Here is a 92,684-nt window from a genome sequence, read left to right on the forward strand (position 1 = left end):
TTGGTAGTGACCACATGCCCACGCCGCCATCGCAGCTTCGACACAAGAAAAGCACTCGACCTCGGTCGCGGGCCTAGAAGCATGGATCATCTGGCGGATCAGCTCAGACATCCAAGGATCATCGTCTACCACCATGATGCGTATCGACAAGACGAATCACTCCGTTGATAAAGGCCTTACACCTGCTCGCTGTCAGCAGTGCGGCGGGGTACCCACGAAGCTAAGCCAGACTGCACCAGTGCTGCAAGTGCTTAGGGTATAGCACGCCCCGGCATAGGGTGTATCAGTGCACTCGTTCGATTACCCTTGATCGTGTTTCTGCTACCACCTGGTTACGCCCTTGCTGTTTGGCACGATAGAGCAGTTGATCTGCCTTATCGAAAACCTCGGCCATAGAGTCGCCAGGCCGCCACAGCGCCACGCCCAGTGAAACAGTGATGTGGCCTACTGTTTCCAGGTCGGCCGATGCTATCGAGAGACGTAACCGCTCCGCGAGAGCTGTCGCCGCTGCGATCGAACTCTCGGGAAGCAGCACAACGAACTCTTCACCGCCAGTACGGCAAAGCAGATCGCTGGGCCGAGCGTTCTGCTTCATCAACGCGGCCACCGCACTGAGTGTCTCGTCACCGACGGCATGACCATAGGTGTCATTCACACGCTTGAAATGATCAATATCCAGCGAAATCACAGCGATTGAGTTTTTCGTCTCCAACCAGACGGCAAGTGCGTCTTGCATTGCCCGACGATTGGCCAACCCCGTGAGTGCATCTGTTTGAGCCTGGCGGTTGAGCGTGCCGATTTTTTCCTGCAATAAAGAAGCACTGAGCAAAAGCGCTCGACGTAATTGCCAGCTCTCCGCATAGTCCACAGGAATCATGCTGATGCGCTCATAGCTTTCGGGTAAGTCCAACCGTTTGGCACTGTCCGCCAAGCGAGACAATGGCCTGGAGAGCCGAATGCCCAGCCACCAGATCAGCAGCAATCCCAGCAAGCCCAGCGGTATGATGCCTTTGGCGACCTTCAGCGCACTCGTACACAATGAATCCTGAATGCCAGCCATGGGTTGCGTAGAAACTATCCCCCAGTGGCTACTGGAAATCATCGCATGGCCCGCAAGCATCTCATTACCCTGACCATCCACCGCCCGGATGGAGCCAAGCGCTTGGCTCAATGCAGCATCAACGATCTTGTCTTGCTTGATGATCCTGCCGATCTGCCGAGGATCAGGGTGGTAAAGCACACGACGCTGGCTGTCCACGAGAAAGACGTAGGCACCATTTTGTCGATGGTTCAAATCCATCAGGGCTCGCAGTGAATTCTCCTGCGCCAAACGAAGCGTGCCCCCCACGAGCCCAAGGTATTGCCCTTGCACATCGAAGACCGGATAGGAAACGAAAACCACCAGATTGCCGGAGAGGGACTCAAAGGCATTACTGATCATTGGCTGACGCCGCTGCAGCGGCTCACGCTTTTGAAGCGCTTGACCATTCAGGTGCAAAAGCTCTGGTGCGGACGCAACGATGGTGCCGTCGGCATTGGCGATAAGCACTGAATTGAAGCTTTCATCCTGTCCGAGCAGCCGTCGAACCTCAAGCTCTAGTTGCTGCTGATCGGTGAATCTCTCTGCGACAATCGTCGCGCTGTATCCGAGACGATCAAGGTCCGAGCTCAGTACCTCTTCTACGCCTGTAGCGATGCGCAGAGCGTAAGCTCTGTTAGCATCAAGCGCGTTCCCAATGAGCTCTTGCTCTTGCGTTTTGAACATTACCCAGAATGTGTTGGCAAGCGTGGCTGCCGCGCTGATCAACGCAAACGTGAGCAGTACAATACGCAGGTTCAACCTGGGTTTCGATTGGCTAGGCATTCATTGTTCCAAGAGCAGGGAGTTCTAGCTTGGTCAAATCACAAGATTCATGAAAAACGCGAAATCTCAAGCTTTTTCCGGCCCTTGCGCGATACCTGCAATATCCCAAACAGCGGTCTAACTTGTAGTAAGTCTCTCATGCCCGCCCACCTGTGACCAACAGGTTGCTCACAATGGACTGCTGATATCCCGTAATGCGATGTGAGCTCATGGCTTAAGGTGCTCAGTGATTACATTGAAGTTCCGAGGGTCAGCCTGCCCCAACATCCAGAATGAAGATCCAGCTACAACAACCCATTTAATGCTGAAGAATGGATTTAGGGGTAGCAGACAAAAGGACAACGGAAATGCCCACCCCGTCACTGTGGTAGCGGGATGGGCGATTGTCCGACAGGCGCGGGTGATCAAGGGCATGCCTGGCCAGTGATCAGCCCTGCCCCTGGTCGACTCAAGGTTGCGCGTACTTGAGTACGTACAGGCACAGCTCGCGGTAGACATCGACAGGCAGTTGCGACATCAGCTTCTGAGCCTGGCCGAGGGTTTTACAATTGAGCTCGGCCATCGCCCGACGGTGTTCCGAACCCAGCAGGCCGGCATGCACCACCTGCGCATACTGAATATAAGAACAGGGGAAATCGGCTTGGGGGCTGCGTTGGACCTTGAAGTCGATCTTCAGGTCTGCCCCGCGGAAGAATGCTCTGCCCTGGTAGGTCTGCTGGGGCACGAGAAGTCCTTTTTCCGGGCAGGTGCTGTGACAGACCGGAAGGCTATTCTTATCCGTCTCCAGGCCACGTCGATAGATCACGATTTCGGAACCCGGTACCTCGATACAGGCGTTTTCGAAAGCATCGATGATGGACCTGCCATTGATTTGCGCCTCTTCGATCTGCGTCAGGCTGACCACACGCTCGATCTCATGATTGCCAACGCTGTTGACCACACGGTCCAGGGTCGACCAGTGGCTGAACTCTTTCTGGCACGCAATCAGATGGACCTCGCTCTGATAGCCCTGCCGAGCGGCATCAGGTGGAAAATCAGCGAAATGAGGGCTGTCGAGCGCGGTCTCCATGATGATGTTGTATTTGTTTTCCATCGCATACGTGCAAATCAATGCCCCCAGGCGCCAGATGAACGACTCGGTATGCTCGTAGACATACAGCACACCTTTGTCTTCCATGGCCCGATAGTGAGGGTGCAGTTCACGAAAATGGGTTTCGTAAAGGCGAACGTAATTGTCGTACCGCCCGCTCTTCAGCAGCGTGTTTTCCAGCAAGTACGTCTTACCCGAGCCTTGTGCACCGGCAATGATGAGCATTTTGGGCTTGAGCACGCCGTCGACATAGTCGCGCTTCTTGTCGAACAATGTGTCGACGACCTTTCTGAATGCGAGATGGAGATCGGTATCGGTAAAAGGATAGAGAGAGGACATGACGGGTCGTTTCCTTGGTTTGCCAATGTGACCGTCACGAAGGTAAGCGTTGCGGCAGGTGAAAAAGGAGTAGATGGTTACCGCTGCAAGCCTCATCGAAGGTCGTAGAACCGCGGGTTGCCACTGGGGTGGCACTGTGCTGTATGCTTGGGCGGTCTTCAGGGCGGGGTGCAAGTCCCCACCGGCGGTAAATCGAAAGATGAGCCCGCGAGCGCCCCGACCATGTCGGGGGTCAGCAGATCTGGTGCAACTCCAGAGCCGACGGTCATAGTCCGGATGAAAGAAGGCGTCATGCAGGGGCCATCCGGGCGCCCTTGCGCGCGCATTTTGTTCGCCCCGAGACGTTCATCGATCATTCACGAGGAGCGTTTCATGTTCACCCAGCACCACGCGCAATTCCCCAATGTTTCCGCCGCCATCACCGCCTTCAAGGCCGGGCGCCCTGTACTGTTGCTCGACGATGACGACCGCGAGGACGAAGCGGACATCATTGCTGCCGCCGAGAACATTTCGCTGCAGACCATGGCCATGATGATTCGCGATTGCAGCGGCATCGTCTGTCTGTGCCTGGACGAAGCCACCGTCGACGAACTGCAACTGGCGCCCATGGTGCAGAATAATCAGGCCCGGCACGGCACCGGTTTCACCGTGACCATCGAAGCGGCCGAAGGTATCACCACCGGGGTTAGCGCCCAGGATCGCATCACCACCATTGACGCAGCATTGCGCTCCAGCGCCGAACAGCGCCATATCGTCAGCCCGGGGCATGTTTTTCCGCTGCGCGCCCGCAATGGCGGGGTGCTGACCCGCCGTGGACATACCGAAGGTTCGGTGGACCTGGCGCGCCTGGCCGGCCTGCGCCCGGCTGCGGTCTTGTGCGAACTGATGAACCCCGATGGCAGCATGGCCCGTGGTGAGCAGGTGGCGGTATATGCACGGCAGTACAATTTGCCGGTGCTGACCATCGAGGAACTGGCGCAGTACCGTGAGGCGATGGTGGAACGGGAAGCTGCTACGGCTTGATGGTTTCCTGCGCCTGACTTGAGGTAGATGGCGGCGCTGAAATCGAGCGCCGCCCACGCGGCGCATCGCGAGCAAGCTCGCTCCTACATTTTTTCGGGCCAGTAACATCTGTGCCTGCGCGCGATCGCCTTGTTTGTTTCATACAGTATCGAGGTTCGCCCCAGAGGCCTGCTCCACACAAGTTTGCTCCCCCCGCCCCGCTCTGCTAGTGTCGCGCCGTTCTGAATGCCACCGAGACAGTCGCCATGGCCCGCAAAAAAGCCTCCCTCGATTTCGAGCAATCCCTCGCAGACCTGCAAGCACTGGTCGAGCGCCTGGAGAACGGCGAGTTGTCGCTGGAAGAGTCGCTGGCCGCCTTTGAACAAGGCATCGCCCTGACCCGTGACTGCCAGGGAGCCCTGGCCCAGGCCGAACAGAAGGTGCAAATTCTGCTGGAGCGCGACGGTGAACTGGCTGCCCAGCCCTTCGACGCGGAGCCGGAAGCATGATTGGCACCTACCAGGCCAGTTGCCAGGCGCGCGTCGACGCAGCCCTCGAACCGCTGTTCATCGCCCCGAGCAAAGAGCTGGAACGCCTTTACGCCGCCATGCGCTACAGCGTGATGAACGGCGGCAAACGCGTGCGCCCGTTGCTGGCCTACGCGGCCTGCGAAGCCTTGGGCGCCCCCGCCGAGCAGGCCAACGGTGCAGCCTGCGCGGTCGAGCTGATTCATGCTTACTCGCTGGTGCATGACGACCTCCCGGCCATGGACGACGACGACCTGCGTCGCGGCCAGCCGACCACCCACAAGGCGTTTGACGAAGCGTGCGCCATCCTTGCTGGCGACGGTTTGCAGAGCCTGGCTTTCAGTGCCCTGCTCGACCCTTGCCTGAGCCCGCAGATCGACAGCATTCGCCTGGCCATGGTTCAGGTACTGGCCAAAGCTGCCGGCCCGGCCGGCATGGTTGGCGGCCAGGCCATCGATCTCGGTTCGGTGGGCCAGAAGCTGGACCAGCAGGCGCTGGAGTTCATGCACCGGCACAAGACCGGCGCGCTGATCGAAGCCAGCGTACGCCTCGGCGCCCTGGCCAGTGCCCGCGCCGGACAGGCGCAGCTGGATGCCCTGCAGACATACGCACAGGCCATTGGCCTGGCATTCCAGGTGCAGGACGACATCCTCGACGTGGAAAGCGACACTGCTACCTTGGGCAAACGCCAAGGTGCAGACATAGCGCGTGACAAACCGACCTACCCGGCCCTGCTGGGCCTGGAAGCCGCCAAAGCCTATGCAATCGAACTGCGCGACCAGGCGCTGACCGCACTGCAAGGGTTCGGCGAAACGGCCGAACCGCTGCGGGCTTTGGCGCGTTACATCGTCGAACGCCGTAACTAAACAGCTTCACCTATCCCCGTAGGATCGGGTTTACCCGCGAATGCGATCTTGAATTTGCCGACGCATTCGCGGGTAAACCCGCTCCTACAGGGGGCCGCGTAACCTGTGGTCGAATGGGCACTTTTCCCACAATGGGGTAAACTGCCGCGTCTTCACACACCAATAACGACTCGCCTGATGCCCACGACGTTTCAAGAGATCCCCCGCGAACGCCCGGTCACGCCGTTGCTCGACCGCGCTGACACGCCTGCCGGCCTGCGCCGGTTGGCCGAAGCCGACCTGGAAACGCTGGCCGACGAACTGCGCCAGGAACTGCTCTACACCGTCGGGCAGACCGGTGGGCATTTTGGTGCCGGCCTGGGCGTGATCGAGCTGACCATCGCCCTGCACTACGTGTTCGACACCCCGGACGACCGGCTGGTGTGGGACGTGGGGCACCAGGCCTACCCGCACAAGATCCTCACCGGGCGCCGTAACCGCATGCTCAGCCTGCGCCAGAAGGACGGCATCGCGGCCTTCCCACGCCGTAGCGAAAGCGAGTACGACACCTTTGGCGTTGGCCACTCCAGCACCTCGATAAGCGCCGCGCTGGGCATGGCCATTGCTGCCCGTCTGCAGAACAGCGCACGCAAGTCGATCGCGGTGATTGGTGATGGCGCGCTGACCGCCGGCATGGCCTTCGAGGCGTTGAACCACGCCCAGGAAGTCAATGCCGACATGCTGGTGATCCTCAACGATAACGACATGTCGATTTCGCGCAACGTCGGCGGCCTGTCCAACTACCTGGCCAAGATCCTCTCCAGCCGCACCTACGCGAGCATGCGCGAAGGCAGCAAGAAAGTGCTGTCGCGACTGCCAGGCGCCTGGGAAATCGCCCGTCGCACCGAGGAATACGCCAAGGGCATGCTGGTGCCAGGCACGCTGTTCGAAGAGCTGGGCTGGAACTACATCGGCCCGATCGACGGCCACGACCTGCCCACCATGATCGCCACCCTGCGCAACATGCGTGATCTGAAAGGCCCGCAGTTCCTGCATGTGGTGACCAAGAAGGGCAAAGGCTTCGCCCCTGCCGAGATTGACCCGATCGGCTACCACGCCATCACCAAGCTGGAGCCGGCCGACAAGCCCGCCGCGCCGAAGAAAGCCAGCGGCCCGAAATATTCCGCGGTGTTCGGCCAGTGGCTGTGCGACATGGCTGCTGCCGACAACCGCCTGGTGGGCATTACCCCAGCGATGAAGGAAGGCTCGGACCTGGTCGACTTCAGCGAACGCTACCCTGAGCGCTACTTCGACGTTGCGATCGCAGAGCAGCATGCCGTGACCTTGGCGGCCGGCATGGCCTGCGAGGGCAGCAAGCCGGTGGTGGCGATTTACTCCACCTTCCTGCAGCGTGCCTACGACCAGCTGATCCACGACGTGGCGGTGCAGAACCTCGACGTGCTGTTCGCCATCGACCGTGCCGGCCTGGTCGGCGAGGATGGCCCGACCCACGCCGGCAGCTACGATCTGTCGTACCTGCGCTGCATCCCGGGCATGCTGGTGATGACCCCCAGCGACGAGAACGAGCTGCGCAAGATGCTCAGCACCGGCCACCTGTACAACGGCCCGGCAGCTGTACGGTACCCGCGTGGTACCGGCCCGAATGCGCCGATCAGCGGTGACCTGCAACCACTGGAGATCGGCAAGGGTGTGGTCCGCCGCCAGGGTGAGAAAGTGGCCCTGCTGGTGTTTGGCGTACAACTGGCCCAGGCCATGCAAGTGGCCGAACAGATCAACGCCACGGTGGTCGACATGCGCTTCGTCAAGCCGCTGGACGAGGCGCTGGTGCTGGAGCTGGCAGGCAGCCATGAGCTGCTGGTAACCATCGAAGAGAACGCCATCATGGGTGGCGCGGGCGCTGCGGTGGGTGAGTTCCTTGCCAGCCAGGCAGTGCTCAAGCCGCTTCTGCACCTGGGGCTGCCGGATATCTATGTCGAGCATGCCAAGCCTGCGCAAATGCTGGCTGAGTGCGGGCTGGATGCGGCCGGGATCGAGGCCTCGGTGAAGGCCCGCATGGCCAGGCTCGGGCTCTAGGGCCCTTTCGCGGGTGAACCCGCTCCTACGACGGCCTGCGCCCGATTACCGATGTGTGCCCACTGTAGGAGCGGGTTTACCCGCGAATACGGTAGCGGCGGCAACGGTGAACGGCTGGTGGAAATTGGCCTGCAGGACCGGCCCTTTCGCGGGTGAACCCGCTCCTACGACGGGCTGCGCCCGATTACCGATGTGTGCACACTGTAGGAGCGGGTTTACCCGCGAATACGGTAGCGGCGGCAACGGTGAACGGCTGGTGCAAATTGGCCAGCAGGCCCGGCCCTTTCGCGGGTGAACCCGCTCCTACGACGGGCTGCGCCCGATCACCGATGTGTGCCCACTGTAGGAGCGGGTTTACCCGCGAATACGGTAGCGGCGGCAACGGTGAACGGCTGGTGCAAATTGGCCTGCAGGACCGGCCCTTTCGCGGGTGAACCCGCTCCTACGACGGCCTGCGCCCGATTACCGATGTGTGCCCACTGTAGGAGCGGGTTTACCCGCGAATACGGTAGCGGCGGCAACGGTGAACGGCTGGTGGAAATTGGCCTGCAGGACCGGCCCTTTCGCGGGTGAACCCGCTCCTACGACGGGCTGCGCCCGATTACCGATGTGTGCACACTGTAGGAGCGGGTTTACCCGCGAATACGGTAGCGGCGGCAACGGTGAACGGCTGGTGCAAATTGGCCAGCAGGCCCGGCCCTTTCGCGGGTGAACCCGCTCCTACGACGGGCTGCGCCCGATCACCGATGTGTGCCCACTGTAGGAGCGGGTTTACCCGCGAATACGGTAGCGGCGGCAACGGTGAACGGCTGGTGCAAATTGGCCTGCAGGACCGGCCCTTTCGCGGGTGAACCCGCTCCTACGACGGCCTGCGCCCGATTACCGATGTGTGCCCACTGTAGGAGCGGGTTTACCCGCGAATACGGTAGCGGCGGCAACGGTGAACGGCTGGTGGAAATTGGCCTGCAGGACCGGCCCTTTCGCGGGTGAACCCGCTCCTACGACGGGCTGCGCCCGATCACCGATGTGTGCCCACTGTAGGAGCGGGTTTACCCGCGAACTACGGTAGCGGCGGCAACGGTGAACGGCTGGTGGAAATTGGCCTGCAGGACCGGCCCTTTCGCGGGTGAACCCGCTCCTACGACGGGCTGCGCCCGATCACCGATGTGTGCCCACTGTAGGAGCGGGTTTACCCGCGAATACGGTAGCGGCGGCAACGGTGAACGGCTGGTGAAAATTGGCCAGCAGGCCCGGCCCTTTCGCGGGTGAACCCGCTCCTACGACGGCCTGCGCCCGATTACCGATGTGTGCCCACTGTAGGAGCGGGTTTACCCGCGAATACGGTAGCGGCGGCAACGGTGAACGGCTGGTGGAAATTGGCCTGCAGGACCGGCCCTTTCGCGGGTGAACCCGCTCCTACGGGGACAGCACAGTGCTGTGAAAACTCTTTGGAACTGCCCATGAAAAAATTTGCCTGTACCACGATTCTCTGTGCCCCTACATTCCTTCTGGCCGCTGAGCGCGACGACGCCCTCAAGCTCCCCGACGTGCTGATCAGCGCCAGCCGTCAGGTCGAATCGCGAACCGCCACCAGTGCCGCCAACACGGTTTTCACCCGCTCCGACATCGACCGCCTGCAACCCACCAGCGTCACTGACCTGCTCTCCCGCGTACCGGGCGTGCAAGTGGCACCTACCGGTGGCCGTGGCAGCCTGCCGGGCATCTTTATCCGTGGCACCAAGGCGGCGCAAAGCCTGGTGCTGGTCGATGGCGTACGCATCGCCAATGCCACTTCGGGCGACAGCGGCCTGCAGTTTCTGGACATCGATCAGATCGAGCGGGTTGAAGTGCTGCGTGGCTCGCGCTCGGCGGTGTACGGCAGCGATGCCATTGGCGGGGTTATTCAGATCTTCACCCGCCGCAGCAATGGCCCAGGCCTGCAGCCACGCCTGCGCATGGCCGCCGGCAGCAACAAGACATTCCAACGCAGCCTGGGGCTTTCTGGCGGCAACGACACGACTCGCTTCAACCTTGGCGCCAGCCTGGATGAAACTGCCGGTATCGACTCGACCGGGCCATCCTTCGCCAGCGATGGTGACCACGACGCTTACCGCAACAAGGCGTTGAACCTGAGCCTGAGCCACACCTTCGGTGAGCGTTTCGAGGCCGGCCTGAACCTGCTCGACAGCCGTGGTCGCCGCGAGTACGACAACCCGTTCGGTGGCTTCGACCCGGTCACCTTCGAAAGCTTCGGTCAACAACCCTACACCGACTTCAGCGTCAGCAGCCTGGGCAGCTACTTTGACGTTCAGTTCACCGAAACCTGGCATTCACGCCTTGAACTGGCACATAGCGAGAACCGGGACGACAAACGCGACAAGCTCAGCGCTGAGCGCTTCGTGTTCAACACCTACCGCGATCAGGCTACCTGGCAGAACGACCTGTCCATCGGCGAACGGAACACCGTACTGATCGGTGGCGACTGGTACGAAGACCGCGTGCATGGCAGTACCGACTTCACTGAGGACAGCCGCTGGAACCGTGCCGTGTTCGCCCAGCACCGCTACCAGGGTGAGCCGTTTTCCACTGAGCTGGGCGTGCGCCATGACCGCAACCAACAGTTTGGTGGCCAGACCACCTGGAGCGGCAGCCTGACCGTACCGCTGAACGCGAACAACGATGTGCTGCTGTCATACAGCGAAGGCTTCCGCGCTCCGACGTTCAACGACCTGTATTACCCACAGTTCAGCAACCCGAACCTGGACCCAGAGCACTCCAGAAGCTACGAGCTGCAATGGCGCAGCCAGCTGAGTACAGAGAGTCGGCTGGAGACTTCGCTGTACCGCACCGATCTGCGCGACGCGATCATCTTTGGCCAGGACTCGATACCCCGTAACGTCGCCTCGGCACGAATCAATGGGGTGGAAATGGCGCTAGCGCAGCAATGGGGCGCCTGGCACAGCCAGCTTGGCCTGGCGCTGATCGACCCACGCGACCGCGAGACCGGCCATACCCTCGCCCGCCGAGCCCGCCGCTCCTTGAGCCTGGACCTTGACCGTGAGTTCGGGCGTTTCAGCGTGGGTGCCAGCTGGCAGGCGGTCAGCAGCAGTTATGACGATGAGGCCAACCGTAACCGCATCGGTGGCTATGGCCTGCTTGGTTTGCGCGGCAGTTGGGCGGCTAGCGATGAACTGGAACTCGAAGCCAAACTGGATAACCTGCTGGACCGCAACTACAGCCGCGCCCTTTACAGCTACGAGGGCACGTATCACCCTTACCGCGAAGAAGGCCGCACTGTGCTCTTCAGCGTCACCTGGACGCCGGCGCTTTAGCGTCCAGCAACGCACACAAGCGGGCGGTGGCTTCGATCATCTGCCCGCTGGGACGCTCCAGCCCTTTGTCCGGCACCACCAGCAGGCGCCCATCAGCAACCGCCCGAATCTGCGGCCAGGCCTTCCAGCTGGCCAGTTGCGCCTCATCGGCTGCCAGGATGACCTGCGGATTACGCAGCAGCACGGACTCCACATTCACTTGCGGCGCGGGCTGGGCAAGGTCAGCGAACACATTGCGCGCCCCGCACACGGCCAAGGCGTCGGTCACCACCTGGCGGCCACCGAGCGTGTACAGCGGCCGATCCCAGACTTGATAAAACACCTGCAAGGGCTCGTCACGCCGATACTGTTGGCGCAGCTGCTGCAGCCGCTCACGCAGGGCTCGCGCGTACGAATGGCCCTGCTCGGCCCGCCCGATACGCCCGGCAATGGCCTCGATCTGCTCAATCAACTGGTCGATGTCATGGGGTTCGGCGCTGAAGGTGGCGATACCCAGGCGCTTGAGTTGGTCACGCTGGGCCGGTGGCACACTGCCTGGCCACAGCAGCAACAGATCGGGGCGCAGGCTGAGCAGGCGCTCCATGTCCAGTTGCCCCTGGCGCCCGACCGAAGGCAAGTGGCGCAGCGCAGCCGGCCGGTCGCCGCCATCCAGCACGCCCACCAGCAGGTCGTCGGCCTGCAGCTCAAGCATGATCTCGCTCATCGAGGGGGCCAGGCTGACGACACGCAGCGGTTCGGCAGCCTGTACGGTGCAGGCGAACAACGCCAGCAGGCCAGGTAGCAGTCGCATCAGCCCAGCTGGCGCGGAATGCGATAGAGGTACAGCACTACAACCGTCGACAATGCGAGCAGGATCTGCGGCACTGCCTCCAGGCCGACCAGCACCGACAGTGCGGCGACCCAAGCCGGGAAGCAGGCATACAGCATGGCCACGCGCCGTACCCGCGCCAGTTCGATCCAGGCAGTGGGCTCTTCACCCGTACCGAGCACTTTGGAGGTGGCAATAAGTGCGCGCTTATAGGCGCCGAAGCGCGGCAGGCTGAGAAACATGGTGGCCGCACCGGCGATGAATAGCGGCATGGCCAACACCGGAGGCAGCGCATCGCCTCCCCCAAAGGCCCAAGCCATGACTGGCAACGGTACCAGGCCCACCGCCAGGTACTGCCACCAGGCCAGCGCCAGGCGCCGCTTGACCTCGGCGCGGGTCACGCCTGGGGCACCTCGCCCTGGTGTTCGTTGCCCAGCATGTGGCCCAACTTGCCGGCCTTGGTCGCCAGGTAGTAGCGGTTGTGCGGGTTATGCCCGGTGTGCAGCGGCACACGCTCGGCAACCACGATGTTCATGTCGGTCAGGGCTTTGACCTTGCGCGGATTGTTGGTCATCAGGCGCAGCGACTTGACGCCCAGGTGCTCGAGCATCGGCAGGCATATGGCGTAGTCACGCTGGTCGGCAGCGAAGCCCAGGCGCTCGTTGGCTTCGACGGTGTCGGCGCCGCCATCTTGCAGCTCGTAGGCGCGTATCTTGTTCAGCAGGCCGATGCCACGGCCTTCCTGACGCAGGTACAACAGCACCCCACGGCCTTCGCGGGCGATGGCCTGCAGCGCGGCTTCAAGCTGCGAGCCGCAGTCGCAGCGCTGGCTGAACAGTGCATCGCCGGTCAGGCACTCGGAATGCAGGCGCCCCAGTACCGGCTGGCCGTCCGCGATATCACCCAGGCTGAGCACCACATGCTCACGGCCTGTAGCTTCGTCGAGGAAGCCATGCATGGTGAAGGTCGCGAAGGGCGTCGGGAGTTTAGAGGCGGCAACAAAGACGACGGGCACGTTGTGCTCCTGGAATAAGTAGGAATTTTCTCGTGGGCCGATTGTATCAGCAGGTTGGGGGATGTGGGCTGGCTGTATACGGTGGGTTAAGATCGAAAAGTTCGATACTTATTGAAAGCCACCGCTCAATCACAAGCCCGCTGCCACAGAGAACCGCGATCTACCTCAATGTATTCGGCCTCAGTGCGGGCGACTGTCCGCGTTGAACGGATAGGGCTGTTTCCAGTGCTCGAAAATCGGCTTCAGTTCGCCGCTACGTACCAGCTCTTTCATGCGCTTGTCGAACAGATCGCGCAGGGCCCTGGCCTGGTCGTTACGGGCAAAGGCCAGGTACAACGGCAACTCGGCCACATGGGTACGCCGAAAGCGCTCGGGCTGGGGGGCTTGCCCGAGCACGTAGTCCACCTCGGTCAGTGCGTCGATGTAGTAGTCCACCCGGTCATGCTCGAGCATCGGCAAAATGCCCTCGCGACGCTGGATTTCGCGGAACTCGTGCACATTGGGCAAGTAGCTGCCGTAATCATAGCCACGCACCCAGGCCAACCGGTACTTGCCGATGGTCTCCAGCGTAGGCGCAGGCTTGCTGGCCAGCCCCAAGGCATAGATATGGTCCATGTCGAAGTGCCAGCGCGGGTACAGATTGTCGTCGTTTTCTTCCTTGTACGAGCCAACCCAGGCATCAGCCTCGCCGCGCCTGACCAGGCCAACCGCCCGGCTGTAGGGCGCGCTCTGGGTGACCACCTCGACTCCGGCCGGCTCGAACACTTTGCGCAGCACATCCCAGGCCACCCCGGTACCGTCGGCGTTGGTGTAGTCGAGCCACTCCTCGCTAACCAGATGGATCTGTTTCGGCATGCTCTCGGCAGCCGCCACCCACGGGGCAACACTCAGCAGCATTGCCAGCAGTACAGTCCTTATGGCCATTCACGCACTCCCTGTTTCAGGCAACCGCCCACACCAGAACCTGCATGCCCAGCCAGGCAAACACGCCGGCCAGGATATCGTCGAGCATGATGCCGACGCCCCCGTGCACATGGCGGTCGATCCAGCGAATCGGCCACGGCTTGAGGATGTCGAAGAAGCGGAACAGCAGGAACCCTGCCAACAGCCACTGCCAGCCCTCCGGCACCAGCCAGAGGGTGATCCACATGCCGACAATCTCGTCCCAGACAATGCCTTCATGGTCGTGTACGCGCAAGTCATTGGCAACTTTGCCGCACAACCAGAAGCCAAACAGCATGCTCACACCGAGCAACAGCCAGTAACCCCAGTCGGGCAGCATCTGCCACAGCGGGATGAACGGTATGGCCACCAGCGAGCCCCAGGTACCCGGCGCCTTGGGCAAGGTGCCAGAACCGAAGCCAAAAGCGATGAAGTGCCACGGGTTGCGCCAGACCGAAGGCGGAACGAACTCCGCAGGCACCTGATTGGGGTGATCGGTCACGGTATCTCCCTGAAGTGTTGATAGCCCCGCTGAACGGGGGTGATGTCCTGGCCCTGCGCGTCGCGCAAGGTCACGCCTTGCCCTTCGAGCACACGGCCGACGGTATGCACTTCGATAAAATCGAAGGCTGCCAGAGGCGCCAGCGCCTCGGGTGGCAAAGTGAACGCCAGTACGTAATCGTCGCCACCGGTAAGCGCCGCCTTCACCGCTGCTTCCCGGCCGAGGAAAGCCTCCAGAGCAGGAGACACTGGCACTTGCGCCAGGTTCACCTCCAACGCGACTCCGGATGCCTTGGCAATATGCCCACAGTCGGCGAGCAGCCCGTCGGAGATGTCCAGCGCCGCCGTGGCCCGGCCACGCAGCAGGGCACCGAGGGTGAGCTGCGGCATCGGTGACCAGTAATGGGCCAGCAGCGGCTCGGCCTGCGCGGCAGGCGCCTCGCGCTCACCCAGCACCAGCGGCAATGCACCGGCGGCCTTGCCCAGTGAACCACCGACACACAGCAGGTCACCCGGCCTTGCACCGCTGCGGCGCAAGGCCTGGCCAGCCGGTACGCGGCCGAACACGGTCACGGTGATGCTCAACGGGCCGCGCGTGGTGTCACCACCGATCAGGCTCATGCGGCAACGGTGGGCCATGCGCCCAAGGCCGTCGGCATAGGCCGCCAGCCAGTCAGGGCCAACGTCAGGCAGGGTCAGTGCGAGGGTAAAACCGATTGCAGTCGCACCCATGGCTGCCAGGTCACTGGCCGCCACGGCCAACGAACGCTGGCCAAGCAGCAACGGATCGCAAACAGCAGGAAAATGCACCCCGGCGACCAGGGTGTCGGTCGACACCGCCAGTTGCTCACCGGGGGGAAGGTCCAGCAGGGCGCAGTCGTCGCCGATTCCCAGCGCCACGCCATCGCCGCCCTGCGCACAAGGCGCAGCGGCGAAGTAATGGTTGATCAGCTCGAACTCACCCATGGCCAGGCAGCGCCAGGATCAGCGCTTGTTCGCCTTGACTTCTGCTTCACGCAGCGCCGGGGCGAGCTTGTCCAGTACGCCGTTGACGAACTTGTGGCCGTCAGTGGCACCGAAGACCTTGGCCAGCTCCACACCTTCGTTGATCACGACGCGGTACGGCACGTCGACGCGCTTGATCAGTTCCCAGGTGGACAGGCGCAGCACGGCCAACTCAACCGGGTCGAGCTCTTCCAGTGCGATGGTCATGCAAGGCACCAGCGCCTTGTCGATTTCGCCCTTGATTGCCGGGACCCCATGCAGGATCTCGCGGAAATAGGCACCGTCGACATCGGTGAAATCGTTGTCCACCCGGAACTGCGCTTCGATCTCGTTCAGCGAATGCTGGGCCATGTGCCACTGGTAGAGGGCCTGGGTCGCGAGCTTGCGGGCTTCGCGGCGCTTGGCGCTCTTCGAGGGCTTGCCGGCATCCGCAGGTTTTGGATCGCGCGGGTTGAAACGATCGCTTTCGTCGCTAATCACTTGGCCTCCAACTGCGCCAGCAGGCTGACCATTTCCAGTGCGGACAGGGCAGCTTCAGCACCTTTGTTGCCGGCTTTGGTGCCAGAACGCTCGATGGCTTGCTCGATGGAGTCGACGGTCAGTACGCCGAACGCCACCGGAACACCGAACTCCATGGACACCTGGGCCAGGCCCTTGGTGCATTCGCCCGCCACGTATTCGAAATGCGGGGTACCGCCACGGATCACGGCGCCCAGGGCGATGATCGCGTCGTAGGCGCCTTGCTGGGCGACCTTCTGTGCCACCAGCGGGATCTCGAATGCACCCGGGGCACGGATGATGGTGATGTCGCTTTCGCTGACACCATGGCGTACCAAGGCGTCAACGGCACCGCTTACCAGGCTTTCGACAACGAAGCTGTTGAAGCGGCCAACCACCAAAGCATAGCGACCTTTGGGGGCGATGAAGGTACCTTCGATGGTCTTCAGGGTCATTCCGATATTCTCATCTTCAAGAGCGAGGCCGCATACAAGCGGCCTCGGCAGGGGTCTGGACTCGAGCAGAGGGCGTCAATGCCGCCTCAAGTCACTCGGAGGGCACGTATTCTACAACTTCCAGATCGAATCCGGATATCGCGTTGAACTTCATCGGCGAACTCATCAGGCGCATCTTGCGCACGCCGAGGTCGCGCAGGATCTGCGAACCGGCACCCACAGTGCTGTAGGTGGTCGGGGCCTTGGTCGGCGCATCGCCCGCACTTTCGCGGATGTGCGCCAGCAGCACGTCGCCGTCCAGTGGGTGGCCCAGCAGCAAGACCACACCGCTGCCGGCCTCGGCCACGGCGGCCATGGCCGCGCGCAGGCTCCAGCGGCCTGGCTGCTTGACCAGCAGCAGGTCACGCAGTGGGTCCATATTGTGTACCCGTACCAAGGTCGGCTCTTCGGCGCAGATCTTGCCCAGGGTCAAGGCCATGTGCACGTCGCCTTCGACCGCGTCACGGTAGGTGACCAGGTTGAACTCACCCAGCTCGCTCTCCACCGATTGCTCGGAAACACGCTGCACGGTGCGTTCGTGGATCATGCGGTAGTGGATCAGGTCGGCGATGGTGCCGATCTTCAGGCCGTGCTCGGCGGCGAACACTTCCAGTTCGGCGCGGCGCGACATGGTGCCGTCGTCGTTCATCACTTCGCAGATCACGCCGCTTGGCTCGAAACCGGCCATGCGCGCCAGGTCACAGGCGGCTTCGGTGTGGCCGGCACGCGCCAGCGTACCGCCTGGCTGGGCCATCAGCGGGAAGATGTGACCAGGGCTGACGATGTCTTCGGCCTTGGCGTCCTTGGCTGCGGCAGCCTGCACAGTGCGTGCGCGGTCAGCGGCGGAAATACCGGTGGTGACGCCTTCGGCGGCTTCGATCGACACGGTGAACTTGGTGCCGAAGCCCGAGCCGTTGCGCGGTGCCATCAACGGCAGCTTCAGCGTTTCGCAACGCTCGCGGGTCATCGGCATGCAGATCAGGCCACGGGCGTGCTTGGCCATGAAGTTGATGTGCTCGGGCTGGCAGCATTCGGCTGCCATGATGATGTCGCCTTCGTTCTCACGGTCTTCGTCATCCATCAAGATGACCATTTTGCCCTGGCGGATGTCTTCGACCAGTTCTTCGATGCTGTTGAGCGCCACGCGGCACCCCCTTCTCAATCAGGATTTCAAGAAGCCATTGGCGGCCAGGAAGCTTTCGGTAATGCCACTGCCCTTGCTCGGTTCGGCGGCCTTGTCACCCAGTAGCAAGCGCTCCAGGTAACGGGCCAGCAGGTCGACCTCAAGGTTTACCCGACGCCCTGTACGGTAATCGGCCATGATGGTTTCGGACAGAGTGTGCGGGACAATGGTCAGCTCGAACTCGGCGCCATTGACCTCATTCACCGTCAGACTGGTACCGTCGACGGTGATCGAACCCTTGTGGGCGATGTACTTGGCCAGTTCCTTCGGTGCACGCACGCGAAACTGGATGGCGCGAGCGTTATCGCTGCGCGAAATGATTTCGCCGACCCCGTCGACGTGGCCGCTGACCAGGTGCCCGCCCAGGCGGGTGGTGGGCGTCAGGGCTTTCTCCAGGTTGACCTTGCTGCCGCTCTTGAGGTCGATGAAGGCGGTGCGCTTGAGGGTTTCGACGCTGACATCGGCCCAGAAGCCGTCGCCCGGCAGCTCTACGGCCGTAAGGCATACACCGTTGACGGCGATGCTGTCGCCGAGTTTGACGTCCCCCAAGTCGAGCTTGCCGGTTTCTACGTAGACGCGCACGTCACCACCCTTGGGGGTCAGGCTGCGGATGGTGCCGATGGATTCGATGATGCCGGTGAACATGGGGTCTTCCTCAAAAACGGTTTGCGCAGGGCAAGCCCGGCATTATACGCCGGGCGCCGGCAGGGGGATGGCCGTGACCCGCCAGTCATCGCCCACTGCGCGCATTTCGGTAATTTTCAGCCGCGGCGCCTCGCTCATCTTTTCCAGTGGCCAGTCCAGTAATGGGCGGGCGTGGGAGCCGAGGAAGGTGCCGGCGACGAACAGCTGGAACTCATCGACCAGGCCCTGCCTGGCAAAGGCACCCACCAGGCCAGCACCAGCTTCCAGCAGGATTTCGTTTACGCCGCGGGCGGCCAGGGCCTGCAGCAGCGCCGCAAGGTCGACCTGGCCATTGTCGCCCGGCAAGCTGAGCAATTCGTGGCCGGCAGCGGCATAGCGCGGGTCATCTGCGACAGCAGTCACCACCAGAGCCGGGCCGGCCTGGAAGAACGGCGCAGCCAGTGGCAGGCGCAGGCGGCCATCGACCAACACTCGCAAGGGTGTGCGGCTGAGTGCCTGGGCAGTGGTTTCGGCATCCAGACCCAGCTCGGCGCCACGCACGGTCATGCGTGCGTTATCGGCCAGTACACTGGCGGCGCTGGTCAGCACCACGCTGGAACGGGCGCGCAGGCGCTGTACCGCCGAGCGGGCGGCCGGGCCGGTGATCCACTGGCTTTCACCACTGGCCATGGCTGTGCGGCCATCCAGGCTCATGGCCAGCTTGGCGCGAACGAACGGCAGGCCGTGCTCCATGCGCTTGAGGAAGCCTGGGTTGAGGGCGCGGGCCTCGGCTTCGAGCACCCCGCTGGCCACTTCGATTCCGGCTTCGGCCAGGCGGCGCAGGCCCTGTCCCGCCACTTGCGGATTAGGGTCCTGCATGGCGGCTACTACACGCGCCACACCGGCCTTGACCAGCGCTTCGGCACATGGCGGCGTACGGCCATGGTGGCTGCATGGCTCCAGGGTGACGTAGGCACAAGCCCCGCGGGCAAGTTCACCCGCCTGACGCAGGGCATGCACTTCGGCATGCGGCTCGCCGGCGCGTACGTGCCAGCCTTCGCCAACCACCTCGCCATCACGCACGATCACGCAGCCTACCCGCGGGTTCGGGTGGGTGGTGTACAGGCCTTTGCGCGCCAGCTCCAGCGCGCGGGCCATGTAGTGGGCATCAAGGATGGCGGCTTGGCTGGGCATGTTCACTCTTTAGCTGGCTCACGGGCCAGGCGGTCGATTTCTTCGCGGAACTCGTCGAGGTCCTGGAAGCGCCGGTACACCGAGGCAAAGCGGATATAGGCCACTTCATCGAGTTTGCGCAACTCGGCCATGACCATTTCACCGACCACCAGCGATTTGACTTCGCGTTCGCCAGTGGCACGCAGCCGGCTCTTGATGTGCGCCAGCGCGGCTTCCAGGCGCTCGACGCTGACCGGACGCTTTTCCAGCGCCCGCTGCATGCCGGCGCGCAGCTTTTCTTCGTCGAAGGGCTGACGCGTGCCGTCCTGCTTGATCAGCCGGGGCAGCACCAGCTCGGCGGTTTCGAAGGTGGTGAAGCGCTCGCCGCAGGCCACGCATTCACGGCGGCGGCGCACCTGCTCGCCCTCTGCAACGAGGCGAGAGTCGATGACCTTGGTGTCGTTGGCACCGCAAAAGGGACAGTGCATGGTGGCAGGCAACAAAAAAAGGGAGGGCCATGGTAGCGCATTGCACTGGCAAGACAAGCCAAAGGGGTTAACATCCATGGGAAATATGCCCGTGAAGGACTACCCCATGCACTACCGAGCGCTCGTCGTGCTGTGCTGCGCCGCTCTGCTTGCCGCCTGCGGCAGCGACAGGCCAAAGACCGACAACCCGGCGCCCGCCCCTGCCCGCTCGGCCAAGGCCGAAGTACCGGGCCCGCTGCCGGCCTACCAGCGCGAGCTGAGCGGCACCTTGCTGGAAATCCCGGCAGGTGCCGACGTGGAACTGGCCTTGCTGGTCATCGACGAACGCGACCGTCCGCAGCGCCTGCTGGCAAGCAGCAAGCTGACCGGTACTGGCCAGGCACTGCCCTACCACCTGCGTTTCAACCCCGAAGCCTTCCCGCCCGGTGCCCGAGTCGAACTGCGTGGCCGCGCCAGCAACTCTGGCCAGCTGATCATGCACCTGCCCCCTGTGCGCATTACCCAGGCACAGACCCAGGCCACCGGCCCGCTGCGTTTCGAGAAGGCGCCTTAAGTGGCGCCGCTGGCCCTGCAACAGGCCCTCAGCGGCCTGATCGGCGAAGCGCGCCTGATCGTCAGCGAACTGCCCGATTGCGACCTGAAGCTATGGCTGATCGACGACCAGAACATGGATCGCGCCTTCAGCAGCGAAGAAACCCGGCGCATTCTCGAAGAGCCGCCCTATTGGAGCTTCTGCTGGGCCAGTGGCCTGGCAATGGCCCGCTACCTGGCCGAACGCCCGGAGTGGGTGGCGGGCAAGCGCGTGCTGGACTTTGGTGCCGGCTCTGGTATCGCCGGCATTGCTGCTGCACACGCCGGTGCACTGGAAGTGGTGGCCTGCGACCTCGACCCGCTGGCCCTCGATGCCTGCCGTGCGAATGCGGCACTGAACGGGGTGACCCTAAGCTACAGCAGCGATTTCTTTGCCGAGGAAGACCGCTTCGACCTGATCCTGGTTGCCGATGTGCTGTACGACCGCGCCAACCTGCCGCTGCTGGATGCCTTCCTGAGCCGCGGTCACCAGGCCCTGGTGGCCGACTCGCGGGTACGTGACTTTCGCCACCCGTTGTACCAGCAATTGGGCGTGCTTGAAGCACTGACCCTGCCGGACCTGGCCGAGCCACACGAATTCCGCCGGGTCAGCCTGTACCACGCCAGTCGCGACACCTTATAGTGTTGCCATACACGAGTTTGCGAGAGTCGCGATGACCCAAGACACGCCTTACATTTTCGACGCCACCGATACCAACTTCCAGCAACTGGTGATCGAGAACTCCTTCCACAAACCGGTGCTGGTGGACTTCTGGGCCGAGTGGTGCGCGCCGTGCAAGGCACTGATGCCATTGCTGGCAAAGATTGCCGAGGGTTACCAGGGCGAACTGCTGCTGGCCAAGATCAACTGCGACGTGGAGCAACAGGTGGTTGCCCAGTTCGGCATCCGTAGCCTGCCGACAGTGGTGCTGTTCAAGGACGGCCAGCCGGTAGACGGCTTTGCCGGGGCACAACCGGAATCGGCGATCCGCGCCATGCTCGAGCCGCATGTACAAATGCCAACCGCGCCCACCGCCTCGCCACTGGAACAGGCTAAGGCGCTGTTTGCCGAAAGCCGTTTTGCCGAAACCGAAGCGCTGTTGCAGGCGCTGCTGGGTGAGGACAACAGCAATGCCGAAGCGCTGATCCTATATGCCCGCTGCCTGGCCGAGCGTGGCGAGCTGGGCGAAGCGCAAGTGGTGCTGGATGCGGTCAAGACTGACGAACACAAAGCTGCACTGGCCGGTGCCAAGGCCCAGCTGACCTTCCTGCGCCAGGCTGCCAGCCTGCCGGAAGTGGCTGACCTTAAAAGCCGCCTGGCGCAGAACCCGCAAGACGACGAGGCGGCTTATCAGCTGAGCATTCAGCAACTGGCGCGCCAGCAGTACGAGGCGGCGCTGGAAGGGCTGCTGAAGCTGTTCCAGCGTAACCGTGGCTACGAGAACGGGCTGCCGCAAAAGGCGCTGTTGCAGGTGTTCGATTTGCTGGGTGGCGATCACCCGCTGGTTGGTGTTTATCGTCGCAAGCTGTCGGCGGCAATGTTCTGAGTGACCTTGAAGCCTGCGCTGGACCTGTGGGAGCGGGCATGCCCGCGAAGAAACCGACACAGTGGATGGCACCGGCTCTGCCGGTGTTCGCGGGTAAACCCGCTCCTACGGGCGACCGCGCAGACTTTCAGATTTTGAGCAAGACAGCGCTCACCCTACCCAGTGATAAACCGGCGCATCCACGCCACTCTCCACCTTGACCTCACTGCTGTGCCGCAAACGCACCAGCAGCCGTTTGCCCGCCGCCGTACTCCCTGACAGCCCTTCCAGGCGGTCCAGCAATTCCGGCCCGCTCATCTGTCCTGCCAGACGCAACACATCACGCGCCGCAGCCCACTGAGCGTCATTTTGGCGCGGCCCGGCCACCGCAGCTGTCGCAGCCGCCTGGGCTGCCACCGGCACCTCGGTCTGCCGCCCAAGCTGCGCCCACTCTTCAGGCGTCAGCTCGATGGTCAGGTCCACCGGCCAGTCACCAATCTGTCCACGAACTCTCATGATGCATTCCTTGAACTCACGTCAATGCAGCCATGCTACCGCAACATGAAACATACGCCACGCAGGCTGGCGGCGCGCCGAAACCTTGTTATAACATAACCCAATCTTCCAGCCCGCTCCGGAGTCATCCATGCGTCGCCTGCTGCTTGCCCTGCCCTTCGCTCTGCTGCCACTGGCCGCGGCCCATGCCCACGATGAACATGACCATGATCATGACCACGCCCACGGCTCCCTCGGCGCCCACGAGCATGGCGTAGCCAAGCTCAACGCAGTGCTCGATGGCAATACACTGGAACTGGAGCTGGACAGCCCGGCAATGAATCTGGTCGGCTTCGAGCATGCCGCCAGCAGCGATGCCGACAAGGCCAAAGTTGCCGCCGTGCGCCAGCAACTTGAACAACCACTGAAGCTGTTCGGCCTTTCTGCTGCCGCAGACTGCAAGGAAGAGCAGCAGGCGCTGGAAAGCCCTCTGTTCGGTGACGCTTCGAAGGCCGATGACGATGGTGACGAGCATGAACACGAACACGAACACGGCCATCAGCACAGCGACATCGGCGCCCATTATCAGCTGACCTGCGCCAACCCCGACAAACTGACCCAGCTGGACCTGGCGCCGCTGTTCAAGGCCTTCCCCGCCACCCAGAAAATCAACGTGCAACTGATCGGTCCCAATGGCCAGAAAGGCGTGGAAACCACGCCGGCCAAGGCAGCGGTCGCCTTCTGAATGAACCAGCCGTTGATCGATCTGCATGACCTGGTGTTCGCCTGGCCAGGCCACCCGCCGCTGCTGGATATTCCGGCATTGCGCCTGGACGCTGGTGAGGCACTGTTTCTCAAAGGCCCTAGCGGCAGTGGCAAGACGACCTTGCTGGGCCTGCTGGGCGGGGTGAACGTGCCAGCCCAGGGCCGCATCCAGTTGCTCGGCCAGGATCTCGGCAGCCTGAGCCAGGGCGCCCGCGACCGCTTTCGGGTCGATCACACAGGGTACATCTTCCAGCAGTTCAACCTGCTGCCGTTCCTCTCGGTACGTGAAAACGTCGAGCTGCCCTGCCGCTTCTCGCGCAGCCGCAAGGCACGCGCCGAGCAGCGCCATGGCAGTGTTGACCAGGCGGCCAGCACGCTGCTGACCCACCTGGGCCTGGGCGACCCTGCCATGCTTGCCCGCCGCGCCGACAGCCTGTCGATCGGCCAGCAGCAGCGGGTCGCCGCCGCCCGCGCACTGATCGGCCAGCCTGAGCTGGTGATTGCCGACGAACCGACCTCGGCTCTGGATGCAGACACCCGCGAAGCGTTCATCCGCCTGCTGTTCGATGAGTGCCGCGCCGCCGGTGCCAGCCTGCTGTTCGTCAGCCACGACCAGAGCCTGGCACCGCTGTTCGACCGCCACCTGTCGCTTGCTGAACTGAACCGTGCCGCCAAGCCCCGGGAGGCCTGATGTACCTGCTCCGCCTTGCCTTGGCCAGCCTGGCCAACCGCCGCTTCACCGCTTTTCTGACCGCCTTCGCCATTGCCCTGTCGGTGTGCCTGCTGCTGGCTGTTGAGCGGGTCCGTACCGAAGCCCGTGCCAGCTTCGCCAGCACCATCAGCGGCACCGACCTGATCGTCGGCGCACGCTCTGGCTCGGTGAACCTGCTGCTGTATTCGGTGTTCCGCATTGGCAACGCGACCAATAACATCCGCTGGGACAGCTTCCAGCACTATGCACAGGACCCACGGGTGAAGTGGGCAATCCCGATCTCGCTGGGCGATTCGCACCGCGGCTACAGAGTGATGGGCACCACCACAGATTACTTCAGCCATTACCAGTACGGCCGCCGCCAGCATCTGCAACTGAGCCAGGGGCGAGAGTTTGCCAACGACCCGTTCGAGGTGGTGCTCGGCGCCGAAGTGGCCGAGGCATTGCACTACAAGCTGGGTGACAAGCTGGTGCTGGCCCACGGCGTGGCCGCAATCAGTCTGGTCAAGCACGACGACAAGCCGTTTACCGTGGTCGGCGTACTCAAGCGCACCGGTACCCCCGTCGACCGCACCCTGCATATCAGCCTGGGCGGCATGGAGGCGATCCATATCGACTGGCACAACGGCGTACCCGCCCGTGGCGCCGGGCGCATCAGCGCCGAGCAGGCCCGTACGATGGACCTGCAACCTGCTGCCATCACTGCATTCATGCTTGGCCTGAACAGCAAGATCGCAACCTTCAGTCTGCAGAGGGAAATCAACGAATACCGTAGCGAGCCGTTGCTGGCGATCCTGCCTGGGGTCGCCCTGCAAGAGCTGTGGAGCCTGATGGGCACCGCAGAGCAGGCATTGTTCGTGGTGTCACTATTCGTGGTGCTGACCGGTTTGATCGGCATGCTCACGGCGATTCTCACCAGCCTCAACGAACGCCGCCGAGAAATGGCGATCTTGCGCTCGGTCGGGGCCCGGCCTTGGCATATTGCAGGGTTGCTGGTACTTGAAGCACAGTCACTGGCGTCGGTCGGGATCGTGGCCGGGCTTGGCTTGCTATATGCGGGTATCGCCCTGGCACAGGGGTATGTGCAGGCCAACTATGGTTTGTATTTGCCACTGGCTCTGCCAAGTACTCATGAATGGACCTTGCTGGCTATCATCATGGGGGCCGCGTTGCTGATGGGCAGCGTGCCGGCGTGGCGGGCTTACCGCCAGTCGCTGGCCGACGGCCTGTCCATCCACGTCTGAGTGCGCGTAATGATCAAACACCTCACCGCCTGCCTCGCGGGCACGCCCGCTCCCACAGGGAGCCCCGCAGGCTTCGGACCTTGTGCAGTACCTATGGGAACGGGCATGCCCGCGAAGAGGCCGGCAATGCACATGCTGCTGGCCCTGCTGTTGCTGGTAGCGATGCCTCTGTGGGCCGCCGAACCCAAGGAGCTGGACTGGCCCGCGCTGATCCCTGAAGGTGCACCGGTCATCCCGCCGCAACTGGCTCCGCTGCACGACATGTCACAGCTCAGCAGCGCATTGTCTGCCGAATCCGCCCCGCCCGCGCGCCAGCAGGCGCCCGACGCGCCAGTGGTAAAAAGCCTCGACGGCCAACAGGTCAAACTGCCCGGCTACATCGTGCCCCTGGAGGTCAGCGAGGAAGGCCGCACCACCGAATTCCTGCTGGTCCCTTACTATGGCGCGTGCATCCACGTGCCGCCGCCACCACCGAACCAGATCGTGCATATTTTCAGCGAGATGGGCGTGCGCGTCGAAGACCTCTACCAGCCCTACTGGATCGAGGGAAAGATGCAGGTTAGAGCTTCCAGCAGCGAGCTGGCCGACGCTGGCTACCAAATGGAAGCCGAGAAAATCTACGCTTATGAGCTGAGATGAGAACTGTTTCGAATTCGTGAAGACGCTTCGTTGAGCTGGGTCAAACTTTCCGTTTAACCAGCTCCGTACCATTGGACTACTCGATTAATAACGTCCTTTGGGAGCTTCCATGAACAAGTCCTTGCTGGGTGCCTCGCTTGTGGCCCTTGCGCTCGCCGCCCCTGCCGCCCACGCCTATCAGGCGGGGGACATGATCCTGCGCGCAGGCGCCATCACCACCGCCCCGAACGAGAGCAGCGGCGACCTCAAGTTCGACGGTAACAAGGTGTCGGGCACCAAGGCGACCCTGGACAGCGATACCCAGTTGGGCCTGACCTTTGCCTACATGCTCACCGACCACATCGGCCTGGAGCTGCTGGCAGCTACCCCGTTCAAGCACACTGTCGCCGTAAAAGGTCTGGGCGGCGGGCTGGACGGCAAGCTGGCGGACATCAAGCAACTGCCGCCGACGCTGTCGCTGCAGTACTACCCAATGGAGCCAAATTCGCGCTTCCAGCCGTACGCTGGCGTCGGTATCAACTACACCCTGTTCTTTGACGAAGACTTGAGCAGCGCACGCAAGCAACAAGGCTTCAGCAACCTCAAGCTGCAGGATTCGGTAGGTATCGCCGGCCAACTGGGCATGGACTACATGCTGACCGACAACCTGCTGGTAAACGCCTCGGTCTGGTACGTCGACATCGACACCAAGGCCAGCGTCAACGGCCCGACCGCCCTTGGCTACAGCAAGACCAAGGTCGACGTCGACGTCGACCCGTGGGTATACATGGTCGGCCTAGGCTACAAGTTCTGACCTGAACATTGCAGGGCGGCCTCGGCCGCCCTCGCGCGCTGCAGCCATAGCCAGTAGCACAGCGCGGCGGCACTGATGCCCATGCCAAGCCCACACACCGCAACCCAGCCCCAGTGTGCAAACACCCAGCTCGCCAACACCGCCCCCAAACCGCTGCCCAGCGAATAGCAACACATGTAGGCGCCGATCAAACGGCTAGCCATCGCACCACGTCCGGTCAGCAACAGGCTCTGGTTGGTGACATGCACTGCCTGCACGGCAAAATCCAGCATCAGCACACCCAGCACAAAGGCCAGCAATGAATGCTCGACGAACGCTGTTGGCAGCCACGACAACGTCAGCAGGGCCAACGACACCCCGGTTGTACGCTCACCCCGCCCATGGTCGGCCAGACGCCCGGCATGCGAAGCCGCCAGCGTACCCACGACACCTGCCAGGCCAAACAGGCCGATCTCGGTATGGCTCAGCGCCAGCGGCGCAGCGCTTAGCGGCATGACCATGGCGCTCCAAAGCACGCTGAATGCAGCGAAGATCAATACACCGAACACGCCGCGCTGGCGCAGCAACCTGTCGTGCCGATACAAACTGAACTGGGCCATGATCAGCGCCCCGTAACGCGGCCGGCTCCTCATCGGCTGCCCGCCGGGCAGACTGCGCCACAGCACCAGCGCCAACAACATCAAGAGCCCTGCGGCGACCAGGTACACACTTCGCCAACCGGCCAGGTCGGCAAGCCCGCCCGAAGCCAGCCGTGCCAGCAGAATGCCCAGCACCACACCACTGGTGACAGTGCCTACCGCCTGCCCTTGCTGGCCAGGTGAGGCCAGGCTCGCGGCATGAGCCACCATCACCTGCACCATGACGGCCATCAACCCGGTGATAGCCAGAGCCAGCAGCAATATTGCCCAGTTCGGCGCCATGCCAACGCCGACCAGCGCAAGCGCCGAGAACAGCAACTGGCCAAGCAACAGACGTTTACGGTCGACCAAGTCCCCGAGCGGCACAATCAGTAGCAGCCCCAGGGCGTAGCCCGCCTGGGTCGCGCCGACTACCCAGCCAATCTGCTGCTGCGCCACCCCCAACTCAGCAGCCATCGACTCAAGCAGCGGTTGAGCGAAGTACACCGTCGCCACAGCCATCGCACTGGTGGTGGCAAGCAACAGGGTTATCCAGCGTGTCAGCGAAGGTATCATTGGGCAAGCCTCTGGAATCTGGTTTCAATTTGAAACCACACGCTGGCTATTTAACAAAAGTGGTTTTAATCTGCAACCAGATAATCAAGACAGGCGTGCCCCATGCTCGATGAAAACAATGCGCAGTGCCCCGTGGCCCGGGCTCTGGAGGTGCTGGGTGACCGTTGGGCGCTGATGATCCTGCGCGATGCCTTTGACGGCCTACGGCGTTTCAGTGAATTTCAGAAGAACCTGGGGCTGGCGAAGAACATCCTCACCTCGCGGCTAAAGCTGTTGGTGGAAAGTGGGTTACTGATGACACAGCCGGCATCGGATGGCAGTGCCTACAAGGAATATGTGTTGACCGATAAAGGGCGGTCGGTGTTTCCAGTGGTGATTGGTTTGAGGCAGTGGGGGGAGCGGTTTCTGTTCGAGGCGGGTGAAACGCGTTCGGAACTGGTGGACGGCGTGACGGGGCAAGCGCTTGAGATATTGCAGGTCCGCAGCCAGGATGGGCGGGCCTTACATCCCGAAGATTGCCAGCGCAGAAGGGTGCGGCATGGGTGATTTCAGGGCCGCGGCGCAGCCCCGAGGGGTTCAGCCTTTACCGAGAAGCTTTGCCAGGCCTTCAACCATCGGCGTCACCTGCGCAAAATCGAACCGCGCCAACAACCGCTGGTTATCCGCTCGCGAATGGCGGATATCACCCGATCGCGCCGCCGCATAGCTGATCGCTGGCAAGCGCCCCACAACCTTCTCCAGCGCAGCCAGCAACTGGTTCAGTGAGGTCGCCTGGTTCAGCCCGATGTTCACCGCCCCCTCCTCGACCTGCGGCTGCTCCAGTGCCTGCACCATCACCTGCACCAGGTCGCCCACGTAAAGGAAGTCCCGCGTCTGCTCGCCATCACCGAACACTGTAATCGGCAAGCCCTGTACAGCACGCTCGCAGAAGATGCTGATCACCCCGGAATACGGTGAGGAAGGGTCCTGCCGTGGCCCGAAGATGTTGAAGAAGCGGAACACCACCGGCTCCAGGCCATGCTGGCGGCGGTAGAAGTCCAGGTACTGCTCACTGGCCAGCTTGTCCACGGCATAAGGTGTCAACGGCGCCTTGGGTGTGTCTTCGGAAATCGACTCCCCTTCACCATTGTTGCCGTACACCGCTGCGCTGGAGGCGAACAGCACCCTACGCAGCCCATGCACGCGCATGGCTTCGCAAACGTTGAGGGTACCGATGAAGTTACTCTGGTGAGTACGCACCGGGTCTTCGACCGAGGCCTGAACCGAGGCCACCGCGGCCAGATGCACCACAGCACGGCAACCAGCCGCAGCCTGAGTGACCAGCCCGGCATCGGCAACATCACCTTCGATCAGTTCCAGCCGGGGGTGGTCGACCTGCAGATTGCTTCGTCGGCCGGTGGAGAAGTCGTCGAGAATGCGTACGGCGTAACCTTTGTCCAACAACGCATCGCACAGGTGGGAGCCAATGAAGCCGGCACCGCCGGTGATCAGGATGGGGGCGTCAGCGTCAGCCATGGCGGTAGAACCGGTCCAGTAGAGGTGGCAAGCCAGCGCGCCAGGCACGCGGCTTGATACCGAAGGTATGAAGGATTTTCTTGCAGGCCAGTACCGCATGCTGTGGCTCTTCGCTGGCATCCGGACGCGCGGCATGGGCCTGCGCCGTGGGGGCCTGCACGGCCAGCTGGCGGTATTGACCGGCCTCGGCGAGGATCGCCTGGCCCAGCGCCAGCGGCGTGGTCGCCTCATTGCCGGCGTAATGGTAGGTGCCCCACAGCGGCGCATTGCAATCAAGTTGCTTGAGTACCGACAGGATCACTCGGGCGGCATCATCGATCGGCGTCGGGTTGCCACGTCGATCATCGGCCAGCAGCAGCTCTTGTGGTTGCTCGGCACGGGTCAGGAAGCGGCCCAACGCGCCATCGATACTCTCATCCAGCAACCAGCCAAAGCGCAGCAGCACATGCTGCGGGCAGGTCGCACGCACGCTCTGCTCGATGCGCCAAAGGGCCTGGCCACGCAAGCCCAGCGGCACTGGCTCGTCCTTTTCGCTATAGGCCGTGGCCCGCGAACCATCGAACACACGGTAGCTGGATGGCTGCACCAAGGTGATCTGATGGTGCTGGCACAGCTCTGCCAACCGCTCCACCGCCCGCTCCTGTTGGGCCAGGCGCTGCTCGCTGACCGACTCGGCCTGGAACCAGTCGAAGTAATAGGCCAGGTTGACCAGGGCGTCGGGGCGATGGTCATCGAGCAGCTGAGTGAGGCTTGAGGGCGCCCAGCCGTTCTCGGGCGGGCGCGGTGCCAGGAATGCGATGTCCTCCTCGGCCCCAAGACGAATCAGCGCTTGCCCGAGGGCATTGCCACCACCCAACAGCATTAGGCGCATACGCATAGAGTCAGCAGATCCGGAGAGGTTGATGGAGTAAAGGGGTTATTTTGCGGTTTCCTGCCCGGGAAGTCCAACACCGGCCCCGTTGGATGCCGCAGGCGGGAGCGATTCCACAGTTTCACCGTTCAATACCGCCACAGGCAGAAATCTCCTACGACACACAAGGAATGGGCTGACTTCCACGTATCGGCATAACTGCATTGAATAGTCGACTCCCCACTTGCCAGGCAGGGAGCCTCACAAAAAAACTACAAGGAACGTTCAATGCCTCATTCCGAAGCTGCGTACCTGGATTTTTACCCAGAGCAAAGCCAGGCCATAGCCTTTGCAAGCCAAACCCTTGCTGATTTGGGTGGACCGGAGGCTAAAGGAGTAGCACTTCAGGCTCGTATATTCGCCGATCAACTCGAAAAGGCCTTGAGTGAAGAACAGCGTGCGCTCCTCCAGCGCTTCAGTGAAGGCCATCTATCTGCCTTGATGTACAGGCAGATGCACTGTGCCAACGAGCCAATACCAGAATACCTACCCGACATTACCGCCCTGGCGCAAAGCCCTCGCTGCCAATACCTTGCCTCGCGCAATCAACTGCTGCTGGAGCTCGTACGCCACCGCAGTTTCGCCTTCGATATCGACAACGATGGCAAACAGGTCCGCCTGGTCGGCAACTTCAAGGGCGGTGGCCGCGTCCCGCGACCCGACGAAGATCCTTGCCTGGAGGTTGAAACCAGCTCGCATGCGGGCTTGCACTTAGGGCCACACACTGAAGCACCTTACAACTGCTCAACAAACGCCAGCAACGCTCACTCCCCTGCTCCCTCAGCACTGATTCTCACTGCGCGCTGGAACCCCGCCAATGAACCTACGAATGTCTTCCCACTCCGGGAAATCATCGAACGCTTGAGTAACCTGGACACACTTGCGCTGACTTCAAAGTCTTTCGACTTCACACGCAGTGACTGCTTCACTCAGGGACAGGGCAATGCTGGCAAAGCAGTTTCAATGCTGCAGTTCGAGCCCAATGGTGGTTTCTCTGTTCGATACAACAGCTATCGCTTCAGTCTGAATGAACGTGCCTGCAACGCTGCGGCGCGCGCGTTCAGCGCCTTTCAAAAAGCACTGAGCACTGCACAACCGCTGACGTTTGCCCTGCAACCTGACAGCGCACTGTTGATCAACAACAGCCGAGCCTTGCACGGCCGCGACAAGGTCCAGGACAACCGGCGCCTGCTTATCCGTCAATTCGGATACTCCCCCTTCGCCGTACCGTTGGTGCTCGCTGAAGACCCGCTGCTGGTCCGTGGTTGAGCACAGGAAAATACCCCATGATCGAAATCGACTTGACGTTTGTTCTGCTACTCGCACTGGTTGCACTGATGGCCGGCTTTTTTGATGCTATCGCCGGCGGCGGTGGCCTTATCACGCTCCCGGTGCTGTTTATTGCCGGTGTAGAACCCTTGGCAGCTATTGCCACAAACAAGTTCCAGGCAGCTTCGGCTACGGTTTCGGCTACGTGCGCCTTCGCCCGCAAAGGCATGATCGACTGGAGACGAGGCAGTCCCATGGCTGTCATGTCGTTCATCGGTGGGGCGTTGGGAGCCTTGTCGATAACTTACGTCCCCAAAAGCGTTTTGCAGGCGTGCGTCCCACCACTGCTGATCCTGATCGCCGCCTACTTTGCCTTCAGTCCAAAGCCGAATGAACAAGCGCGCAAGGCAAAGGTATCGACTAGCCTATTCTGCGTGACGGCTGCACCATTCATTGGCTTTTATGACGGCATCTTCGGCCCTGGAGTCGGCTCGTTCTTCATGCTGGCTTGCGTGGTCCTCCTGGGCCAGCACCTCATTCAAGCCGTATGCACCAGCAAGCTTTTGAACGCAGCCTGTAACCTGGGCGCATTGTCAGTCTTTTCTCTCAGCGGGGCGATCATCTGGCCGCTGGCGCTGGCAATGGCGCTCGCCGCCTTTCTGGGCGCGCAATTGGGGGCACGCTGCGCAGTACGCTTCGGCTCACGCCTCATAAAACCGCTGCTGGTCAGCGTCTGCTGCATCATGGCACTCAAACTGCTGCTCGATACGGGCAACCCGCTCGGCGAATGGCTCAACCAGTTCTTCTAGAGAGCACCATGCACATTCAAAAGACTTCCCCGCAGCGCGTGAAGTGGCAGTTTGACGAGCCCGCCCCAGGCAAAGAGCTGTTCATCAATGAAGTCTTTGGAAACTACCAGCAACAGGCGCGATTGCTGGTACCTGATATCGAGCGCGCAGCTCCAGCATTCGTTTTGGGGGGCGCGCGTTCCGACTTTACCCGGCTCAACCCCCTGCTTTATCGCCTGCAAGCCGCAGGCATTGGTTCACTCACTGGCAATCTGTCAGGCCATAGCCTCGCCAGCGAACCAGGCGCAATGTCGCCGTCACTGGCTACGAACCTTGATGAAGCACAGCGTTTCCACGCGCATATCGCGCCTCGATGCCGAACGCTCATAGGCCACAGCCTTGGCGCGGCAATTACGCTCAAGCTTGCAGCACAGTTGCCACAAGTGGACAACATCGTATTAATCTGCCCAGCAGTTTATCCAGACCACGCCTACCAGGCGCCGTTCGGCCCAGCATTCACTGCTGCCATCAACAAGCCTTTCGGTTTTCTGGAGAGCGATAGCTACACCTTCCTCAACCAGTTTCGTGGAAGAGTATTGATGGTGATCGGCGAGTACGACGGGCTCAACTCCCAGAGATTCGGCAAAGGCCCTGGCACCAGCGCTGGCAACCTGTGGATTGCCGGCACTGAACGCTATAGCCCGATTCCTGAAGAAGTTACCCTCGCCTTGATGCGAGCAGTTTCAGCGTCGCGCTTGCAATGCCTGTTTCTTACCGACTGCGACCATGGCATCGCGGCACATTTGCGCAGGGCTCCCGCGATAGCGGACCAGGTTGCGGACGCAGTAGCAGCGTTCATCCTCGACAATGCTTAAGGCGTTGAGCATTACTCGATCTCGAACAGACCATCGCGCAACGGCGCCACACTCAACCGCTTACGCACATCGTCGTCTATGCGTGGATCATCCGGCCGGTACAGTTTCACCTGTCGATACGCATTAATGCGATTGATCTCCTCGCCCAGGTATTCCCATACCACCCGGGTACAGGCCGGGTTGCGCCGGTCGCCGCTGGATACGCCGGCCTTCAGGCCATTCAACCGGGTGATGCGGCTTTTGAAGCTGGGGATGAGGATGGTCTGGCTCATCTCGTTGAACGTCAGCGACTCGTAGTCGATGAGGAACATCCGGTCCTGCAACTGGAACGCCGCCCCCAGGTAGCGACAGCGTACCTCGGCATGCTGATCGGTGGCGCTGGAGCGCTCCTGCCGTTCCTGGCGCTCGAACAGAAAACGGCCGCGTTCTTCCCACAGGTGCACCAGCGACACGAGGATCGTGCCCGGCACCGACATGCAGTTGGAGTACTCGAAGTAGTAACCGCAATAGCGCGAAAGGTTGCCGCCATGTTCGTGCAACGGGCGGAACAACTCGCTGATCGGGTCACTGGACTGCTGGGCCCGGGGCGATACCCGCGCACCGATCAGACGGGCGAACTGCTCGGCGGGCAGGTTCAGTTCGTAATCCTCGACACCGAAGAAGTCGCCGATACGCTTCAGGTTGAAAGCCGTCGGACGGCTTTGCCCGCTCAGGTACTTGTTGAACTGCGCGCGGTTGATCGACAACTGGCGGCAAACTTCGGAAATAGAGCGGTAATGGCTGCAGGCAAGTTTGAGGTTGGTAGCGAAATGATCGCTCATATGCGGGATCCAGGTGACGCGAATGACGCCATTGTAGCATCAACTCGCATCAAGTCAGAGCAATCCGCGAAATTGTAACCACTCTTGTCATAGCCAACCATGCGCCCCAACGAATAGCGGTGCGCCTGCCGTCCGCTGGTATTTCCACACGAAGAATAAGAATCGAGGTCATTTTCCAATGCTCGAAGTAATCAACGATTTCCTTTCGGGGAAACTCCTCATCGTGCTGATCGTAGGGCTGGGTAGCTACTTCACCATCCGCTCCCGGTTCGTCCAGTTCCGCCACTTCACCCATATGTTCAGCGTGTTCAAGGAATCGCTGCGTGGCCAGGCAGGCCAGCTGAGCTCCTTCCAGGCCCTGATGCTGAGCCTGGCCGGCCGCGTGGGCGCCGGCAACATCGCCGGTGTCGGTATCGCAGTCACCCTGGGTGGCCCAGGTGCGGTGTTCTGGATGTGGGTCACCGCACTGGTAGGCATGTCCAGCAGCTTCTTCGAATGCACCCTCGCCCAGGTGTATAAGCGCGCTGATGGCGATGGCCTGTACCGTGGCGGCCCGGCCTATTACATCCAGCACGGGCTGAAGCGCAAGAACATGGCCATCGTGTTCTCGGTCTTGCTGCTGGTCACCTACGGCTTCGCCTTCATCGGCCTGCAGTCGTACACCATGACCCATTCGCTGCAGAACGCCTTTGCCTTCGACCCAAGCCACAGCGGTATTGTCCTGGCCGTGCTGATGGCCATCACCTTCATCGGCGGCATCAAGCGCATTGCGGCGGTGTCGGACCTGCTGGTACCCGTCAAGACCCTGGCCTACATCGGCGTGACCTTGTACGTGATCGGCACCCAGATCGAACACGTGCCAGCCATGCTGGAAACCATCTTCAAGAGCGCCTTCGGCCTCGACCCGGCTTTCGGCGGCCTGCTCGGCAGCGCTATCGTCATGGGTGTGAAGCGTGGCGTGTTCGCCAACGAAGCCGGCCTGGGCAGTGCGCCAAACGTCGCTGCCGTGGCTGCCGTGAAACACCCGGGCGCGCAGGGCGTGGTCCAGGCCTTCAGCGTGTTCCTCGACACCTTCCTGATCTGCACCTGCACCGCACTGCTGATCCTGCTTTCGGGCTTCTACACCCCGGGCTTCGAGGGCGACGGCATTGTCCTGACCCAGAACTCGCTGGCCGCCGTAGTCGGTGACTGGGGCCGGGTGTTCGTCAGCGTGGCGCTGTCGCTGTTCGTCTTCACCTGCATCCTCTACAACTACTACCTCGGCGAGAACAGCCTGCAGTTCCTCAGCCGTAACCGCGTAGTGTTGATGGTGTTCCGTGGCCTGGTGCTGGCACTGGTCGTGTGGGGTTCGATGCAAGACCTGTCGACCGTGTTCGCCTTCGCCGACATCACCATGACCTGCCTGGCCTTCGTCAACCTGGTGGCCCTGGCCATGTTGTTCAAGGTCGGCCTGCGAGTCATGCGCGACTACGACGACCAGCGCAAGGCCGGTGTAAAGCAGCCTGTGTTCGACTCGTCCAAGTTTGCCGACCTGGACCTGGACCGCAATGCCTGGCCTGCCAATCCTCAGGTGGAAACAGCCACTGACAAAGCAGTCGGCCAAGTTCAGCCGCAGCGCTGATATCCTCCCCTGCCCAGCCGCCCCTTCCGCGGGCGGCTTTTCTTTCTCCGCTCACTGCTACGGATGCTTTCCATGCGCGCAGTAAAGAATCTTCTCGTTCTCTATACCGGTGGCACCATCGGCATGCTCGAAACCCCCGAAGGCCTGGCACCGGCCGGTGGTTTTGAAGCGCGGATGCGTGAACACTTTGCCCAGATGGCCAATGCACCCCAGGTGCAATGGACGCTGCACGAGCTGGACCCGCTGCTCGACAGCGCCAACATGCAACAGCACAACTGGCTGGCGATGCGCGATGCCATCGTCGAGGCGGTGGATGTAGCGGGCCACGATGGCGTGCTGGTGCTGCACGGCACCGACAGCATGGCCTACAGCGCTGCAGCGTTGTCGTTCCTGTTGCTTGGCTTGCCCGTACCAGTGTTGCTGACCGGCTCGATGCTGCCGGCAGGTGCCCCGGACAGCGATGCCTGGGACAACCTGTGCGGCGCATTGCGCCAGTTCGAACAAGGCCTGGAAGAGGGCGTGCAGCTGTACTTCCACGGTCAGCTGCTGCATGGCTGTCGGGCGTCGAAGCTGCGCAGCGAAGCGTTCGATGCCTTTGCGGCGCTGCCACGCCATCGTGACGCTGAGCGGGCCGATACGATCCCTGCCGAGCTGGGCTACAGGCAGCCGCGCAAGCCGGTCAACCTGGCGGTCGTGCCAGTGTTCCCAGGGCTGCAGGCCGGGCATTTGCAGGCCTTGATCGACAGTGGTGTGCAGGGTTTGCTGCTGGAGTGCTACGGCAGCGGTACCGGGCCGTCAGATGACCAGGCGCTGCTGAATGTGCTGAGCGCAGCGCGCCAGCGCGGCGTGATGCTGGCAGCGATCAGCCAGTGCCCGGAAGGCTCGGTGGTGTTCGACACCTATGCAGCGGGCAACCGCTTGCGCGGGGCCGGGCTGGTCAGTGGCGGTGGCATGACCCGTGAAGCGGCACTGGGCAAGATGGTGGCACTGCTGGGCGCGGGGTTGGATGCCGACGCAGCAGACCACTGGTTTGTCCTGGATTTGTGTGGCGAGCGGGCTTGATCAGCGCCCTTTAGGGCCTCTTCGCGGGTAAACCCGCTCCTACGACGATAGCGTTTCCTGTGTAGGAGCGGGTTCACCCGCGAAGAGGCCCTAAAGGGTGAAAAAATGGCGGAAGGCAGCGGGAGTCGAACCTGCCCGGGAACGGCTGCCGTCCCCAACCGGGTTTGAAGCCCGGCCGCGCCACCGGGCGCGATTGCCTTCCTTGAACTCAGTGCCTGGCCTGCTGTTGGGCCAGGGCGCTGTCGGCGCGGATGTGACGCTGGTCGGCCACCCTCCGGGTCAGGCCGATACGGTCGAAGTATTCCAGAATCTGCACACTGCGCTTGCGACCGATGCCCAACATATCGCGAAACGCGGAAACCTGCACTATCGTCGTTTCGCTGGCCTGCCCCAACATCAACGCTGCCATGCGCTGTAGCGTCGCCTCTGGGTAGAACAGGTCGCGCACTACCTGATGCACCAGGCCCAGCCGCGCCAACTTGCGCAATAACAGGCGCACATCGGCTTCGGCACGGTTCTCCTCACTCGCCAGCGTCCTGACCCAGGGTGGGTCAAATTGCCCAGCGATCAACTTCGGCTGCAGACGTGCCCACAATGCACTGTCGGCTTCGCTCAACTGTACCTTGTGATCGGGCAGATGCAGCCATGGCCCGCTGCTGGCGATGGCGCTGTCGTCGAGCAGTTCATCCAGCAAACTGACGAATGCCGGCCGTTCCAGAGGCAAGGCTACAAAGCGCCGCAAGCGATCACGGTCAGGGCCGAGCTGGTCGGGCTCTTGCTCGTGAAAGCGCGCCAGCTGTTCCAGAACCTGCTGCTTGAGCGCCTGCCATTGGGCGTTGGCGAACAACAGTTGGCCCTGCCGGGTGGCCACCACCCGCACATCGTCCGGTAACTGCCAGGTTTCCCGCAGGCGGTTGAACTGCCGCTCGAGTCGCTGCGGGCTAATACCGCCCGGGGCACTGGCAAGCAGTGCTGGCAGTGCCTGCTCCAGATCCGCTGCATCGCGCAGCACCTGCAACTGCTGCAGACGGGCATCGCTGCGGCGTTGGCGGCTTGGTGCGAACGGGTCGAGCACCTTGCCGCCGCCCAATGTGCGCTGAGCACGCTGATCGCGCAGCACCAGGCGGTCGCCGTGCACGGCCTGCAACGGCGCGTTGAGCAACAACTGGGCAAACATGCGCTGGCCGGCAGCCAGGCTTTCGCCTTCGAGCAAGGCGACCCGGGCCGTAACATCCTGAGTGCCGAGGTGCACATGCACGGCGCTGAAATGTTCGAAAGTACGCGTCTCATCAGGTAACAGGTTCAGCTCGATATCCACCCGAACACTGGGCGCATGCAACCACTCGGGCACCAGCCAGTCGCCCCGGTGCACCTGCTCCACGGCCAGGCGCTCGGCAGCGATGTTCAGCGCCACCCGTTGACCGGCTTCTGCCACCAACGCGGCCTGGTTCTGAGCATGCAGGCCACGCACGCGCACCACTTTGCCAGCCTTGCCCAGCAGCAACGTATCACCCGCACTGACCCGCCCTGCCAGTGCCGTGCCGGTGACCACCACACCCGCGCCGGTAACCGCAAAGGCACGGTCGACGGCCAGGCGAAAACCACCGTGCACCCTGCGTTGCCGCGTACCTGCTTCGGCCTCCAGCAGGGCTTGGCGCAACGCTCCCACGCCCTCCCCGCTGATGCTCGACAGCGGAAACTGCCGCGCACCGCCATACGGCCCACGCGCCAGCAGTTCACTGACTTGCATCTGCACCTCGGCCAGGCGCGACGGCTCGACCCGGTCGCATTTGCTGATCGCCACCAAGGCCTGGGGAATACCCAGCAGCTCGATGATCGCCAGATGCTCACGGGTCTGCGGCATGACCCCGTCGTCGGCAGCCACTACCAACAACACCAGGTCGATGCCATGGGCGCCGGCCAGCATGTTGTGGATAAAACGCTCGTGGCCCGGCACATCGATGAAGCCGGTCAGCGGCGCGCCTTCGCTCAGCGCCGCATAGCGGTAGCCAAGGTCGATGGTCATACCGCGGGCGCGCTCCTCCTGCCGCTGGTCGCCGGCTTGGCCAGTTAGCGCCTGCAGCAGTGCGGTCTTGCCATGGTCGATGTGGCCAGCGGTTCCAACGATCACTGCACCGGCCCCAACTGCAGAGCTGGTAACTGGGCCAGCCACTGGGTTTCGTCATCCAGTTGGCGCAGGTCCAGCCACAGGGCATCGTCGTCAATCCGGCCCAGCACCGGCACCGGCAGGTCGCGCAGGGCTCGCTCCAGCACATGCAGGCTGCGCCCGCGCAGCTTCTTCGACACTTGCGGGCGCAGGCACAGCGCAGCACTGGGCAAGCGCGCAACCGGCTGGCTGCCACTGCCGATCATGCCCAACGCAGGCTCCACGCTGATTGCCCATTGCTCACCGAGGCGCGCCTTGAGTTCAGGCGCCAGGCGCTCGGCCTGGGCCTGGATCTCGGCCTGGTTGCGAGTCAGCAGGCGCAGACTGGGCAGGCGCTCGGCCAGGCGATCGGGATTGCGGTACAGCGCCAGCACCGCCTCGAGTGCAGCGAGGGTGATCTTGTCGACGCGCAACGCACGCTTGAGCGGATTTTTCTTGATCCTGGTGATCAAGTCCTTATGGCCGACGATGATCCCGGCCTGCGGACCACCCAGCAGTTTGTCGCCACTGAAGGTGACGATATCGGCACCATCGGCCAGGGCCTGGCGTACCGTGGGTTCGGCGGGCAGGCCCCAGCGGGTAAGGTCGAGCAGGCTACCGCTGCCCAAGTCTTCAAGCAGCGGCAATTCATGTTGGTGGGCGATACGTGCCAGCTCGGCAGTAGCCACCTGGGTGGTGAAGCCCTGGATGCTGTAATTACTGCAATGCACCCGCATCAGCAGGCCAGTGCGCGGACCAATGGCGGCCTCGTAGTCGCGGGCGTGAGTACGGTTGGTGGTACCGACCTCATGCAGCTTGACGCCGGCACGGGCCATGATGTCGGGAATCCGGAAGGCACCACCGATCTCGATCAGCTCGCCGCGAGAGATGATGCCTTCCTTGCGCGCGCCCAGACTGTTGAGCGCTAGCAGCACGGCGGCGGCATTGTTGTTGACCACGGTGACGGCTTCGGCACCGGTCAACTCGCGGATCAAGCCTTCGATCAGGTCATCACGATCACCCCGTTTACCGGTGGCCAGGTCGAATTCCAGGTTGAGCGGATAACGAGCGGCGGTCCGCATGGCCTCGATGGCTTCTTCCGGTAGCAAGGCGCGGCCCAGGTTGGTGTGCAGCACGGTGCCGGTGAGATTGAACACGCGGCGAACCTGGCTACGTTGCTGGAGGGCGAGGCGTTCGCCGCTGCGGCCAAGGAGGATTTCCGGGGCCAGCTCGGCGCTGCCGAGTTCGCCATTACGGGCGGGCTCGCGCAGGTCGTCGAGCAACTGGCGCAGGGTAGTCAGCACGGCGTCGCGACCGTGGCGGTCGATCAGCGGAAGGCAAGCCGGGTGGCGCAGGAGGGTATCGATGGACGGCAGGCGTGGGGTGTCGCTGGCTAGGCTGTTGGACATGCGGTACTACCTTGGACTGATCCGTTGTCTGTGCTGGCCCATTCGCGGGTGAACCCGCTCCTACAAGTACAGCGTCATCCTGAAGGTTGGCGCAATTACCTGTAGCTACGAAGGCAAGTCGGTGTTTCAGTGTAGACCCTCACCCACTACCCGGGGCGAGCATCAGGTTGGGCGCCAGGCGATGGAAACCCTCCCCGTCCAGGCGTATATCCAAGGCCAGGCTGGCCAGGTCGTCGGCCAGCGGCTCGGCCGCCGCATCGTTCTCCAGGTAGTTCTGCTTCAGGTAGCTGTCGCAACCTGGGCAGCACTCGGCGCGCAGCGGCGCCTTGCCGGGTGCATGGCGATCATCCTCAAGGCTGGTGTAACGCAAGTCCTTGCTCGACTCGCAGTACACACACTTGACTCGCACAACATGCCACTCACAGGCACACAACGAACAGGCCAGGTAACGCAAGCCGTTGTGCTTTCCACGGTTGCGCACCACCCCGGCCATCGCCGGCGAACCACAAGCGGGGCATTGAGCCAGGCTGCCGGCAGGCTTGAGCTGGTGTACGGGCAGCGCCAGCAACCAGCTGGACCAAGCCGCCTGCAACGCGGCCCCGAGGAACGGCACCAGTGCTGCGGGCACACCATCGTACTGGCCTGCCAGCAAAGCAATGCCCCAGCCCTTGCGCTGATGGTCATCACTGCCTCGTAGCAACTGCAGCGCCTCACCCAGCGGGCCACTGTGTTCGCCGCTGAGGTGCTCTAGCAGTGCCTGCAACCAGACCAGCCACGGCCCTTCACGCACCAGGCTGTCAGCCGCCAGCGGCGGCAAACCATGGTCCATGCACAGGCGCTGACGCTCCTCGGCCACGGGCAAGCCGCTGGGCGGGTTATCCACAAGCTGCTGCTGGATGCGGCATAAACGTGCAATCAACCTCAGGTAGTCGCCAAGCGCGTTGCCCTCAGCCAGTTGCTCCAGGCGGGCGGCGCGCAGTTCAAACAGGTTGCCAGCAGGCAGGTGCAGAAATGGCGGCGTGACCGCCGACGCTTCGATCTGCCCGGGTTCAAGTATGATGCTCAAGCGCTCATCCTTTTTTTCGTCCGTGATCACCCGGCGTCTTTTCGCCGGTCACTTCGCGGTACCACAACTCATGATGCTTGCGTGCCCAGGCGCGGCTGACCCAGCCATGCAGCATGGCGCCGATCGAGCCCTTGATCCAGATGCCGGCGTAGATGTGCACGATGATGCTGAGAATCAGCACGAAGGCCGCCAGCGCATGCAACAGCGCAGACAAACGAATGGCATCGATGCCAAACCAATGGCTGAAGTATGCCCGCCAGATCACCACGCCACTGATCAGCAGCACCAGCATGCACACCAGCAGGGTCCAGAACAGCAGCTTCTGCCCGGCATTGTATTTGCCGACCGGCGGCACCCCCTCCTCCTCGTTGCGCATTACCCGGTCCACCCGGCGCAGCCACAGGCGGTCGTTGGCAGTGATGAAGTTGGCCCGCCAGAAGCGCAATACCAGGCCGAGGAAGAACACGAACATCGCTACCCCGATGAAGGGATGCAGAATGCGCGTCCACGGCCCGCCGCCGAACAGGTTGCTGAGCCAGAATAGCGCCGGATGGAACAGCGCAAGCCCCGACAGCCCAGCCAGGATGAACAGGATCGCCACCACCCAGTGGTTGCTACGCTCGTTGGCGTTGTAGCGCAGGATGGGTTTGTTGTCGTTCATGGCCGCTGCTCCCCTTGCCCACCGGGCTGCTTCGGATCATAGACATGGACCGACGGGTCCACTTGATGCACGCTTTCGTCCGGCGGTGTCGGGTGCTCATCCTCCTCAACCCGCTGTGGGCCAATGCGCACATAGTGGAAGAACCCCGCCAGCACCGCCGCACCCATGGCCAGCAGCGCCAGCGGCTTGGTGAAGCCCTTCCACAACCCCACCAACGGGCTGATCACTGGCTGGTCCGGCAGGCCGGCATACAGCTTCGGCGTGTCGGCATGGTGCAGCACATACATCACGTGGGTACCACCGACGCCGTCCGGGTCGTACAACCCGGCGTTGTCGTAGCCCCGCGACTTCAGATCGACGATGCGCTCGGCCGCATGCACTTTCATCTCGTCCTTGCTGCCGAACACGATCGCACCGGTCGGGCAGGTTTTCACGCACGCCGGCTCCAGCCCCACGCTCACGCGATCGGAACACAGGGTGCACTTGTACGCCTTGTGGTCTTTCTGCGAGATGCGCGGGATGTTGAACGGGCAGCCGGTGATGCAGTAGCCGCAGCCGATGCAGTGGTCCTGGTTGAAGTCGACGATACCGTTGGCGTGTTTGATGATCGCACCCGGGCTTGGGCAGGCCTTCAGGCAACCTGGGTCGGCACAGTGCATGCAGCCATCCTTGCGGATCAGCCACTCCAGGTTGCCGTCGTCGCGCTCGTGCTCGGTAAAGCGCATCAGTGTCCAGGTCTCGGCAGTGAGGTCCTGGGGGTTGTCGTAGGTGCCGTGGTTGTGGCCAACCTCGTCACGTAGTTCATTCCACTCCGAGCACGCCACCTGGCAGGCCTTGCAGCCGATGCACTTGGTAGTGTCGATCAGCTTGGCGACCTCCTGCTGCTGACGCACCGAGGGCGGGACGGTAGTGGTGGCCGAGCGGGCGATGATGTCTTGGCTGGCCATCAGAGTTTCTCCACTTTGACGAGGAACGACTTGGACTCTGGCGTCTGCGTGTTGCCATCACCGAGGAACGGCACCAAGGTATTGGTCAGGTAGCCATGCCGGGTAACGCCGGTGAAGCCCCAGTGCAGCGGGATGCCGATCTGGTGCACGGTCTGATTGTTGACCTGCAGCGGGCGAATCCGCTTGGTTACCACCGCCACCGCATCGATATGCCCACGCTTGCTCGACACCCGTACCCGGTCGCCGGCCTTGATGCCTTTCTCGTTGGCCAGCACCTCGCCGATCTCGACGAACTGCTCGGGCTGGGCAATGGCGTTGAGCCGGCAATGCTTGCTCCAGAAGTGGAAATGCTCGGTCAGCCGGTAGGTGGTCGCCGCATAGGGGAACTCGTCGTGCGTGCCGAGGGTGTCCCATACAGAATCGAAGATGCGCCCGGCCGGGTTGCTGGTGGCCTTCTTGTTCTGCGGGTGCAGCGGGTTGATGCCGATCGGTGTTTCGAATGGCTCATAGTGCTCGGGGAACGGGCCTTCGGCCATTTTGTCGATGGCAAAGAAACGCGCCACGCCTTCGGGGTTCATGATGAACGGGTTCATCCCCGCTTCGGGCGGCGAGTCGACCTTGAAATCCGGCACGTCGGTGCCGGTCCAGGCCTTGCCGTTCCACCACACCAGGCGCTTTTTCTCCGGGTCCCAAGGCTTGCCTTGCGGGTCGCTGGAGGCACGGTTGTAGAGGATGCGGCGGTTGGCCGGCCAGGCCCAGGCCCAGTTCTGCACCTGGTGCATGCCATACGGGTCGCTGTTGTCGCGGCGAGCCATCTGGTTGCCCTGTTCGGTCCAGCAGCCGGCGAAGATCCAGCAGCCAGACGCGGTGCTGCCATCGTCCTTGAGCTGGCCGAAGCCCGCCAGTTGCTGGCCCGCCTTGATCACCGCGCCAGTCGGATCGGTGACATCGGCCACCGCCCAGCCGTTCATCTCCTTGGCCAACTCCTCTGGAGATGGCTCCTCAGGTATCTTGTACGGCCAGCTGATGTTCATTATCGGGTCGGGGTAGGCGCCGCCCTCGGCCTGGTAGCGTTGGCGCAGGCGCAGGAACAACTCGCTCATGATGTGCACGTCGGTACGGGTCTCGCCCGGGCCGTCTGCGCCCTTCCAGTGCCATTGCAGCCAACGGCTGCTGTTGACCAGCGACCCGTCTTCCTCGGCGAAGCAGGTAGTGGGCAAGCGGATCACTTCGGTCTGGATATTGGCCGTGTCGACGTCGTTGAACGGCCCGGCATTGCGCCAGAACTCCGATGTCTCGGTAGCTAGCGGGTCCATGACCACCAGCCACTTGAGCTTACTCAGCGCCGCGGTGACACGGTTCTTGTCCGGCAGCGCGGCAATCGGATTGAAACCTTGGCACATATAGCCGTTGACCTTGCCCTGGTCCATCATCTCGAACATGCGCAGCACGTCGTAGCCCGGCACGTCGAGCTTGGGTAGCCACTCGTAGCCCCAGTTGTTTTCTACCGTGGCGTTGGCCCCGTACCAAGCTTTCATCAGGCTGACGTGGAACTTGCCGTAGTTCTGCCAGTACGACAGCTGGCCCGGACGCAGTGGCTTGGAGGCGCGCTTGTCGATGTAGGCGGCGTAATCCTGCTCGGCATCGCCGGGCAAGGTCAGGTAACCCGGCAGCAAATTGGACAACAGGCCGAGATCGGTCAGCCCTTGGATGTTGGAGTGTCCACGCAACGCGTTGACCCCGCCCCCCGGCATGCCGACGTTGCCCAGCAGCAACTGGACCATGGCCGCGCTACGAATGATTTGCGCGCCGATCGAATGCTGCGTCCAGCCGAGCGCATAGAGGATCGTCATGGTCTTGCCCGGTACCGAGCAGGAGGCGATCTCTTCCCAGACCTTCATCATGGCGTCCTGCGGCATGCCACAGGTCATGCTCGCCAGTTCCGGGGTATAGCGGCTGTAATGCTGCTTCATCAACTGGAACACGCAGCGAGGGTGCTGCAGTGTCGGGTCGACCTTGGCATAGCCGTCCTCGCCCAGCTCGTAACCCCAACCGGACTTGTCGGCGTACACACGCTTGGCCTCGTCGTAGCCGCTGAACAGCCCATCCTCGAAGCCGTAGTTCTCTTTGACGATGAACGACACGTCAGTGTAGTTGCGCACGTACTCGTGCTGGATCTTGTCTGTGCTAAGCAGATAGTTGATCAGCCCGCCCATGAAGGCGATGTCGGTACCAGTACGGATCGGTGCATAGTAATCCGCCACCGAAGCGGTACGGGTAAACCGCGGGTCGACCACAATCAGCCGCGCCTTGTTGTGCGCCTTGGCCTCGGTCACCCACTTGAAGCCGCACGGGTGCGCTTCTGCTGCGTTGCCACCCATCACCAGGACCAGATTCGCGTTGGCGATATCGGACCAGTGGTTGGTCATGGCGCCACGGCCGTACGTCGGGGCAAGACTTGCCACCGTCGGGCCATGTCAGACACGTGCCTGGTTATCGAACCCCAGCATGCCTGTTGCGCGGATGACCTTGTGGGTCAGGTAGCCAGCCTCGCTGGAAGCGGCGGAAGCGGCAAGAAAACCGGTGGAGAGCCAGCGGTTGACTGTTTGTCCTTGGGCGTTCTTTTCGATGAAGTTGGCATCGCGGTCCTGCTTCATCAGGTCGGCGACGCGGTCGAGCGCCTCGTCCCAGCTGACCCGCACCCATTCTTTGCTGCCCGGCTTGCGAACCTCGGGGTACTGCAGGCGGCTAGGGCTGTGGATAAAGTCCAGCAGGCCGGCGCCTTTCGGGCAGAGGGTGCCGCGGTTGACCGGGTGGTCGGCGTCCCCTTCGATATGGATGATGTTCTGTTTGACGTTTTTTCCCGCATCACCCTGGCTGTACATGATCAGGCCGCAGCCGACCGAACAGTATGGGCAGGTGTTACGGGTTTCTTTGGTATGCGCCAGCTTGAAGTGACGCACCTGCTCGGCGAATGCCGGCGTCGGGGCCATGCCCAACGCTGCAAGGCTCGAGCCTCCAAGGCCGACGGCGGCGACCTTGAAGAACTGCCGACGGTTCAGGTCCATCGTGCACTCCTGATCAGGTGGTGGACGCGCGGAACATTGCCGGCGCCTCTTGGTAGTCACGGTGGCGGCCAATTGATAGCCGCCAAACAATAAGACTAGTCAAGAATCCAGAAGGTGCGATGACCTGAGTCAGTGGTACAGCACCGATCAGGTACGTGGCAGGTTGCGCACCACATTCAGTGCCGCACTGCTCTGCGCCACAGGCATGATCTCGATGGTGTTGATGTTTACATGCGCCGGCTGCTCGGCAACCCAGGCTACCGTTGCTGCAATGTCCTCCGGCAGGAGGGCCTCTACATCCCGATACAGGGCCTGCACGGCGTCAAGGTCGCCATTCAGGCGCACCACCGAGAAGTCAGTGCCTGAGCACAGCCCCGGCTCGATGTTGCTTACTCGCACGCGGGTGCCAGCCAGGTCAGCACGCAGGTTGAGGCTGAACTGGCGGACGAACGCCTTGCTGGCGCCATACACGTTACCGCCGGGATAGGGGTAAGTGCCGGCGATCGAGCCGATGTTGATGATCATGCCGCTATCGGCTTCCACCATCTGCGGCAGAATCTTGTGGGTGACCATGGCCAGGCCGGTGATGTTGGTGTCGATCATCTGCTGCCAGTTTGCGGCACTGCTGGCTTGGGCACGGTCCACGCCCAGCGCCAGCCCCGCGTTGTTGACCAGCAGATCGATCTGCAGCGACGCCTCACGCATCTGCTCGACCGCCTTCTCGAGCGATACTGAATCAGTGACATCCAGCGCCAGCGGAATGAAATTGGCGCCCAGTTCAGCCTCCAGTGCTTTCAGTTTGTCCATGCGCCTGGCCCCACCGACCACGCGGTAGCCTTTGCCGATCAGAGTGCAGCAGATGGCGCGGCCAAAGCCTGAGGAAGCACCGGTTACAAATGCGGTTTTCATTCGTTATCTCCTATCAATGGGTCAGGTCAGGTACTTCACGCCCAGGCTGGTGAACAGGCAGAGCATCGAGAACACCAACACCTTGCGCACCACGTCGTTACCTTTACGCAAGGCCAGGGAACTGCCCAGGTGGTTACCGAGGATGTTGCAGGCCACAAGTGGCAATGCCAGCAGGTAAACGACCTTGCCTGCGCTGACGAAGGCGACCAACGCGCCGATGTTGGAAGCGAAGTTGAAGGTTTTGGAGTTGGCCGAACTGGAGACCAGGTCCATGCGCAACAGGTAATGGAAAGCGATGATGAACATGCTGCCGGTGCCGGGGCCGAAGAAGCCGTCATAGAAGCCGATGGCCAGGCAGGTCAGCGGGACCACGGTGAACAGCATGCGCGATGACAGTTCGCGCTCCTCGACCGGGCGGTCCTTGGGAGTAAGGAAAATGAGAATACCGAGCGGGATCAGTGCCAGGATGATCTTGCCCACAGTTTCCTGCGAGATCGATACGATCAGGTGAGCCCCCAGATAGGCGCCTAGCAGCGAAAACGGCACCCCGACCAACGCTACCTGCCAGACCATCTTGCTGTTGGCCAGGAAGTTTCGTATAGCCGCCAGTGTGCCGAGGGTACTGACCAGTTTTTCCTGACCCAGTGCCACCTGCGGCGGCATGCCAACCAACAGAAAGCCCGGTACCAGGAACAAACCACCACCACCGGCAATGCTGTCGACGAAACCTGCAACAAAGGCGATCGCGCCAAGCATGAGGATGGCCAGCAACCAGTGCTCCGCCCAGTAAGAACCCAAAATTTCCATAGCAATGTCCATCCAGTGGAGCGTTTAAGCCAGGCACAGCCCGAGTGCGGCTGGCCTGATCGGTGCGATGATTGTAATTTCAAAAATTGAATCGATTCAATCTAAAATAAAACCAACTCAATCCAACCAATTACTATCATTACCTGCATCAGAGCTTTCATGCTAGGCTTTCGCGCTCTTGCAGCGTCTGGTGCCATCTCCATGTGGGTCCCTCAATACAGCCATCAAACACAGCCGGTTTACCTGATGATCGCTGATGCCCTTGAACAGGACATCGAAAGTGGTCGGCTTGCAGAAGGCGATCGCTTACCCACACTCAAGGACCTCGCCGAGGCGCTGAACGTAACCCCCGGCACTGTTGGCAGGGCCTACGACGAAGCAGCCAAGCGCGGCTTGGTGGCGGGCGAGGTAGGCCGAGGCACATTTGTCAGGCAATTGCGACAGCCATTAACCGCCCCGTCGGTGCCCGCCCCTGTGGCCGGAGAGAGCAGCCAGATTGATCTCTCGATCATCAAACCCAACGACGCTCACATGAGCGAATGGCTAGGCACGGCTATCAGCGAACTGGCCGCCTCCTCGGACTTGGGGCAGGTACTCGACTATGTGACAGAGGGTGGCCACACGTCCCACAAACAAGCCGGTGCGACCTGGCTACAGCGCTGGCTGCCTGATGCGCGCTGGCAACAGGTAGTACTGACCGCTGGCGCCCAGCATGGGCTGCTGGTGGCCATCAGCAGCCTGTCGAAGAGTGACGATGTGGTGCTGTGCGAGTCGCTCTGCTACCCGGGCATCATATCCCTGGCCCACAGCATGGGCCGACGCCTGCGCGGCGTCGCCGTGGACGAACACGGGCTCATCCCGGAAGCATTACGCGCGGCCTGCCTGGAACACCGCCCTTCCCTGCTGGTGTGCGTCACCACGCACCAAAACCCGACCAACTCGATCATGCCCCCTGCAAGGCGTCAGGCTATTGCCGAGATCGCCCGTGAGTTCGACCTGTTCATCGTGGATGACGATATCTACGGTTTTCTCGAGCCCAGCCCAGACTACAAGCCGCTTGCAGCGTATGCGCCAGAGCGCTCGGTATACCTCACCAGCCTGTCCAAAAGCGTGCTGCCGGCGCTGCGCATCGGCTACCTGTACGCCCCGCCGCAAACCCTGTCACGGTTATCATCGATGGTACGCAGCAGCGTGTGGATGCCATCGCCATTGATGGCGCAACTGGCCAGTAACCTGATCAACAGCGGCAAGGCCGACCAGTTGGTGCGTATGCAGCAGGAAGAGGCGGCCGCGCGCCAGCACATGGCCAGGGAGATTCTTGGCCAATACAAGATCCGCATTCAGCCCCATAGCTTCCATATCTGGCTGGAGCTGCCAGAACCGTGGACCAGCGACGAGTTTGCCAACCTGGCGCGTGACAACGGCGTAACGGTGGTCAGCGGCAGCCAGTTTCTGCCAGAACGCAGCCACGCCACCAGCGGTGTGCGCATCGCCCTGATGGCACCCAGCCGCCAGGAACTGGCGTTTGCCCTGACCAAGCTGGCAAGCCTGCTGGATTCGCCTGAGCCGCGGTTGTTTTATTGAAAGCGATGTCAGATACGCGGTGCGGCCCATAAAAAAACCCGGGGCAACTGCCCCGGGTTTCTGGTCTTGCTGAACGCCTTACCGCTCTGATCAGAACGGAATATCGTCATCGAAGCTGTCGAAATCAGCAGCCGGCTGCGGCGCAGGCTGTTGCGGCGCTGGGCGCTGAGGGGCCTGCTGCGGGCGCTGGGCCTGCTGGCGTGGCGGTGCCTGGTTGTATTGTTGCTGCTGGCCGCCACCGTAATTGCCGCCACCCTGGTTGTACGGGTCGCCGCCCTGCTGCTGGCCTTGCGGACGACCGCCGAGCAGCTGCATGGTGCCGTTGATATCGACGATGATCTCGGTGGTGTAGCGCTTGATGCCGTCTTTTTCCCACTCGCGGGTCTGCAGCTTGCCTTCGATGTAGCACTGCGAACCTTTGCGCAGGTATTCGCCAGCGATTTCGGCAACCTTGCCGAACAGCGACACCCGGTGCCACTCGGTACGCTCGACCTTCTGGCCCGACTGCTTGTCAGTCCACTGCTCGCTGGTGGCCAGGCTCAGGTTGGTCACGGCGTTACCGTTGGGCAGGTAGCGGACTTCGGGATCCTGGCCACAGGTACCGACCAGAATGACTTTGTTAACCCCACGGGCCATAACGTTCTCCTAGGCTTCGCACGCCGAAGAGGCTGGATTCACCAGTCGCTCCAGGGTCGCACGGTCCAAAATTTTCGTATCCAGTTTGATATAGATGGCGGCTTCTTCTGCCACCACCACAGCGTCGGTCACACCCGGCACGGCCATCAGGCGCTCGGTCAGGCCGGCTTCCCGGACCGCCTCAGGCGTCAGGGGCATGCGCAGGCTGGTCACATATGGCGGCTCGTTCATGCGCAAGGCAACGATCAGCCAGATAACACACAGCGCCGCGCTACCGAGGAACACCGTGTCCAGCCCACCGTGCTGGAACAGCCAGCCACCCAGAATCCCGCCTAACGCTGCACCGAGGAACTGGCTGGTGGAATACACCCCCATTGCCGTCCCCTTGCCACCGGCAGGCGACACCTTGCTCACCAGAGAAGGCAGCGAAGCCTCCAGCAGGTTGAATGCGGTAAAGAATACCACGGTGCCAATCACCAGTCCGCGCAAACCGTCAGCCCACTCCCAGAAGTATATCTCTGTCAGCAGCAGGACACTGACCGCGCCGGCCAACACACGTTTCATCTTGCGCTTTTTTTCGCCGTAGATGATGAACGGGACCATTGCAAAAAATGAGATGAACAGCGCGGTCAGGTACACCCACCAGTGCTGCTCCTTGGGCAGGCCACCACGCTCGACGAACGCCAGCGGCAGCGCAACGAAGCTGGCCATGAGGATGGCGTGCAGGATGAAAATGCTTATGTCCAGGCGCAGAAGGTCCGGATGGCGCAGGGTCGGGCCGATGGCCTGGCGCGCCACACCCGACTCGCGGTGCTGCAGGATGCTGTGGGTGTTGGGCACGACAAACGCGATCAACAGGATGCCGACCAGGGCAAGCCCAGCCGTGACCAGGAACAGACCTGACAAACCAAAGGCACTTGTCAGCAGTGGACCAACGACCATGGCGACAGCAAACGACAAGCCGATGCTCATGCCGATCATGGCCATGGCCTTGGTCCGGTGTTGTTCGCGGGTGAGGTCGGACAGCAATGCCATGACCGCGGCAGAAATTGCCCCGGCGCCCTGCAGGATGCGCCCGGCAATCACGCCCCAGATAGAGTCGGCCTGGGCCGCCAGCACGCTGCCAAGGGCAAAGATCACCAGCCCCAGATAAATCACCGGCCGGCGACCGATACGGTCGGAAATCATCCCGAACGGGATCTGAAATACCGCCTGGGTCAGGCCATAGGCACCAATGGCCAGGCCGATCAGCGCAGGCGTGGCGCCAGCCAGGTCCATGCCGTAGGTGGCCAGTACCGGCAAGACCATGAACATGCCCAGCATACGAAAGGCAAAGACCAGGGCAAGGCCGCCAGCGGCGCGGGTTTCGCCGCCACTCATGCGTTCGTTGTGGGTGTCGTGCATGGATTAACCTCGTGTGAACCGGCGGCGATTCTATCAGTCCGACAGCTTGACGGCATCTACGCGACGCTTTGCCGCGTACTGGCAGGGCGCCGTATACTTCCTTGTTTATGCCCGCCGAGCGAGGCCGTAGTGGACAAGATCCTGATTCGTGGGGCACGTACCCACAACCTGAAGAACATCGACCTGACCCTGCCCCGGGACAAGTTGATCGTGATCACCGGCCTGTCCGGTTCCGGCAAGTCGTCCCTGGCGTTCGATACCTTGTACGCCGAAGGCCAGCGCCGCTACGTGGAGTCGCTGTCGGCCTACGCCCGGCAGTTTTTGTCGATGATGGAAAAACCCGACGTCGACACCATCGAAGGCCTGTCGCCGGCGATTTCGATCGAGCAGAAATCGACCTCGCACAACCCGCGTTCCACGGTCGGCACCATCACCGAAATCTATGACTACCTGCGCCTGCTGTACGCCCGCGTCGGTACGCCACGCTGCCCGGACCACGATATTCCGCTGGAGGCGCAAACGATCAGCCAGATGGTCGACCTTGTGCTGGAAAGCCCGGAAGGCAGCAAGCTGATGCTGCTCGCGCCGGTAGTGCGCGAGCGCAAAGGTGAGCATCTGGCGGTGTTTGACGAATTGCGCGCCCAGGGCTTCGTGCGGGCCAGGGTCAACGGCAAGCTCTACGAACTCGATGAGTTGCCCAAGCTGGACAAGCAGAAGAAGCACAGCATCGATGTGGTGGTGGACCGTTTCAAAGTCCGCGCCGACCTGCAACAGCGCCTGGCCGAATCGTTCGAGACCGCGTTGAAGCTGGCCGATGGTATTGCCTTGGTGGCACCGATGGACGGCGAACAAGGCGAAGAGACGATCTTCTCCGCGCGCTTCGCCTGCCCGGTGTGCGGCCACGCGATCAGCGAGCTGGAACCGAAGCTGTTCTCCTTCAACAACCCGGCTGGCGCCTGCCCGACCTGCGACGGCCTGGGGGTCAAGCAGTTCTTCGACACCAAACGCCTGGTCAACACCGAACTCACCTTGGCCGAAGGCGCGATCCGCGGCTGGGACCGGCGTAACGTGTACTACTTCCAGATGCTCGGTTCGTTGGCCGCACACTATGGCTTCAGCCTGGAGGAGCCTTTCGGCGAGCTGTCGGCCGAACACCAGAAGGTGATCCTGCAGGGCAGCGGCAAGCAGAGTGTCGACTTCAAGTACCTCAACGACCGAGGCGACATCGTCAAGCGATCGCACCCGTTCGAAGGCATTGTGCCGAACCTTGAGCGCCGCTACCGCGAAACCGAATCGGCCACGGTGCGTGAAGAACTGGCCAAATTCCTTGGCACGCAACCGTGCCCGGATTGCCGGGGTACGCGCCTGCGCCGCGAGGCGCGCCATGTGTGGGTGGGCGAGAAGACCCTGCCGGCGGTAACCAATATGCCGATCGGTGAAGCCAGCAACTACTTTGGCGAACTGACCCTGACCGGCCGGCGTGGCGAAATCGCGGCAAAAATACTCAAGGAAATCTGCGAACGACTTCAGTTCCTGGTCAACGTCGGCCTCGACTACCTGACCCTGGATCGTAGCGCCGACACCCTGTCCGGTGGTGAAGCGCAACGTATCCGCCTGGCCAGCCAGATCGGCGCCGGTCTTGTGGGGGTGATGTACATCCTCGATGAACCGTCCATCGGCCTTCATCAACGCGACAACGACCGTCTGCTGGCCACCCTTAACCATTTGCGCGACCTGGGCAACACGGTAATCGTGGTGGAGCACGACGAGGACGCCATTCGACTGGCCGACTACGTGGTCGACATCGGCCCTGGCGCTGGTGTGCACGGCGGGCAGATCGTCGCCGAAGGCTCGCCTCAGGAGGTCATGGACCACCCTGACTCGCTGACTGGCAAGTACCTGTCCGGGCGCAAGAAGATCGTTGTGCCGGCCAAGCGCACACCGCGCAACAAGAAGCTGCAGCTCAAGCTCAAGGGCGCGCGTGGCAACAACCTGCAGAACGTCGACCTGGAAGTACCGATCGGCCTGCTGACCTGCGTGACCGGTGTATCCGGCTCGGGTAAATCGACGCTGATCAACAATACCCTTTACCCCTTGGCCGCCACCGCCCTCAATGGCGCAAGCAGCCTGGAAGCCGCACCGCACAGCAGCATGGACGGCCTGCAGCACCTGGACAAGGTGGTGGATATCGATCAGAGCCCGATCGGCCGCACCCCACGCTCCAACCCGGCGACCTACACCGGCATCTTCACACCGATCCGCGAGCTGTTCTCCGGTGTACCGGAGTCACGCTCGCGTGGTTATGGCCCGGGGCGCTTCTCGTTCAACGTCAAGGGTGGCCGTTGCGAGGCCTGCCAGGGCGATGGCCTGATCAAGGTGGAAATGCACTTCCTGCCGGACATCTACGTGCCATGTGACGTATGCAAGAGCAAGCGCTACAACCGCGAAACCCTGGAGATCAAGTACAAGGGCAAGAACATCCACGAGGTGCTGGAAATGACCATCGAGGATGCCCGAGAGTTCTTCGATGCGGTGCCGGCCCTGGCGCGCAAGCTGCAAACGTTGATGGACGTGGGCCTGTCGTACATCAAACTGGGGCAGTCAGCGACCACGCTGTCAGGGGGTGAGGCACAGCGAGTGAAGCTGTCACGCGAACTGTCCAAGCGCGATACCGGCAAGACTTTGTACATCCTCGACGAACCTACCACCGGCCTGCACTTTGCCGATATCCAGCAACTGCTGGACGTATTGCATCGCCTGCGCGACCACGGCAATACCGTGGTGGTGATCGAGCATAACCTGGATGTGATCAAAACCGCCGACTGGCTGGTTGACCTGGGCCCTGAGGGTGGCTCCAAGGGTGGGCAGATCATTGCCTGCGGTACGCCAGAAGAGCTGAGCGTGATGAAACAGTCATATACCGGCCATTACCTGAAACCATTGCTGGAGCGGGATCGGGCCTGAGTGCTGTCAACGCAATGAGAAAGCCCCTGGTACCGTTGGTGCCAGGGGCTTTTACTTGTGTCTGTGGATAACTTACATCTGCGACTGCAGATAGTTTTCCAGCCCGATGGCCTTGATCAGGCCCTGCTGCTTCTCGAGCCAGTAGGTGTGATCTTCTTCGGTGTCGGCCAGCTGCGCACGCAGGATGTCACGACTGACGTAATCCTTGTGCAATTCGCACAGCTCGATGCCTTTGCAAAGCGCACCGCGCACCTTGTATTCGAGCTTGAGGTCTGCCTCAATCATTTCCGGCACGGTGCTGCCGACCTCCAGGTCATCCGCACGCATGTCAGGGGTCCCTTCGAGCATGAGGATACGACGCATCAGGGCATCGGCGTGCTGCGTCTCTTCCTCCATCTCGTGGTTGATGCGCTCGTAGAGCTTGGACAGGCCCCAGTCTTCGTACATGCGCGAATGAATGAAGTACTGGTCGCGTGCCGCCAGTTCGCCCTTCAACAGCGTGACGAGATAGTTGATTACATCCGGGTGGCCTTGCATCGCCCTGATTCTCCATGTGAAAACGTCTATGCCACATAGTGTGAACCAGCTTTTGTCTACGGTCACTGAAAAACGCGCAATCAGACGCAAAAAATCGGTTAAACAGTAGTGATATTCATTGAAAAACCGCCCAAATGAGGGCGGTTCTTCTTATCACTTCGACTTAGGCGAGATTGATGCCCAAAGCCTTCGCAATCCCTTCACCGTAGGCCGGATCCGCCTTGAAGAAGTACTGTAACTGACGCCGGATCACGTCTTCGCTGACGCCCGCCATGGTACCGGCGATGTTGCTGATCAGCAGGGCCTTCTGCTCATCGCTCATCAAACGGAACAAAGCGCCGGCATGGCTGAAGTAGTCGGTGTCCTCGCGGTGATCGTAGCGATCAGCCGAACCATTCATGGCCAATGCTGGCTCAGCATGACGTGGGGACTGTTTCGGGGCGCCGCTGTAGCTGTTTGGTTCATAGTTCGGTGCACTACCGTAGCCACCGGTGGCCATGGAGCCGTCGCGCTGATAGCTGTTAACCGGGCAGCGCGGCGCGTTGACTGGCAATTGCTGGTGATTGGTACCCACGCGATAGCGGTGCGCATCAGCGTAGGCGAATACGCGGCCTTGCAGCATGCGGTCTGGCGAAAGACCGACGCCGGGCACCATATTGCTCGGCCCGAACGCAGCCTGCTCGACCTCTGCGAAATAGTTGAGCGGGTTACGATTGAGCTCCAGCACACCCACCTCGATGAGCGGATAGTCCTTCTGCGACCATGTCTTGGTCACGTCGAATGGGTTCTCGTCACGGCTAGCAGCCTCGGCTTCGCTCATCACCTGAATGCAGACCGTCCAGCGCGGGTAGTCGCCACGTTCGATGGCCTCAAACAGATCTCGCTGAGCGTAATCCGGGTCGGTACCTGCAAGGCGTGCAGCGTCTGCCGGGGTGAGGTTCTTGATGCCTTGTTGAGTCTTGAAGTGCCACTTGACCCAAGTGCGCTCACCCTTTGCATTGATCAGGCTGTAGGTGTGGCTGCCAAAGCCATGCATATGGCGGTAGCCGTCCGGAATGCCACGGTCGGAAAAGAGGATGGTTACCTGGTGCAGCGCTTCAGGAGAGTGCGACCAGAAATCCCACATCATCTGAGCGTTCTTCAGGTTGGACTGCGGATGGCGCTTCTGGGTGTGGATAAAGTCCGGGAACTTCAGTGGGTCGCGAATGAAGAATACTGGCGTGTTGTTACCGACGATGTCCCAGTTGCCTTCCTCGGTGTAAAACTTCACCGCGAAACCGCGCGGGTCACGCTCGGTATCTGCCGAACCGCGCTCGCCACCAACGGTGGAAAAACGTAAGAAAGTCTCAGTTTGTTTACCGATCTCTTCGAACAGCTTGGCGCTGGTATAGCCGGTAATATCGTGAGTAACGGTAAAAGTGCCATAGGCACCCGAGCCTTTGGCATGGACGCGGCGTTCTGGAATGTTCTCGCGGTTGAAATGGGCGAGCTTCTCGATCAGGTGGAAGTCGTCGAGCAGCAGCGGACCGCGCGGGCCGGCGGAGCGGGAGTTCTGGTTGTCGGCTACAGGTGCACCGCTAGCGGTAGTGAGAATCTTGCTCATGGGCTCTCCTTATCGGTCTTCAAGCGCCGGCTAATCGGCTGTGAAGAGAGTATTGCCGAGCGAGATTACAGGCACAAATTTATTACATGACTTACATCAATAGAAATAAACAATAGATGTGCAAACAAAAAACCGGGCACTAGGCCCGGTTTTTTGTAGCAGACAGAACGTCTTACTCAGCAGCTTCTACAGCACCGCCGACCGGACGATCAACCAGCTCGACGTACGCCATAGGCGCGTTGTCGCCAGCGCGGAAACCGCACTTCAGGATGCGCAGGTAGCCGCCCTGACGGGTGGCGTAACGCTTGCCCAGATCGTTGAACAGTTTGCCAACAGCGGACTTCGAACGGGTACGGTCGAAGGCCAGACGACGGTTAGCAACGCTGTCTTCCTTGGCCAGGGTGATCAGCGGCTCGGCAACGCGGCGCAGTTCCTTGGCTTTCGGCAGGGTGGTTTTGATCAGCTCGTGCTCGATCAGCGACACTGCCATGTTCTGGAACATAGCCTTGCGGTGAGAGCTGGTGCGGCTCAGGTGACGTCCACTTTTACGATGACGCATGATTCATTCCTTACCAAACACTACGTTCGGTGATTACGACGATCAGGCGGTCGCCTTGTCGTCTTTCTTAAGACTTGCAGGCGGCCAGTTGTCGAGGCGCATGCCGAGAGACAGACCACGAGAGGCCAGAACGTCCTTGATTTCAGTCAGGGACTTCTTACCCAGGTTAGGAGTCTTCAACAGCTCTACTTCGGTACGCTGAATCAGGTCGCCGATGTAGTAGATGTTCTCCGCCTTGAGGCAGTTGGCCGAACGTACAGTCAGTTCCAGGTCGTCAACCGGACGCAGCAGGATCGGATCGATCTCGTCTTCCTGCTCGACTACGACAGGCTCGCTGTCACCCTTGAGGTCGACGAACGCGGCCAGCTGCTGTTGCAGAATGGTCGCAGCGCGGCGGATAGCCTCTTCAGGATCCAGAGTGCCGTTGGTTTCCAGATCAATGACCAGTTTGTCCAAGTTGGTACGCTGTTCAACACGGGCGTTCTCGACCACATAGGCGATACGACGCACCGGGCTGAACGAAGCGTCCAACTGCAGACGGCCAATGCTACGGCTTTCGTCTTCGTCGGTTTGACGGGAGTCGGCCGGCTCGTAACCACGACCACGAGCTACAGTGAGCTTCATGTTCAGAGCGCCGTTCGACGCCAGGTTCGCGATTACGTGATCGGGGTTGACGATCTCGACATCGTGATCCAGCTGAATATCGGCAGCGGTAACCACCCCCGAACCCTTTTTCGACAAGGTCAGCGTAACTTCGTCACGACCATGCAGTTTGATAGCCAGGCCTTTCAGGTTCAACAGGATTTCAATTACGTCTTCCTGAACACCTTCGATCGCGGAGTACTCATGGAGTACGCCATCGATCTCGGCCTCGACTACTGCACAGCCAGGCATGGAGGACAACAGGATGCGGCGCAGCGCGTTGCCCAGGGTATGGCCGAAACCACGCTCGAGAGGCTCGAGCGTAATCTTGGCGCGGGTCGGACTGACTACCTGCACATCAATATGGCGGGGAGTCAGGAACTCATTTACCGAAATCTGCATGGATGCACCTATTTTCTAGCCCTTACTTGGAGTAGAGCTCGACAATCAGGTTTTCGTTGATGTCGGCAGACAGGTCGCTGCGAGCAGGAACGTTCTTGAAAACGCCCGACTTTTTAGCAGCATCCACGTCAACCCACTCAACGCGGCCACGCTGGGCGCACAGTTCAAGGGCTTGAACAATGCGCAACTGGCCCAGCGATTTCTCGCGGACTGCGACCACGTCACCCGGACGAACTTGGTAGGATGGAATGTTTACAGTTTTACCGTTGACGCTGATCGCTTTGTGCGAAACCAGCTGACGGGACTCGGAACGAGTCGAGCCGAAGCCCATACGGTAAACGACGTTATCCAGACGGCACTCGAGCAGTTGCAGCAGGTTCTCACCGGTTGCGCCTTTTTTCGAGGCAGCAGCTTGGTAGTAACCGCGGAACTGACGCTCCAGAACACCGTAGATACGACGGACTTTTTGTTTCTCACGCAGCTGGGTGCCGTAGTCGGACTGACGGCCACGGCGCTGGCCGTGGATACCTGGGGCTGCTTCGATATTGCACTTCGATTCCAGAGCGCGAACGCCGCTCTTCAGGAACAGGTCAGTGCCTTCACGACGAGACAGTTTGCATTTTGGACCAATGTAACGTGCCATTCTTCTGTCTCCTGATTACACGCGACGCTTCTTCGGCGGACGGCACCCGTTGTGCGGGATTGGCGTCACGTCGGTGATGCTGGCGATCTTGTAGCCGCAGCTGTTCAATGCACGAACGGCGGACTCACGACCTGGACCTGGACCCTTGACGTTAACGTCGAGGTTCTTCAGACCGTATTCCAGCGCAGCTTGACCAGCACGCTCAGCAGCGATCTGGGCTGCGAACGGGGTGGATTTGCGCGAACCACGGAAACCCGAACCACCGGAGGTCGCCCAGGACAAAGCATTGCCCTGACGGTCGGTGATGGTCACGATGGTGTTGTTGAAAGAAGCATGGATGTGGGCGATGCCATCAACCACTGTCTTTTTGACTTTCTTACGAGGACGAGCAGCAGGTTTTGCCATGTCTATATTCCTGGGCGATTACTTGCGGATCGGCTTACGCGGGCCCTTACGGGTGCGTGCGTTGGTCTTGGTGCGCTGACCGCGAACCGGCAGACCTTTACGATGACGCAGGCCGCGGTAGCAACCCAGGTCCATCAAGCGCTTGATCTTCATGTTGACGTCACGACGCAGGTCACCTTCGGTGGTGAACTTCGCGACTTCGCCACGCAGGGTTTCGATTTGCTCGTCGCTCAGATCCTTGATCTTAGCGGCTGGGTTTACACCAGCGTCTGCACAAATCTTCTGTGCAGTTGTGCGACCGACACCATAGATGTAGGTCAGCGAGATAACAGTATGCTTGTTATCTGGAATGTTGACGCCTGCAATACGGGCCATTCAGTGGGACTCCAATTGACAGCTACCTACGCCCCGGAAGCCAAGAAATAGGGCGCGAGATAATATCGCTGTAGAAACGAATAATCAACCCAGCAGCACACTAGCTGCTGGGTTTGAAGCGCAGATCACACTCAGCCTTGGCGCTGTTTGTGACGCGGTTCCGCGCTGCAGATCACTCGTACGACGCCTTCGCGACGGATGATCTTGCAGTTACGGCACAGCTTTTTCACCGATGCACGAACTTTCATTACCGACTCCTCGAACCTTAGGGGCGTATCAGCGCAGCAGACCGCTGCCACCGTAGCCTTTCAGGTTGGCTTTCTTCATCAGGGATTCGTACTGGTGCGAAACGAGGTGCGATTGTACTTGGGACATGAAGTCCATCACAACCACTACCACAATCAGCAACGAGGTCCCGCCAAGGTAGAACGGCACATTTGCTGCCACCACCAGGAACTGGGGCAGAAGGCAGACGGCCATCATGTAAAGAGCACCGAACATGGTCAAACGGGTCAGAACGCCATCAATGTAGCGCGCCGACTGCTCACCAGGACGGATGCCCGGAATAAAGGCACCGGACTTCTTCAGGTTTTCCGCTACGTCTTTCGGGTTGAACATCAACGCTGTGTAGAAGAAGCAGAAGAAAATGATCCCTGCACTAAACAGCAGAATGTTCAACGGCTGACCAGGAGCGATCGACTGCGAGATGTCCTGCAGCCAGCCCATACCTTCGGACTGACCAAACCAGGCACCCAGCGAAGCCGGGAACAGCAGAATGCTGCTCGCGAAAATGGCCGGGATAACCCCCGCCATGTTCACCTTCAACGGCAAGTGGCTGGTCTGCGCAGCGAAGACCTTGCGGCCCTGCTGACGCTTGGCGTAATGAACGGCGATACGACGCTGACCACGCTCAATGAACACCACAAAACCGATAATCGCTACTGCCAGCAGACCGATAGCGACCAGGGCGAAAATGTTGATATCGCCTGTGCGTGCAGACTCGAAAGACTGCCCGATTGCTCTCGGAAGACCGGCAACGATACCTGCGAAGATCAACATCGAGATACCGTTGCCCACACCGCGCTCGGTGATCTGCTCGCCCAGCCACATCATGAACATCGCGCCTGCCACGAAAGTGGAAACAGCGACGACGTGGAAGCCCAGGCCTACAGAAAACGCCACGCCCTGGTTGGCCAGGCCAATGGACATGCCAATGGCTTGGACCAGTGCCAGGATAACGGTGCCGTAGCGGGTGTACTGGCTGATCTTGCGACGGCCAGCTTCACCTTCCTTCTTCAACTGCTCCAGTTGCGGGCTGACCGCCGTCATCAACTGCATGATGATCGATGCCGAAATGTACGGCATGATCCCCAGTGCAAAGATGCTCATGCGTTCGAGCGCGCCACCGGAAAACATGTTGAACAAGCTAAGAATGGTCCCCTCATTCTGCCGAAACAGATCCGCCAGACGGTCCGGATTGATGCCGGGAACCGGGATATGCGCACCTATCCGATAGACGATGATCGCCATGAACAGAAAGCGCAGACGAGCCCAGAGTTCCGACATCCCGCCCTTACCGAGCGAAGAGAGAGCACCTTGCTTAGCCATTTATTCCTCGAATTTGCCGCCAGCTGCTTCGATAGCCGCACGCGCACCCTTGGTGGCTGCGATACCCTTGATGGTGACTGCGCGAGTAACTTCGCCAGACAGCATGATTTTCACACGCTGAATGTGCTGGTTGATCACGTTGGCATCCTTCAGGGATTGCACGGAGATCACGTCGCCTTCCACTTTAGCCAGCTCGGACAGACGCACTTCGGCGCGGTCCATGGCCTTCAGGGAAACGAAGCCGAACTTCGGCAGGCGACGGTGCAGCGGCTGTTGACCGCCTTCGAAGCCAGGAGCGATCGAACCACCCGAACGGGAAGTCTGACCTTTGTGGCCACGGCCGCCGGTCTTACCCAGACCGCTACCGATACCACGACCTGGACGATGCTTCTCGCGACGGGAACCCGGCGCTGGACTCAGATCATTGAGTTTCATCGATTAGCCCTCGACCTTCAGCATGTAGTAAGCCTTGTTGATCATCCCGCGGTTCTCGGGAGTATCCTGGACTTCTACAGTGTGACCGATGCGACGCAGACCCAGGCCTTTAACACACAGCTTGTGGTTAGGCAGACGGCCCGAGACGCTCTTGATCAGCGTTACTTTTACGGTTGCCATGATCAGAAGATCTCCTCGACGCTCTTGCCACGCTTGGCGGCAATGGATTCAGGAGATTGCATGGCTTTCAGACCCTTGAAGGTGGCGTAAACCACGTTCACTGGGTTGGTCGAACCGTAGCACTTGGCCAGAACGTTCTGAACACCAGCAACTTCCAGGACAGCACGCATTGCGCCACCGGCGATGATACCGGTACCTTCCGAGGCAGGCTGCATGTAAACCTTCGAGGCGCCGTGGGCAGCCTTGGTGGCGTACTGCAGGGTGGTGCCCTTCAGGTCAACCTGGATCATGTTGCGGCGAGCAGCTTCCATGGCTTTCTGGATCGCGGCTGGTACTTCGCGCGACTTGCCACGGCCGAAGCCAACACGACCTTTACCATCACCCACCACGGTCAGCGCGGTGAAAGTGAAGATACGGCCGCCTTTTACGGTTTTGGCAACGCGGTTAACTTGAACCAGCTTCTCGATGTAGCCTTCGTCGCGCTTTTGATCGTTATTTGCCATAACTTAGAACTCCAGCCCGCCTTCACGAGCAGCATCAGCCAGCGCTTTGACGCGGCCATGGTACTTGAAGCCGGAACGGTCAAAGGCAACTTGAGATACACCGGCGGCTTTCGCACGCTCAGCTACCAGCTTGCCAACCTTAGTGGCCGCGTCGATGTTGCCAGTGGCGCCATCACGCAGGTCTTTGTCCAAGGTCGAGGCGCTTGCCAGAACCTTGCTGCCGTCGGCCGAAATGACCTGGGCGTAGATGTGCTGCGAGGAGCGGAACACGCACAGGCGCACGACTTCGAGTTCGTGCATCTTGAGACGTGCTTTGCGAGCGCGACGCAGTCGAATAACTTTTTTGTCGGTCATTTACTAGGCCCTACTTCTTCTTGGCTTCTTTACGACGGACTACTTCGTCCGCGTAACGCACACCTTTACCTTTGTAAGGCTCTGGCGGACGGAAGTCGCGGATTTCAGCGGCCACCTGACCTACCAGCTGCTTGTCGATACCCTTGATCAGGATGTCGGTCTGGCTAGGTGTTTCAGCGGTGATACCGGCTGGCAGTTCGTAGTCCACTGGGTGAGAGAAGCCCAGGGCCAGGTTCAGGACGGTGCCTTTAGCCTGTGCCTTGTAACCAACACCGACCAGCTGGAGCTTGCGCTCGAAGCCTTGGCTTACGCCTTGGACCATGTTGTTGACCAGAGCGCGGGTGGTACCGGCCATGGCACGAGCTTGCTGGTCACCATTGCGAGCGACGAAACGCAGCTCACCAGACTCTTCGGTAACTTCAACAGACGAGTGAACGTTCAGTTCGAGAGTACCTTTGGCACCCTTCACCGAAAGCTGCTGACCGGCGAATTTGACTTCGACACCGGATGGCAGCTTAACGGGGTTCTTAGCGACGCGAGACATGTCTATCCCCCCTTAGAACACTGTGCACAGAACTTCGCCGCCGACACCGGCAGCGCGCGCAGCGCGATCCGTCATCACACCTTTGTTGGTGGAGACGATAGACACGCCCAGACCGCCACGTACTTTCGGCAGATCGGTGACGGCCTTGTACTGGCGCAGGCCTGGACGGCTGGAGCGCTTCAGTTCCTCGATGACCGGACGGCCTTCGAAGTACTTCAGTTCGATCGACAGGGAAGGCTTGGCCTCACCAGTTACCTGGTAGCCAGCGATGTAACCTTCGTCCTTCAGAACTTTGGCAACCGCGACCTTCAGGGTAGAGGAAGGCATGCTTACGACGGACTTTTCAGCCATCTGGGCATTACGGATGCGAGTTAGCATGTCCGCTAACGGGTCCTGCATACTCATGGGCTAGATGCTCCTGATACAAGAATTATTAGCCTTGCGGCTATGACAACCACCCGAACGGATTGGGCAAAAACCCAGGCTCAGGTGAGCCGGTCATTCTAGACACAAGGCAGAAACGAAACAAGCCCCATATAGGGGCTTGTTTGTTGGCGAGGTCACCGGCGGTCGGAAGATTGCTCCCCTTCCACCAGCGCCTTGCCTGCAGCGATTACCAGGAGGCCTTGACCAGACCCGGCACGTCACCACGCATTGCAGCTTGACGCAGCATGTTACGGCCCAGGCCGAACTTACGGTATACACCGTGAGGACGACCGGTCAGGCGGCAACGGTTGCGCAGGCGCGAAGCGCTAGCGTCACGTGGCTGCTTCTGCAGAGCGACAACGGCAGCAAAACGCTCTTCTGGAGAGGCATTCTGGTTAACGATGGTCGCTTTCAGCTCAGCACGCTTCTTGGCGAACTTTGCTACCGTGAGCTGACGCTTCAGCTCGCGGTTCTTCATGCTCTTCTTGGCCATTTTCCTACTCCAATCAGTTGCGGAACGGGAACTTGAAAGCACGCAGCAGAGCGCGGCCTTCGTCGTCCGAACGAGCAGTGGTGGTCAGGGTGATGTCCAAACCGCGCAGAGCATCGATCTTGTCGTAGTCGATTTCCGGGAAGATGATCTGCTCTTTCACGCCCATGCTGTAGTTGCCACGACCATCGAAGGACTTGGCATTCAGGCCGCGGAAGTCGCGAACCCGAGGCAGGGAGATCGCCAGCAGGCGGTCCAGGAATTCGTACATCTTGTCGCTACGCAGGGTCACCTTGACGCCGATCGGCCAGCCTTCGCGGACTTTGAAGCCAGCGATGGATTTGCGAGCGAAAGTCACGACCGGCTTTTGACCGGTGATCTTTTCCAGGTCGGCAACAGCGTGCTCGATGACTTTCTTGTCGCCGATCGCTTCGCCCAGACCCATGTTCAGGGTGATCTTGGTAACGCGCGGAACTTCCATCACGTTCGACAGCTTAAGTTCTTCCTTAAGCTTAGGAGCGATTTCGTTCCGGTAAATCTCTTTCAGTCGTGCCATGGTCTTCTACCTAGCAGTGTTCAAGCATCAACCGCTTTTTGGGTCGACTTGAAGACACGAATTTTTTTACCGTCTTCTACTTTGAAACCAACGCGGTCAGCCTTGTTGGTTTCACCGTTGAAGATGGCAACGTTGGAAGCGTGCAGAGGCGCTTCTTTCTCGACGATACCGCCCTGTACGCCCGCCATCGGGTTAGGCTTGGTATGACGCTTGACCAGGTTCACGCCACCGATAACCAGACGGTCATCAGCCAGAACCTTCAGCACCTTACCGCGCTTACCTTTGTCTTTGCCGGCGATCACGATGATCTCGTCGTCACGACGAATCTTTTGCATGTCGGATCTCCTTACAGCACTTCAGGGGCGAGCGAGACGATCTTCATGAACTTCTCAGTACGAAGCTCACGGGTCACTGGCCCGAAGATGCGAGTGCCGATCGGCTCTTGCTTGTTGTTCAGCAGAACAGCAGCGTTGCCGTCGAAACGAATGATGGAACCGTCAGCGCGACGAACACCGTGACGGGTACGTACGACAACAGCGGTCATCACTTGGCCTTTTTTGACCTTACCGCGCGGAATTGCTTCCTTGACGGTAACCTTGATGATGTCACCGATGCCGGCGTAACGGCGGTGCGAACCGCCGAGTACCTTGATGCACATGACGCGACGAGCGCCGCTGTTATCGGCCACATCGAGCATGGATTGAGTCTGAATCATAAAATTTCTCCGACCCCTAGCCCTTAGACTTCAACAGCGCGTTCGAGGACTTCAACCAGTGCCCAGGACTTGGTCTTGGCCAGCGGACGGGTTTCACGGATGGAAACCTTGTCGCCGATCTTGCACTGGTTGGCTTCGTCGTGCGCGTGCAGCTTAGTCGAACGCTTAACGTATTTACCGTAGATCGGGTGCTTTACGCGACGCTCGATCAGAACGGTGATGGTCTTGTCCATTTTGTCGCTGACGACACGGCCAGTCAGCGTACGGACGGTTTTTTCAGCTTCAGCCATGATCACTTACCTGCCTGCTGGTTGAGCACAGTTTTCACGCGAGCGATGTCACGCTTAACTTGCGAGAGCAGGTGCGACTGCCCCAACTGGCCAGTTGCTTTCTGCATACGCAGATTGAACTGGTCGCGCAGCAAGCCGAGCAGTTGCTCGTTCAGTTGCTGTGCCGATTTTTCACGAAGTTCATTCGCTTTCATCACATCACCGTCCGCTTAACAAAGGAGGTGGCGAGAGGCAGCTTTGCAGCAGCCAGGGCGAAAGCTTCGCGCGCCAGCTCTTCAGAAACACCCTCGATCTCGTACAGGACTTTGCCTGGCTGAATCTGGGCAACCCAGTACTCCACGGAACCCTTACCTTTACCCATACGAACCTCGAGAGGTTTCTTGGAGATCGGCTTGTCCGGGAACACACGGATCCAGATCTTACCGCCACGTTTAACGTGACGGGTCAGCGCACGACGTGCGGACTCGATCTGGCGAGCGGTGAGGCGACCGCGAGCAACAGCTTTCAGGGCGAATTCGCCGAAGCTGACTTTGCTACCGCGCAGTGCCAGACCACGGTTGTGGCCAGTCATCTGCTTGCGGAATTTTGTACGCTTTGGTTGCAACATTTGGCGTACCCCTTACTTAGCAGCTTTTTTACGAGGCGCTGGTGCTTGTGGTTTCAGTTCTTCTTGGCGACCACCAATAACTTCGCCTTTGAAGATCCAAACCTTCACACCGATCACACCGTAAGTGGTGTGAGCTTCGTAGGTGTTGTAGTCGATATCGGCACGCAGGGTGTGCAGAGGCACACGACCTTCGCGATACCACTCGGTACGAGCAATCTCAGCACCGCCGAGACGACCGCTCACCTGGATCTTGATGCCCTTGGCACCAATACGCATGGCGTTCTGTACCGCGCGCTTCATGGCGCGACGGAACATTACACGGCGTTCCAGCTGCTGAGCTACGCTCTGCGCAACCAGCATAGCGTCGAGTTCCGGCTTGCGGATCTCTTCGATGTTGATGTGCACAGGCACACCCATCTGCTTGGTCAGGTCCTGACGCAGCTTCTCGACATCTTCACCTTTCTTACCGATAACGATACCGGGACGAGCGGTGTGGATGGTGATGCGTGCAGTTTGAGCCGGACGATGAATATCGATACGGCTTACGGACGCGCTTTTTAGTTTGTCTTGGAGGTACTCACGCGTTTTCAGATCCTTCAACAGGTAATCTGCGTAAGTAGCACCGTCTGCGTACCAGACGGAGGTGTGCTCCTTGACGATTCCCAGGCGAATGCCAGTGGGATGTACTTTCTGACCCATCTGATCGACTCCGTTACTTGTCCGCAACCTTGACAGTGATATGGCAAGACCGCTTGACGATGCGATCAGCACGGCCTTTGGCACGTGGCATGATGCGCTTCAGCGAACGCCCTTCGTTGACGAAGACGGTGGAGACCTTCAGGTCATCAACGTCTGCGCCTTCGTTGTGTTCGGCGTTGGCTACGGCCGACTCGAGGACTTTCTTCATGATTTCAGCGGCTTTTTTGCTGCTGAAGGCCAACAGGTTGAGCGCTTCGCCCACCTTCTTCCCGCGGATCTGGTCGGCGACCAAGCGGGCTTTCTGGGCGGAGATGCGAGCGCCCGACAACTTAGCGGCTACTTCCATTTCCTTACCCCTTAACGCTTGGCTTTCTTGTCAGCCACGTGCCCGCGATAGGTGCGGGTACCGGCGAACTCGCCCAGTTTGTGGCCGACCATGTCTTCGTTCACGAGAACTGGAACATGCTGGCGACCGTTGTGAACCGCGATGGTCAGACCGACCATTTGTGGCAGGATCATCGAGCGACGCGACCAGGTTTTAACTGGCTTGCGATCGTTCTTCTCCACCGCCACTTCGACCTTCTTCAACAGGTGAAGATCGATAAAAGGACCTTTTTTCAGAGAACGTGGCACTGTCGTATCCCTCTAGTTACTTGCGACGACGGACGATCATGTTGTCGGTACGCTTATTACCACGGGTTTTAGCACCCTTGGTTGGGAAGCCCCATGGCGATACCGGATGACGACCACCGGAGGTACGACCTTCACCACCACCGTGTGGGTGGTCAACCGGGTTCATGGCAACACCACGAACGGTTGGGCGAACGCCGCGCCAGCGTTTGGCACCAGCTTTACCCAGCGAACGCAGGCTGTGCTCGGAGTTCGAGACTTCACCCAGGGTCGCACGGCACTCAGCCAGGACTTTACGCATTTCACCAGAGCGCAGACGCAGGGTCACGTAGACACCTTCGCGAGCGATCAGCTGAGCCGAAGCACCAGCGGAACGAGCGATCTGAGCACCTTTACCCGGCTTCAGTTCGATGCCGTGAATGGTGCTACCTACTGGAATGTTGCGCAGCTGCAGGGAGTTACCGGCCTTGATTGGGGCCAGGGCACCTGCGATCAGCTGGTCGCCAGCGCTCACGCCCTTAGGCGCGATGATGTAGCGACGCTCACCGTCTGCGTAGCACAGCAGGGCGATGTGAGCAGTACGGTTCGGATCGTATTCGATACGCTCGACAGTGGCTGGAATGCCATCTTTGTCGTTGCGACGGAAGTCGACCAGACGGTAATGCTGCTTGTGACCACCACCAACGTGACGAGTGGTAATGCGGCCATTGTTGTTACGACCACCAGACTTCGATTTTTTCTCGATCAGCGGTGCGTGAGGAGCGCCTTTGTGCAGCTCCTTGTTGACCACCTTGACCACGAAACGGCGGCCAGGGGAAGTCGGTTTGCATTTAACGATTGCCATGATGCACCCCTTCCTTACTCAGCACTGCTGCTGAAATCGAGATCTTGGCCTGGCTGAAGGGAGACGATCGCCTTCTTCCAGTCATTACGCTTGCCCAGACCACGTGCGGTACGCTTGGTTTTACCCAGAACGTTAACAGTCGACACGTTTTCAACTTTTACGTTGAACAGGCCTTCGACAGCTTTCTTGATTTCCAGCTTGGTTGCATCAGTAGCAACCTTGAATACGAACTGGCCTTTCTTCTCAGCCAGAACGGTAGCCTTCTCGGAAACGTGCGGGCCAAGGAGGACTTTGAATACGCGTTCCTGGTTCATCCCAGCAGCTCCTCGAATTTCTTCACGGCCGAGACAGTGATCAACACTTTCTCGTATGCGATCAGACTGACCGGGTCGGAACCTTGTACGTCACGTACATCGACGTGCGGCAGGTTACGAGCAGCCAGGTACAGGTTCTGATCAACAGCGTCGGAAACGATCAATACATCGCTCAGACCCATGCCGTTCAGCTTGTTCAGCAGATCTTTGGTTTTCGGTGCTTCAACAGCGAAGTCCTGAACCACGACCAGACGGTCGCTACGCACCAGCTCAGCGAGGATGGAGCGCAGAGCTGCGCGATACATCTTCTTGTTGAGCTTCTGCGAGTGATCTTGTGGGCGAGCTGCGAAGGTTACACCACCGCCACGCCAGATCGGACCACGAGTGGTACCAGCACGAGCACGGCCAGTACCCTTCTGACGCCATGGGCGCTTACCGCCACCAGCCACGTCGGAACGGGTCTTCTGCTGCTTGGTGCCCTGACGGCCGCCGGCCATGTAGGCCACGACTGCTTGGTGAACCAGCGTCTCGTTGAATTCGCCACCGAAAGTCAGTTCGGAAACTTCGATCGCCTGAGCGTCATTTACATTAAGTTGCATGTCAGTTTCCCCTTAACCGCGAGCCTTGACAGCTGGACGTACAACCACGTCGCCGCCAGTAGCGCCAGGTACGGCACCCTTGATCAGCAGCAGGTTGCGCTCAGCGTCTACGCGAACTACTTCCAGGGACTGAACAGTCACGCGCTCGGCGCCCATGTGACCGGACATTTTCTTGCCCTTGAACACACGACCAGGAGTCTGGCACTGGCCGATGGAACCAGGAACACGGTGCGACACGGAGTTACCGTGGGTGTTGTCCTGACCACGGAAGTTCCAGCGCTTGATGGTACCGGCGAAGCCTTTACCTTTGGACTGACCAGTAACGTCAACCAGCTGGCCTGCAGTGAAGAGTTCAGCTTTGATCAGATCGCCAGCCTGGAAATCGCCTTCTTCAAGACGGAACTCCCAAACACCGCGACCAGCGGCAACGTTGGCCTTGGCGAAGTGGCCTGCCTGAGCGGCAGTCACACGCGAAGCACGACGCTCGCCGACAGTGACTTGCACTGCACGGTAGCCATCGGTTTCTTCAGTTTTGAACTGGGTGACGCGATTCGGCTCGATCTCAATGACCGTGACCGGAATGGAGACACCTTCTTCGGTGAAAATGCGGGTCATACCGCACTTGCGACCGATTACACCAATAGTCATGTTGTAAACCTCATGAGTGTACGGGGCTTTCACCCGCTATGGCCGCCCATTTCAGAGCGTTACACGACTAGACCGAAGTCTTAGCCGAGGCTGATCTGTACTTCCACACCTGCCGCCAGATCAAGCTTCATCAGCGCGTCAACGGTTTTATCCGTTGGCTGGACGATGTCCAGAACACGCTTATGAGTGCGAATCTCGTACTGGTCGCGCGCGTCTTTGTTGACGTGCGGGGAAACCAGAACGGTGAAACGCTCTTTGCGGGTAGGCAGTGGAATTGGACCACGCACTTGTGCACCAGTACGTTTCGCGGTTTCCACGATTTCCTGGGTGGATTGGTCGATCAGGCGATGGTCGAAAGCCTTCAACCTGATACGGATTTGCTGATTTTGCATTGGATTTCAGACTCCAGGCTGTTCCCAACGGACGCACTACGCCCGCTAAAAGGAGGCGTGATTCTATAGACGCCCCCATTTAGTGTCAACCCAATAAAAAAAACCCCCGCTGAGCGGGGGTTTTTTTCAATCGGTCGAGTGATTACTCGATGATTTTGGCCACAACGCCGGCGCCGACGGTACGACCGCCTTCACGGATAGCGAAGCGCAGACCGTCTTCCATTGCGATGGTCTTGATCAGGGTAACAGTCATCTGAATGTTGTCACCTGGCATTACCATTTCAACGCCTTCCGGCAGTTCGCAGTTACCGGTCACGTCAGTGGTACGGAAGTAGAACTGTGGACGGTAGCCTTTGAAGAACGGAGTGTGACGGCCGCCTTCTTCCTTCGACAGGACGTAGACTTCTGCGGTGAACTTGGTGTGCGGCTTGACCGAACCTGGCTTGACCAGAACCTGACCACGCTCAACGTCGTCACGCTTGGTACCACGCAGCAGAACGCCGCAGTTCTCGCCAGCACGACCTTCGTCCAGCAGCTTGCGGAACATCTCAACACCGGTGCAGGTGGTGGTGGTAGTGTCACGCAGACCAACGATTTCCAGTGGATCCTGAACGCGGACGATACCACGCTCGATACGACCGGTAACAACGGTACCACGACCCGAGATCGAGAACACGTCTTCGATCGGCATCAGGAACGGCTGGTCGATGGCACGAACTGGCTCAGGAATGTAGCTGTCCAGAGTTTCTACCAGCTTCTTGACAGCGGTAGTACCCATTTCGTTGTCGTCTTTGCCTTCCAGCGCCATACGAGCCGAACCGATGATGATCGGGGTGTCGTCGCCTGGGAAGTCATAGGTGGACAGCAGGTCGCGAACTTCCATCTCGACCAGTTCCAGCAGCTCAGCGTCGTCTACCAGGTCAGCCTTGTTCAGGAAGACCACGATGTACGGAACGCCTACCTGACGGGACAGCAGGATGTGCTCACGGGTTTGTGGCATCGGACCATCGGCGGCCGAGCAAACCAGGATCGCGCCGTCCATCTGGGCAGCACCGGTGATCATGTTCTTCACGTAGTCAGCGTGACCTGGGCAGTCAACGTGAGCGTAGTGACGAATGGTCGAGTTGTACTCAACGTGAGCGGTGTTGATGGTGATACCGCGCGCTTTTTCTTCCGGAGCCGAGTCGATCTTGTCGAACTCAACGACTGCCGAACCGAAAACTTCGGAGCAAACGCGAGTCAGAGCTGCGGTCAGAGTGGTCTTACCGTGGTCAACGTGGCCGATGGTGCCGACGTTAACGTGGGGAAGGGAACGATCAAATTTTTCTTTAGCCACGACAGTGAACCTCTTGCCTAAAGGGGATTAGCCTTGTTTTTTAACGAGTGCTTCGACGATGTTCGACGGAGCTTCGGCGTATTTGGAGAATTCCATGGAGTAGCTTGCGCGACCCTGAGACATGGAACGAACGTCGGTTGCGTAACCGAACATCTCTCCGAGCGGTACTTCAGCACGGACGACACGGCCAGAGACCGACTCATCCATACCCTGGACCAGACCACGACGACGGTTCAGGTCACCCATCACGTCACCCAGGTAGTCTTCCGGGGTTACAACTTCGACTTTCATGATCGGCTCGAGAACCACGCCACCGCCCTTCTGGGCCAGTTGCTTGGTCGCCATCGAAGCAGCGATCTTGAACGCCATTTCGTTGGAGTCGACGTCGTGGTACGAACCGTCGAATACCGCGGCCTTCAGGCCGATCAGAGGATAACCGGCAACAATGCCGTTTTTCATCTGCTCTTCGATACCCTTCTGGATCGCAGGGATGTATTCCTTAGGAATCACACCACCAACGACTTCGTTGGAGAACACCAGACCTTCGGTGATGTTGCCCTTTTCGTCCACGTCCGGCTCGGAGAAACGAACCCAGCAGTGACCGAACTGACCACGACCACCCGACTGACGAACGAACTTGCCTTCGATCTCGACGTTGGACTTGGTGATCTTCTCGCGGTACGAAACCTGCGGCTTGCCGATGTTGGCTTCGACGTTGAATTCGCGCTTCATGCGGTCAACGAGGATGTCCAGGTGCAGCTCACCCATACCGGAGATGATGGTCTGACCGGTTTCTTCATCGGTCTTGACGCGGAACGACGGATCTTCCTGAGCCAGCTTGCCCAGTGCGATACCCATCTTCTCCTGGTCAGCCTTGGTTTTCGGCTCGACGGACAGGGAGATTACAGGCTCCGGGAAGTCCATACGCTCAAGGATGATTGGCTTGTCGGCGTTGCACAGGGTTTCACCCGTGGTCACGTCCTTCATGCCGATCAGGGCAGCGATGTCGCCAGCGCGTACTTCCTTGATCTCTTCACGCTGGTTGGCGTGCATCTGCACCATACGACCAACGCGCTCTTTCTTGCCTTTGACCGAGTTGATCACGGAGTCGCCGGAGCTCAGAACGCCCGAGTAGACGCGAACGAAGGTCAGAGTACCTACGAACGGGTCGGTCGCGATCTTGAACGCCAGTGCCGAGAACGGCTCGTCATCGTCAGCATGACGCTCGTCCTTGCGAACGGCCGGGTCGTCTTTTGCCAGATCCTTGTCGTCCGGGTTGATACCCTGGATAGCAGGAATCTCGGTCGGCGCAGGCAGGAAGTCGATGACGGCATCCAGAACCAGGGGAACACCCTTGTTCTTGAACGACGAACCGCAGACAGCCGGAACGATCTCGCTGGCCAGGGTGCGCGCACGCAGGCCTGCCTTGATCTCTTCGACGGACAGCTCACCTTCTTCAAGGTACTTGTTCATCAGCTCTTCGTTGGCTTCGGCGGCAGCTTCAACCATGTTGTTGCGCCATTCGTTAGCCAGCTCGACCATATCCGCAGGAATTTCTTCCTCGCGGTAGGTAGTGCCCTTGTCGTCTTCGTTCCAGTAGATAGCCTTCATCTTGATCAGGTCAACCTGACCCTGGAAGTTATCTTCCGAACCGATGGCCAGCTGAACAGGAACCGGAGTGTGACCCAGACGGTTCTTGATCTGACCTACGACGCGCAGGAAGTTTGCACCAGCACGGTCCATCTTGTTCACGTAAACAACACGCGGAACACCGTACTTGTTGGCCTGACGCCATACGGTTTCGGACTGCGGCTCAACGCCGGAGGTGCCGCAGAACACAACGACCGCGCCATCGAGTACACGCAGCGAACGCTCTACTTCAATGGTGAAGTCAACGTGGCCAGGGGTATCGATGACGTTTACGCGGTAGTTGTCATACTGACCACGGGAACCTTTCCAGAAGGTGGTAACGGCAGCGGAGGTAATGGTGATACCGCGCTCCTGCTCCTGCACCATCCAGTCGGTGGTCGCGGCGCCGTCATGCACCTCGCCCATTTTGTGGCTCAGACCTGTGTAGAACAGGATCCGCTCGGTAGTGGTGGTCTTGCCCGCGTCAACGTGGGCACAGATACCAATGTTGCGGTAGCGGTTAATTGCTGTAGTACGAGCCATAAAGCCCTCGCAAAAAGATTGATGCTTGAATTAGAAGCGGTAGTGCGAGAACGCTTTGTTGGCTTCAGCCATACGGTGAACGTCTTCACGCTTCTTGACTGCAGCACCCTTGCCTTCGGCAGCATCCAGCAGCTCGCCGGCCAGACGCAGAGCCATCGACTTCTCGCCGCGCTTACGGGCGTAGTCTACGAGCCAGCGCATTGCCAGAGCGTTACGACGGGATGGACGAACTTCAACCGGAACCTGGTAAGTGGCACCGCCGACACGACGGGACTTTACTTCGACCAGCGGAGCGATGGCGTCGAGAGCTTTCTCGAAGATTTCCAGGGGGTCGCTGTTCTTGCGTGCTTTGACGGTATCCAGGGCACCGTAAACGATGCGCTCGGCTACGGCCTTCTTGCCGCTTTCCATCACGTGGTTCATGAACTTCGCGAGGATCTGGGATCCGTACTTCGGATCGTCAAGGATCTCACGTTTTGCTGCTACACGACGTCTTGGCATGATAAGCCCTCAAACGGTCTTCAGGTTAGCCCGGGACCGGGTCATTCGACCCACGCCCGACCTTACTCTTATCGACTCAAAAAAATGGATGTCTGCAAACGGCCGATTACTTCGGACGCTTGGTACCGTACTTCGAACGACCCTGGTTACGGCCTTTAACGCCCGAAGTATCCAGAGAGCCGCGAACGGTGTGGTAACGAACACCTGGCAAGTCTTTTACACGACCGCCACGAATCAGGACGACGCTGTGCTCTTGCAGGTTGTGGCCTTCACCACCGATGTACGAGGAAACCTCGAAACCGTTGGTCAGACGCACACGGCATACTTTACGCAGTGCCGAGTTAGGTTTTTTCGGCGTGGTGGTGTACACACGGGTGCACACGCCACGACGTTGCGGGCAGTTCTGCAGCGCAGGAACGTCGGACTTCTCGACCGAACGCTTACGCGGCTGACGTACCAGCTGGTTGATAGTTGCCATCTACTAGCTCCACTGATTGTCTTGCGACTCTATTGTCTTGCAAGAAAGCCAAAAATTGGCGAGACGGAGCCTCACCAAATTTAAGGGTACAAAAGTCTAAAGAGGATCTTGCACCCAGTCAAGACGAGGCCCCGGCCCTCCCCGCCCGATCATCGGCAACATTTCATGTCGCCGATGATCGCCCGAGGCTAGCCGGGGCCTTGCCCTGTACTTAGTTACCGCTGGAATTCAGCGCTTCGGTCAGTGCGGCTTCCACTTCACTGGCGCTTACACGCAGAGGTTTGTCGGCATCACGGCGACGCTTGCGCTCGCTGTGGTAGGCCAGACCAGTACCAGCCGGGATCAGACGACCCACGACCACGTTCTCTTTCAGGCCGCGCAGGTAGTCGCGCTTGCCGGTTACCGCCGCTTCGGTCAGTACGCGGGTTGTTTCCTGGAAGGAAGCCGCGGAGATGAACGACTCGGTCGACAGCGAGGCCTTGGTGATACCCAGCAGCACGCGGGTGAACTTGGAGATGAACTTGTCCTCGCTAGCGAGACGCTCGTTCTCTACCAGTACCTGGGTCAGTTCCATCTGGTCGCCCTTGATGAAGCTGGAATCACCCGACTCGGAGATCTCAACCTTGCGCAGCATCTGACGCAGAATGGTCTCGATGTGCTTGTCGTTGATCTTCACGCCTTGCAGACGGTAAACGTCCTGGATCTCGTTGACGATGTACTTCGCCAGCGCACTCACACCCAGCAGACGCAGGATGTCATGCGGATCGCTCGGGCCGTCCGAGATAACTTCGCCGCGGTTTACCTGTTCACCTTCGAAGACGTTCAGGTGGCGCCACTTCGGAATCAGCTCTTCGTACGGATCGCTACCGTCGGTCGGAGTGATCACCAGGCGACGCTTGCCCTTGGTCTCTTTACCGAATGCGATGGTGCCGCTGACTTCAGCCAGAATCGAGGCTTCTTTCGGACGACGCGCTTCGAACAGGTCGGCAACGCGCGGCAGACCACCGGTAATGTCACGGGTCTTCGACGTCTCTTGCGGGATACGCGCAATAACGTCACCAACACCGATCTGCGCACCGTCAGCCACACCGACAAGGGCGTTGGCCGGCAGGAAGTACTGGGCAGGTACGTCAGTACCTGGCAGGTACAGGTCCTTGCCAGCAGCATCGACCATCTTGATTGCCGGACGGATTTCCTTGCCTGCGGCAGGGCGATCCTTGACGTCCAGTACTTCAATGTTGGTCAAGCCGGTCAGTTCGTCGGTCTGACGCTTGATGGTGATGTTTTCTTCCATGCCCACGAAGGTCACGGTACCTTTCAGTTCGGTAACGATCGGGTGAGTGTGCGGGTCCCATTTGGCGACGATGGCGCCAGCTTCGACCTTTTCACCTTCCTTGACCGAAATCACCGCACCGTAAGGCAGCTTGTAGCGCTCACGCTCACGACCGAACTCGTCGGCAATCGCCAACTCACCCGAACGCGATACGGCAACCAGGTTACCGTCGGCACGCTCAACCTGCTTCAGGTTGTGCAGACGCACCATACCGCCATTCTTCACCTGGACGCTGTCGGCAGCCGAAGTACGGCTTGCAGCACCACCGATGTGGAACGTACGCATGGTCAGCTGGGTACCCGGCTCACCGATCGACTGGGCAGCGATAACGCCGACAGCTTCACCGATGTTCACCTGGTGACCGCGAGCCAGATCACGACCGTAGCACTTGGCGCAGATGCCGTAGCGGGTTTCGCAGTTGATCGGCGAACGCACGATCACTTCGTCGATGCTGTTCAGCTCGATGAACTCGACCCATTGCTCGTCGACCAAGGTACCGGCCGGAACGATAACGTCCTCGGTGCCTGGCTTGAACACGTCACGGGCGATGACACGACCCAGTACACGCTCACCCAGCGGCTCTACAACATCGCCGCCTTCGATGTGTGGCGTCATCACCAGGCCCTGATCGGTGCCGCAGTCGATCTCGGTCACAACCAGATCCTGGGCAACGTCCACCAGACGACGAGTCAGGTAACCGGAGTTAGCGGTTTTCAGTGCGGTATCCGCCAGACCCTTACGAGCACCGTGAGTCGAGATGAAGTACTGAAGTACGCTCAGACCTTCACGGAAGTTCGCAGTGATCGGCGTCTCGATGATGGAGCCGTCCGGCTTAGCCATCAGACCACGCATACCGGCCAGCTGACGGATCTGGGCTGCGGAACCCCGCGCACCCGAGTCAGCCATCATGTACATCGAGTTGAAGGACTCTTGCTCGACTTCCTTGCCTTCGCGGTCGATGACCTTCTCTTTCGAGAGGTTGGCCATCATCGCCTTGGACACTTCGTCGTTCGCCTTCGACCACAAGTCGATGACCTTGTTGTACTTCTCGCCCTGGGTTACCAGGCCGGAGGCGTACTGGCTCTCGATTTCCTTCACTTCGTCGGTAGCGTTACCGATGATGCGGGCTTTCTCGTCCGGGATAACGAAGTCGTTAACACCGATGGAAACGCCGGAAATGGTCGAGTAAGCGAAACCGGTGTACATCAACTGGTCGGCGAAGATAACGGTCTCTTTCAGACCAACCACGCGGTAGCACTGGTTGATCAGCTTGGAGATCGCCTTCTTCTTCATTGGCTGGTTGACCACGTCGTACGGCAGACCTGCCGGCACAACCTGGAACAGCAGCGCACGGCCGACGGTAGTGTCGACGATACGGGTATTCTTGACCACCGAGCCATCACGCTCTTTCACGGTTTCGTTGATACGAACCTTGATTTTCGCGTGCAGTGCAGCTTCGCCGGCGCGGAATACGCGGTCGACTTCCTGCAGGTCGGCGAAGACGCGACCTTCGCCCTTGGCATTGATAGCTTCACGGGTCATGTAGTACAGACCCAGTACAACGTCCTGCGACGGAACGATGATTGGCTCACCGTTGGCTGGCGACAGGATGTTGTTGGTCGACATCATCAGCGCACGTGCTTCGAGCTGGGCTTCCAGGGTCAGCGGCACGTGAACGGCCATCTGGTCACCGTCGAAGTCGGCGTTGTACGCAGCACAGACCAGCGGGTGAAGCTGGATAGCCTTACCTTCGATCAGTACGGGCTCAAACGCCTGGATACCCAGACGGTGCAGGGTCGGTGCACGGTTGAGCAGTACGGGGTGTTCGCGAATCACTTCTGCGAGAACGTCCCACACCTCTGGCAGCTCGCGCTCGACCATCTTCTTGGCAGCCTTGATGGTGGTCGCCAGACCACGCATTTCCAGCTTGCCGAAAATGAACGGTTTGAACAGCTCGAGGGCCATCTTCTTCGGCAGACCGCACTGGTGCAGACGCAGGGTCGGACCTACGGTAATTACCGAACGGCCGGAGTAGTCAACACGCTTACCGAGCAAGTTCTGACGGAAGCGACCTTGCTTACCTTTGATCATGTCGGCCAGGGACTTCAGCGGACGCTTGTTCGAGCCAGTGATGGCGCGACCACGACGGCCGTTGTCCAGCAGGGCGTCGACCGCTTCCTGCAGCATGCGCTTTTCGTTGCGCACGATGATGTCCGGCGCCGACAGGTCCAGCAGGCGCTTCAGACGGTTGTTACGGTTGATCACCCGACGATACAGGTCGTTCAGGTCGGAGGTCGCGAAACGGCCACCATCCAGCGGTACCAGCGGACGCAGGTCCGGCGGCAGCACTGGCAGAACGGTCAGGACCATCCACTCAGGCAGGTTGCCCGAGCCCTGGAAGGCTTCCATCAGCTTCAGACGCTTGGAAAGCTTCTTGATCTTGGTTTCCGAGTTGGTCTGCGGAATTTCTTCGCGCAGGCGGCCGATCTCGTGCTCCAGGTCGATAGCGTGCAGCAGCTCGCGGACAGCCTCGGCACCCATGCGGGCGTCAAAGTCGTCACCGAACTCTTCCAGCGCTTCGAAGTACTGCTCGTCGTTCAGCAGCTGGCCCTTTTCCAGGGTAGTCATGCCCGGATCGATAACGACATAGCTCTCGAAGTAGAGCACGCGCTCGATATCACGCAGGGTCATGTCCATCAGCAGGCCGATACGGGACGGCAGCGACTTCAGGAACCAGATGTGGGCAACCGGCGAGGCCAGTTCGATGTGCGCCATGCGCTCACGACGAACCTTCGCCAAGGCAACTTCAACGCCGCACTTCTCGCAGATTACGCCGCGGTGCTTGAGGCGCTTGTACTTGCCGCACAGGCACTCGTAGTCCTTGACTGGGCCAAAGATCTTGGCGCAGAACAGGCCGTCACGCTCAGGCTTGAACGTACGGTAGTTGATGGTTTCCGGCTTCTTAACTTCACCGAACGACCACGAACGGATCATTTCAGGCGACGCCAGACCGATGCGGATGGCGTCGAACTCTTCGACTTGACCCTGGTTTTTCAGCAAATTCAGTAGGTCTTTCAAGGCCTTTCCTCCTGGCGGAGCAGGGAGCGGGCATTACCTGCCCCACCCCCCTTCGCGTCACGTGTTATTCGGTTTCCAGATCGATATCGATACCGAGCGAACGGATCTCTTTGATCAACACGTTGAAGGACTCGGGCATGCCCGGCTCCATACGGTGATCGCCATCCACGATGTTCTTGTACATCTTGGTACGGCCGTTCACGTCGTCCGACTTCACTGTGAGCATTTCTTGCAGGGTGTATGCCGCGCCGTATGCTTCCAGCGCCCACACTTCCATCTCCCCGAAACGCTGACCACCGAACTGCGCCTTACCACCCAGCGGCTGCTGGGTAACCAGGCTGTAGGAACCAGTGGAACGCGCGTGCATCTTGTCGTCCACCAAGTGGTTCAGCTTGAGCATGTACATGTAACCAACGGTCACAGGACGCTCGAACTTGTTGCCGGTACGGCCGTCGAACAGCACCATCTGGCCGCTCTCTGGCAGGTCGGCCAGCTTCAGCATGGCCTTGATCTCGCGCTCCTTGGCACCATCGAAGACCGGGGTAGCCATCGGCACGCCTTTCTTCAGGTTGTTAGCCAGGGCCAGGATCTCTTCGTCGGTGAATTCGTCGAGGTTTTCCTGACGACCGCCGATCTCGTTGTAGACCTCGGTCAGGAACACGCGCAGCTCAGCGGCTTTACGCTGCTCTTCGAGCATGCGGTCGATCTTCTCGCCCAGGCCCTTGGCCGCGAGGCCCAGGTGGGTTTCAAGGATCTGACCAACGTTCATACGCGAAGGTACACCCAGCGGGTTCAGTACGACGTCAACCGGCGTACCGTTGGCATCGTGCGGCATGTCTTCAACCGGCATGATGACCGAGACAACACCCTTGTTACCGTGACGACCGGCCATCTTGTCACCCGGCTGGATGCGGCGGCGGATTGCCAGGTAAACCTTGACGATCTTCAGTACGCCCGGTGCCAGGTCATCGCCCTGCTGCAGCTTGCGCTTCTTGTCTTCGAACTTGTCGTCCAGCAGACGGCGACGGTCGACGATGTACTGCTGAGCCTTTTCCAACTGCTCGTTCAGTGCATCTTCAGCCATGCGCAGTTTGAACCACTGGCCGTGCTCCAGACCGTCCAGCACTTCGTCAGTGATCACAGTGCCTTTCTTCAGGCCTGCACCACCGTCAACCACCTGGCCGTTCAGAGCCGAACGCAGACGCTCGAAGGTTGCACCTTCGACAATGCGGAACTCTTCGTTGAGGTCCTTGCGAATCTCGTCGAGCTGCATCTTCTCGATGGCCAGTGCGCGGCTATCGCGCTCCACGCCATCACGGGTGAAGACCTGTACGTCGATGACAGTACCCTTGGTGCCGGTTGGCACACGCAGGGAGGTGTCCTTAACGTCGCTGGCCTTCTCACCGAAGATTGCGCGCAGAAGTTTTTCTTCCGGAGTCAGCTGGGTTTCGCCTTTTGGCGTGACCTTGCCGACCAGGATGTCGCCAGCGCCAACTTCAGCACCTACGTAAACGATACCGGCTTCGTCCAGCTTGTTCAGTGCAGCTTCACCCACGTTCGGGATGTCCGCAGTGATTTCCTCTGGGCCAAGCTTGGTGTCACGCGCCACACAGGTCAGTTCCTGAATGTGGATGGTGGTGAAGCGATCTTCCTGAACAACACGTTCGGACAGGCAGATGGAGTCTTCGAAGTTGAAGCCGTTCCACGCCATGAACGCGATGCGCATGTTCTGACCCAGAGCCAGCTCACCCATGTCGGTGGACGGGCCGTCGGCCATGATGTCACCACGCTGAACCTTGTCACCTTTGCTCACCAGCGGACGCTGGTTGATGCAGGTGTTCTGGTTCGAACGGGTGTACTTGGTCAGGTTGTAGATATCCACACCCGCTTCGCCGGTTTCCACTTCGTCGTCGGCAACGCGAACAACGATACGGCTGGCGTCGACCGAGTCGATCACACCACCGCGGCGAGCAACCACGCAGACACCGGAGTCACGGGCAACGTTGCGCTCCATGCCGGTACCTACCAGCGGCTTGTCGGCACGCAGGGTCGGTACAGCCTGACGCTGCATGTTCGAACCCATCAATGCACGGTTGGCGTCGTCGTGCTCAAGGAACGGAATCAGCGACGCTGCAACGGAAACAACCTGCTTCGGCGAAACGTCCATCAGGGTGACGTCTTCCGGCGCCTTGACGGTGAATTCGTTCAGGTGACGAACTGCTACCAGCTCATCGATCAGTTGCTTCTTGTCGTTCATCGCGGCCGAAGCCTGTGCGATGACGTGATCCGCCTCTTCGATTGCCGACAGGAACACGATGTCGTCGCTGACAACGCCTTCCTTCACAACACGGTACGGGCTTTCCAGGAAGCCGTACTGGTTGGTGCGGGCGTAGGCCGCCAGGGAGTTGATCAAACCGATGTTCGGACCTTCAGGCGTCTCGATCGGACACACACGGCCATAGTGGGTCGGGTGTACGTCACGGACTTCGAAGCCGGCACGCTCACGAGTCAGACCGCCAGGGCCGAGTGCGGAGACGCGGCGCTTGTGGGTAATCTCCGAGAGAGGGTTGTTCTGGTCCATGAACTGGGACAGCTGGCTGGAACCGAAGAACTCTTTCACCGCCGCCGCTACCGGCTTGGCGTTGATCAGGTCTTGCGGCATCAGGCCTTCGCTTTCCGCCATCGACAGGCGTTCCTTGACCGCGCGCTCGACACGCACAAGGCCAACACGGAACTGGTTCTCGGCCATCTCGCCGACGCAACGTACGCGACGGTTACCCAGGTGGTCGATGTCGTCGACGATGCCTTTGCCGTTACGGATATCGACCAGGGTCTTCAGAACCTCGACGATGTCTTCCTTGCTCAGCACGCCCGAACCCTCGATCTCGGTACGACCGATACGACGGTTGAACTTCATGCGGCCTACGGCGGACAGATCGTAACGCTCGGCGCTGAAGAACAGGTTGTTGAACAGGGTCTCGGCTGCATCCTTGGTTGGCGGCTCGCCTGGACGCATCATGCGGTAGATTTCGACCAGAGCTTCCAGTTGGTTGCTGGTGGTATCGATCTTCAGGGTGTCAGAGATGAACGGACCGCAATCGATGTCGTTGGTGTACAGGGTCTCGATACGGACAACCTGCGCCTTGGCGACCTTGATCAACAGCTCGGTGGTCATCTCGGTGTTGCATTCGGCGAGAATCTCGCCGGTAGCCGGATGCACGATTGCCTTGGCGGTAGTGCGGCCCAGGACGTACTCCATTGGAACGTCCAGTTGCTTGACGCCGGCCTTCTCGAGCTGGTTGATGTGGCGCGCGGTAATACGGCGGCCTTGCTCGACGATGACTTTGCCGGTTTCGTCATGGATGTCCATGACTGCAACTTCACCACGCAGACGCTGCGGCACCAGTTCCAGGCTGAGTTTTTCGCCGGAAATGTGGAACACGCTGGTGGTGTAGAAGGTGTTCAGCACTTCTTCAGTGCTGTAACCCAGGGCGCGCAGCAGCACCGAGGCCGGCAGTTTGCGGCGACGGTCGATACGCACGAACACGCAGTCCTTCGGATCGAACTCGAAGTCCAGCCAGGAACCGCGGTAAGGGATGATGCGAGCGGAGTACAGCAGCTTGCCCGAGCTGTGGGTCTTGCCACGATCGTGGTCGAAGAACACACCAGGCGAACGGTGCAGCTGGGAAACGATCACACGCTCGGTACCGTTGATAACGAAGGTACCGTTCTCAGTCATCAGGGGGATTTCACCCATGTAGACTTCTTGCTCTTTGATGTCCTTGATCGCTTTGTTCGACGATTCCTTGTCGAAGATGATCAGGCGCACCTTGACCCGCAGTGGGACCGCGAAGGTCACGCCACGCAGGACACATTCCTTCACATCGAAGGCGGGTTCGCCCAGGCGATAGCCTACGTACTCCAGGGCAGCATTGCCGGAGTAGCTGATGATCGGGAATACCGATTTGAAGGCCGCGTGCAGGCCGACGTCGCGGAAGTGATCCTTGGATGCTCCCGCTTGCAGGAATTCGCGATACGAATCCAGCTGGATGGCCAGGAGGTAAGGCACATCCATGACGTCCGGCAACTTGCTAAAGTCCTTGCGGATACGTTTTTTCTCAGTGTATGAGTAAGCCATCAGCGTTCCCCAGCTTGGTCACCTGCTTGTTTGGCTTCTCCCGGCGGGAGCAGCCAGAAAATCGTGCAAACCCCTTGGTTTGCGCCACCCACATGGGTGTCTTGCAGCTCGTTATCGGGACCGGCCTGACCGGCCACCAATAACGGAAAAAGGCCGGTGGCATAAGCCACCAGCCATCAGCCTTTCGCTCAACGCTCAGGCTGGCATCGCAAGGTCGAGATTACTTCAGCTCGACTTTAGCGCCTGCTTCTTCCAGCTTCTTCTTAGCGTCTTCAGCGGCTTCTTTCGAAACGCCTTCAGCTACAACCTGAGGAGCGCCATCGACTTTCTCTTTGGCTTCTTTCAGGCCCAGACCGGTCAGCTCGCGAACAGCTTTAATCACGTTCACTTTCTTGTCGCCGGCTTCAACCAGAACAACGTTGAACTCGGTCTGCTCTTCAACAACGGCAGCAGCAGCAGCTGGGCCAGCAGCGGCAACAGCAGCGGTAACGCCGAAGGTTTCTTCCATTGCTTTGATCAGCTCAACAACTTCCAGAACGGTTTTCTGGCCGATTGCTTCGATGATTTGTTCGTTAGTCAGAGACATGACTTAAATCCTGTATTGGGGTGACAGCCTACGCAGCCATCAAATTAAACGTATGATTTTGAAAGAATTCGCGCGCCTTAGGCAGCGGTAGCTTCTTTCTGGTCGCGAATGGCTGCCAGAGTACGAGCCAGCTTGCTGGTAGCGCCTTGAATAACGCTCATCAGTTTTGCGATAGCTTCGTCGCGGGTCGGCAGGGTAGCCAACACGTCGATCTGGTTCGCTGCAATGAAATTGCCGTCAAACGCAGCTGCCTTGATCTCGAACTTGTCCTGACCCTTGGCGAACTCTTTGAACAGACGAGCAGCAGCGCCCGGGTGTTCGTTGGAGAAAGCAATCAGGGTCGGGCCTTTGAACGCGTCGTTGAGGATCGAGAATTCGGTGCCTTCAACAGCGCGCTTGAGCAGGGTATTACGCACTACACGCACGTATACACCAGCTTCGCGGGCCTCTTTACGGAGTCCGGTCATTGCGCTTACAGTCACACCACGGGCATCAGCCACGACAGCGGACAGAGCGACTTTGGCAGCCTCGTTGACTTCAGCGACGATGGCCTTCTTGTCTTCGAGTTTAATTGCCACGGGTTTACTCCTGGTTTTTACCGTTTCATCTGGCCGAAGCCGGATGTCGTTTTGGTGTCTGATTCGGTAACGAATCGGGAGCACCATCTGCGTGGGCTGATATTTTAAGGCTTGCGCCGCCTACGGTCTTGGATAGCCCCCGCCAGGCAGGGACCCCAATTTTTGCTGGCGGCGCGACTGGTCGCGCCGCCATGTTCTTACACGTTCAGCGAGCTCTGATCGATGACCAGACCTGGGCCCATGGTGGTGCTCAGGGTAACGCGCTTAACGTAGATACCTTTCGAAGAGGCCGGCTTGATACGCTTCAGGTCAGCGATCAGGGCTTCAACGTTTTCCTTCAGCTTGTCAGCTTCAAAGCCGATCTTGCCAACGGAGGTGTGGATAATACCGTTTTTGTCGGTACGGTAGCGAACCTGACCAGCCTTGGCGTTTTTCACGGCAGTGGCTACGTCTGGGGTCACGGTACCAACTTTCGGGTTAGGCATCAGGCCGCGAGGACCCAGAACCTGACCCAGTTGACCTACAACGCGCATGGCATCAGGGGATGCGATAACGACGTCATAGTTCAGGTCGCCGCCTTTCATTTCGGCAGCCAGATCGTCCATACCTACGCGATCAGCGCCGGCAGCCAGAGCAGCTTCAGCAGCTGGACCCTGGGTAAAGACAGCAACGCGAACGGTCTTGCCAGTGCCGTGTGGCAGCACGGTAGCGCTACGAACGACCTGGTCGGATTTACGCGGATCAACACCGAGGTTAACGGCGATGTCGTAGGACTCGACGAACTTGGCAGCAGGCAGCGAGGCCAGCAGAGTTGCCGCTTCTTCGAAGTTGTAGGCCTTGCCTGCTTCGATTTTCTCGGCGATTGCCTTTTGGCGTTTGGTCAGCTTAGCCATTACACACCCTCCACGTTCAGGCCCATGCTGCGGGCAGAGCCAGCGATGGTGCGTACAGCAGCGTCCAGGTCAGCGGCAGTCAGATCAGCCTGTTTAGCTTTGGCGATGTCTTCCAGCTGAGCACGGGTAACGGTACCGACTTTAACGGTGTTCGGGCGAGCCGAACCACTGGTCAGGCCAGCAGCTTTCTTCAGCAGAACCGAGGCAGGGGTGCTCTTGGTCTCGAAGGTGAAGCTACGGTCGCTGTAGACAGTGATGATCACTGGAGTCGGCAGGCCGGCTTCTTGACCCTGGGTACGGGCGTTGAAGGCCTTGCAGAATTCCATGATGTTCACACCATGTTGACCCAGAGCTGGACCAACGGGTGGGCTTGGGTTGGCCTGGCCGGCCTTAACTTGCAGCTTGATGTAAGCCTGAATCTTCTTAGCCATGAGCTACTCCAAAATCGGGTACGAACGCCTGATGGCTCCCCGGATGACTTGCGTTTTATCCCAGTGACGACAAAACCCCGCAGCACACAGGGCTGCGGGGTATGGGATGCTTCGTCCGCCTAGACCTTCTCGACCTGGCTGAACTCGAGCTCCACCGGAGTAGAGCGACCGAAAATGAGCACCGCAACCTGCAGGCGGCTCTTTTCGTAGTTAACCTCTTCGACACTACCATTGAAGTCAGCAAACGGACCATCAATGACTCGAACCACTTCTCCTGGCTCGAAGAGCGTCTTGGGCTTCGGCTTGTCACTGCCGTCGGCAACGCGACGCAGAATAGCCTCAGCCTCTTTATCGGTGATCGGTGCAGGCTTGTCAGCAGTACCACCAATAAAGCCCATCACGCGAGGGGTATCCTTGACCAAGTGCCAAGTCCCTTCGTTCATCTCCATCTGGACCAGTACATAGCCAGGGAAGAACTTGCGCTCACTCTTGCGCTTCTGGCCGTTGCGCATTTCGACGACTTCTTCGGTCGGAACCAAGATCTCGCCGAAACCGTCTTCCATGCCAGCCAGCTTGACGCGCTCGATCAGGGAGCGCATTACATGCTTCTCGTAACCCGAGTAAGCATGCACAACATACCAACGCTTAGCCACGGGACACCTTTAGCCAACGATCAAGGAGACCGCCCAGCCGAGCAGGGAGTCGAGCCCCCACAGCAGCAGTGCCATAACCAGCACGACAGCCACGACAATCAGCGTGGTCTGGGTGGTTTCCTGGCGGGTCGGCCACACGACTTTACGAATCTCGGTACGAGCTTCCTTCGCCAACGCAAAGAACGACTTGCCCTTCGCAGTCTGCAGGGCTACAAAGCCCGCGACAGCAGCCAGAACGAGAAGTACAAGGACGCGATACAGGATTGGAGAGGCGGAGTAATATTGATTACCCACAACACCAACAACCACCAAAGCCACTACAGCCAGCCACTTGAACAGATCAAAACGCGATTCTTGGGCTTCAGTTTTGGGGGTCATCGAGGAGGATCCTGTAAGAAGAAAGCCATCACACCGAGGTGAAATGGCAGGTCAGGAGGGAATCGAACCCCCAACCTACGGTTTTGGAGACCGTCGCTCTGCCAATTGAGCTACTGACCTGTAACGCTGTATCAGGCCGGCCATTATACCGGCCTGATCAAGTAAATCAACTACTTATTCAATAATTTTTGCTACGACGCCGGCGCCGACGGTACGACCGCCTTCACGGATAGCGAAGCGCAGACCGTCTTCCATTGCGATGGTCTTGATCAGGGTAACAGTCATCTGAATGTTGTCACCTGGCATTACCATTTCAACGCCTTCCGGCAGTTCGCAGTTACCGGTCACGTCAGTGGTACGGAAGTAGAACTGTGGACGGTAGCCTTTGAAGAACGGAGTGTGACGGCCGCCTTCTTCCTTCGACAGGACGTAGACTTCTGCGGTGAACTTGGTGTGCGGCTTGACCGAACCTGGCTTGACCAGAACCTGACCACGCTCAACGTCGTCACGCTTGGTACCACGCAGCAGAACGCCGCAGTTCTCGCCAGCACGACCTTCGTCCAGCAGCTTGCGGAACATCTCAACACCGGTGCAGGTGGTGGTGGTGGTGTCACGCAGACCAACGATTTCCAGTGGATCCTGAACGCGGACGATACCACGCTCTATACGACCGGTAACAACGGTACCACGACCCGAGATCGAGAACACGTCTTCGATCGGCATCAGGAACGGCTGGTCGATGGCACGAACTGGCTCAGGAATGTAGCTGTCCAGAGTTTCTACCAGCTTCTTGACAGCAGTAGTACCCATTTCGTTGTCGTCTTTGCCTTCCAGCGCCATACGAGCCGAACCGATGATGATCGGGGTGTCGTCGCCTGGGAAGTCATAGGTGGACAGCAGGTCGCGAACTTCCATCTCGACCAGTTCCAGCAGCTCAGCGTCGTCTACCAGGTCAGCCTTGTTCAGGAAGACCACGATGTACGGAACGCCTACCTGACGGGACAGCAGGATGTGCTCACGGGTTTGTGGCATCGGACCATCGGCGGCCGAGCAAACCAGGATCGCGCCGTCCATCTGGGCAGCACCGGTGATCATGTTCTTCACGTAGTCAGCGTGACCTGGGCAGTCAACGTGAGCGTAGTGACGAATGGTCGAGTTGTACTCAACGTGAGCGGTGTTGATGGTGATACCGCGCGCTTTTTCTTCCGGAGCCGAGTCGATCTTGTCGAACTCAACGATTGCCGAACCGAAAACTTCGGAGCAAACGCGAGTCAGAGCTGCGGTCAGAGTGGTCTTACCGTGGTCAACGTGGCCGATAGTGCCGACGTTAACGTGGGGAAGGGAACGATCAAACTTTTCCTTAGCCATCGATACAATCCTCCGCAGAAGAAATAGTCTTGCGCTGATAAAACAAAGGCAGATATTTTCATATCTGCCTTGTTTATATGGAGCTCTTGAGCGGACTTGAACCGCTGACCTCACCCTTACCAAGGGTGTGCTCTACCAACTGAGCTACAAGAGCGAAACACTTTGTGCAAAATCCGGCAAACTTGGAGCGGGTAGCGGGAATCGAACCCGCATCATCAGCTTGGAAGGCTGAGGTTCTACCACTAAACTATACCCGCGGAGCTTGCGGCTCTCGCTAAAACTGGTGGAGGGAGAAGGATTCGAACCTTCGAAGCTCTCGCAACGGATTTACAGTCCGTCCCCTTTGACCGCTCGGGAATCCCTCCAGATGTGGCCGGCATTCTATTTGTCTGCCGCCCTAGTGTCAAGCGTTTTTTCAAATTTTTTCAATCAAATCTGAAACTTAGCTGCTTTGACACCGCTTCCAGCTCTACCACCTAAGTGGTGTTCCCTGTGAAGCGGGCGCCATTCTATCAAGCTATTCGCCAGTTGCAATACCCTGGCAGAAAATAATTTTATGTTTTAAGTCTTTGAAATCATTGGAAAGAGCCTGAAGCACCGTTTGGTCCAGCAAACGCTCGCTTTCCGGAGCAACCTTGAGCCAGCGACCATCCACCCCAGGCAACTGCCCTACGACCGGCAAGGTGGCAATATCCAGACTCAGCAGGCGTTGACGCAGCGCATCCAACTGCACCCGCCCCATCACGCCCCCGACTACCAGGCACTCATCACGACGCTTGGGCGGTGCGGACACGCCAGTTTCACGCAACAGACGGATTTCTTGCTGATTCCCCTTGTACAGCGACAACGGGGCGACTTCCTTGACCTTCAGCGGGGCTTCCTGCTGATGCCATACGTAATAAAAGACGTTAAGCACCAGTAACAGCAGAAACAACCAGCGCATAGGCACCTCAATCCAATGGGCAGGCCATTGCCAGGCCAACGAAAACCAGGTCAGGCACGACACGTGCCTGCGGCAAGGCTTCCCTCACCAACGGTGCATCACCGCCAGTGAGGAACACAGTGAAATCCTCACCCCAGAGCACACGAGCCTGCTCGAGCTGGGTGTAGGCAAAACCCCGGAGCATCAATACGCAACCGCGCTCTACCGCTTCGACAGTCGAGCGACCTGGCGACAAACTGGTCAATGCGCGCTCCGCGGAGGCATCGTCGTAGCGGATACGACGGGTGTGAGTACGCAGCTGGCTGCGCATCAACGGCATACCCGGGCAGATGTAACCTCCCAGATGCTCGCCGTCCGCGGACACGAAGTCCGCTTTTGCTGCGGTCCCCAGGTCAATCACCAGGCACGCGCCTTTGGCCAGGTGAAACGCACCCAGCGCCGCCAGCCAACGATCCATACCCAGGCGCTGATAGTCGTCATAACCATTTCGCACACCAGCCATTTCACGGACCGGGTGGGCCACTCGCGCCTGCACGGCAAATGCCTGAGCAATCACCGCGCAAAGCGCATCGGTTTCATCTTCGCTACGCACACTCACAATACGGCAACCCGTAAGGTGCACTGACGCGAGCGCAGCCACTTCGGCCACCAGCGCCTGGTCGGAATCGACGATCCCGCCACCTTCAATCACAGTATCGGCGACATGGATCACCCGCCACTTGATGAAGCTGTTACCGCAATCGAGCTCAAGAATCATCACGCAACCTCAAACTGAGCTCACCACCACTGAAGCTCTTTTCCATCCCGTCCACCTCAAGGCGCAAACCACCCTGCCCGTCGACGCCAAGAACCACACCATCAATACGTGTACTACCAGCAATGAGCGAAACATTGCGGCCCTGCCACAAGTGTGCCTGCTCCCACTCCTCCTGGAATGCGGCAAAGCCGTATCGGCGATGGCGCGCCAATTCGTGCTGCAACTGCTGGCTGAGCAGCGCTACCAAGTGATTACGATCTATGGCTGCCCCTACCTCACGCCGCATAGAGGTCCACTGCTGATCGACCCGGTCGTTTACCTGCATGTTTACATTGATACCAATGCCTAGCACTACATGACAGACATCTGCAGGATCGCCCACCAATTCCAGGAGAATCCCGGTGATCTTCTGCCCACGAACCAACACATCGTTAGGCCATTTAAGCCCGACATCCTTTACCCCGAACGCCTGCAAGGTGCGCATTACCGCCAACCCCACTACCAAGCTCAACCCCTCAAGCTGACGCATGCCCCCATCGACACGCAGCACCAGACTGTAATAGAGATTTTCAGCAAATGGGCTGACCCACTGCCGGCCGCGCCGACCGCGCCCAGCACTCTGACGCTCGGCGAGAACCAGGAATGGAGCCGCCTGCCCTTCAGCGGCAAGGCGCAAGCCTTCGGCATTGGTCGAATCGATGGTTTCGTGGATGAATACCGGCCACTGTTCACCCACGGCAAACCCGGCGATTGCCTTCGCCTCGAGCAAAGCCAGTGGCGCGGCCAACTGGTAACCGCGGCCACGAACCTTGTGAATGGTGAGGTTCAGCTCACTTTCCAGATGCTGCAGCTGCTTCCAAACTGCGCTGCGACTCACCCCCAGGGCTGCCCCCAGAGCTTCTCCGGAATGGAACCGACCATCCTTGAGGAGATTCAACAACTTCAGCATGCCAGTCTCGACTTGGAATAAGGCAGGCATGATAGCCATGGGCTGTTGGCTTGCATAGGAAAAGGGCCTGCAGGAGGGGCCGCGCATCGCAATCACAGAGTGAAACACTGCCAGGCCTGGAATTTTCAGCCCCAAAAGACAAAACCCCTACCTGCATGTGCAGATAGGGGTTTTGCGAAATGAATCTTGACGATGACCTACTCTCACATGGGGAAACCCCACACTACCATCGGCGATGCATCGTTTCACTACTGAGTTCGGGATGGGATCAGGTGGTTCCAATGCTCTATGGTCGTCAAGAAATTCTGTAGCCAGAATGTCCAGATGGACAGCCCAGCGAATCCGGATATGCGATATTTGTGGTCTTACGAATTTTCGGGTCTTTCGTCTTCACCACCGCAATCTGCGTCAGCAAATTGCTTGGGTGTTATATGGTCAAGCCTCACGGGCAATTAGTATTGGTTAGCTCAACGCCTCACAGCGCTTACACACCCAACCTATCAACGTCGTAGTCTTCGACGGCCCTTTAGGGGATTCAAGATCCCAGTGAGATCTCATCTTGAGGCAAGTTTCCCGCTTAGATGCTTTCAGCGGTTATCTCTTCCGAACATAGCTACCCGGCAATGCCACTGGCGTGACAACCGGAACACCAGAGGTTCGTCCACTCCGGTCCTCTCGTACTAGGAGCAGCCCCTCTCAAATCTCAAACGTCCACGGCAGATAGGGACCGAACTGTCTCACGACGTTCTAAACCCAGCTCGCGTACCACTTTAAATGGCGAACAGCCATACCCTTGGGACCGGCTTCAGCCCCAGGATGTGATGAGCCGACATCGAGGTGCCAAACACCGCCGTCGATATGAACTCTTGGGCGGTATCAGCCTGTTATCCCCGGAGTACCTTTTATCCGTTGAGCGATGGCCCTTCCATACAGAACCACCGGATCACTAAGACCTACTTTCGTACCTGCTCGACGTGTTTGTCTCGCAGTCAAGCGCGCTTTTGCCTTTATACTCTACGACCGATTTCCGACCGGTCTGAGCGCACCTTCGTACTCCTCCGTTACTCTTTGGGAGGAGACCGCCCCAGTCAAACTACCCACCATACACTGTCCTCGATCCGGATAACGGACCTGAGTTAGAACCTCAAAGTTGCCAGGGTGGTATTTCAAGGATGGCTCCATGAGAACTGGCGTCCCCACTTCAAAGCCTCCCACCTATCCTACACAAGCAAATTCAAAGTCCAGTGCAAAGCTATAGTAAAGGTTCACGGGGTCTTTCCGTCTAGCCGCGGATACACTGCATCTTCACAGCGATTTCAATTTCACTGAGTCTCGGGTGGAGACAGCGCCGCCATCGTTACGCCATTCGTGCAGGTCGGAACTTACCCGACAAGGAATTTCGCTACCTTAGGACCGTTATAGTTACGGCCGCCGTTTACCGGGGCTTCGATCAAGAGCTTCGCTTGCGCTAACCCCATCAATTAACCTTCCGGCACCGGGCAGGCGTCACACCCTATACGTCCACTTTCGTGTTTGCAGAGTGCTGTGTTTTTAATAAACAGTCGCAGCGGCCTGGTATCTTCGACCGGCATGAGCTTACGGAGCAAGTCCTTCACCCTCGCCGGCGCACCTTCTCCCGAAGTTACGGTGCCATTTTGCCTAGTTCCTTCACCCGAGTTCTCTCAAGCGCCTTGGTATTCTCTACCTAACCACCTGTGTCGGTTTGGGGTACGGTTCCCAGTTATCTGAAGCTTAGGAGCTTTTCTTGGAAGCATGGTATCAACCACTTCGTCGCCTAAAGGCAACTCGTCATCAGCTCTCGGCCTTGAAATCCCGGATTTGCCTAAGATTTCAGCCTACCACCTTAAACCTGGACAACCAACGCCAGG

General features: G+C 59.8%; 97 protein-coding genes, 5 tRNA genes, 2 rRNA genes and 1 riboswitch (2 of these 105 cut by a window edge). Of the genes, 21 read left to right on the forward strand and 83 right to left on the reverse strand.

Features of this window, described 5'->3' with window-relative positions:
• The 3 genes from J3A98_RS21440 to J3A98_RS21450 form a co-directional block, all read right to left on the reverse strand.
• Positions 1 to 150, reverse strand: the 5' portion of a protein-coding gene (locus J3A98_RS21440; RefSeq protein WP_209968223.1) for a response regulator. It extends 981 nt beyond the left edge of the window; the window shows 150 of its 1,131 coding nt (coding positions 1-150); the start codon lies at positions 148 to 150; its stop codon lies beyond the left edge, outside the window.
• 133 nt (positions 151 to 283) lie between these two features.
• On the reverse strand, positions 284 to 1,864 hold the full coding sequence (locus J3A98_RS21445; protein WP_209968225.1) for a sensor domain-containing diguanylate cyclase: 1,581 nt from the start codon (positions 1,862 to 1,864) through the stop codon (positions 284 to 286).
• 448 nt (positions 1,865 to 2,312) lie between these two features.
• Entirely contained in the window at positions 2,313 to 3,293 is a 981-nt protein-coding gene (locus J3A98_RS21450) for a zeta toxin family protein (RefSeq protein ID WP_209968228.1), read from the reverse strand.
• 150 nt (positions 3,294 to 3,443) lie between these two features.
• A riboswitch (FMN riboswitch) is annotated at positions 3,444 to 3,585 on the forward strand.
• Positions 3,586 to 3,665: 80 nt separating this feature from the next.
• Between J3A98_RS21450 and ribB the strand changes: the two genes are divergently transcribed.
• From ribB to J3A98_RS21475, 5 genes are all read left to right on the forward strand, one after another.
• Positions 3,666 to 4,316, forward strand: coding sequence for a 3,4-dihydroxy-2-butanone-4-phosphate synthase (ribB, locus tag J3A98_RS21455; protein ID WP_209968230.1), 651 nt, complete (start codon positions 3,666 to 3,668; stop codon positions 4,314 to 4,316).
• 245 nt (positions 4,317 to 4,561) lie between these two features.
• Positions 4,562 to 4,804 (forward strand): exodeoxyribonuclease VII small subunit, encoded by a 243-nt coding sequence (locus tag J3A98_RS21460; protein ID WP_003255380.1) that lies wholly within the window; start codon positions 4,562 to 4,564, stop codon positions 4,802 to 4,804.
• Positions 4,801 to 5,688, forward strand: coding sequence for a (2E,6E)-farnesyl diphosphate synthase (gene ispA, locus J3A98_RS21465; RefSeq protein WP_209968232.1), 888 nt, complete (start codon positions 4,801 to 4,803; stop codon positions 5,686 to 5,688). The genes J3A98_RS21460 and ispA overlap by 4 nt, the downstream gene beginning before the upstream one ends.
• 177 nt (positions 5,689 to 5,865) lie before the next feature.
• A complete protein-coding gene (gene dxs, locus J3A98_RS21470; protein ID WP_209968234.1) occupies positions 5,866 to 7,761 on the forward strand; it encodes a 1-deoxy-D-xylulose-5-phosphate synthase in 1,896 nt (631 codons plus the stop codon).
• Positions 7,762 to 9,221: 1,460 nt separating this feature from the next.
• Positions 9,222 to 11,093: a TonB-dependent receptor gene (locus J3A98_RS21475; protein WP_209968236.1), complete on the forward strand. Its 1,872-nt coding sequence runs from the start codon at positions 9,222 to 9,224 to the stop codon at positions 11,091 to 11,093.
• Here J3A98_RS21475 and J3A98_RS21480 read toward each other — a convergent pair.
• The 12 genes from J3A98_RS21480 to nrdR form a co-directional block, all read right to left on the reverse strand.
• The gene (locus J3A98_RS21480; protein WP_176684358.1) at positions 11,071 to 11,883 is read right to left on the reverse strand and encodes a cobalamin-binding protein; all 813 of its coding nucleotides are present in this window, start codon (positions 11,881 to 11,883) and stop codon (positions 11,071 to 11,073) included. The genes J3A98_RS21475 and J3A98_RS21480 overlap by 23 nt on opposite strands.
• Positions 11,883 to 12,302, reverse strand: coding sequence for an MFS transporter (locus J3A98_RS21485; protein ID WP_176684357.1), 420 nt, complete (start codon positions 12,300 to 12,302; stop codon positions 11,883 to 11,885). Before J3A98_RS21485 ends, J3A98_RS21480 begins: the two co-directional genes overlap by 1 nt.
• Positions 12,299 to 12,916 (reverse strand): GTP cyclohydrolase II, encoded by a 618-nt coding sequence (gene ribA / locus J3A98_RS21490; protein WP_003255389.1) that lies wholly within the window; start codon positions 12,914 to 12,916, stop codon positions 12,299 to 12,301. Before ribA ends, J3A98_RS21485 begins: the two co-directional genes overlap by 4 nt.
• A gap of 180 nt (positions 12,917 to 13,096) precedes the next feature.
• Positions 13,097 to 13,840, reverse strand: coding sequence for a transporter substrate-binding domain-containing protein (locus tag J3A98_RS21495; RefSeq protein WP_176684356.1), 744 nt, complete (start codon positions 13,838 to 13,840; stop codon positions 13,097 to 13,099).
• 16 nt (positions 13,841 to 13,856) lie between these two features.
• Positions 13,857 to 14,360: a phosphatidylglycerophosphatase A gene (locus J3A98_RS21500; protein ID WP_028697792.1), complete on the reverse strand. Its 504-nt coding sequence runs from the start codon at positions 14,358 to 14,360 to the stop codon at positions 13,857 to 13,859.
• The gene (gene thiL / locus J3A98_RS21505) at positions 14,357 to 15,325 is read right to left on the reverse strand and encodes a thiamine-phosphate kinase (RefSeq protein WP_209968238.1); all 969 of its coding nucleotides are present in this window, start codon (positions 15,323 to 15,325) and stop codon (positions 14,357 to 14,359) included. The genes J3A98_RS21500 and thiL overlap by 4 nt, the downstream gene beginning before the upstream one ends.
• An 18-nt stretch (positions 15,326 to 15,343) precedes the next feature.
• Positions 15,344 to 15,844 (reverse strand): transcription antitermination factor NusB, encoded by a 501-nt coding sequence (nusB, locus tag J3A98_RS21510; protein ID WP_003255393.1) that lies wholly within the window; start codon positions 15,842 to 15,844, stop codon positions 15,344 to 15,346.
• Positions 15,841 to 16,317 (reverse strand): 6,7-dimethyl-8-ribityllumazine synthase, encoded by a 477-nt coding sequence (ribE, locus tag J3A98_RS21515; RefSeq protein ID WP_003255395.1) that lies wholly within the window; start codon positions 16,315 to 16,317, stop codon positions 15,841 to 15,843. Before ribE ends, nusB begins: the two co-directional genes overlap by 4 nt.
• A gap of 91 nt (positions 16,318 to 16,408) precedes the next feature.
• Positions 16,409 to 17,500: a bifunctional 3,4-dihydroxy-2-butanone-4-phosphate synthase/GTP cyclohydrolase II gene (gene ribBA / locus J3A98_RS21520; protein WP_209968241.1), complete on the reverse strand. Its 1,092-nt coding sequence runs from the start codon at positions 17,498 to 17,500 to the stop codon at positions 16,409 to 16,411.
• Between the two features lie 18 nt (positions 17,501 to 17,518).
• Positions 17,519 to 18,184: a riboflavin synthase gene (locus J3A98_RS21525; protein ID WP_209968243.1), complete on the reverse strand. Its 666-nt coding sequence runs from the start codon at positions 18,182 to 18,184 to the stop codon at positions 17,519 to 17,521.
• Positions 18,185 to 18,226: 42 nt separating this feature from the next.
• Positions 18,227 to 19,357 (reverse strand): bifunctional diaminohydroxyphosphoribosylaminopyrimidine deaminase/5-amino-6-(5-phosphoribosylamino)uracil reductase RibD, encoded by a 1,131-nt coding sequence (gene ribD / locus J3A98_RS21530; RefSeq protein WP_209968246.1) that lies wholly within the window; start codon positions 19,355 to 19,357, stop codon positions 18,227 to 18,229.
• Positions 19,358 to 19,359: 2 nt separating this feature from the next.
• Positions 19,360 to 19,824 (reverse strand): transcriptional regulator NrdR, encoded by a 465-nt coding sequence (gene nrdR, locus J3A98_RS21535; RefSeq protein ID WP_003255402.1) that lies wholly within the window; start codon positions 19,822 to 19,824, stop codon positions 19,360 to 19,362.
• A gap of 106 nt (positions 19,825 to 19,930) precedes the next feature.
• Here nrdR and J3A98_RS21540 point away from each other — a divergent pair, with 106 nt between their 5' ends.
• The 3 genes from J3A98_RS21540 to trxA are packed head-to-tail and all read left to right on the forward strand — an operon-like array spanning position 19,931 to position 21,941.
• Complete coding sequence (locus tag J3A98_RS21540; protein ID WP_209968251.1) at positions 19,931 to 20,377, forward strand: YbaY family lipoprotein; 447 nt, start codon at positions 19,931 to 19,933, stop codon at positions 20,375 to 20,377.
• Positions 20,378 to 21,037 (forward strand): 50S ribosomal protein L11 methyltransferase, encoded by a 660-nt coding sequence (locus tag J3A98_RS21545; RefSeq protein ID WP_209968254.1) that lies wholly within the window; start codon positions 20,378 to 20,380, stop codon positions 21,035 to 21,037.
• A 31-nt stretch (positions 21,038 to 21,068) separates the two neighbouring features.
• On the forward strand, positions 21,069 to 21,941 hold the full coding sequence (gene trxA / locus J3A98_RS21550; protein WP_209968257.1) for a thioredoxin: 873 nt from the start codon (positions 21,069 to 21,071) through the stop codon (positions 21,939 to 21,941).
• Positions 21,942 to 22,091: 150 nt separating this feature from the next.
• Here the strand turns inward: trxA and J3A98_RS21555 are convergent, their stop codons facing one another.
• Entirely contained in the window at positions 22,092 to 22,436 is a 345-nt protein-coding gene (locus tag J3A98_RS21555; RefSeq protein ID WP_176684349.1) for a hypothetical protein, read from the reverse strand.
• Between the two features lie 130 nt (positions 22,437 to 22,566).
• Between J3A98_RS21555 and J3A98_RS21560 the strand changes: the two genes are divergently transcribed.
• The 5 genes from J3A98_RS21560 to J3A98_RS21580 all read left to right on the forward strand — a co-directional run bounded on the left by J3A98_RS21560 (position 22,567) and on the right by J3A98_RS21580 (position 26,568).
• A complete protein-coding gene (locus tag J3A98_RS21560; RefSeq protein ID WP_209968260.1) occupies positions 22,567 to 23,160 on the forward strand; it encodes a DUF2796 domain-containing protein in 594 nt (197 codons plus the stop codon).
• Positions 23,161 to 23,871 (forward strand): ABC transporter ATP-binding protein, encoded by a 711-nt coding sequence (locus tag J3A98_RS21565; RefSeq protein ID WP_209968263.1) that lies wholly within the window; start codon positions 23,161 to 23,163, stop codon positions 23,869 to 23,871. It abuts the gene before it with no gap.
• Complete coding sequence (locus J3A98_RS21570) at positions 23,871 to 25,136, forward strand: ABC transporter permease (protein ID WP_209968266.1); 1,266 nt, start codon at positions 23,871 to 23,873, stop codon at positions 25,134 to 25,136. The genes J3A98_RS21565 and J3A98_RS21570 overlap by 1 nt, the downstream gene beginning before the upstream one ends.
• A gap of 126 nt (positions 25,137 to 25,262) precedes the next feature.
• Positions 25,263 to 25,775 (forward strand): DUF3299 domain-containing protein, encoded by a 513-nt coding sequence (locus J3A98_RS21575; protein WP_209968269.1) that lies wholly within the window; start codon positions 25,263 to 25,265, stop codon positions 25,773 to 25,775.
• A gap of 109 nt (positions 25,776 to 25,884) precedes the next feature.
• Positions 25,885 to 26,568, forward strand: a complete 684-nt coding sequence (locus J3A98_RS21580; RefSeq protein WP_021783920.1) for an OmpW family outer membrane protein — start codon at positions 25,885 to 25,887, stop codon at positions 26,566 to 26,568.
• On the opposite strand, the gene J3A98_RS21585 is transcribed toward J3A98_RS21580, so the two are convergent.
• On the reverse strand, positions 26,556 to 27,761 hold the full coding sequence (locus tag J3A98_RS21585) for an MFS transporter (protein ID WP_209968272.1): 1,206 nt from the start codon (positions 27,759 to 27,761) through the stop codon (positions 26,556 to 26,558). The genes J3A98_RS21580 and J3A98_RS21585 overlap by 13 nt on opposite strands.
• 102 nt (positions 27,762 to 27,863) lie before the next feature.
• Between J3A98_RS21585 and J3A98_RS21590 the strand changes: the two genes are divergently transcribed.
• Entirely contained in the window at positions 27,864 to 28,307 is a 444-nt protein-coding gene (locus J3A98_RS21590; RefSeq protein ID WP_209968275.1) for a helix-turn-helix domain-containing protein, read from the forward strand.
• A gap of 30 nt (positions 28,308 to 28,337) precedes the next feature.
• Here J3A98_RS21590 and J3A98_RS21595 read toward each other — a convergent pair whose 3' ends face one another.
• Positions 28,338 to 29,276 (reverse strand): NAD-dependent epimerase/dehydratase family protein, encoded by a 939-nt coding sequence (locus J3A98_RS21595; protein WP_176684342.1) that lies wholly within the window; start codon positions 29,274 to 29,276, stop codon positions 28,338 to 28,340.
• Complete coding sequence (locus J3A98_RS21600) at positions 29,269 to 30,153, reverse strand: sugar nucleotide-binding protein (RefSeq protein ID WP_176684341.1); 885 nt, start codon at positions 30,151 to 30,153, stop codon at positions 29,269 to 29,271. Before J3A98_RS21600 ends, J3A98_RS21595 begins: the two co-directional genes overlap by 8 nt.
• A gap of 261 nt (positions 30,154 to 30,414) precedes the next feature.
• On the opposite strand from J3A98_RS21600, the gene J3A98_RS21605 reads away from it, so the two are divergent.
• Genes J3A98_RS21605 through J3A98_RS21615 form a run of 3 tightly spaced genes read left to right on the forward strand, consistent with a single transcriptional unit; the run spans position 30,415 to position 33,118 of the window.
• A complete protein-coding gene (locus J3A98_RS21605; RefSeq protein ID WP_209968278.1) occupies positions 30,415 to 31,455 on the forward strand; it encodes a hypothetical protein in 1,041 nt (346 codons plus the stop codon).
• A 17-nt stretch (positions 31,456 to 31,472) separates the two neighbouring features.
• Complete coding sequence (locus J3A98_RS21610) at positions 31,473 to 32,264, forward strand: TSUP family transporter (protein ID WP_209968281.1); 792 nt, start codon at positions 31,473 to 31,475, stop codon at positions 32,262 to 32,264.
• Between the two features lie 8 nt (positions 32,265 to 32,272).
• Positions 32,273 to 33,118, forward strand: a complete 846-nt coding sequence (locus J3A98_RS21615) for an alpha/beta fold hydrolase (RefSeq protein ID WP_209968284.1) — start codon at positions 32,273 to 32,275, stop codon at positions 33,116 to 33,118.
• An 11-nt stretch (positions 33,119 to 33,129) separates the two neighbouring features.
• Here the strand turns inward: J3A98_RS21615 and J3A98_RS21620 are convergent, their stop codons facing one another.
• The gene (locus tag J3A98_RS21620) at positions 33,130 to 33,939 is read right to left on the reverse strand and encodes a helix-turn-helix transcriptional regulator (protein WP_176684338.1); all 810 of its coding nucleotides are present in this window, start codon (positions 33,937 to 33,939) and stop codon (positions 33,130 to 33,132) included.
• A 178-nt stretch (positions 33,940 to 34,117) separates the two neighbouring features.
• Here J3A98_RS21620 and J3A98_RS21625 point away from each other — a divergent pair, with 178 nt between their 5' ends.
• A complete protein-coding gene (locus J3A98_RS21625) occupies positions 34,118 to 35,560 on the forward strand; it encodes an alanine/glycine:cation symporter family protein (protein ID WP_176684337.1) in 1,443 nt (480 codons plus the stop codon).
• A 63-nt stretch (positions 35,561 to 35,623) separates the two neighbouring features.
• Positions 35,624 to 36,622, forward strand: coding sequence for an asparaginase (locus tag J3A98_RS21630; RefSeq protein WP_209968288.1), 999 nt, complete (start codon positions 35,624 to 35,626; stop codon positions 36,620 to 36,622).
• Positions 36,623 to 36,728: 106 nt separating this feature from the next.
• Here the strand turns inward: J3A98_RS21630 and J3A98_RS21635 are convergent.
• The 9 genes from J3A98_RS21635 to J3A98_RS21675 form a co-directional block, all read right to left on the reverse strand.
• Positions 36,729 to 36,824, reverse strand: a tRNA-Sec gene (locus J3A98_RS21635).
• A 6-nt stretch (positions 36,825 to 36,830) separates the two neighbouring features.
• Entirely contained in the window at positions 36,831 to 38,753 is a 1,923-nt protein-coding gene (selB, locus tag J3A98_RS21640; protein WP_209968291.1) for a selenocysteine-specific translation elongation factor, read from the reverse strand.
• Entirely contained in the window at positions 38,750 to 40,177 is a 1,428-nt protein-coding gene (selA, locus tag J3A98_RS21645; RefSeq protein WP_176684334.1) for an L-seryl-tRNA(Sec) selenium transferase, read from the reverse strand. The genes selB and selA overlap by 4 nt, the downstream gene beginning before the upstream one ends.
• 139 nt (positions 40,178 to 40,316) lie before the next feature.
• Entirely contained in the window at positions 40,317 to 41,243 is a 927-nt protein-coding gene (gene fdhE / locus J3A98_RS21650) for a formate dehydrogenase accessory protein FdhE (protein ID WP_209968294.1), read from the reverse strand.
• A 4-nt stretch (positions 41,244 to 41,247) separates the two neighbouring features.
• Entirely contained in the window at positions 41,248 to 41,904 is a 657-nt protein-coding gene (locus J3A98_RS21655) for a formate dehydrogenase subunit gamma (protein WP_209968297.1), read from the reverse strand.
• Positions 41,901 to 42,851 carry a formate dehydrogenase subunit beta gene (fdxH, locus tag J3A98_RS21660; protein WP_021783903.1) on the reverse strand — a complete coding sequence of 317 codons (951 nt, stop codon included), beginning with the start codon at positions 42,849 to 42,851 and terminating at the stop codon, positions 41,901 to 41,903. The genes J3A98_RS21655 and fdxH overlap by 4 nt, the downstream gene beginning before the upstream one ends.
• Entirely contained in the window at positions 42,851 to 45,919 is a 3,069-nt protein-coding gene (fdnG, locus tag J3A98_RS21665) for a formate dehydrogenase-N subunit alpha (RefSeq protein ID WP_209968302.1), read from the reverse strand. The genes fdxH and fdnG overlap by 1 nt, the downstream gene beginning before the upstream one ends.
• A gap of 147 nt (positions 45,920 to 46,066) precedes the next feature.
• Positions 46,067 to 46,828 carry an SDR family NAD(P)-dependent oxidoreductase gene (locus tag J3A98_RS21670; RefSeq protein ID WP_176684329.1) on the reverse strand — a complete coding sequence of 254 codons (762 nt, stop codon included), beginning with the start codon at positions 46,826 to 46,828 and terminating at the stop codon, positions 46,067 to 46,069.
• 21 nt (positions 46,829 to 46,849) lie between these two features.
• Positions 46,850 to 47,635, reverse strand: a complete 786-nt coding sequence (locus tag J3A98_RS21675; RefSeq protein WP_021783899.1) for a TSUP family transporter — start codon at positions 47,633 to 47,635, stop codon at positions 46,850 to 46,852.
• Positions 47,636 to 47,836: 201 nt separating this feature from the next.
• On the opposite strand from J3A98_RS21675, the gene J3A98_RS21680 reads away from it, so the two are divergent.
• The gene (locus J3A98_RS21680) at positions 47,837 to 49,219 is read left to right on the forward strand and encodes a PLP-dependent aminotransferase family protein (RefSeq protein WP_176684328.1); all 1,383 of its coding nucleotides are present in this window, start codon (positions 47,837 to 47,839) and stop codon (positions 49,217 to 49,219) included.
• Between the two features lie 90 nt (positions 49,220 to 49,309).
• Here the strand turns inward: J3A98_RS21680 and J3A98_RS21685 are convergent, their stop codons facing one another.
• The gene (locus J3A98_RS21685; RefSeq protein ID WP_003255446.1) at positions 49,310 to 49,855 is read right to left on the reverse strand and encodes a single-stranded DNA-binding protein; all 546 of its coding nucleotides are present in this window, start codon (positions 49,853 to 49,855) and stop codon (positions 49,310 to 49,312) included.
• A 9-nt stretch (positions 49,856 to 49,864) separates the two neighbouring features.
• Positions 49,865 to 51,259, reverse strand: coding sequence for an MFS transporter (locus J3A98_RS21690; RefSeq protein ID WP_209968305.1), 1,395 nt, complete (start codon positions 51,257 to 51,259; stop codon positions 49,865 to 49,867).
• A 129-nt stretch (positions 51,260 to 51,388) separates the two neighbouring features.
• On the opposite strand from J3A98_RS21690, the gene uvrA reads away from it, so the two are divergent.
• Positions 51,389 to 54,223 (forward strand): excinuclease ABC subunit UvrA, encoded by a 2,835-nt coding sequence (gene uvrA / locus J3A98_RS21695; protein ID WP_209968308.1) that lies wholly within the window; start codon positions 51,389 to 51,391, stop codon positions 54,221 to 54,223.
• Between the two features lie 72 nt (positions 54,224 to 54,295).
• Here uvrA and bfr read toward each other — a convergent pair whose 3' ends face one another.
• The 52 genes from bfr to J3A98_RS21955 form a co-directional block, all read right to left on the reverse strand.
• Entirely contained in the window at positions 54,296 to 54,760 is a 465-nt protein-coding gene (gene bfr, locus J3A98_RS21700) for a bacterioferritin (protein ID WP_003255449.1), read from the reverse strand.
• Positions 54,761 to 54,923: 163 nt separating this feature from the next.
• Positions 54,924 to 56,363 (reverse strand): catalase, encoded by a 1,440-nt coding sequence (locus J3A98_RS21705; RefSeq protein ID WP_209968311.1) that lies wholly within the window; start codon positions 56,361 to 56,363, stop codon positions 54,924 to 54,926.
• Between the two features lie 172 nt (positions 56,364 to 56,535).
• Entirely contained in the window at positions 56,536 to 56,922 is a 387-nt protein-coding gene (gene rplQ / locus J3A98_RS21710; protein WP_003255451.1) for a 50S ribosomal protein L17, read from the reverse strand.
• A gap of 42 nt (positions 56,923 to 56,964) precedes the next feature.
• Positions 56,965 to 57,966 (reverse strand): DNA-directed RNA polymerase subunit alpha, encoded by a 1,002-nt coding sequence (rpoA, locus tag J3A98_RS21715; protein WP_003255452.1) that lies wholly within the window; start codon positions 57,964 to 57,966, stop codon positions 56,965 to 56,967.
• Positions 57,967 to 57,988: 22 nt separating this feature from the next.
• Positions 57,989 to 58,609, reverse strand: a complete 621-nt coding sequence (gene rpsD, locus J3A98_RS21720; protein WP_003255453.1) for a 30S ribosomal protein S4 — start codon at positions 58,607 to 58,609, stop codon at positions 57,989 to 57,991.
• A gap of 15 nt (positions 58,610 to 58,624) precedes the next feature.
• Entirely contained in the window at positions 58,625 to 59,014 is a 390-nt protein-coding gene (rpsK, locus tag J3A98_RS21725) for a 30S ribosomal protein S11 (protein ID WP_003255454.1), read from the reverse strand.
• An 18-nt stretch (positions 59,015 to 59,032) separates the two neighbouring features.
• On the reverse strand, positions 59,033 to 59,389 hold the full coding sequence (rpsM, locus tag J3A98_RS21730) for a 30S ribosomal protein S13 (protein ID WP_012316515.1): 357 nt from the start codon (positions 59,387 to 59,389) through the stop codon (positions 59,033 to 59,035).
• 131 nt (positions 59,390 to 59,520) lie between these two features.
• A complete protein-coding gene (rpmJ, locus tag J3A98_RS21735) occupies positions 59,521 to 59,637 on the reverse strand; it encodes a 50S ribosomal protein L36 (RefSeq protein ID WP_002555468.1) in 117 nt (38 codons plus the stop codon).
• Between the two features lie 28 nt (positions 59,638 to 59,665).
• A complete protein-coding gene (secY, locus tag J3A98_RS21740) occupies positions 59,666 to 60,997 on the reverse strand; it encodes a preprotein translocase subunit SecY (RefSeq protein WP_003257108.1) in 1,332 nt (443 codons plus the stop codon).
• Positions 60,998 to 61,432: a 50S ribosomal protein L15 gene (gene rplO / locus J3A98_RS21745; RefSeq protein WP_003255461.1), complete on the reverse strand. Its 435-nt coding sequence runs from the start codon at positions 61,430 to 61,432 to the stop codon at positions 60,998 to 61,000.
• Positions 61,433 to 61,435: 3 nt separating this feature from the next.
• Positions 61,436 to 61,612, reverse strand: a complete 177-nt coding sequence (gene rpmD / locus J3A98_RS21750) for a 50S ribosomal protein L30 (protein ID WP_003255463.1) — start codon at positions 61,610 to 61,612, stop codon at positions 61,436 to 61,438.
• 2 nt (positions 61,613 to 61,614) lie between these two features.
• Complete coding sequence (gene rpsE, locus J3A98_RS21755; RefSeq protein WP_003255465.1) at positions 61,615 to 62,115, reverse strand: 30S ribosomal protein S5; 501 nt, start codon at positions 62,113 to 62,115, stop codon at positions 61,615 to 61,617.
• A gap of 3 nt (positions 62,116 to 62,118) precedes the next feature.
• Positions 62,119 to 62,469 (reverse strand): 50S ribosomal protein L18, encoded by a 351-nt coding sequence (gene rplR, locus J3A98_RS21760; protein WP_003255467.1) that lies wholly within the window; start codon positions 62,467 to 62,469, stop codon positions 62,119 to 62,121.
• Between the two features lie 10 nt (positions 62,470 to 62,479).
• On the reverse strand, positions 62,480 to 63,013 hold the full coding sequence (gene rplF, locus J3A98_RS21765) for a 50S ribosomal protein L6 (RefSeq protein WP_003255469.1): 534 nt from the start codon (positions 63,011 to 63,013) through the stop codon (positions 62,480 to 62,482).
• Positions 63,014 to 63,025: 12 nt separating this feature from the next.
• Positions 63,026 to 63,418, reverse strand: coding sequence for a 30S ribosomal protein S8 (rpsH, locus tag J3A98_RS21770; protein WP_003255471.1), 393 nt, complete (start codon positions 63,416 to 63,418; stop codon positions 63,026 to 63,028).
• A 208-nt stretch (positions 63,419 to 63,626) separates the two neighbouring features.
• Positions 63,627 to 63,932, reverse strand: a complete 306-nt coding sequence (rpsN, locus tag J3A98_RS21775) for a 30S ribosomal protein S14 (RefSeq protein WP_110637824.1) — start codon at positions 63,930 to 63,932, stop codon at positions 63,627 to 63,629.
• A gap of 13 nt (positions 63,933 to 63,945) precedes the next feature.
• Entirely contained in the window at positions 63,946 to 64,485 is a 540-nt protein-coding gene (rplE, locus tag J3A98_RS21780) for a 50S ribosomal protein L5 (protein WP_003255474.1), read from the reverse strand.
• A 20-nt stretch (positions 64,486 to 64,505) separates the two neighbouring features.
• On the reverse strand, positions 64,506 to 64,820 hold the full coding sequence (gene rplX / locus J3A98_RS21785; RefSeq protein ID WP_003255476.1) for a 50S ribosomal protein L24: 315 nt from the start codon (positions 64,818 to 64,820) through the stop codon (positions 64,506 to 64,508).
• A gap of 11 nt (positions 64,821 to 64,831) precedes the next feature.
• Positions 64,832 to 65,200 (reverse strand): 50S ribosomal protein L14, encoded by a 369-nt coding sequence (gene rplN, locus J3A98_RS21790; RefSeq protein ID WP_002555479.1) that lies wholly within the window; start codon positions 65,198 to 65,200, stop codon positions 64,832 to 64,834.
• A gap of 23 nt (positions 65,201 to 65,223) precedes the next feature.
• Positions 65,224 to 65,490 carry a 30S ribosomal protein S17 gene (gene rpsQ, locus J3A98_RS21795; RefSeq protein WP_003255478.1) on the reverse strand — a complete coding sequence of 89 codons (267 nt, stop codon included), beginning with the start codon at positions 65,488 to 65,490 and terminating at the stop codon, positions 65,224 to 65,226.
• Positions 65,491 to 65,492: 2 nt separating this feature from the next.
• Positions 65,493 to 65,684: a 50S ribosomal protein L29 gene (gene rpmC, locus J3A98_RS21800; RefSeq protein ID WP_002555481.1), complete on the reverse strand. Its 192-nt coding sequence runs from the start codon at positions 65,682 to 65,684 to the stop codon at positions 65,493 to 65,495.
• Positions 65,684 to 66,097, reverse strand: a complete 414-nt coding sequence (rplP, locus tag J3A98_RS21805) for a 50S ribosomal protein L16 (protein ID WP_003255479.1) — start codon at positions 66,095 to 66,097, stop codon at positions 65,684 to 65,686. Before rplP ends, rpmC begins: the two co-directional genes overlap by 1 nt.
• Before the next feature lie 12 nt (positions 66,098 to 66,109).
• On the reverse strand, positions 66,110 to 66,796 hold the full coding sequence (gene rpsC, locus J3A98_RS21810; protein WP_003255481.1) for a 30S ribosomal protein S3: 687 nt from the start codon (positions 66,794 to 66,796) through the stop codon (positions 66,110 to 66,112).
• A gap of 13 nt (positions 66,797 to 66,809) precedes the next feature.
• Positions 66,810 to 67,142 carry a 50S ribosomal protein L22 gene (gene rplV / locus J3A98_RS21815; protein ID WP_003103908.1) on the reverse strand — a complete coding sequence of 111 codons (333 nt, stop codon included), beginning with the start codon at positions 67,140 to 67,142 and terminating at the stop codon, positions 66,810 to 66,812.
• Between the two features lie 11 nt (positions 67,143 to 67,153).
• The gene (gene rpsS / locus J3A98_RS21820) at positions 67,154 to 67,429 is read right to left on the reverse strand and encodes a 30S ribosomal protein S19 (RefSeq protein ID WP_003255482.1); all 276 of its coding nucleotides are present in this window, start codon (positions 67,427 to 67,429) and stop codon (positions 67,154 to 67,156) included.
• A gap of 16 nt (positions 67,430 to 67,445) precedes the next feature.
• On the reverse strand, positions 67,446 to 68,270 hold the full coding sequence (gene rplB / locus J3A98_RS21825) for a 50S ribosomal protein L2 (RefSeq protein ID WP_003255483.1): 825 nt from the start codon (positions 68,268 to 68,270) through the stop codon (positions 67,446 to 67,448).
• A 14-nt stretch (positions 68,271 to 68,284) separates the two neighbouring features.
• Complete coding sequence (gene rplW / locus J3A98_RS21830) at positions 68,285 to 68,584, reverse strand: 50S ribosomal protein L23 (protein ID WP_003255484.1); 300 nt, start codon at positions 68,582 to 68,584, stop codon at positions 68,285 to 68,287.
• On the reverse strand, positions 68,581 to 69,183 hold the full coding sequence (gene rplD, locus J3A98_RS21835; protein WP_003255485.1) for a 50S ribosomal protein L4: 603 nt from the start codon (positions 69,181 to 69,183) through the stop codon (positions 68,581 to 68,583). Before rplD ends, rplW begins: the two co-directional genes overlap by 4 nt.
• Before the next feature lie 12 nt (positions 69,184 to 69,195).
• Positions 69,196 to 69,831, reverse strand: coding sequence for a 50S ribosomal protein L3 (gene rplC, locus J3A98_RS21840; RefSeq protein ID WP_003255486.1), 636 nt, complete (start codon positions 69,829 to 69,831; stop codon positions 69,196 to 69,198).
• Between the two features lie 80 nt (positions 69,832 to 69,911).
• Positions 69,912 to 70,223: a 30S ribosomal protein S10 gene (rpsJ, locus tag J3A98_RS21845; protein ID WP_003186070.1), complete on the reverse strand. Its 312-nt coding sequence runs from the start codon at positions 70,221 to 70,223 to the stop codon at positions 69,912 to 69,914.
• Positions 70,224 to 70,365: 142 nt separating this feature from the next.
• On the reverse strand, positions 70,366 to 71,559 hold the full coding sequence (gene tuf / locus J3A98_RS21850) for an elongation factor Tu (protein ID WP_038411791.1): 1,194 nt from the start codon (positions 71,557 to 71,559) through the stop codon (positions 70,366 to 70,368).
• A 27-nt stretch (positions 71,560 to 71,586) separates the two neighbouring features.
• Entirely contained in the window at positions 71,587 to 73,731 is a 2,145-nt protein-coding gene (fusA, locus tag J3A98_RS21855) for an elongation factor G (RefSeq protein ID WP_209968313.1), read from the reverse strand.
• Between the two features lie 30 nt (positions 73,732 to 73,761).
• On the reverse strand, positions 73,762 to 74,232 hold the full coding sequence (gene rpsG / locus J3A98_RS21860) for a 30S ribosomal protein S7 (RefSeq protein ID WP_003246741.1): 471 nt from the start codon (positions 74,230 to 74,232) through the stop codon (positions 73,762 to 73,764).
• Positions 74,233 to 74,338: 106 nt separating this feature from the next.
• A complete protein-coding gene (gene rpsL / locus J3A98_RS21865; RefSeq protein ID WP_003255492.1) occupies positions 74,339 to 74,710 on the reverse strand; it encodes a 30S ribosomal protein S12 in 372 nt (123 codons plus the stop codon).
• 211 nt (positions 74,711 to 74,921) lie between these two features.
• Positions 74,922 to 79,121, reverse strand: coding sequence for a DNA-directed RNA polymerase subunit beta' (rpoC, locus tag J3A98_RS21870; RefSeq protein WP_014589475.1), 4,200 nt, complete (start codon positions 79,119 to 79,121; stop codon positions 74,922 to 74,924).
• A gap of 64 nt (positions 79,122 to 79,185) precedes the next feature.
• Entirely contained in the window at positions 79,186 to 83,259 is a 4,074-nt protein-coding gene (gene rpoB, locus J3A98_RS21875; protein ID WP_176684322.1) for a DNA-directed RNA polymerase subunit beta, read from the reverse strand.
• A 220-nt stretch (positions 83,260 to 83,479) separates the two neighbouring features.
• Complete coding sequence (gene rplL / locus J3A98_RS21880) at positions 83,480 to 83,845, reverse strand: 50S ribosomal protein L7/L12 (RefSeq protein ID WP_003255496.1); 366 nt, start codon at positions 83,843 to 83,845, stop codon at positions 83,480 to 83,482.
• A 77-nt stretch (positions 83,846 to 83,922) separates the two neighbouring features.
• Entirely contained in the window at positions 83,923 to 84,423 is a 501-nt protein-coding gene (gene rplJ / locus J3A98_RS21885) for a 50S ribosomal protein L10 (protein WP_016715872.1), read from the reverse strand.
• A gap of 197 nt (positions 84,424 to 84,620) precedes the next feature.
• Positions 84,621 to 85,316: a 50S ribosomal protein L1 gene (gene rplA, locus J3A98_RS21890; RefSeq protein ID WP_003255499.1), complete on the reverse strand. Its 696-nt coding sequence runs from the start codon at positions 85,314 to 85,316 to the stop codon at positions 84,621 to 84,623.
• A complete protein-coding gene (gene rplK / locus J3A98_RS21895; protein WP_003255500.1) occupies positions 85,316 to 85,747 on the reverse strand; it encodes a 50S ribosomal protein L11 in 432 nt (143 codons plus the stop codon). The genes rplA and rplK overlap by 1 nt, the downstream gene beginning before the upstream one ends.
• A 119-nt stretch (positions 85,748 to 85,866) precedes the next feature.
• Positions 85,867 to 86,400, reverse strand: coding sequence for a transcription termination/antitermination protein NusG (nusG, locus tag J3A98_RS21900; RefSeq protein WP_003255501.1), 534 nt, complete (start codon positions 86,398 to 86,400; stop codon positions 85,867 to 85,869).
• 9 nt (positions 86,401 to 86,409) lie between these two features.
• A complete protein-coding gene (secE, locus tag J3A98_RS21905) occupies positions 86,410 to 86,778 on the reverse strand; it encodes a preprotein translocase subunit SecE (protein WP_003255502.1) in 369 nt (122 codons plus the stop codon).
• Positions 86,779 to 86,822: 44 nt separating this feature from the next.
• Positions 86,823 to 86,898 (reverse strand) — tRNA-Trp (locus tag J3A98_RS21910).
• Positions 86,899 to 86,952: 54 nt separating this feature from the next.
• Complete coding sequence (tuf, locus tag J3A98_RS21915) at positions 86,953 to 88,146, reverse strand: elongation factor Tu (protein WP_003255489.1); 1,194 nt, start codon at positions 88,144 to 88,146, stop codon at positions 86,953 to 86,955.
• A gap of 78 nt (positions 88,147 to 88,224) precedes the next feature.
• A tRNA-Thr gene (locus J3A98_RS21920) sits at positions 88,225 to 88,300 on the reverse strand.
• Between the two features lie 29 nt (positions 88,301 to 88,329).
• Positions 88,330 to 88,403, reverse strand: a tRNA-Gly gene (locus tag J3A98_RS21925).
• A 24-nt stretch (positions 88,404 to 88,427) separates the two neighbouring features.
• Positions 88,428 to 88,511 (reverse strand) — tRNA-Tyr (locus tag J3A98_RS21930).
• Positions 88,512 to 88,663: 152 nt separating this feature from the next.
• Entirely contained in the window at positions 88,664 to 89,089 is a 426-nt protein-coding gene (locus tag J3A98_RS21935; protein WP_176684321.1) for a hypothetical protein, read from the reverse strand.
• A gap of 7 nt (positions 89,090 to 89,096) precedes the next feature.
• Positions 89,097 to 89,846 (reverse strand): pantothenate kinase, encoded by a 750-nt coding sequence (locus tag J3A98_RS21940; RefSeq protein ID WP_209968316.1) that lies wholly within the window; start codon positions 89,844 to 89,846, stop codon positions 89,097 to 89,099.
• A complete protein-coding gene (birA, locus tag J3A98_RS21945; protein ID WP_209968319.1) occupies positions 89,836 to 90,795 on the reverse strand; it encodes a bifunctional biotin--[acetyl-CoA-carboxylase] ligase/biotin operon repressor BirA in 960 nt (319 codons plus the stop codon). The genes J3A98_RS21940 and birA overlap by 11 nt, the downstream gene beginning before the upstream one ends.
• A gap of 184 nt (positions 90,796 to 90,979) precedes the next feature.
• Positions 90,980 to 91,095 (reverse strand): 5S ribosomal RNA (gene rrf / locus J3A98_RS21950).
• A 131-nt stretch (positions 91,096 to 91,226) separates the two neighbouring features.
• Positions 91,227 to 92,684: ribosomal RNA gene (locus J3A98_RS21955) — 23S ribosomal RNA — on the reverse strand; it runs 1,435 nt beyond the window's last position.

This window comes from Pseudomonas sp. BP6 (assembly GCF_017875935.1).
Lineage (GTDB): Bacteria > Pseudomonadota > Gammaproteobacteria > Pseudomonadales > Pseudomonadaceae > Aquipseudomonas > Aquipseudomonas putida_Y.

What these genes read in the sequence shown, in the direction of transcription:
- ispA (WP_209968232.1), top strand. Translation starts at nt 4,801, where the DNA reads ATGATTGGCACCTACCAGGCCAGTTGCCAGGCGCGCGTCGACGCAGCC.
- J3A98_RS21705 (WP_209968311.1), bottom strand. Translation starts at nt 56,363, where the DNA reads ATGAGCAAGATTCTCACTACCGCTAGCGGTGCACCTGTAGCCGACAAC.
- trxA (WP_209968257.1), top strand. Translation starts at nt 21,069, where the DNA reads ATGACCCAAGACACGCCTTACATTTTCGACGCCACCGATACCAACTTC.
- rplW (WP_003255484.1), bottom strand. Translation starts at nt 68,584, where the DNA reads ATGAACCAGGAACGCGTATTCAAAGTCCTCCTTGGCCCGCACGTTTCC.
- rpsG (WP_003246741.1), bottom strand. Translation starts at nt 74,232, where the DNA reads ATGCCAAGACGTCGTGTAGCAGCAAAACGTGAGATCCTTGACGATCCG.
- J3A98_RS21525 (WP_209968243.1), bottom strand. Translation starts at nt 18,184, where the DNA reads ATGTTCACCGGCATCATCGAATCCATCGGCACCATCCGCAGCCTGACC.
- rplC (WP_003255486.1), bottom strand. Translation starts at nt 69,831, where the DNA reads ATGACTATTGGTGTAATCGGTCGCAAGTGCGGTATGACCCGCATTTTC.
- rpsM (WP_012316515.1), bottom strand. Translation starts at nt 59,389, where the DNA reads ATGGCCCGTATTGCAGGCGTCAACATTCCAGATAACAAGCATACTGTT.
- J3A98_RS21670 (WP_176684329.1), bottom strand. Translation starts at nt 46,828, where the DNA reads ATGAAAACCGCATTTGTAACCGGTGCTTCCTCAGGCTTTGGCCGCGCC.
- rpsN (WP_110637824.1), bottom strand. Translation starts at nt 63,932, where the DNA reads ATGGCCAAGAAGAGCATGAAGAACCGCGAGCTGAAGCGTCAGCTCACG.
- rplB (WP_003255483.1), bottom strand. Translation starts at nt 68,270, where the DNA reads ATGGCAATCGTTAAATGCAAACCGACTTCCCCTGGCCGCCGTTTCGTG.
- rpsQ (WP_003255478.1), bottom strand. Translation starts at nt 65,490, where the DNA reads ATGGCTGAAGCTGAAAAAACCGTCCGTACGCTGACTGGCCGTGTCGTC.
- rplV (WP_003103908.1), bottom strand. Translation starts at nt 67,142, where the DNA reads ATGGAAGTAGCCGCTAAGTTGTCGGGCGCTCGCATCTCCGCCCAGAAA.
- J3A98_RS21585 (WP_209968272.1), bottom strand. Translation starts at nt 27,761, where the DNA reads ATGATACCTTCGCTGACACGCTGGATAACCCTGTTGCTTGCCACCACC.
- J3A98_RS21680 (WP_176684328.1), top strand. Translation starts at nt 47,837, where the DNA reads ATGTGGGTCCCTCAATACAGCCATCAAACACAGCCGGTTTACCTGATG.
- rplO (WP_003255461.1), bottom strand. Translation starts at nt 61,432, where the DNA reads ATGAAACTCAATGATCTGAGTCCAGCGCCGGGTTCCCGTCGCGAGAAG.
- rplR (WP_003255467.1), bottom strand. Translation starts at nt 62,469, where the DNA reads ATGACCGACAAAAAAGTTATTCGACTGCGTCGCGCTCGCAAAGCACGT.
- rpmJ (WP_002555468.1), bottom strand. Translation starts at nt 59,637, where the DNA reads ATGAAAGTTCGTGCATCGGTGAAAAAGCTGTGCCGTAACTGCAAGATC.
- rplP (WP_003255479.1), bottom strand. Translation starts at nt 66,097, where the DNA reads ATGTTGCAACCAAAGCGTACAAAATTCCGCAAGCAGATGACTGGCCAC.
- J3A98_RS21675 (WP_021783899.1), bottom strand. Translation starts at nt 47,635, where the DNA reads ATGGAAATTTTGGGTTCTTACTGGGCGGAGCACTGGTTGCTGGCCATC.
- J3A98_RS21560 (WP_209968260.1), top strand. Translation starts at nt 22,567, where the DNA reads ATGCGTCGCCTGCTGCTTGCCCTGCCCTTCGCTCTGCTGCCACTGGCC.
- J3A98_RS21475 (WP_209968236.1), top strand. Translation starts at nt 9,222, where the DNA reads ATGAAAAAATTTGCCTGTACCACGATTCTCTGTGCCCCTACATTCCTT.
- dxs (WP_209968234.1), top strand. Translation starts at nt 5,866, where the DNA reads ATGCCCACGACGTTTCAAGAGATCCCCCGCGAACGCCCGGTCACGCCG.
- rpsC (WP_003255481.1), bottom strand. Translation starts at nt 66,796, where the DNA reads ATGGGTCAGAAAGTACATCCCACTGGCATTCGCCTGGGAATCGTCAAG.
- tuf (WP_003255489.1), bottom strand. Translation starts at nt 88,146, where the DNA reads ATGGCTAAGGAAAAGTTTGATCGTTCCCTTCCCCACGTTAACGTCGGC.
- rplE (WP_003255474.1), bottom strand. Translation starts at nt 64,485, where the DNA reads ATGGCACGACTGAAAGAGATTTACCGGAACGAAATCGCTCCTAAGCTT.
- rpsE (WP_003255465.1), bottom strand. Translation starts at nt 62,115, where the DNA reads ATGGCAAATAACGATCAAAAGCGCGACGAAGGCTACATCGAGAAGCTG.
- thiL (WP_209968238.1), bottom strand. Translation starts at nt 15,325, where the DNA reads ATGGGTGAGTTCGAGCTGATCAACCATTACTTCGCCGCTGCGCCTTGT.
- fusA (WP_209968313.1), bottom strand. Translation starts at nt 73,731, where the DNA reads ATGGCTCGTACTACAGCAATTAACCGCTACCGCAACATTGGTATCTGT.
- ribE (WP_003255395.1), bottom strand. Translation starts at nt 16,317, where the DNA reads ATGACCCTGAAGACCATCGAAGGTACCTTCATCGCCCCCAAAGGTCGC.
- J3A98_RS21575 (WP_209968269.1), top strand. Translation starts at nt 25,263, where the DNA reads ATGCACATGCTGCTGGCCCTGCTGTTGCTGGTAGCGATGCCTCTGTGG.
- J3A98_RS21935 (WP_176684321.1), bottom strand. Translation starts at nt 89,089, where the DNA reads ATGCGCTGGTTGTTTCTGCTGTTACTGGTGCTTAACGTCTTTTATTAC.
- J3A98_RS21460 (WP_003255380.1), top strand. Translation starts at nt 4,562, where the DNA reads ATGGCCCGCAAAAAAGCCTCCCTCGATTTCGAGCAATCCCTCGCAGAC.
- nrdR (WP_003255402.1), bottom strand. Translation starts at nt 19,824, where the DNA reads ATGCACTGTCCCTTTTGCGGTGCCAACGACACCAAGGTCATCGACTCT.
- fdxH (WP_021783903.1), bottom strand. Translation starts at nt 42,851, where the DNA reads ATGGCCAGCCAAGACATCATCGCCCGCTCGGCCACCACTACCGTCCCG.
- secE (WP_003255502.1), bottom strand. Translation starts at nt 86,778, where the DNA reads ATGACCCCCAAAACTGAAGCCCAAGAATCGCGTTTTGATCTGTTCAAG.
- J3A98_RS21690 (WP_209968305.1), bottom strand. Translation starts at nt 51,259, where the DNA reads ATGCACGACACCCACAACGAACGCATGAGTGGCGGCGAAACCCGCGCC.
- J3A98_RS21655 (WP_209968297.1), bottom strand. Translation starts at nt 41,904, where the DNA reads ATGAACGACAACAAACCCATCCTGCGCTACAACGCCAACGAGCGTAGC.
- rpoA (WP_003255452.1), bottom strand. Translation starts at nt 57,966, where the DNA reads ATGCAGATTTCGGTAAATGAGTTCCTGACTCCCCGCCATATTGATGTG.
- rplL (WP_003255496.1), bottom strand. Translation starts at nt 83,845, where the DNA reads ATGTCTCTGACTAACGAACAAATCATCGAAGCAATCGGCCAGAAAACC.
- rplF (WP_003255469.1), bottom strand. Translation starts at nt 63,013, where the DNA reads ATGTCTCGCGTCGCTAAGAACCCCGTTAAGCTGCCATCCGGTGTCGAA.
- birA (WP_209968319.1), bottom strand. Translation starts at nt 90,795, where the DNA reads ATGCTGAAGTTGTTGAATCTCCTCAAGGATGGTCGGTTCCATTCCGGA.
- rpoB (WP_176684322.1), bottom strand. Translation starts at nt 83,259, where the DNA reads ATGGCTTACTCATACACTGAGAAAAAACGTATCCGCAAGGACTTTAGC.
- rpsH (WP_003255471.1), bottom strand. Translation starts at nt 63,418, where the DNA reads ATGAGTATGCAGGACCCGTTAGCGGACATGCTAACTCGCATCCGTAAT.
- rplD (WP_003255485.1), bottom strand. Translation starts at nt 69,183, where the DNA reads ATGCAACTTAATGTAAATGACGCTCAGGCGATCGAAGTTTCCGAACTG.
- J3A98_RS21630 (WP_209968288.1), top strand. Translation starts at nt 35,624, where the DNA reads ATGCTTTCCATGCGCGCAGTAAAGAATCTTCTCGTTCTCTATACCGGT.
- selA (WP_176684334.1), bottom strand. Translation starts at nt 40,177, where the DNA reads ATGTCCAACAGCCTAGCCAGCGACACCCCACGCCTGCCGTCCATCGAT.
- J3A98_RS21540 (WP_209968251.1), top strand. Translation starts at nt 19,931, where the DNA reads ATGCACTACCGAGCGCTCGTCGTGCTGTGCTGCGCCGCTCTGCTTGCC.
- J3A98_RS21940 (WP_209968316.1), bottom strand. Translation starts at nt 89,846, where the DNA reads ATGATTCTTGAGCTCGATTGCGGTAACAGCTTCATCAAGTGGCGGGTG.
- ribB (WP_209968230.1), top strand. Translation starts at nt 3,666, where the DNA reads ATGTTCACCCAGCACCACGCGCAATTCCCCAATGTTTCCGCCGCCATC.
- J3A98_RS21610 (WP_209968281.1), top strand. Translation starts at nt 31,473, where the DNA reads ATGATCGAAATCGACTTGACGTTTGTTCTGCTACTCGCACTGGTTGCA.
- J3A98_RS21590 (WP_209968275.1), top strand. Translation starts at nt 27,864, where the DNA reads ATGCTCGATGAAAACAATGCGCAGTGCCCCGTGGCCCGGGCTCTGGAG.
- rplK (WP_003255500.1), bottom strand. Translation starts at nt 85,747, where the DNA reads ATGGCTAAGAAGATTCAGGCTTACATCAAGCTGCAAGTTAAGGCCGGC.
- J3A98_RS21580 (WP_021783920.1), top strand. Translation starts at nt 25,885, where the DNA reads ATGAACAAGTCCTTGCTGGGTGCCTCGCTTGTGGCCCTTGCGCTCGCC.
- J3A98_RS21450 (WP_209968228.1), bottom strand. Translation starts at nt 3,293, where the DNA reads ATGTCCTCTCTCTATCCTTTTACCGATACCGATCTCCATCTCGCATTC.
- secY (WP_003257108.1), bottom strand. Translation starts at nt 60,997, where the DNA reads ATGGCTAAGCAAGGTGCTCTCTCTTCGCTCGGTAAGGGCGGGATGTCG.
- rpsL (WP_003255492.1), bottom strand. Translation starts at nt 74,710, where the DNA reads ATGGCAACTATCAACCAGCTGGTACGTCAGCCGCGTAAGCGTTCGGTC.
- J3A98_RS21625 (WP_176684337.1), top strand. Translation starts at nt 34,118, where the DNA reads ATGCTCGAAGTAATCAACGATTTCCTTTCGGGGAAACTCCTCATCGTG.
- J3A98_RS21595 (WP_176684342.1), bottom strand. Translation starts at nt 29,276, where the DNA reads ATGGCTGACGCTGACGCCCCCATCCTGATCACCGGCGGTGCCGGCTTC.
- J3A98_RS21445 (WP_209968225.1), bottom strand. Translation starts at nt 1,864, where the DNA reads ATGCCTAGCCAATCGAAACCCAGGTTGAACCTGCGTATTGTACTGCTC.
- J3A98_RS21620 (WP_176684338.1), bottom strand. Translation starts at nt 33,939, where the DNA reads ATGAGCGATCATTTCGCTACCAACCTCAAACTTGCCTGCAGCCATTAC.
- rpsD (WP_003255453.1), bottom strand. Translation starts at nt 58,609, where the DNA reads ATGGCACGTTACATTGGTCCAAAATGCAAACTGTCTCGTCGTGAAGGC.
- rpsK (WP_003255454.1), bottom strand. Translation starts at nt 59,014, where the DNA reads ATGGCAAAACCTGCTGCTCGTCCTCGTAAGAAAGTCAAAAAGACAGTG.
- rplX (WP_003255476.1), bottom strand. Translation starts at nt 64,820, where the DNA reads ATGCAAAAGATTCGTCGTGACGACGAGATCATCGTGATCGCCGGCAAA.
- rplQ (WP_003255451.1), bottom strand. Translation starts at nt 56,922, where the DNA reads ATGCGTCATCGTAAAAGTGGACGTCACCTGAGCCGCACCAGCTCTCAC.
- J3A98_RS21480 (WP_176684358.1), bottom strand. Translation starts at nt 11,883, where the DNA reads ATGCGACTGCTACCTGGCCTGCTGGCGTTGTTCGCCTGCACCGTACAG.
- rpmD (WP_003255463.1), bottom strand. Translation starts at nt 61,612, where the DNA reads ATGGCAACCGTAAAAGTAACGCTGATCAAGAGCGTCTCGGGCCGTCTG.
- ribD (WP_209968246.1), bottom strand. Translation starts at nt 19,357, where the DNA reads ATGCCCAGCCAAGCCGCCATCCTTGATGCCCACTACATGGCCCGCGCG.
- rplN (WP_002555479.1), bottom strand. Translation starts at nt 65,200, where the DNA reads ATGATTCAGACTCAATCCATGCTCGATGTGGCCGATAACAGCGGCGCT.
- J3A98_RS21495 (WP_176684356.1), bottom strand. Translation starts at nt 13,840, where the DNA reads ATGGCCATAAGGACTGTACTGCTGGCAATGCTGCTGAGTGTTGCCCCG.
- bfr (WP_003255449.1), bottom strand. Translation starts at nt 54,760, where the DNA reads ATGCAAGGCCACCCGGATGTAATCAACTATCTCGTCACGCTGTTGAAG.
- J3A98_RS21685 (WP_003255446.1), bottom strand. Translation starts at nt 49,855, where the DNA reads ATGGCCCGTGGGGTTAACAAAGTCATTCTGGTCGGTACCTGTGGCCAG.
- rpmC (WP_002555481.1), bottom strand. Translation starts at nt 65,684, where the DNA reads ATGAAAGCGAATGAACTTCGTGAAAAATCGGCACAGCAACTGAACGAG.
- J3A98_RS21600 (WP_176684341.1), bottom strand. Translation starts at nt 30,153, where the DNA reads ATGCGTATGCGCCTAATGCTGTTGGGTGGTGGCAATGCCCTCGGGCAA.
- rpsJ (WP_003186070.1), bottom strand. Translation starts at nt 70,223, where the DNA reads ATGCAAAATCAGCAAATCCGTATCAGGTTGAAGGCTTTCGACCATCGC.
- J3A98_RS21615 (WP_209968284.1), top strand. Translation starts at nt 32,273, where the DNA reads ATGCACATTCAAAAGACTTCCCCGCAGCGCGTGAAGTGGCAGTTTGAC.
- J3A98_RS21565 (WP_209968263.1), top strand. Translation starts at nt 23,161, where the DNA reads ATGAACCAGCCGTTGATCGATCTGCATGACCTGGTGTTCGCCTGGCCA.
- J3A98_RS21570 (WP_209968266.1), top strand. Translation starts at nt 23,871, where the DNA reads ATGTACCTGCTCCGCCTTGCCTTGGCCAGCCTGGCCAACCGCCGCTTC.
- rplA (WP_003255499.1), bottom strand. Translation starts at nt 85,316, where the DNA reads ATGGCTAAGCTGACCAAACGCCAAAAGGCAATCGCCGAGAAAATCGAA.
- J3A98_RS21605 (WP_209968278.1), top strand. Translation starts at nt 30,415, where the DNA reads ATGCCTCATTCCGAAGCTGCGTACCTGGATTTTTACCCAGAGCAAAGC.
- J3A98_RS21555 (WP_176684349.1), bottom strand. Translation starts at nt 22,436, where the DNA reads ATGAGAGTTCGTGGACAGATTGGTGACTGGCCGGTGGACCTGACCATC.